General features: G+C 60.6%; 76 protein-coding genes and 1 pseudogene (1 of these 77 only partly in view). 29 read left to right on the forward strand and 48 right to left on the reverse strand.

The window, feature by feature from the left end:
• A protein-coding gene (locus PDR5_RS28625) for an acetyl-CoA carboxylase biotin carboxylase subunit (protein WP_007954255.1) crosses the window boundary here: on the reverse strand, window positions 1-198 show its start. 1,218 nt of this gene lie to the left of the window's left edge; the window shows 198 of its 1,416 coding nt (coding positions 1-198); the start codon lies at window positions 196-198; the stop codon falls past the left edge of the window.
• A gap of 190 nt (window positions 199-388) precedes the next feature.
• On the opposite strand from PDR5_RS28625, the gene PDR5_RS28630 reads away from it, so the two are divergent.
• Window positions 389-1,351, forward strand: coding sequence for a LysR family transcriptional regulator (locus tag PDR5_RS28630; RefSeq protein WP_039765068.1), 963 nt, complete (start codon window positions 389-391; stop codon window positions 1,349-1,351).
• On the opposite strand, the gene PDR5_RS29565 is transcribed toward PDR5_RS28630, so the two are convergent.
• The 3 genes from PDR5_RS29565 to PDR5_RS28645 all read right to left on the reverse strand — a co-directional run bounded on the left by PDR5_RS29565 (window position 1,293) and on the right by PDR5_RS28645 (window position 5,497).
• Window positions 1,293-1,499, reverse strand: coding sequence for a PA3496 family putative envelope integrity protein (locus tag PDR5_RS29565; protein WP_007954251.1), 207 nt, complete (start codon window positions 1,497-1,499; stop codon window positions 1,293-1,295). The genes PDR5_RS28630 and PDR5_RS29565 overlap by 59 nt on opposite strands.
• A gap of 108 nt (window positions 1,500-1,607) precedes the next feature.
• Entirely contained in the window at window positions 1,608-2,474 is an 867-nt protein-coding gene (gene hexR, locus PDR5_RS28640; RefSeq protein ID WP_007954250.1) for a transcriptional regulator HexR, read from the reverse strand.
• A gap of 149 nt (window positions 2,475-2,623) precedes the next feature.
• Window positions 2,624-5,497 (reverse strand): GGDEF domain-containing phosphodiesterase, encoded by a 2,874-nt coding sequence (locus PDR5_RS28645; protein ID WP_064600545.1) that lies wholly within the window; start codon window positions 5,495-5,497, stop codon window positions 2,624-2,626.
• Window positions 5,498-5,756: 259 nt separating this feature from the next.
• Here PDR5_RS28645 and uvrD point away from each other — a divergent pair, with 259 nt between their 5' ends.
• From uvrD to PDR5_RS28665, 4 genes are all read left to right on the forward strand, one after another.
• A complete protein-coding gene (gene uvrD, locus PDR5_RS28650; protein ID WP_007954248.1) occupies window positions 5,757-7,940 on the forward strand; it encodes a DNA helicase II in 2,184 nt (727 codons plus the stop codon).
• Window positions 7,941-7,993: 53 nt separating this feature from the next.
• Window positions 7,994-8,434 (forward strand): EamA family transporter, encoded by a 441-nt coding sequence (locus PDR5_RS28655; protein ID WP_064379739.1) that lies wholly within the window; start codon window positions 7,994-7,996, stop codon window positions 8,432-8,434.
• 175 nt (window positions 8,435-8,609) lie between these two features.
• Entirely contained in the window at window positions 8,610-9,488 is an 879-nt protein-coding gene (locus tag PDR5_RS28660) for a Tim44 domain-containing protein (protein WP_039765060.1), read from the forward strand.
• 138 nt (window positions 9,489-9,626) lie between these two features.
• Window positions 9,627-10,034 (forward strand): SMI1/KNR4 family protein, encoded by a 408-nt coding sequence (locus PDR5_RS28665; RefSeq protein WP_007954245.1) that lies wholly within the window; start codon window positions 9,627-9,629, stop codon window positions 10,032-10,034.
• Window positions 10,035-10,055: 21 nt separating this feature from the next.
• Here the strand turns inward: PDR5_RS28665 and PDR5_RS28670 are convergent, their stop codons facing one another.
• Window positions 10,056-11,819: a cation:proton antiporter gene (locus tag PDR5_RS28670; protein WP_064379734.1), complete on the reverse strand. Its 1,764-nt coding sequence runs from the start codon at window positions 11,817-11,819 to the stop codon at window positions 10,056-10,058.
• A 282-nt stretch (window positions 11,820-12,101) separates the two neighbouring features.
• Between PDR5_RS28670 and PDR5_RS28675 the strand changes: the two genes are divergently transcribed.
• Window positions 12,102-12,584: an acyl-CoA thioesterase gene (locus tag PDR5_RS28675; protein ID WP_003229693.1), complete on the forward strand. Its 483-nt coding sequence runs from the start codon at window positions 12,102-12,104 to the stop codon at window positions 12,582-12,584.
• Window positions 12,585-12,700: 116 nt separating this feature from the next.
• Here PDR5_RS28675 and pdxY read toward each other — a convergent pair whose 3' ends face one another.
• Complete coding sequence (pdxY, locus tag PDR5_RS28680) at window positions 12,701-13,573, reverse strand: pyridoxal kinase PdxY (protein WP_039765058.1); 873 nt, start codon at window positions 13,571-13,573, stop codon at window positions 12,701-12,703.
• Between the two features lie 117 nt (window positions 13,574-13,690).
• Here pdxY and PDR5_RS28685 point away from each other — a divergent pair, with 117 nt between their 5' ends.
• On the forward strand, window positions 13,691-14,104 hold the full coding sequence (locus PDR5_RS28685; protein WP_007954242.1) for a DUF3301 domain-containing protein: 414 nt from the start codon (window positions 13,691-13,693) through the stop codon (window positions 14,102-14,104).
• 1 nt (window position 14,105) lies between these two features.
• On the opposite strand, the gene PDR5_RS28690 is transcribed toward PDR5_RS28685, so the two are convergent.
• A complete protein-coding gene (locus PDR5_RS28690) occupies window positions 14,106-15,077 on the reverse strand; it encodes a CobW family GTP-binding protein (protein WP_064600987.1) in 972 nt (323 codons plus the stop codon).
• 25 nt (window positions 15,078-15,102) lie between these two features.
• On the opposite strand from PDR5_RS28690, the pseudogene PDR5_RS29570 reads away from it, so the two are divergent.
• A pseudogene (locus PDR5_RS29570) lies at window positions 15,103-15,458 on the forward strand (NADH:ubiquinone oxidoreductase).
• 4 nt (window positions 15,459-15,462) lie between these two features.
• Here PDR5_RS29570 and PDR5_RS28695 read toward each other — a convergent pair.
• Both PDR5_RS28695 and zigA read right to left on the reverse strand, forming a co-directional pair.
• Window positions 15,463-16,113: a DUF1826 domain-containing protein gene (locus PDR5_RS28695; RefSeq protein WP_064600547.1), complete on the reverse strand. Its 651-nt coding sequence runs from the start codon at window positions 16,111-16,113 to the stop codon at window positions 15,463-15,465.
• Complete coding sequence (gene zigA, locus PDR5_RS28700; RefSeq protein WP_064600549.1) at window positions 16,113-17,318, reverse strand: zinc metallochaperone GTPase ZigA; 1,206 nt, start codon at window positions 17,316-17,318, stop codon at window positions 16,113-16,115. Before zigA ends, PDR5_RS28695 begins: the two co-directional genes overlap by 1 nt.
• Before the next feature lie 223 nt (window positions 17,319-17,541).
• On the opposite strand from zigA, the gene PDR5_RS28705 reads away from it, so the two are divergent.
• The gene (locus PDR5_RS28705; RefSeq protein WP_064600551.1) at window positions 17,542-17,916 is read left to right on the forward strand and encodes a hypothetical protein; all 375 of its coding nucleotides are present in this window, start codon (window positions 17,542-17,544) and stop codon (window positions 17,914-17,916) included.
• On the opposite strand, the gene PDR5_RS28710 is transcribed toward PDR5_RS28705, so the two are convergent.
• Window positions 17,913-19,112 (reverse strand): N-acetylmuramoyl-L-alanine amidase, encoded by a 1,200-nt coding sequence (locus PDR5_RS28710; RefSeq protein WP_064600553.1) that lies wholly within the window; start codon window positions 19,110-19,112, stop codon window positions 17,913-17,915. The two genes, PDR5_RS28705 and PDR5_RS28710, sit on opposite strands and share 4 nt — an antisense overlap.
• Before the next feature lie 84 nt (window positions 19,113-19,196).
• On the opposite strand from PDR5_RS28710, the gene folE2 reads away from it, so the two are divergent.
• Genes folE2 through PDR5_RS28740 form a run of 6 tightly spaced genes read left to right on the forward strand, consistent with a single transcriptional unit; the run spans window position 19,197 to window position 24,409 of the window.
• On the forward strand, window positions 19,197-20,093 hold the full coding sequence (folE2, locus tag PDR5_RS28715; protein WP_064600558.1) for a GTP cyclohydrolase FolE2: 897 nt from the start codon (window positions 19,197-19,199) through the stop codon (window positions 20,091-20,093).
• Complete coding sequence (locus tag PDR5_RS28720) at window positions 20,090-20,758, forward strand: metal ABC transporter ATP-binding protein (RefSeq protein ID WP_064600560.1); 669 nt, start codon at window positions 20,090-20,092, stop codon at window positions 20,756-20,758. Before folE2 ends, PDR5_RS28720 begins: the two co-directional genes overlap by 4 nt.
• Window positions 20,758-21,624, forward strand: a complete 867-nt coding sequence (locus PDR5_RS28725; RefSeq protein WP_064600562.1) for a metal ABC transporter permease — start codon at window positions 20,758-20,760, stop codon at window positions 21,622-21,624. The genes PDR5_RS28720 and PDR5_RS28725 overlap by 1 nt, the downstream gene beginning before the upstream one ends.
• 11 nt (window positions 21,625-21,635) lie before the next feature.
• Complete coding sequence (locus PDR5_RS28730) at window positions 21,636-22,511, forward strand: metal ABC transporter substrate-binding protein (protein ID WP_064600564.1); 876 nt, start codon at window positions 21,636-21,638, stop codon at window positions 22,509-22,511.
• Window positions 22,508-23,068: a gamma carbonic anhydrase family protein gene (locus tag PDR5_RS28735; protein ID WP_064600566.1), complete on the forward strand. Its 561-nt coding sequence runs from the start codon at window positions 22,508-22,510 to the stop codon at window positions 23,066-23,068. The genes PDR5_RS28730 and PDR5_RS28735 overlap by 4 nt, the downstream gene beginning before the upstream one ends.
• Window positions 23,069-23,071: 3 nt before the next feature.
• Window positions 23,072-24,409, forward strand: coding sequence for a dihydroorotase (locus tag PDR5_RS28740; protein WP_064600568.1), 1,338 nt, complete (start codon window positions 23,072-23,074; stop codon window positions 24,407-24,409).
• A 38-nt stretch (window positions 24,410-24,447) separates the two neighbouring features.
• Here the strand turns inward: PDR5_RS28740 and PDR5_RS28745 are convergent, their stop codons facing one another.
• The gene (locus tag PDR5_RS28745) at window positions 24,448-24,966 is read right to left on the reverse strand and encodes a DUF3617 domain-containing protein (protein WP_039765036.1); all 519 of its coding nucleotides are present in this window, start codon (window positions 24,964-24,966) and stop codon (window positions 24,448-24,450) included.
• A gap of 146 nt (window positions 24,967-25,112) precedes the next feature.
• Here PDR5_RS28745 and cls point away from each other — a divergent pair, with 146 nt between their 5' ends.
• Window positions 25,113-26,552 carry a cardiolipin synthase gene (gene cls, locus PDR5_RS28750; RefSeq protein ID WP_064600570.1) on the forward strand — a complete coding sequence of 480 codons (1,440 nt, stop codon included), beginning with the start codon at window positions 25,113-25,115 and terminating at the stop codon, window positions 26,550-26,552.
• 2 nt (window positions 26,553-26,554) lie between these two features.
• On the opposite strand, the gene cfaB is transcribed toward cls, so the two are convergent.
• From cfaB to hflK (PDR5_RS28775), 5 genes are all read right to left on the reverse strand, one after another.
• Window positions 26,555-27,742 carry a C17 cyclopropane fatty acid synthase CfaB gene (gene cfaB / locus PDR5_RS28755; RefSeq protein WP_064600572.1) on the reverse strand — a complete coding sequence of 396 codons (1,188 nt, stop codon included), beginning with the start codon at window positions 27,740-27,742 and terminating at the stop codon, window positions 26,555-26,557.
• A 177-nt stretch (window positions 27,743-27,919) separates the two neighbouring features.
• Entirely contained in the window at window positions 27,920-29,827 is a 1,908-nt protein-coding gene (locus PDR5_RS28760; protein ID WP_064600574.1) for a heavy metal translocating P-type ATPase, read from the reverse strand.
• Complete coding sequence (gene hflK / locus PDR5_RS28765; RefSeq protein ID WP_064600576.1) at window positions 29,824-30,882, reverse strand: protease modulator HflK; 1,059 nt, start codon at window positions 30,880-30,882, stop codon at window positions 29,824-29,826. Before hflK (PDR5_RS28765) ends, PDR5_RS28760 begins: the two co-directional genes overlap by 4 nt.
• On the reverse strand, window positions 30,879-31,925 hold the full coding sequence (gene hflC / locus PDR5_RS28770) for a protease modulator HflC (protein WP_064600581.1): 1,047 nt from the start codon (window positions 31,923-31,925) through the stop codon (window positions 30,879-30,881). The genes hflK (PDR5_RS28765) and hflC overlap by 4 nt, the downstream gene beginning before the upstream one ends.
• Window positions 31,922-33,868 carry a protease modulator HflK gene (hflK, locus tag PDR5_RS28775; RefSeq protein ID WP_064600583.1) on the reverse strand — a complete coding sequence of 649 codons (1,947 nt, stop codon included), beginning with the start codon at window positions 33,866-33,868 and terminating at the stop codon, window positions 31,922-31,924. Before hflK (PDR5_RS28775) ends, hflC begins: the two co-directional genes overlap by 4 nt.
• 210 nt (window positions 33,869-34,078) lie before the next feature.
• Between hflK (PDR5_RS28775) and lpdA the strand changes: the two genes are divergently transcribed.
• The gene (gene lpdA, locus PDR5_RS28780) at window positions 34,079-35,479 is read left to right on the forward strand and encodes a dihydrolipoyl dehydrogenase (RefSeq protein ID WP_064600586.1); all 1,401 of its coding nucleotides are present in this window, start codon (window positions 34,079-34,081) and stop codon (window positions 35,477-35,479) included.
• Between the two features lie 37 nt (window positions 35,480-35,516).
• Here lpdA and PDR5_RS28785 read toward each other — a convergent pair whose 3' ends face one another.
• Window positions 35,517-35,990, reverse strand: a complete 474-nt coding sequence (locus tag PDR5_RS28785; RefSeq protein ID WP_007954205.1) for an Lrp/AsnC family transcriptional regulator — start codon at window positions 35,988-35,990, stop codon at window positions 35,517-35,519.
• A 144-nt stretch (window positions 35,991-36,134) separates the two neighbouring features.
• Between PDR5_RS28785 and PDR5_RS28790 the strand changes: the two genes are divergently transcribed.
• Window positions 36,135-36,764: a LysE family translocator gene (locus tag PDR5_RS28790; RefSeq protein ID WP_064600588.1), complete on the forward strand. Its 630-nt coding sequence runs from the start codon at window positions 36,135-36,137 to the stop codon at window positions 36,762-36,764.
• On the opposite strand, the gene PDR5_RS28795 is transcribed toward PDR5_RS28790, so the two are convergent.
• Genes PDR5_RS28795 through PDR5_RS28825 form a run of 7 tightly spaced genes read right to left on the reverse strand, consistent with a single transcriptional unit; the run spans window position 36,761 to window position 45,817 of the window.
• A complete protein-coding gene (locus tag PDR5_RS28795; protein ID WP_064600590.1) occupies window positions 36,761-38,899 on the reverse strand; it encodes a hypothetical protein in 2,139 nt (712 codons plus the stop codon). The two genes, PDR5_RS28790 and PDR5_RS28795, sit on opposite strands and share 4 nt — an antisense overlap.
• Complete coding sequence (locus PDR5_RS28800; protein WP_064600592.1) at window positions 38,886-40,079, reverse strand: DUF3142 domain-containing protein; 1,194 nt, start codon at window positions 40,077-40,079, stop codon at window positions 38,886-38,888. The genes PDR5_RS28795 and PDR5_RS28800 overlap by 14 nt, the downstream gene beginning before the upstream one ends.
• Before the next feature lie 48 nt (window positions 40,080-40,127).
• Window positions 40,128-40,946: a class I SAM-dependent methyltransferase gene (locus tag PDR5_RS28805; RefSeq protein ID WP_064600594.1), complete on the reverse strand. Its 819-nt coding sequence runs from the start codon at window positions 40,944-40,946 to the stop codon at window positions 40,128-40,130.
• A complete protein-coding gene (locus tag PDR5_RS28810) occupies window positions 40,940-42,094 on the reverse strand; it encodes an acyltransferase family protein (RefSeq protein WP_064600596.1) in 1,155 nt (384 codons plus the stop codon). Before PDR5_RS28810 ends, PDR5_RS28805 begins: the two co-directional genes overlap by 7 nt.
• Window positions 42,091-42,975 carry a class I SAM-dependent methyltransferase gene (locus PDR5_RS28815; protein WP_064600598.1) on the reverse strand — a complete coding sequence of 295 codons (885 nt, stop codon included), beginning with the start codon at window positions 42,973-42,975 and terminating at the stop codon, window positions 42,091-42,093. The genes PDR5_RS28810 and PDR5_RS28815 overlap by 4 nt, the downstream gene beginning before the upstream one ends.
• Window positions 42,972-44,276 (reverse strand): glycosyltransferase, encoded by a 1,305-nt coding sequence (locus tag PDR5_RS28820; protein ID WP_064600600.1) that lies wholly within the window; start codon window positions 44,274-44,276, stop codon window positions 42,972-42,974. Before PDR5_RS28820 ends, PDR5_RS28815 begins: the two co-directional genes overlap by 4 nt.
• Window positions 44,270-45,817, reverse strand: a complete 1,548-nt coding sequence (locus PDR5_RS28825; protein ID WP_237233768.1) for a glycosyltransferase — start codon at window positions 45,815-45,817, stop codon at window positions 44,270-44,272. The genes PDR5_RS28820 and PDR5_RS28825 overlap by 7 nt, the downstream gene beginning before the upstream one ends.
• 426 nt (window positions 45,818-46,243) lie before the next feature.
• On the opposite strand from PDR5_RS28825, the gene PDR5_RS28830 reads away from it, so the two are divergent.
• From PDR5_RS28830 to PDR5_RS28865, 8 genes are read left to right on the forward strand one after another with little or no spacing between them, the layout of a single operon-like run.
• On the forward strand, window positions 46,244-47,158 hold the full coding sequence (locus PDR5_RS28830) for a GDP-mannose 4,6-dehydratase (RefSeq protein ID WP_064600604.1): 915 nt from the start codon (window positions 46,244-46,246) through the stop codon (window positions 47,156-47,158).
• Window positions 47,155-48,126 (forward strand): GDP-mannose 4,6-dehydratase, encoded by a 972-nt coding sequence (gene gmd, locus PDR5_RS28835; protein WP_064600606.1) that lies wholly within the window; start codon window positions 47,155-47,157, stop codon window positions 48,124-48,126. The genes PDR5_RS28830 and gmd overlap by 4 nt, the downstream gene beginning before the upstream one ends.
• 3 nt (window positions 48,127-48,129) lie before the next feature.
• Window positions 48,130-49,572, forward strand: a complete 1,443-nt coding sequence (locus tag PDR5_RS28840) for a mannose-1-phosphate guanylyltransferase/mannose-6-phosphate isomerase (protein ID WP_064600608.1) — start codon at window positions 48,130-48,132, stop codon at window positions 49,570-49,572.
• Window positions 49,573-50,370 carry an ABC transporter permease gene (locus PDR5_RS28845; protein WP_064600610.1) on the forward strand — a complete coding sequence of 266 codons (798 nt, stop codon included), beginning with the start codon at window positions 49,573-49,575 and terminating at the stop codon, window positions 50,368-50,370. It begins immediately after the preceding gene.
• Entirely contained in the window at window positions 50,370-51,620 is a 1,251-nt protein-coding gene (locus PDR5_RS28850) for an ABC transporter ATP-binding protein (RefSeq protein ID WP_064600612.1), read from the forward strand. Before PDR5_RS28845 ends, PDR5_RS28850 begins: the two co-directional genes overlap by 1 nt.
• Window positions 51,617-52,984, forward strand: a complete 1,368-nt coding sequence (locus PDR5_RS28855; protein WP_064600614.1) for a glycosyltransferase family 4 protein — start codon at window positions 51,617-51,619, stop codon at window positions 52,982-52,984. The genes PDR5_RS28850 and PDR5_RS28855 overlap by 4 nt, the downstream gene beginning before the upstream one ends.
• Window positions 52,968-54,098 carry a glycosyltransferase family 4 protein gene (locus PDR5_RS28860; RefSeq protein ID WP_064600989.1) on the forward strand — a complete coding sequence of 377 codons (1,131 nt, stop codon included), beginning with the start codon at window positions 52,968-52,970 and terminating at the stop codon, window positions 54,096-54,098. The genes PDR5_RS28855 and PDR5_RS28860 overlap by 17 nt, the downstream gene beginning before the upstream one ends.
• The gene (locus tag PDR5_RS28865) at window positions 54,099-55,229 is read left to right on the forward strand and encodes a glycosyltransferase family 4 protein (protein WP_064600616.1); all 1,131 of its coding nucleotides are present in this window, start codon (window positions 54,099-54,101) and stop codon (window positions 55,227-55,229) included.
• Between the two features lie 4 nt (window positions 55,230-55,233).
• On the opposite strand, the gene PDR5_RS28870 is transcribed toward PDR5_RS28865, so the two are convergent.
• The 19 genes from PDR5_RS28870 to mnmG all read right to left on the reverse strand — a co-directional run bounded on the left by PDR5_RS28870 (window position 55,234) and on the right by mnmG (window position 74,763).
• Window positions 55,234-57,264 (reverse strand): 2Fe-2S iron-sulfur cluster-binding protein, encoded by a 2,031-nt coding sequence (locus tag PDR5_RS28870; RefSeq protein WP_064600618.1) that lies wholly within the window; start codon window positions 57,262-57,264, stop codon window positions 55,234-55,236.
• A 38-nt stretch (window positions 57,265-57,302) separates the two neighbouring features.
• Window positions 57,303-57,929, reverse strand: a complete 627-nt coding sequence (locus PDR5_RS28875; protein ID WP_064600620.1) for a glutathione S-transferase family protein — start codon at window positions 57,927-57,929, stop codon at window positions 57,303-57,305.
• A 104-nt stretch (window positions 57,930-58,033) separates the two neighbouring features.
• Entirely contained in the window at window positions 58,034-58,960 is a 927-nt protein-coding gene (locus PDR5_RS28880; protein ID WP_064600622.1) for a LysR family transcriptional regulator, read from the reverse strand.
• Window positions 58,961-59,034: 74 nt separating this feature from the next.
• On the reverse strand, window positions 59,035-60,867 hold the full coding sequence (gene glmS / locus PDR5_RS28885; protein ID WP_064600624.1) for a glutamine--fructose-6-phosphate transaminase (isomerizing): 1,833 nt from the start codon (window positions 60,865-60,867) through the stop codon (window positions 59,035-59,037).
• A 2-nt stretch (window positions 60,868-60,869) separates the two neighbouring features.
• A complete protein-coding gene (locus PDR5_RS28890) occupies window positions 60,870-61,646 on the reverse strand; it encodes a DeoR/GlpR family DNA-binding transcription regulator (RefSeq protein WP_064600626.1) in 777 nt (258 codons plus the stop codon).
• Between the two features lie 130 nt (window positions 61,647-61,776).
• Entirely contained in the window at window positions 61,777-63,144 is a 1,368-nt protein-coding gene (gene glmU, locus PDR5_RS28895) for a bifunctional UDP-N-acetylglucosamine diphosphorylase/glucosamine-1-phosphate N-acetyltransferase GlmU (protein ID WP_064600628.1), read from the reverse strand.
• Between the two features lie 118 nt (window positions 63,145-63,262).
• Complete coding sequence (locus PDR5_RS28900; RefSeq protein ID WP_007954164.1) at window positions 63,263-63,688, reverse strand: F0F1 ATP synthase subunit epsilon; 426 nt, start codon at window positions 63,686-63,688, stop codon at window positions 63,263-63,265.
• 45 nt (window positions 63,689-63,733) lie between these two features.
• Window positions 63,734-65,110 carry a F0F1 ATP synthase subunit beta gene (gene atpD, locus PDR5_RS28905; protein WP_007954162.1) on the reverse strand — a complete coding sequence of 459 codons (1,377 nt, stop codon included), beginning with the start codon at window positions 65,108-65,110 and terminating at the stop codon, window positions 63,734-63,736.
• Window positions 65,111-65,137: 27 nt separating this feature from the next.
• Complete coding sequence (gene atpG, locus PDR5_RS28910; protein ID WP_007954161.1) at window positions 65,138-65,998, reverse strand: F0F1 ATP synthase subunit gamma; 861 nt, start codon at window positions 65,996-65,998, stop codon at window positions 65,138-65,140.
• Window positions 65,999-66,048: 50 nt separating this feature from the next.
• Entirely contained in the window at window positions 66,049-67,593 is a 1,545-nt protein-coding gene (gene atpA / locus PDR5_RS28915; protein ID WP_041073579.1) for a F0F1 ATP synthase subunit alpha, read from the reverse strand.
• Between the two features lie 21 nt (window positions 67,594-67,614).
• The gene (locus PDR5_RS28920) at window positions 67,615-68,151 is read right to left on the reverse strand and encodes a F0F1 ATP synthase subunit delta (RefSeq protein WP_011336717.1); all 537 of its coding nucleotides are present in this window, start codon (window positions 68,149-68,151) and stop codon (window positions 67,615-67,617) included.
• 12 nt (window positions 68,152-68,163) lie between these two features.
• Window positions 68,164-68,634, reverse strand: a complete 471-nt coding sequence (locus PDR5_RS28925; RefSeq protein ID WP_007954149.1) for a F0F1 ATP synthase subunit B — start codon at window positions 68,632-68,634, stop codon at window positions 68,164-68,166.
• Between the two features lie 57 nt (window positions 68,635-68,691).
• Window positions 68,692-68,949 carry a F0F1 ATP synthase subunit C gene (gene atpE, locus PDR5_RS28930; RefSeq protein ID WP_003097235.1) on the reverse strand — a complete coding sequence of 86 codons (258 nt, stop codon included), beginning with the start codon at window positions 68,947-68,949 and terminating at the stop codon, window positions 68,692-68,694.
• 134 nt (window positions 68,950-69,083) lie between these two features.
• Window positions 69,084-69,953 carry a F0F1 ATP synthase subunit A gene (gene atpB, locus PDR5_RS28935; RefSeq protein WP_039764981.1) on the reverse strand — a complete coding sequence of 290 codons (870 nt, stop codon included), beginning with the start codon at window positions 69,951-69,953 and terminating at the stop codon, window positions 69,084-69,086.
• 16 nt (window positions 69,954-69,969) lie between these two features.
• Window positions 69,970-70,377 (reverse strand): F0F1 ATP synthase subunit I, encoded by a 408-nt coding sequence (locus tag PDR5_RS28940; protein WP_003229783.1) that lies wholly within the window; start codon window positions 70,375-70,377, stop codon window positions 69,970-69,972.
• 148 nt (window positions 70,378-70,525) lie between these two features.
• Complete coding sequence (locus tag PDR5_RS28945; RefSeq protein WP_064600630.1) at window positions 70,526-71,398, reverse strand: ParB/RepB/Spo0J family partition protein; 873 nt, start codon at window positions 71,396-71,398, stop codon at window positions 70,526-70,528.
• A gap of 9 nt (window positions 71,399-71,407) precedes the next feature.
• Complete coding sequence (locus PDR5_RS28950; RefSeq protein ID WP_039764974.1) at window positions 71,408-72,205, reverse strand: ParA family protein; 798 nt, start codon at window positions 72,203-72,205, stop codon at window positions 71,408-71,410.
• Window positions 72,206-72,223: 18 nt separating this feature from the next.
• Entirely contained in the window at window positions 72,224-72,868 is a 645-nt protein-coding gene (rsmG, locus tag PDR5_RS28955) for a 16S rRNA (guanine(527)-N(7))-methyltransferase RsmG (protein ID WP_007911906.1), read from the reverse strand.
• Window positions 72,865-74,763 (reverse strand): tRNA uridine-5-carboxymethylaminomethyl(34) synthesis enzyme MnmG, encoded by a 1,899-nt coding sequence (mnmG, locus tag PDR5_RS28960; protein WP_064600632.1) that lies wholly within the window; start codon window positions 74,761-74,763, stop codon window positions 72,865-72,867. The genes rsmG and mnmG overlap by 4 nt, the downstream gene beginning before the upstream one ends.
• A 571-nt stretch (window positions 74,764-75,334) precedes the next feature.
• Here mnmG and PDR5_RS28970 point away from each other — a divergent pair.
• The 3 genes from PDR5_RS28970 (at window position 75,335) to PDR5_RS28980 (ending at window position 79,344) form a co-directional block, all read left to right on the forward strand.
• Window positions 75,335-75,841 (forward strand): sigma-70 family RNA polymerase sigma factor, encoded by a 507-nt coding sequence (locus tag PDR5_RS28970; RefSeq protein ID WP_064600636.1) that lies wholly within the window; start codon window positions 75,335-75,337, stop codon window positions 75,839-75,841.
• A complete protein-coding gene (locus PDR5_RS28975) occupies window positions 75,841-76,788 on the forward strand; it encodes a FecR domain-containing protein (RefSeq protein ID WP_064600638.1) in 948 nt (315 codons plus the stop codon). The genes PDR5_RS28970 and PDR5_RS28975 overlap by 1 nt, the downstream gene beginning before the upstream one ends.
• A 120-nt stretch (window positions 76,789-76,908) precedes the next feature.
• Complete coding sequence (locus PDR5_RS28980; protein WP_064600640.1) at window positions 76,909-79,344, forward strand: TonB-dependent siderophore receptor; 2,436 nt, start codon at window positions 76,909-76,911, stop codon at window positions 79,342-79,344.
• Between the two features lie 43 nt (window positions 79,345-79,387).
• Here the strand turns inward: PDR5_RS28980 and mnmE are convergent, their stop codons facing one another.
• The 5 genes from mnmE to rpmH form a co-directional block, all read right to left on the reverse strand.
• A complete protein-coding gene (mnmE, locus tag PDR5_RS28985; RefSeq protein WP_064600643.1) occupies window positions 79,388-80,758 on the reverse strand; it encodes a tRNA uridine-5-carboxymethylaminomethyl(34) synthesis GTPase MnmE in 1,371 nt (456 codons plus the stop codon).
• Between the two features lie 81 nt (window positions 80,759-80,839).
• Window positions 80,840-82,522, reverse strand: a complete 1,683-nt coding sequence (gene yidC, locus PDR5_RS28990) for a membrane protein insertase YidC (RefSeq protein ID WP_064600645.1) — start codon at window positions 82,520-82,522, stop codon at window positions 80,840-80,842.
• A gap of 2 nt (window positions 82,523-82,524) precedes the next feature.
• The gene (gene yidD / locus PDR5_RS29575; RefSeq protein ID WP_010465488.1) at window positions 82,525-82,770 is read right to left on the reverse strand and encodes a membrane protein insertion efficiency factor YidD; all 246 of its coding nucleotides are present in this window, start codon (window positions 82,768-82,770) and stop codon (window positions 82,525-82,527) included.
• Window positions 82,763-83,164, reverse strand: coding sequence for a ribonuclease P protein component (rnpA, locus tag PDR5_RS29580; protein WP_011336726.1), 402 nt, complete (start codon window positions 83,162-83,164; stop codon window positions 82,763-82,765). Before rnpA ends, yidD begins: the two co-directional genes overlap by 8 nt.
• Before the next feature lie 16 nt (window positions 83,165-83,180).
• Entirely contained in the window at window positions 83,181-83,315 is a 135-nt protein-coding gene (gene rpmH / locus PDR5_RS29585; protein WP_003213577.1) for a 50S ribosomal protein L34, read from the reverse strand.
• Window positions 83,316-83,498: the final 183 nt, after the last annotated feature.

Raw genomic sequence — 83,498 nt, forward strand, 5'->3', positions numbered from 1 at the left:
CACCAGCTTGCGCGGGTTCAGGTAACCGGCCAGCGGCTCGGCACCAATGCTGTGGGCCTCGTCCGCACGCTTCACATGCAAGGCATGCCGGTCGGCGTCGGAATAGATCGCGACCGAACGGATGCCCATCTCGGCGCAGGCACGCACGATTCGTACGGCAATCTCACCACGGTTGGCGATCAGGATCTTTGTTATCACTTGGAGGTTCCCTTGAGCCGGTGGCACCACGACCTGCTAGACCCAGGTCGGCACGTGACCAAATGTTTCAATCTGGTCTCGGCCCCACACTAGCGCTGACAAGGGATTAACAAAAATGAATAAAAATTGGGTCAGGCATAAGTAAAGACTTATAGTCATCGCATCAGCCAATGGCCAGAGTCGTTAGAAAATGCGTAAGTCCCTGATGCGTATGACATTGCGTCAATTGCAGATCTTCAACGAAGTGTGTGATTTACGTTCCTACAGCCGAGCGGCCGAGGAAATGTCGCTCACGCAACCGGCCGTAAGCCTACAGATTCGTCAGCTCGAAGAGCTGATCGGCCAGCCATTATTCGATTACGTCGGCAAAAAACTCTACATGACCGAGGCCGCCGAAGCACTGCAGCGCGCCAGCCGGGACATCTTCGGCCGCCTGGAAAACCTCGACATGCAGCTGTCGGACATGCAGGGTTCGCTGCAGGGCCAGTTGAAACTGGCGGTGGAATCCAGCGCCAAATACTTCGTGCCGCACCTGTTCGCGGCGTTCAAGCGCCAGCATCCGGAAGTGAACCTGCAACTGACGGTGGTCAACCGTGGCCAGGTGATTCGTCGACTCTCCGACAACCGCGACGATCTGGTGATCATGTCGATGGTGCCGCAGGACATGGGCCTGGAATTCCTGCCGTTCCTCAACAACCCGATCGTTGCCGTGGCGCGTCCCGATCATCCGCTGGCGCACATGGGCCCGCTGCGCTTGCAGGACCTCGAGCCATACACCCTGCTGATCCGCGAACCGGGTTCGGGTACGCGGCTGGCCTGCGAGGAGTATTTCAAGGAGAAGCGCGTGCACTTCACCCAGACCCAGGAAGTGGCGTCGGCCGAGGCCCAGCGTGAATGCGTGGTGGCGGGTCTGGGCCTGGCGCTGTTGACGCGCCACGCCCTGAACCTGGAGCTGGCGACCGGCGGCCTGGTGGAGCTGCCGGTCGAAGAGTTGCCGCTGTTTCGCAGCTGGTGCCTGGTGCAAGCCAAAGCCAAACGGCTGTCACCGGTGGCGCACGCCTTCCTGGCGTTTATCCGCAGCGAACGGGTGCAGATCAGCGCGCTGGTTGAGCGCTTCGACGGGAAGCTGCCGGCGCTGCCTGCCAGTGATTGATGTCCTCGGGAAAATCGCCGATTTCGGCCTGAAGCTGGCGGAGTTCGAAGCGATCTTCGATAGCGCGGCGAAATTCCATGCGGCGCTGGTCTTCCTGCTGACGACGGGTTTTCGCGGCGCTGTTGCGTTCTTCGTAAGGCTGAGCCATTTCGAGTCTCCCAAGGCGATTACGGGAGTTTCACGATAGGCCCGGGGGATGACGGTTTGGCTTCGTCGGGGTTACAGGCAGATGAATATTGCCTGCACCCCACAACAATCAGTCATCCAGCGCTTTCACCGATTTTGGCGACAGCCGCAAGCTGCGCAGACTGCGCTTGACGCTCTTGAGGTGGTTGACCAGGCTCGGCCCGCGCGCCATCGCCACCCCCATCGCCAGCACGTCGATCACCACCAAGTGAGCGATACGCGAAGTCAGCGGCGTGTAGATTTCTGTGTCTTCGTGAACGTCGATCGCCAGGTTGACGGTCGACAACTCGGCCAGCGGTGTCTGGCTCGGGCACAAGGTAATGAGCGACGCACCGCTCTCGCGAACGAGGTTGGCGGTGATCAGCAAATCTTTGGAACGACCGGACTGGGAAATGCAGATCGCCACGTCGGTCGGCTTCAGCGTTACCGCCGACATCGCCTGCATGTGCGGGTCGGAATACGCCGCTGCCGTCAGCAGCAGACGGAAGAACTTGTGCTGCGCATCCGCCGCCACCGCACCCGACGCACCAAAACCATAGAATTCGACGCGCTGGGCCTGGGACATCAGCGTCACCGCCCGTTGCAGCTCAAGAGGATCGAGCTTCTCGCGAACCTCCATCAGCGTGTGCAACGTGGTGTCGAAGATTTTCAGGCTGTAGTCGGCGACGGAATCGTCTTCATGGATCGCGAACTGACCAAAACTGGCGCCGGCCGCGAGACTTTGCGCGAGCTTGAGTTTCAGATCCTGGAAACCGGAGCAACCAATGGCACGGCAGAAGCGCACGATGGTCGGCTCGCTGATGCCGACGCTGTGGGCCAGGTCGGCCATGGAACTGTGCATCACTGCCGCAGGGTCAAGCAGCACGTGGTCGGCGACCTTGAGCTCCGACTTGCGTAACAGGTGACGTGACTGGGCGATGTGTTGCAGCAGATTCAAGGGGCTGGACTCTTGTTATGGAAAGATGTGCTTTGGCCAGATGCCAGGGATGTAGCAAGCTTGTAGTTATACTACATGAATCGGCTTTTTGCCTGCTCAATGCGTAACCGGATCCCCCCGGATCAGGCGACATGCGCTGCATGTAGCCCTTACAGCGGTTTTTCCTGTTCACGCAACAACGCGGCAAGGCCGACCGCCTCCACCGGACGGCTGATCAGATAGCCCTGCACCTCGTCGCAACCTTCAGCCTTCAGAAACGCCAGCTGCTCGGATCGCTCGACTCCTTCGGCGACAACTTTCAGTGACAACCCGTGAGCCATCGCAATGATCGCCCGGGTGATCGCCGCGTCTTCGCTGCCCTCGCCCAACCCGCGAATAAAGGCCTGATCGATCTTCACGTAATCCACCGGAATCCGCTTCAGATAGCTCAGCGATGAATAGCCGGTGCCAAAATCGTCGATGGCCAGTTTCACCCCCAGATCCCGCAACTGCTGGAACGTGGCGATGATGTGTTCGACGCTGTCGAGCAGCTGGCTTTCGGTCAGTTCCAGTTCGAGGTAGTGCGGCGCCAGGCCGGTTTCCTCCAGCACCTGGCGCACCAGACTGACCAGTTTTCCCTGGCGCAGTTGATGAACCGACAGGTTCACCGAAACCCGGATCGGCGCCAGCCCCTGACGCTGCCATTCACACGCCTGCCAGCAGGCCTGACGCAGGACGAATTCGCCGATCGGGCCGATCAGCCCCGTCTCCTCCGCCAGACCGATGAAGTCCCCCGGCGGCACCCGCCCCATGGTCGGATGATCCCAGCGCACCAGCGCTTCCGCCGCGTTGAGACGGCCGGTCCCCAGGCACAGCTTCGGTTGATAGAAGACCTTGAGCTGCTTTTCCTCGATGGCTTTGCGCAGCTGGTTTTCCAGTTGCAGGCGCTCCAGCGTGCTGGCCTGCAGACTATCGGTGTAGAACTGGAAGTTGTTGCCGCCCAGGTGCTTGGCATGTTGCATGGCCATGTTCGACTGGCTGACCAGCGCGGAAATCTCCCGGGCGTTGTCCGGCAGCATGCTGATGCCCATCGAGGCGCTGACTACCAGCTCATGCCCTTCCACGGTCAACGGCAGGCGCAGCTTGCTCGACAGTCGCGTGGCGACCCGCGCCAGGCTCGACAGGTTGCCGTAGGCGTCGAACAGTACCGCGAACTCATCGCCGGACAGCCGGGCGATGGTGTCGGCTTCCGGAAGAGCATTGACCAGACGCCGGGACATCTTTTGCAGCAACTGGTCGGCAATCTCGTGGCCAAGGCTGTCGTTGAGCAGCTTGAAGCGATCCAGATTGATGTGCAGCAACGCCAGACTCCGACGCCCGCCCTGCCGCACGCGCTGATGGGCTTCGTGCAGGCGTTCGCGGAACAGCGAGCGATTGGCCAGGCCAGTGAGTTCATCGTAGTGGGTCAGGTAGCGCATGCGCTCTTCGGATTCGCGGCGCGCCGACAGATCGGCGAAGAAGCCGACGATATGACTGACATTTCCCCGACTGTCGCGCACGGCATTCAATTGCAGCCACTGCGGATACAGCTCGCCGTTCTTGCGGGTTTCCACCAGTTCGCCCTGCCAGCTGCCGTGCTGCTCCAGCGCGTGGCGGATCGCGACGTAGTGTCGGCGGGCATCGCGACTGCACGGCAGTTCCACGACGTTGCGTCCGAGCATGTCGTCGATGTCATATCCGGTGACCCGGCTGAAAGCCTGATTGATGGCGATCAGCGAGTAATTCGGGTCGAGGATCACGATGCCTTCGCTGGCGGCCTCGAACACCGTCGCCGCCAGTTGTTGCTGGGCTTCCAGGCTTTTGCTGACGCTGATGTCGCGGCGGGTGCCGACCATGCGGATGACCCGCCCGTTCTCGTCGCGCTCTACCGCACGGCCTCGGTCTTCGATCCAGACCCAGTGGCCGTCGCCATGGCGCACGCGGTACTCGATCTGATAATCCTCGGTGCGCCCCTTCAAGTGCTCGATCAGCGCGCGCTTGAGCGGCGGCACATCTTCCGGGTGCAGCCTTGGCCGCAGATGCCTGAGCAGCCCGGTGACGTATTGCGGGTCAAGGCCGAACAGTTCCTGAATCTGTGTGTGGTGAACCTCGTCGGTCTGCAGGTTCCAGTCCCACAGCCCCAGCTCACTGGCCTTCAACGCCAGGGCCAGGCGCGCCTCGCTTTTGCTCAGCGCCTGGTTGGCGACGTCCAGCTCTCGGCTGCGCTGGGCGACCCGATCCTCCAGCTCGACCTGCGCCTCGCGCAGCTTGCCCTCGGCGCAACGCCGCTGCTCGATTTCCTTCGCCAGCTCCTGATTGAGCTGTTCGCTGCGGGTTTGCGTTTGTTGCAGGTGCTCGATCAGGTGCTGGTTCTGGAAGCGACGCAGCAAACCGCGATCGATCAACCGGTTGACCTGCCACGCCACCACGCTCAGCGAGCCGAGCAGAATCAGCCCGAGCCAGCCCCAGCCGCGCGCGAGTTCGTCACCGCCCCAGAACAGGTAGCCGATGGCCGGCAGCAGGCACGGCAAGGTAAAGGAAAGGAAGGCCGGAATACTCACGGCGTAAGCCACGCTGGCCGACAGGGTCGCGGCGCCGATCAGGCCGAACACCCAGGCCTGCTGCATGAAGTTGTCGGCCGGGACCAGCGCGATGCCGGCGCCGGCCAGGGTCAGGCCGGTCATGGTCGAGCCGAGCAGAAACATGCGCCCCCAGATCGGCTGGGCCTGGCGATCGGGAATCGCCGAGTCGAACGCGGCGACCTGAATCACCCGCAACGCCACCAGCGACAACAGCCACACCAGCCAGACGCTGACCACGAAGTAACGCTGCGGGCTCCAGAGCAGAGCGGCGCAGACCAGACCGTTGATCAACATGAACAGGGTGGGCAACAGCGAACCCTGATAAAGAAGGCGCGTGCGCTCGACCGCCATCTGGGTGGCGTAAAGCTTGCGGATCACCCGAGGCTCCACGGAGGGGCCCGACAGGTCGAAGCTGAGGGTCATAGGCAACGTTCTTGTTCTTATAAGTGTGAGCATGCGCCCGGAAACGTGGACGGAGCATACACAAGCCGAACCACTTGCCAAACTGCCCCAGATCATAATTTCACCGAAACTTTTCCACCGCCCAGCCCCCACCAAAGCCCTGAGCTCAGGCGGGCCAACGCCTGTAGCCGGTGACCGACCGGTCGTCATCGGCAGCACTTTCATCGGCTAATGCAAAGCTCGGTTTGCCCGGGCCTGCGGCGCACCCTAGAATGCCCCGATGCGCGATGATCTCTCCCTTCTGCTGAACTCCCTCAACGATGCCCAACGCCAGGCCGTAGCGGCTCCCGTTGGTCGTCAATTGGTCCTGGCCGGTGCCGGCTCCGGCAAAACCCGAGTGCTGGTGCACCGTATCGCCTGGTTGATCCAGGTCGAGAACGCCTCGCCCCACTCGATTCTGTCGGTGACCTTCACCAACAAGGCCGCTGCCGAGATGCGTCACCGCATCGAGCAATTGCTGGGCATCAATCCGGCCGGCATGTGGGTCGGCACCTTCCACGGCCTGGCGCACCGCCTGCTGCGGGCGCACTGGCAGGAAGCCGGGTTGAGCCAGACCTTCCAGATTCTCGACAGCGACGACCAGCAACGGCTGGTCAAGCGGGTGATCCGCGAGCTGGGGCTGGACGAGCAACGCTGGCCGGCCCGTCAGGCCCAATGGTTCATCAACGGGCAGAAAGACGAAGGTCTGCGTCCGCAACACATTCAAGCCAGCGGCGATCTGTTCCTGGCCACCATGCGCGGCATTTATGAAGCCTACGAGGCGGCATGCCAGCGGGCCGGCGTCATCGATTTCTCCGAACTGCTGCTGCGCGCCCTCGACCTGTGGCGCGACCACCCGGGCCTGCTGGCGCACTACCAGAAGCGTTTCCGACACATTCTGGTGGACGAATTCCAGGACACCAACGCCGTGCAGTACGCCTGGTTGCGTCTGCTGGGCAAGGGCGGCGACAGCCTGATGGTGGTCGGCGACGACGATCAGTCGATCTACGGCTGGCGCGGCGCGAAAATCGAGAACATCCACCAGTACTCTTCCGACTTCCCGGATTCGGTGACCATCCGTCTGGAGCAGAACTACCGCTCCACGGCCGGCATCCTGAAAGCCGCCAACGCCCTGATCGCCAACAACACCGGGCGTCTGGGCAAAGAGCTGTGGACCGATGGTGGCGACGGCGAAGCGATCAACCTCTACGCCGCGTTCAACGAACACGATGAAGCGCGCTATGTTGTCGAAACCATCGAAAGCGCGCTGAAAACCGGCCTGGCTCGCAGCGATATCGCGATTCTCTACCGCTCCAACGCCCAATCGCGCGTTCTTGAAGAAGCCTTGCTGCGTGAACGCATTCCGTACCGCATCTACGGCGGCCAGCGCTTCTTCGAGCGGGCGGAGATCAAGAACGCCATGGCTTACCTGCGCTTGCTGGAAGGTCGCGGCAACGATGCAGCGCTGGAACGGGTGATCAACGTCCCGGCGCGTGGTATCGGCGAAAAAACCGTCGAAGCGATCCGCGACCATGCACGCCACAGCGATGTGTCGATGTGGGAAGCCATGCGCCAGCTGGTGGCCAATAAAGGTCTGACCGGTCGCGCCGCCGGTGCACTCGGTGCGTTTATCGAGCTGATCGAGAACCTCGCCGCCAAGTGCGCCGAGATGCCGTTGCACCTGATGACCCAGACCGTCATCGAGCAATCCGGACTGATCGCCTACCACGAAGCGGAAAAAGGCGAGAAAGGCCAGGCCCGGGTAGAAAACCTTGAGGAACTGGTCAGCGCCGCGCGCAACTTCGAGAACACCGAAGAAGACGAAGAGCTGACGCCACTGGCAGCGTTCCTCGGCCACGCTTCGCTGGAGGCCGGCGACACTCAGGCCGACGAGCACGAAGACAGCATTCAGTTGATGACCCTGCACAGCGCCAAGGGCCTGGAATTCCCTTACGTGTTCCTGGTGGGCATGGAAGAAGGCCTGTTCCCGCACAAGATGAGCCTGGAAGAGCCTGGACGCCTTGAGGAAGAACGGCGTCTGGCCTATGTCGGCATTACCCGGGCGATGCAGAACCTGGTCATGACCTATGCTGAAACCCGGCGCTTGTACGGCAGCGAAACCTACAACAAGGTGTCGCGTTTCGTACGGGAAGTACCGAAAGGCCTGATTCAGGAAGTACGCCTGTCCAACAGCGTCAGCCGACCGTTCGGCGGCAACCAGTCGATGGGCGGCAGCAACCTGTTCAGCGGCAGCGAAATTCCGGAAACCGGCCTGAGCCTTGGCCAGGCTGTCCGTCACTCGATCTTCGGCGACGGTGTGATCCTCAACTTCGAAGGCGCTGGCGCCCAGGCCCGGGTGCAGGTGAACTTCGCCGAAGGCAGCAAGTGGCTGATGCTCGGGTACGCGAAGCTGGAAGCCATATAAGTCAACGTTCGTTCCCGCGCCCGGCGCGGGAACGAACACTGGAGGCAACATCCATGGGCTCGGGCTTCTTTTCCTCCTGGACGTTCTGGGCCCTGCTCTCGGCTACTTTCGCCGCGCTGACGGCCATCTTCGCCAAGATCGGCATCGAAAACGTCAACTCCGACTTCGCCACCCTCCTGCGCACAATCGTCGTATTGGTCAGTCTGGCCTTGATTTTGTACGCCACGGGCCAATATCAGTCCTTGGGATCGATCTCCGCCAAGAGCTACCTGTTCCTGTTGTTGTCGGGCCTAGGTACCGGCGCTTCATGGTTGTGCTACTTCCGGGCGTTGAAAGTCGGCCCGGCATCGCTGGTCGCCCCGGTGGACAAGCTCAGCGTGGTCTTCGTGGCGGTGCTCGGGGTGATCCTGCTGGGCGAGAAACTCGACCTGCGCCAGTGGGGCGGCATCGGCCTGATCACCGCCGGTGTGGTGATGCTGGCCTTGCGGCGCTGATCCATTTCCTGCTGAACCTATCTCCTTTTCCTACAGACAAAAGTACATGGCCTTATTGCCCCGACCGAGCTGAACGTAACCTGTCAGGCAAAAGCCCGAAACACTCTCTCGCTAGCCAGTAACACTTCAGCTGTGCAACATGGCGCGCGTGTCTCCACAAACGGGAATTCCCTTTATGAAACGTTTTCTTAGCATCGCCATGGCGTTGTGCATCGGCCTGACGATGAGCCTCGACGCCAACGCCAAGCGCTTTGGTGGTGGCAAAAGCGCCGGCGCTGCGCCGACGCACCAGACCAGCCAGATGGCTCCTTCTTCCCCAGGCATGGGCGGCGCTGCGGCGACCGCTGGTGCTGCCGGTGCCGCGGGCGCTGCGGCCAAGGCCGGCGGCGCTTCGAAATGGCTCGGCCCTCTGGCCGGCATCGCGGCCGGTGGCCTGCTCGCTTCCATGTTCATGGGCGGCGGCTTCGAAGGCATGCAGTTCTTCGACATCCTGATCATGGCCGTGATCGCGTTCGTGATCTTCCGCTTTATCGCCGCCCGTCGCCGCAAGCAGCAGGAGCAGTTCGCTCCGGCCGGCGCGCCGATGCAGCGTGAAGTGTTCGAACAGAAACCAGCTGCGATGGGTTCGATCTTCGGTGGTTCGGCCGCGCCTGCTGCCGCCCGTCCGGTGATCAACGCACCGGCCTGGTTCAACGAACAGCGCTTCCTTGAAGCCGCCCGCAGCCACTTCCAGGCGCTGCAGCAGCACTGGGACGCCAACGAAATGGACAAGATCGCCGAGTTCGTGACTCCGCAAATGTTCGAGTTCCTCAAGCGCGAGCGCGCGGAACTGGGCGATGCCTTCCAGTCCACCTTCATCGACAACCTTCAGGTACAACTGGATGGCGTGGATGACCGTGCGGACAAGACCATCGCCACCCTGACCTTCAACGGCGTGTCGAAGACCTCGCGTTTCGACCAGCAGGGCGAAGTGTTCAGCGAAAGCTGGAACATGGAACGTCCACAGGGCGACAACCAGCCTTGGCTGGTCGCCGGTATCCGCCAGAACGGCTGATCACCTCCGACGTTTTACGCGCAGTAATGAAAACCCCGGCCTCGGCCGGGGTTTTCTATTTCGCGGTTGCATCTATAGCGAGCTACTGTATAAACCGCCCCATATAAACCGCGCCATTCAAGCAAGAGGATCCCGGACGTGGAAGAAATCATCGAACAACTGCGCGAAGCCAACGAACCCGTACCGGTTCCTTTGGAATTGCCTGACGAAGACCAGTTGGTGGAAATCGAAGAAGAACTCTTCATCAACATCCCGTTCGTCTTCAAAGAGTTTCTGCTGACCGTCAGCGACGTGGTTTACGGCAGCCTGGAGCCGGTGACCGTCACCGACCCGCAATCCCACACCTACCTGCCGGACGTCGCCGCCAACGCCTGGGATGCCGGCGTGCCGCGCGACCTGATCCCGATCTGCCAGGACGGTGACGACTACTACTGCGTCGAAGAAGACGGCACCGTGGTGCTGTGGTCGGGCGAAGAAGAACTGATCACCGAAGAGTCCTGGGAATCAGTCTGGCACTGGGCGCGGGACGTCTGGCTGGAAAGCTGAAACGCCCCGCACCATGGGTGGTCAGTGCCCCGACGGCTCCTTGTGGTTGTCGAGGGTTTCCAGCAAGGCCACCTGCATCCGCGTGTGCACCCGGATGAACCAGCGCCAGAGCAGCGCCGCCACGGCGGCAGCGACCACGGCGATCAGCACCAGCAACTTGTTGGTCGGCAAGATACTGGCCGACAAGGCTGCCAGCAGCAGGAAAATCACCAGCAGCGAGATGATCGGGATCACTTCGGCGATCACCCGGCGCACTCGCTGCGTGTGACGCCCGGCCATTTCCGGCTTCACGCCCATCTCCGCCAGCAGCATCGACAGCGCCTTGAGCTTGCGATAGGCCGCGATCAGGAACGGCAGCGACACCAGCAACGCCCCGCCCCAGATCAACGCTTTCTGCCAGCTAGGATCACTGATCCAGTCCTGCATCCAGATCGAGAGGCGCCCGGCAAAGAAAGCCCCGGCAAAGAAGATCGCGATCACCAACGCCAGATTGACCCCGACCTGCAGCAGGATTCGCCGGATCATCGAGGCCAGCATCGCGCCCTCACCTTGCGGCTGAATGCTGCGTAGCCACTCGCCGTACATCCCGAACACTCGACCGAGGCGTTGCGGCATGGCGGCGGACAGCTTGATCGACAGCGGATCGGCAGCCCGAATCAGGTACGGCGTCAGCAACGTGGTAATCACCGAAACCGCCACGGCCACCGGATAGAGAAAGTTGCTGGTGACCTGCAGGGTCATCCCCAGCGCCGCGATGATGAAGGAGAATTCGCCAATCTGCGAAAGCCCCATCCCGACCCGCAGTGAGGTTCGCCCGTCATTGCCGGCGATAAACGCACCGAGCCCGCACGACAGCATCTTGCCCAGCACCACGGCGACCGTGATCACCGCGATCGGCCACGCATACTGCAGCAGGATCATCGGGTCGAGCATCAGGCCGATAGCGACGAAGAAGATTGCGCTGAAGAGGTCGCGAACCGGCTCGATCAGGCGCTCGATTTTCAGCAGTTGCCGCGACTCGGCCATGATCGCGCCGATCAGGAACGCCCCCAGCACCATGCTGTACTCAAGCTTGACCACCAACAGGCAGAAACCGAAACACAGGCCCAGCACCGTAATCAGCAGCATCTCGTTGCTTTCGAATTTGGCGACGTAAGCCAATAGACGCGGCACCAGCAGGATGCCGACCACCAGGGCGACAATCATGAACAGCGAGAGCTTGCCGACCGTGGAAAACACTTCGCCGGAACTCACCGTGCCGCTGACGGCGATGCTCGACAACAAGGCGATGATGCCAATGCCGAGAATGTCCTCGACGATCAGCACACCGAAGATTAGCTGCGCGAAGCGCTCGTTTTTCATCTTCAGGTCGTTGAGCGCCTTGACGATGATGGTGGTCGAGGAAATCGCCAGGATCGCGCCGAGGAACAGCGAATCCATGGTGTTCCAGTCGAACCAGCGGCCGATTTCGTAACCGATCCAGATCATCAGGACAATCTCGAGGAATGCCGCGATGAATGCCGTGGCACCGACCTTGAACAGCTTGCGCAGGCTGAACTCCAGGCCCAGGCAGAACATCAGGAAAATCACCCCCAGCTCGGCGAGGGTCTTGATGGTTTCTTCGTCGTGGATCAGGCCGAACGGCGGTGTATGCGGGCCGATGATGAAACCGGCGACGATGTAGCCGAGCACTACCGGCTGCTTGAAGCGATGGAACAGCACGGTCACCACACCTGCGACCAACATGATCACCGCCAGATCCTGAATAAAGCTGATGGCATGCATGGTGTGGGCTCCTTGAATGACGAGGCTCACGCAGGCATCGGAAATGTCTGGGTGAGCTGAGTAAAAATCCGCTTTGGGTGTAGGAATCGCCCTTGGGGAGGGGCTTTTGCAGGGTAACACCGCGACTTCCGGCTGAAAGGCGGTGCAATATATGGAAACAGATCGATTCGGGCGTGACGGCGGCCAGTTGCCTGGCGTCCCGATAACGGTGCTTTTGAAAAGCGACCAGGCACCCGCAGAGGTGTTTCTTCCAGCAACCCTGCCTTGACCCGTGAGAACGTTATGGAACCCGGAAACGCCCAGCTGTCGATGACGGTACTGATGACCCCCGACATGGCCAACTTCTCTGGCAATGTCCACGGCGGCACCCTGCTCAAATACCTCGACGAAGTGGCCTACGCCTGCGCCAGCCGTTATGCCGGCCGCTACGTGGTGACCCTGTCGGTGGATCAGGTGATTTTCCGCGAGCCGATCCATGTAGGCGAACTGGTGACCTTCCTGGCGTCGGTGAACTACACCGGCAACACCTCGATGGAAGTCGGCATCAAAGTGGTGACCGAGAACATCCGCGAGCGCTCGGTGCGCCACACCAACAGCTGCTTCTTCACCATGGTCGCGGTGGACGATCAGCGCAAACCCGCCGCCGTACCGCCGCTGCAACCGCAGAACAGCGAAGACAAGCGCCGCTACATGCAGGCGCAGCAGCGCCGGCAGATCCGTCAGGAGCTGGAAAAGCGCTATCAGGAAATCAAGGGCGACGCCTGATCAACCCTTCGATCTACGGCGCTCTGTAGATAGCTTTCGCGAGCAAGCCCGCTCCCACATTCGGAATGCGTTCCCCCTGTGGGAGCGGGCTTGCTCGCGAATGGGACGACGCGGTCTTACAGGCTGATCGGCGTGGCCTCGAATTTCACCCGCGGATGCGCAATCCGGTCCTGCGCCCGCACAAGTTGCAGCTCGTAACTGGCGCAGGCCTGGGTTTCCAGGAGCACTTCATGAACCGCTGCTGCGGTGAATTCAAAAGCCGCCACCAGGCTGTCACCGAGCAGCACTCTCGCCAGGAACAGACCGGACGTCAGATCGCCCACCCCCACCGGCTGACGCGGAAACGCCAGCAGCGGACGCCGCAGATGCCAGCTGCCCTCGGCCGTCACCAGCAACATTTCAAAGCCATCCGCCGGTTTGCCCGGATAATCCAGATGCTTGACCAGCACCGCTTTCGGCCCACGCGCCAGAAGCGCCCGCGCCATCGCCAGGCAATCGAACAGCGACTGCGGCTTGCGCCCGGAGAAGCTGTCCAGCTCCAACTGGTTCGGGCACATGAAATCCGCAACGGCAGCGGCCTCCTCCAGCAGGAAGTCACTGACTTCAGCAGGAACGCTGCAGCCCTTTTCCGGATGCCCCATCACCGGGTCGCACAGATAAAGGGCTTTCGGGTTGGCCGCCTTGATCCGCTCGATACCACTGAGAATCGCCCGCCCCTGCGCCGCACTGCCGAGATAACCTGACAGCACCGCATCACAATTGCCCAGCTCACCGATAGCGGCGATGCCTTCGACCAGTTCGGGGATCCGGTGCGGCGCCAGCACTTCGCCGGCCCACTGGCCGTACTGCGTGTGGTTGGAGAACTGCACCGTATTGAGCGGCCAGACATTCACCCCGACCCGCTGCATCGGAAAAACCGCAGCGCTGTTGCCGGCGTGGCCGAACACCACATGGGACTGGATGGCGAGCAGATGAGGCGTACGTTTCATTCGGGTTTTTCCGTAAAACGATTGAAATTCAAGCCGCGCAGTATGCGACGAAACGCAGCCTGTACGACAGACCGGCGACGCAGTTAAGCTGACGCCATCATTTGGAGTTTCGTGTTGATGCTCACCCTGGAAAACATTTTCGTGCTGATGCTGTTCGCCGTCGCCGGTGCGTGGCTCTGGCACAACCACGGCTTGCGCGAGCGGGCGCTGGAGCGGGTTAAACAGCATTGCGTGAATGTCGGCGTCGAGCTGCTCGACGGTAACGTGGCGCTGAAGAAGATCGGCCTGATCAAGGACGCCAGCGGTCGGCGACGTCTGGCCCGGGTCTACAATTTCGAATTTACCGTGACCGGCGAAACCCGACATAACGGCACGATCACCCAGTTCGGTGCGCACAGCGCGCAGATTGAACTGGCGCCCTACCCGGCACCGTTCGATGACACACCACCCGTGGTGGAGGTGACAAAACCGCGTGGTGAAGTGATCGAGCTGAGCCAGTGGCGTCAGGAGCACACCAAGTGGAAGCCTTGAATCAGCTCGCCTGAAGCCGACACCGGGCCAGCCCGGCCTGTAATTCACCGACCGCTTGCGGCTCGTCGAAAATCAGCTCGATCCGGGAATCCGTGCGCCATTCACTGGGCAGCCAGCTGAGCTCGGCATTGTCCAGCGCATTGGCTGACTGCCAGCCGACCGGGCTGTGAATCACCAGTTTGGCCCGGCGCCAGTTCAGGCTTTTCAGCCATTGGGTTATCCCCGACACATCGAACACCTGGCTCGGATGCCAGCGCCAACCGATGCTCCAGCCACCCTCCTGCGCCTGACTCAGGCAGATCGGCAACGCCGGATCGCTCCAGATGGCCGGGATTTGTGCCAGCCCCTGAGGCACGACCAACTTATCAACACCTGCCTGCGCCTGTACGGCCAGCCCCGGCAGCTCGCTGAGCGACAACATCGCCTGTTGCGTCCAGATCAGTCTGACAGGCGGCAACTGTCGGGTGATTCGCTTACGCGTGGGCTCGTCGAGGTTTTCTGCCTTGTTCAATAGCAGCAGACCCGCACTGGACAAAGTTTCCTGCTGCGCGTCCGGCAGCGGTTTGCCCGCGGCAAGGGCCTGGGCGTCCAGCACCAGCAAGCAAGGTTGTACGGCGAGTACGCCTTGCCACGGCGCCTCGTTCAGCTGCTTCAGCAACTGCGCCGGATGCCCGAGCCCCGAGGGCTCGATGAACAAGCGATCCGGCCGTGCCTTGCGCAACAATCGCCCCAGACCGATCTGGAACGGCGCACCGTTCACACAACACAAACAGCCCCCGGCCACTTCGCCCAGTGCGATACCATCGGCGTCGCGGGTCAGCAGCGCCGCGTCGAGCCCGATCTGGCCGAACTCGTTGATCAGCACCGCCCAGCGCTCGCCCGCCGGTCGCTGGGCCATGAGCTGGCGGATCAGGCTGGTCTTGCCCGCACCCAAGGGGCCGGCGATGACGTGAGTGGGAATGTTCTGCAACATGTTCAAGGTTTTCTGGAGGTCGAAGATGCGGTGGATGGGATGGTCGTTGCTGCTGACGCTGGTGTCGAGCGAGGCTTTGGCACAGGCCTGCGTGGTGCACAGCCAGGCGGAGCGGCTCGACGTGAAAGTCTGCCAGCAGAACCGCAACATCCCGGAAAAACTGTTCAACGACGGCTTCTGCCAGCCGACCCTGGCCGGGCAAAAAGTCGAGGTTCAATACGTCGACCAGTGCCCCGCTGGCGCGTTCGGCGTGTGCAGCAACGCGCAAGTCGCCAATATGCCTTATCGCCAGAATATCCACTATTACGGCATAGCCACCGATGCGGCGTATTTGCAGCCCTATTGCGAGGGCCAGAGCCGGGGAAGTGGCTCAAGCCCTGAGGCGCTATCCGAGCCAGTCGAGGGTCAGCATCAGTCGCCGCTCTCCCGGCGTCGGTTGTGGCGAGCGATGGATCAGGCCGAAACCTTCGTTGCCGTGCCATTTTTCGCCCTTGAGCAATGCCACTTCGCCCCGATTCAATTGCTGAATCCGTGACGTCTCCTGGGGCTCGGCTTGCGGTTGTCCCAGTTGCCGACGGTCCATCTGCCCTTCCCTTAACCATTCACTGCCGACACCGGCGTACGTGGTGATCAACCGCACCGGCACATGATCGACGTGAAAACGCGGACACATGGCCTTGTCCAATACCCGCAGGCGCAAGCCGATTCGCCGCGCGCCCAGCAGGCAGGCGAAGGCGCTGACCAACCATTTCAGATCGGTGATAAACCCTTCGTAGCCCTCCAGGTCGCGAAAACCGCCGGCCAGTCCCGTGAGATCCGGTTCTGCGTCTTCGTCCGGCAATTCCAGGCACAGTGCCTCGGCGTAGGGTTCGTTCAGAGACAACAACAAGTCCGCAAACTCGGCAATGTGCAGCGGAAGCTGGCGTTGCCAGACCGCGAGGTTGGTCTCATCGTCAAGAATGTCCGCCAGCGCCTGCGGGGTCTGGCCGAACGATTGATGACGTGTACTGCTTGGCAGCGGTTTCAGGGCGAGCATCAGGCCACCTCTTCGTGCCAGGAGCCAAACGGATCGCGCAGTTGTAGCCAGCCTTGAGTACCGAGCGCCATTTCATCATCGGTCAGCAGGCAATCATCCAGTTCCGACGACAGCTGTGCGAAATCGATGTTCTGCCCGATAAACACCAGCTCCTGACGACAATCGCCTACGCTGGCGATCCAGTTTTCCATGATCGCGGCGGTACTTTCCTGATCCTGCGGCCACTGTTCTTTTGGCACGAAGCGCCACCAGCGCCCGGCGAAACCATGGCGCATCAGCCCTCCTGCCTGGGACCAGCTACCGGCGTCGGTGGGTTTGCTGGCCAGCCAGAAGAAGCCTTTGGAGCGCAGCAGTTTGCCGTTAACCCAAGGACGATCAATGAAGTCGAAGAAGCGCTGCGGATGAAAGGGCCGACGCGCCCGATAGGCCGTGGATGCGATGCCGTACTCCTCGGTTTCTGGCACATGTTCGCCACGCAATTCCTGCAACCAGCCCGGGGCCTGGGCGGCTTTTTCGAAGTCGAAACGACCGGTATTGAGAATTTTCTCCAGCGGTACCTCACCCATGACCATCGGAATGATCTCGGCCTGAGTGTTGAGGCGTCTGAGAATGGCCATCAGCTCTTCCCGCTCGCGACTGCTGATCAGGTCGATCTTGCTGATCAGCAGGACGTCGGCGAATTCGATCTGTTCGATCAACAGGTCGGTGATCGAGCGCTCATCTTCTTCACCGAGGAATTCGCCACGGGAGGCGAGATTTTCGGCGGCCTGGTAGTTCGGCAGGAAGTTCATGCCGTCGACTACAGTGACCATGGTGTCGAGGCGTGCGATGTCGGCGAGGCTTTGCCCCTGCTCATCACGGAAGGTGAATGTCTCGGCCACGGGTAACGGCTCGGAGATTCCGGTGGACTCGATCAGCAAATAGTCGAAGCGGCCTTCGCGGGCCAACTGACTGACCTCTTCCAGAAGGTCTTCACGTAACGTACAGCAGATACAGCCATTGCTCATTTCGACGAGCTTCTCTTCAGCACGGTTCAGGCTGACATCACGCTGGACTTCGCTGCCATCGATGTTGATCTCGCTCATATCGTTGACGATAACGGCGACGCGCAAATCATCTCTGTTACGTAGTACGTAATTCAAAAGTGTACTTTTTCCGGCGCCGAGAAAGCCGGACAAAACGGTCACGGGAAGTCGGGAAGACATTGGATAAACCTCATCAGACGGTCGCTAAACAGCGCTGGAGGCTTTCGGGGCGAGCGTTCTTGGGCTTCGATGGGGTCACCAAGGAAACGGACGCTTGAAATTGAAGCCACGGAAAGCCTTGTCCGATTAATGTTATAGTATAACAACAAAATCAATCCACTCTCTTCTTGCCCAAAGTGACAAAGGGCCGGAAGCTGTAATCAGGTCGTCGCCGAGTTACGTCATGAAAACCGCGTTGAAATACTCGTTTATCTGGCTGGCATTGCTGACGCTGAATGCCGAAGCACAAGTGCCGGGGCTCGCCAATTGCACGCGCAGCGCAAACCTTTTGGCGTGCATCGATGGCAACGGCAACGCCTACAGCGTCAACACCGTCGGCAGCACGATTTACCTGCGCGGATTTGAAAAAGCGGGAAACCGCTACTGGGCACAAACCAACAGCCGCTACGGGCAACTGACGTTCTTCACCGGCATCGCTTCCGATGGGGAAGCCTGGGTTGGCTACAACCGGCGCGTGGGCTGGACGACAATCAATCGGTTCTCCAGCTCCGGCGGCAGCAGCGCAAAGTTCACCTGCAGCCGGATCACCGGCTGTTAAACCCGCGATCCTTTCTGCTCTTGCTGCCAGGCCATGTAGCTGTCGACAGGTGGATTCTTCTGGAAATAGCGCTGCAAGCCCTCAAACAAACCGTCTGCTACGGCCTGCTGGTGACGCGCGGTCACCAGACGCTGACTGTCCCGCGCGTTAGAAATGAACCCGGTTTCCACCAGGATTGACGGCACATCCGGCGATTTCAGAACGGCAAATCCAGCCTGTTCCACGCGCTTTTGGTGCAGCGTAGTGATGCCAGCCAGACTGCCCAGCACTGTGCTTCCGAGTTGCAGACTGGCAGCGATGGTTGCGTTCATCGACATGTCGAGGATCACGCCAGCGAGCATCGGATCCTTGTCCTTGAGATTGAGCAGGCTGGTGGCGCCAAGCAGATCCACACCGTTCTCACGCTGCGCCATGAACCGCGCTGTAGCAGAAGTTGCACCTCCTTCGGATAGGCAATACACCGACGCGCCAGAGGCGGTCAGACGCGGCGCAGCATCGGCGTGCACCGAGATGAACATGTCGGCTTTGTGCTGACGCGCGATCTCCACACGCTTGCGTAACGGGACGAAGAAATCGTCGTTGCGAACCAGCTTCACATCAAAGCCTTTCTCTCGCTTAAGCCGACGTGCAAGCAATTGCGCGATGGACAGCACCACATCCTTTTCGCGCTCGCCTTTGGCGCCAATGGCACCCGGGTCTTTTCCGCCGTGCCCTGGGTCGACCACCACCATGATGTCGCGCTTGGGGTGAGATTTTTCCTGGGGTGTTTCACGTGGAACGCTTGCCGGGAGCCCTGCTGAAGCAGTCATCAAGTCCAAAACCAAGCGATGTCCTTGCCCATCCTGAGGCGCCAGCAAGAATGAATTGAGCTGAACCGGACTGCTTAAATCCAGCACGATCCGGGTGTTCCCTTGGCCAAAATGGCCGGAGCGAATCGAATGAATAGGGGTGCCGGATAAGGCCAACTGGCTGAAATCTCCATTCAGGCTGGCACCGCTCAAATCGATGATCAACCGCTCCGGCGCACTCAAGGTGAATGTCTTGTAGCTCACGGGACCACTCAGATCGAATACCAGCCGAAGCTTGTCATCCGAACGCCAAAGCCGCGCATTGCGTATCTGCGTAGCGGAAACCGGAAAAGGCAAAACAAAGGCCGCGCTGGCCAGCATCAGGTTGAGCAAGTGGCGTCTGTGCATATGAAAGCCTGTTCATGAAAAAGGCATCGTGGTTTGAATTGTTATAATGTAACATCAAATTCAATCACCATGATGGAACTGCTCATGAACGCGCTGACTTTGCCGGATGTCGCGGCTCAAGCCGCCCGCCAGGCCCTGCCTCTCGAATGGGTGGGGATGTGCGGCATCGCATTACCTGTGTTTATCGAAGGCCAACGCTTGGCTGCCAAAGCGGATGCAGGCGTCAGTCTTGATGATGGAGACGCACGAGGCATTCACATGTCGCGGCTCTATCTGGGGCTGGAAGCGCTGGAGCAGGAGAACCTTTCTCCCGCGCTTCTGCGAAAAGTTCTGCAGCGTTTTCTCGACAGCCACGAAGATCTTTCCGAAGCCGCCTATCTCAATATCCACACAGATTTATTGCTGAGAAGGTCGGCATTGGTCAGTCCTTTGGCAGGATGGAAAACCTACCCCGTCACTGTTTCAGCCCACCTGAAAAGCAAAATGTTCCACGTGGAACTGAAAATGGAGGTGGCTTACTCGTCGACTTGCCCGTGTTCTGCAGCATTGGCGAGGCAACTGATCCAGCAACAATTCATCGACGACTTTGCCAACAAACCGCTGCAGCACGCCGACGTATTGGCGTGGTTGGGTTCGACTCAAGGCATCGTGGCCACACCTCACAGCCAACGCAGTACCGCCCAGTTGCATCTGCATCTGGACGAATTCGTCGACGAACTACCGCTGACGTCCATCATCAACGACGCCGAAGCAGCCCTCGGCACCGCCGTGCAAACCGCTGTGAAACGCGCCGACGAACAGGCCTTCGCCCTCGCCAACGGCCAGAACCTGATGTTCTGCGAAGACGCTGCTCGACGCCTGAATCTGGCCCTGCGTCGTTCACCTGGTATCAGCGAGTTTCACGTCCGAGTCATCCACGCCGAAAGCCTTCATGCCCACGATGCGGTCGCCGAAAGTCACTGGCGCCGGGAGCAGCCATGATTCGTTGCCAGAACCTGAGCTGGGGAACACCCGGCCAACCGCTCACTGCGCCTCTGAACCTTCGGCTGGAAAGCGGCAGTCTGACGGCAATCATCGGCGTCAACGGCAGCGGCAAAAGCAGCCTGCTCAAAGTCATCGCCGGATTACAGCGACCGCTGGCCGGCAAAGTCGAACTGGGTGTTCCACGCCAAAGCGGTTTGTCCTTCCTGCCTCAACAACAGCATCTGGATCGACAGTTCCCGATCAGTCTTCAAGAGTTGGTGGCCGCCGGTTTCTGGGGGCGACGACTGTCATCGCAACTCAGGGCCCAGCGTCTCGAATCCGCACTGGAAGACTGGCATCTGAGCGGTCTGGAGCATCGTCCTCTGATGGCTCTCTCCGGCGGAGAACTGCAACGCGCCCTGCTGGCCCGATTGAGTCTGGTCGACACTCCGTTGCTGCTGCTCGACGAACCCCATGCCGCGCTCGACGAACTGGGGCAGAAACTGTTGTGGCAACACCTGCACGCCTGGCATGAGCAGGGACGAACCCTGGTCGTGGTTTGCCATGACCTTGCCGCCGTGCGCCAACACATTCCACAGACCTTGCTGATCAAACAGAGCGGCTGCGCATTTGGCAGCAGCACCGACCTCATTCAGCAAACGCCTCACACGCAGGTGGCCTGATGCTCACGCTGAGCCATTTATGGCAACCGTTCCACGAGTTCGTCTTCATGCGCCGGGCCCTGCTCGGCGGTCTGGTCCTGGCGTGCAGCACGGCGCCACTGGGCGTGTTTCTGATCCTGCGCCGGATGAGCCTGATTGGCGACGCCGTTGCCCACGGCATCCTCCCTGGCGCCGCGTTGGGGTTCTGGTTCGCCGGGCTGAGTCTGCCGGCGCTGACCCTCGGCGGACTCGGTGCCGGCCTGAGCATGGCTGGACTCGCTGCGTGGATCACCCGCCGCACCGGCCTGCGCGAAGACGCCAGCCTCGCGGCCATCTATCCCATCTCGCTGGCCAGCGGCGTGCTGATTCTCGGCATCGCTGGCAAGCGACTCGATTTGCTGCACCTGCTGTTCGGCTCCGCTTTGGCGGTCGATGGGCCGACCCTCAACGGCATGCTGTGGGTGTCGGCACTCAGCCTGATGGCCATCGCGCTGATCTACAAACCCTTGCTGCTCGACACCCTCGATCCGTTTTTCCTGCGCACGGTCAGCCGACTCGGCCCCGTCGCCCATGGCGTGTTCCTGACGCTGGTGGTGCTCAATCTGGTGATCGGTTTCCAGGCGATCGGCGCCTTGATGGTAGTCGGCCTGATGATGCTGCCCGCCGCCGCGTCACGCTTCTGGAGCCGACGCCTGCCGGTCCTGATTGCCATCGCCGCGCTCATCGGTTGCGCATCGGTATGGCTCGGTCTGTTGCTGTCGTTCTACTACTCGCTGCCCAGCGGCCCGGCCATCGTGCTGGTCGCCGGTGGCGGTTACCTGTTGTCCGTGGTGTTCGGACCGGTGCACGGTCTGTTGCGCCGCCCGCCTTTGCTCACATCCCAATGAGGTGTTTCCCGATGCGCGCTCTACTCGTGCTGTTCAGCCTGATGCTGTCGATGTCGTTATCGGCGGCGGAAAAACTGCCGGTGGTCACCAGTTTCAGCATCCTTGCCGACATGGTGCATCAGGTCGGCGGCGAGCATATCCAGATCACCAACATGGTCGGCCCTGACGCCGATGCCCACACTTACGAACCCACTCCGGATAACGCCAAGGCCCTGCTCAAGGCGAAACTGATCGTCAAGAACGGGCTGGGCTTCGAGCCGTGGCTGGATCGGCTGGTCGCCAGCACCGACACCAGAGCTCCGGTAATCAGCGCCAGTCGTGGCGTGATTCCGCGCTCGCTGGATGAGGACGGCGAAACCGTTCCCGACCCTCACGCCTGGCACAACCTGGCGAACGCCGAGCTGTACGTCGCCAACATCACCAAGGCGCTGATCGCTGCTGACCCGACAAACAAAGCCGACTACGAGCGCAACAGCCAGGCCTACCTGAAACAGATCTACGCCCTCCTCGCCCAGGCGAAAACCAAGCTCGGTTCATTGCCGCCGGGTAACCGCAAGATCGTCACCAGCCACGATGCCTTCGGTTATCTCGGTCAGGCCTACGGCATCGACTTCATGGCGCCACAAGGTCTGTCCACCGAACGCGAACCCTCCGCCGCCGAAGTCGCCGCGCTGATCACCCAGATTCGCCAGGCCAAGGTCAAAGCGGTGTTCATGGAAAACATCAAGGACGCACGCCTGCTCAAACAGATCGCCGACGAAAGCGGCGCACACATCGGCGGCACGCTGTACTCCGACGCCCTCGCCACCAGCGGACCGGCCAGCACCTTCACCGGGCTGTTCGAATACAACCTCAACACTCTTTACCAAGCCCTGAGCCAACCATGATCCGTAAAAATCCTTCCGGTGATTTGCCGCAGATTGCCGAGTCTGCCTACGTCGATAAAACCGCGATCATCTGCGGCAAAGTCGTCATTGGTGAAAACGTGTTCGTCGGCCCATACGCGGTGATCCGCGCTGATGAAGTGGATGCCACGGGCGAGATGGAACCGATCACCATCGGCGCCAATTCGAACATCCAGGACGGCGTGGTGATCCACTCCAAATCCGGCGCGGCGGTGACCATCGGCGAATTCAGCTCCATCGCCCACCGCTCGATCGTGCACGGTCCATGCACGGTCGGAGACCGGGTGTTCATCGGCTTCAACAGCGTGCTGTTCAACTGCGTCGTGGGCAACGGTTGCGTGGTGCGGCACAACTCGGTGGTCGACGGCCGGGATCTGCCGGACGCGTTCTACGTGCCCTCCACCACCCGCATCGGCACGGGCACCGACCTCTCGCAATTCCCGCCGGTGAGCGTCAGCGCTTCGGAATTTTCCGAAGACGTGGCGCGCACCAACGTCGACCTGGTGCGCGGCTACAAAGCCCTGCAGAACGAGTTCTGAATCATGAGCAGTGTGTTGATTCGCAATGCGCGGCTGGTGAACGAGGGGCGTGAGTTCGACGCCGATCTGTTGGTCAGCCACGGGCGCATCGTCAAGATCGCCAGCAGCATTGAAGGGGAAAACGCGACCCGGGAAATCGACGCCAACGGTCAATGGCTGCTGCCGGGAATGATTGACGACCAGGTGCATTTCCGTGAGCCGGGTGCGCCGGCCAAGGGCAGCATCCACACCGAATCCCGTGCGGCGGTGGCCGGCGGCATCACCAGTTTCATGGACATGCCCAACACTCACCCTGCCACTCTGACTCTCGAAGCGCTGGCCGACAAAAAGCGCCGGGCGGCAATCAACTCGGTGGCCAATTACGGTTTTCACTTTGGTGTCAGTCAGGACAATCTGGACACGGTCGCGGCGCTGAATCCGAGCGAAGTGGCGGGGGTCAAAGTGTTCATGGGCGCGTCCACCGGCAACATGCTGGTGGACGACCCGCACACCCTCGAGCGCCTGTTCGCTGAAGTGCCGACGATTCTGCTGGCCCACTGCGAACACACCCCGAGCATCGAGGCGAATGCCGCGAACCTGCGCGAACGCTTCGGCAACCAACTGCCGCCCGATGCCCACGCGCAGATCCGCAATGCCGACAGCTGCTTTCGTTCATCGTCTCTGGCGGTGGATCTGGCCAAACGTCATGGCACTCGCCTGCACGTCCTGCACCTGACAACGGCCCGCGAGCTGGCGTTGTTCGAAGACAAACCGCTGTCGCAAAAACGCGTCACCGCCGAAGTCTGCCTGCATCACTTGCTGTTCGATGACCGTGACTATCCGAACCTTGGCAACCTGATCAAATGCAATCCAGCGATCAAATCCCAAGCCGATCGTGATGCCTTGCGTCAGGCACTGCTGAGCAATCGACTGGACGTGATCGGCAGCGATCACGCACCGCACACCTGGGCGGAAAAGCAGCAAGCGTATGAACAGGCACCGTCCGGGCTGCCACTGGTGCAACACGCGCTGCCGGCGCTTCTGGAACTGGTGGCGGATGGCGTATTGCCGATCACCACGCTGGTGGCGAAGACCAGTCACCGGGTGGCGGATCTGTTTGCCATTCCGGATCGCGGTTATTTACGTGAAGGGTATTGGGCGGATCTGGTGTTGGTGCAACCGGAGCCCGGGGGTGTCGCGGTGTCCCGCCAACCGGTTCTGTCGCAATGTGGCTGGACGCCGTTCGCTCAGCGCAGCTTTCGGCATCGGGTCAGCACGACGATGGTGTCGGGGCAGATCGCGTGGCATGACCATCGGATCCATGACAACTGTCAGGGATTGCCGCTGCGGTTCATGCGCTGAAAAAAAACCGCCTCCACTCGATGTGGAGGCGGTTTGATTTACGCTCTCGGTTTGACGGTACCGCAATCCTGCCCCAGCCAGACCGCCCGGGTTTCCAGACTGCCCTTCTGGTTGATCCCGATAGCGTTGAAAGTGCCGTTGGCGACGGTGGTGAACTCACGATCACTGAGGAACGTCGCGACGCCGGTGCCCTGGGCTTTCGGGCAACTGAAGCGGAATTTCCACTGGTTGCCGACGCGCTCGGTGATCTGCTGTTTGCAACCCGACTGCGGATCCGCCAGCGGGATATCGTTGGTTGCTACCTGCTGTGGCGTCAGGCAGGCGCGGATACCCTTGCCACCGATGTTGATCCCCTGCTTCTCCAGTTGCGCCCGCTGCTGCGGGGTGATCTGGCCCTGAATCTGGCCGAGGATCGATTGCACATCCATCACCTGATCATCGACCTTCACATTGCTCGACGTCATTTCCCACAACCCCGGCTGCAGCATTTGCGCCTGAGCAACCACCGGCAAGGCCAAACCCAGGCCCAGCGCCAAACCCAGCAGACGAACGTTCATTGAAAAACTCCTGATCAGTAGTGGCCGTTAGACGCCGGCCGCCTGTTTCGGTTCATGGCGGGCGCTGGCGTCTTGAAAACAAATAGCGACAATCGCCATGGAACATGGTCTGTTAAGCATTGAATCTTCAGGAGCAAGGTTGCCCCATGGATTATTTCGGACCGCACATTTTCGGTTACCTGATCGCCCTGATACACACCCTCGGCTCGATCGCCGCGATCCATGCCGTGTTGACCGTCCGCACCGCCCAAGGCTCGATCGCCTGGGCGCTGTCGCTGATCTTCATTCCCTACCTCACCCTCATTCCTTATCTGGTGTTCGGCCGCAGCACCTTCGATGGCTACATCAAGGCCCGCCGTCAGGCCAACGAACAAATGCGCCTGGCGATTTCCGAGCTCAACTGGCGGCCCTGGGTGGAAGAAGCCCTGACCGCCCGCGCCTCGAATGCTTACGACTCGTTGCGCGCAATGCCGAAGCTGGGGCGCATGCCATGCCTGGCCAACAATGAAGTGCGATTGCTGATCAATGGCGCGCAGACCTTCGAGGCGATTTTCCACGCAATCGACCAAGCGCGGAAAGCCGTATTGATCCAGTTTTTCATCATTCACGACGATCGCCTCGGCCAGCGTTTGCGTGACCTGTTGCTGAAGAAAGCCGCCGAAGGCGTGGTGATTCATTTGCTCTACGACCGCATCGGCAGCCACGCCCTGCCCCACAGCTACGTGCAGGCGCTGCGCGATGGCGGCGTCGAGGTCAAGGCGTTCGCCACCCGCAGCGGCTGGCTCAATCGTTTCCAGGTGAATTTCCGCAACCACCGCAAGATCGTGGTGGTCGACGGGCTGATCGGTTTTGTCGGCGGCCACAACGTCGGCGACGAATACATGGGTGAAAAACCACCGCTGGCACCGTGGCGCGACACTCACGTCCAGGTGCGCGGCCCGGTGGTGGCGTGCATGCAGGAGTCTTTTGCCGAAGACTGGTTCTGGGCCGCGCGGTCATTGCCGCCGCTGATCCTGCCGGACGCTTACCCGGATGAAGGCGTGCTTTGCCAATTGCTCGCCAGCGGCCCGGCGGACGCCTACGAAACCTGCTCGCTGTTCTTCGTCGAAGCCATCCACGCCGCCGCCGAGCGCGTGTGGATCACCAGCCCCTACTTCATTCCCGACGAAGCCGTATTCGCAGCATTGCGCCTCGCCGTATTGCGCGGGGTCGACGTGCGCCTGTTGCTGCCTTCGCGCCCCGACCATCGCATCGTCTACGCCGCCTCCAGCCTGTATGCGTTCGAAGCGGTTCGCGCCGGCGTGCGGGTATTCCGCTACGAACCGGGGTTCCTGCATCAGAAAGTGGTGTTGATCGACAGCGAGATCAGCGCCATCGGCAGCGCCAACCTGGACAACCGCTCGTTCCGGCTGAATTTCGAGGTGATGCTGCTGACCGTCGACAGCGAATTCGCCGCCAGCGTGGAACAGATGCTCAACGATGACTTCGCCCAGGCCTACGAAGTCGCCAAAGAAGAAAGCCGGGAGATCCACCGCCTGCAACAGGTCGGTATGCGGATCGCCCGGCTGATTTCACCGATCCTCTAGGTTCAAGGGTGGTAGATGTCGTCCCTCGTCCACGGCAGTTCATGGCTGCCGTCGGCATGGGCCTTCACGGCGAGGATCTGGTGCAGGTTGATCCAGCCGCGAGCGAATGCATAAGCGCAGCCTGCCAGGTACAGACGCCAGATACGTAGCGCCTGGTCCGGCACCAGTTTCGCGGCGGCTTCAAGGTTGTCCTCCAGCCGTTCGCTCCAGTGGTCCAGGGTGCGCGCGTAGTGCAGGCGCAGACTCTCGACATCGACGATCTCCAGACCCGCTTCGCTGATCTCGGCCGAGATCATCGCCAGGTGCGGCAGCTCGCCGTTGGGGAACACATATTTCTCGATGAAATCCCCGGCGCCGCGCCCCACAGGGCGGCCATCGGTGTGCTTGGCGGTGATGCCGTGGTTCATCACCAGACCGCCCTCTTTCACCGCGCCGAACAGGGTTTTGCAGTATTCGGCGAGGTTGGCGTGGCCGACGTGCTCGAACATGCCGACGCTGACCACTTTGTCGAAGCGCCCATCCTGGGGCAGATCGCGGTAGTCAAGCAGTTGCAGTTCGATCTGGTCTTCAAGACCTTCAGCTTTGACCCGCTCACGGGCCAGCGCCAGTTGCTCTTTGCTCAGGGTGATACCGAAGACCTTGGCGCCGAACTCTCGGGCGGCATAACGCGCCAGTCCGCCCCAACCGCAACCGACGTCCAACAGATAGTCGCCGGGCTGCAGGCGCAGCTTGCGGCACAGGTGCCGGAACTTGGCTTGCTGGGCTTGCTCCAGGGATTCGCTGCCGGTTTCGAAATACGCGCAGGAATACGCCATGTCGCTGTCCAGCCACAGCTGGTAGAACGCGTTAGACAGGTCGTAGTGATAGGAAATGGCTTTGGCGTCGGTTTCCTTGTCATGCACGGTGCGCACCGGCTGACTGTCTTCGTCCTCGTCGAGCAGCGCCGTGCTCAACTCATCGCACACCCGGATGACCTCGCTGATCGAGCCCTCCAGTTCGAGTTTGCCCTCGACGAACGCCGCCCCCAGCGCGTCGAGACTTGGATGGGTCAACTGGGACACCATCAACGGGTCCTTGACCACGATGGTGACACTGGGCGCCGGGCCCAGATTGAATTCATGGCCGTCCCAGAGTCGCAGGCGTAGCGGAAGCTGCAGATTCTGTAAGGCCGGTGGAAGTTGCGCGAGCATGGAATATCCCCCTGGTTTCAGACGTCTGATCTGAGGGTAGACCATCCTTGAAAATTAGCAGGCTATCGATTTGATAGTCGCTGACTATCAGCCACAGAGGCTGCCACCGCGCTGTCATCCCTGGTTCAGTGCGCCTTCTCAAATGACTGCGAGACCGGCGCACAGTTCGAAAATTGATCAGTCCGGCGCTTTCAGCTTCAGCAGTGGCTCCTGAAATCGCAGCAGGCGTCCGGCGTTGCCCAGCACCAACAGCGTGCTCAGGTTGTGCAGCAACGCGGCGATCATCGCCCCCGCCGCACCGAGCCAGCCGAAGGCGGCGAAAACCACGATGGCTAGCGTCCAGCCCAGGCCGATGATCACGTTCACCTGTAAGGTCCGTCGGCACTGGCGGCTCAGGCGCACACAGGTGCCGAGCCGACGCAGGTCGCTGCCGATCAGCACGATATCGGCGGATGCCAGCGCAATATCCGCGCCGCCCGCGCCCATCGCCACACCCACGACACCCGCCTTCAGCGCCAACGAATCGTTGATCCCGTCGCCGACCACCATCGGCCGGAAGCCGTTGTCGATTTCCTTGAGCACTCGATTGAGTTTGTCTTCGGGCAACGCCTGGGCTTCGACTTCGTGCAGGCCGACATCCTTGGCCAGTGTCTGCGCGACGCTTTGCCGGTCGCCGGTCAACAGCAGTTGCCGCCCCAGCCCGAGGTCACGCAGTTCACTCAGCGCAAATCGTGCTTCCGGTTTGACCGTGTCGGCCAACAACAGCCAGGCAAGGAATTCTCCGTTCAATGCCAACCCGGCAATCGGGCCATCGTGGTCGGGGATGGCGGTGGTCGGGATGCCCAACTGCGCAAACAGCTCCGGACGCCCGAGTGCGGCCTCGCCTTGCGCGGTTTTGGCCACTACGCCCAGCCCCTGCCGCTCATGAATATCGGTCAGCACCAGCGCCTCTTCTGCGCTGACCAGTCCGGCCAGCGCGCGGCTGACCGGATGGCTGCTAGCCGCACCCAGGCTTGCAGCCAGCGCCATCACCGACCCGTGATCTGCTCGCGGGCTGTTGATCGACTGCAAGCGCAGCGTGCCGTACGTCAGGGTGCCGGTCTTGTCGACCACCAGCGAAGTGAGATCGGCCAGCTCCTCAAGGAACGCCGAACTGCGGATCAGAATCCCGTGCCGCGCCGCCACCGCCACCCCGGCAATCGCCGTGGCCGGCGCCGACAACACCAGCGCGCATGGGCATGCCGCCACCAGCACCGCGAGCATCGCCTGCGCATCGTTGGTGATAAACCAGGTCACCGCCGCGAGCAGCAACACCAGCACCATGTAGCTGCCGGCATAACGTTCGAGCAACCGGGTGATCGGTGGCTTGGAGCGTTCGGCGTTCTGCATCAGCGCGATGACCTTGCCGAGGGTGGATTCATCCCCGGTACGGGTCACTTCGATTCGCAGCAGCCCGTCGAGGTTGATCGCGCCGCCGAATACCGCCATGCCGGCACCCGCTTCCACCGGCACCGACTCACCGGTGATCGACGCTGTGTCGAGGCTGGCCTGGCCGGACAAAACCCGACCGTCCGCCGGCACTCGATCCCCGGCGCGCACTTCGACTTTGTCGCCGGCCTTGAGCGTGCCGTTGTCGACTTCGATGATCGAGCCGTCCGCCTGCACCTTGCGCGCGTGGCTGCGGGTCAATTGGCCGAGGGCATGAATCGCTTCCTGGGAACCGATCACACTGCGTTCTTCCAGCACGTGGCCGAAGATCATGATGATCGGCAACAGCGCCGCCGTGAGCAGATCGCCCGTGGCCCAGGCCCCGATCATCGCCAGGGCGATCAACTGGTCGGTGATGCCGTGCAGGCTCGGATAACGCAGGCTGAACCAGGCCGAACGCATTACCGGCACCGCGACTAACAAAGAAGCAAATCCGAGCAGCAACTGACTGACGCCCGTCTGTTCCGGCATCAACCAGCGCCAGATCAGCCCCAGACCGAGCAAGCCGAGGGCGAGCATCGCCAAGGTCAACTGGCGCGCGGCGCGGCGTTGTTCGGCCGAGGACAACAGGCTCGGTGCGGTGGTGGTGGCAGTCATTTACTGGCTCCCTGAATGATCAGGCGTGAATCGTCTTTCGGATCGACCGTGGTGACCGAACCGGCCTGACCGAGAATCTTCGGCATCCGCTCGCGGTACAGACGCAAGAGCATTTGCGGGTCCGTGCCCTGCTGTTGCGCCTTGGCCAGGCTCAATACCGTCGCCGTGTCGGCGGAGGCTTTGGCCAGGCGCTCACCGGCCTGGGCGTGGGCGACTTGCAGCGTGCGGTCGGCTTGCTCGTTGGCGGACTGGGTGAGTTTCTCGGCTTCGGTGCGGGCATTGGCGACCGCTTTGTCGGCTTGCTGGCTGGCGGTGAGGACCGCGTTAAACGCGCTCACTGCCGGCTCCGGCAGGCTCGATTGCACATCGACCCGCGCCACTTCGATGCCGATGCCCTGACCGCTCGCCTTCAACTCGGCGAGACGTCGGTTGATGCCTTGCACCAGATCACCGCGCAACCGTTCGCGACGTTCGGCCGCCTGATTGTCAGCGCCGATCAACTCCGGCCGCGCCACCAGAATCGTGTCCAAGTCCCGCGCGGCCGTCAGCGCCACCGCGCTGCGCGTCACCAATCGATCCAGCGCCGGTAGCACATGTTCGCCCTGCAGTACGAAGTCATAGGGATCCGTGACCTTGTAGAACACCCGCACATCCAGCTGCACCACACCCGCATCACCGGTGAGCAGATAACCGGAACCGGCCAGCGCATCACTCAGCGGCGTGGCGAAGGTTGCCACGCGATCCGCCTGCAGGGCCTGATCGCTGCGCAGCAAGTTTTCCACTCTGCGCTCGATCACCCGATCCGCCGCCGGCAACAAAACCACCTGTTCAAACGGCTGCGGCCAGGCCAATAACAACCCGGCATTCTGAATGCGATCCAGCGCTCCGAAATGCAAAACCACCGCGCGATTTTGCGGATCAATCTGCCGGACATTGGAAAATGCCCAAGCCAATGCCGCGAGCACGGTTACCGCATACAGAGCGAAAAACGCCAGACGTCCCGCTTGAATCCACGGACTGTTCAGCGAATGTGTTCCACGTGGAACTTCATTCATGGCTGCGATCCGCTTTTGTTGTCGAGATTCGGCGGACCGTCGACCAACACCCGGAACGGCGCGGCGTCGGTGCGCAGGATCAGTTTGGTATCTGGCGAAACGATGGTGCCAAGGGTGTCCAGCGAGCGCAGCAAGTTGTACAGCTGCGGTGAGCCGGCGTAAGCGCGCCCATAAATCTGCGCCGCTTCTACCCGCGATTGGGCTTCGATATCGGCAGCTTTCACCGTGGCATCGGCTTGCACGATTCGCGCATCGCGTTCGGCGGCGGAGCGAATTTGCGCTGCCTCTCGCTTGCCGATGGCCGTGCGCTCGGTGGCGATGGTTTCACGCTCGGCACGCATCCGGTCAACCGTTGCAGTGAGGGTCACCGATGGCAATGTCAGCCGTTCGATACCCACCTGCACCACCCGCACGCCGTAAGTGGCGAGCAGCTGCTGATCGATTTGCTGGCGCAGCTGCGCTTCAAAATCGGCGATGCGTACCTGGCTGGCATCGGTATTCACCAGATTGGCCAGATCGAAACTGCTGGCCGTGGTTTCCAGTGCCGAGCCGACAAACGTGCGAATCTGCCGCGCCGCTTCGTCCGGCTGGTTCTGCACAGCGCGCATGAAACGCTGCACGTTGTCGGGATCGCCCTGCACCTGCCAAGCCACGTACGCCTGAACGATGATGCGCAAACCGTCGCGGGTGCCGACATCCTGCAAGCCGCTGGAGGTCGTGCGCAAACGCAGATCCACCGGAATCGCCGCTTCGAACGGTGCCGGCCAGCGCCAACTCAGCCCCGGTTCCAGTAGCACGCGGGACGGATTGCCGAAACGGGTGATGACCGTGGCTTCACCGGAACGCACTTGCACCAGACTCGCCGCCGCGATGGCGAACGCCACCAGCAACGCTGCACAGCCCATGCGTTTCCACGGAAAAGGCCCCGCCTCTTCCGGCGCACCGTGGTGATGGTGATGATGCCCGTGATGGTGATGACCGCCGCCATGAGCATGATCGTGGCCGCTGTGGTCATGGTGATCGTGAGTGTGCGACTGGCTCAATGGGTGGCTCCTGGCTGAGCGGTGGTGCGCGCCGGATCTGCCGGCAGCGTGAACGTACGCAGGTCGATGGTCGGTGCGTTACTGCTGCCGCCCAGGCGATGGTCGAGTACCAACAGTTTGGCTTTGCTCAAACCCTGGCTGAGTTGGCTGAGGTATTGCTCCAGCACGAAGGCTTGGCCGGCGCTGGCGTAGGCTTTTTGTTCGGCGCTGAATTTCAGATCCGCCGCCCGGGCGGTGGCATTGATTTCATGGGCGTTGGCACTGGCCTGATCCCGAGCGAGGCTGGCCTGCAACTGCGCCTGGTTACTCGCTTCGGCAGCGGCACCGCGCTCGCGGGAGATCAACGCCTGAGCGCCGATCTGCGCCGCTTGCACGCTGTGATAGGCATTGGCCGCCCCGGCGGGCGGGTGTATCGCTTCGACCACCGTGGCGAGAATTTCCACGCCGCTGTCGAGTTTCTGCAGATCGCTTTGCACGGCACGGCCGATTTCTTCGGCGAGCCCGATCCTGTCCTCACCAAGCAATCCGTCGAGGGTACGCGAGGCAAAGTCATGCACCAGAATCCGGCTGGCGGTGCTGCGGATCAGCGTCGGCACATCGGCGCTGTTGTAGGTGGCGGCCAGTGCGGCTTGATCGCTCAGGCCGATGCGATAGACGAAGCGCACGTCCATGTTGACGATCTGAAAGCTCTGCTGATCGCCACGGCTGCTGGCGATCACCTGTGACTTGTCATTGACGTGGCTGGCATCCCACAAACGGTTGGCGGTGAGTGGCGCCGGGCCTTCTGCCGGGTCCAACTGCACGGGCGCCGGGTTCTCGCCGACGCTGGTCGCCAATTCATGGACCACGCCGTTTTCAACATTCAGTACACGCCCCAAGGGCCAGGGCAAACCCGCATGCAGCCCCGGCCCGAACACCTGCACCGGTTTGCCGAAACGCTCGTAAATCCCACGGCTTTGCATCGGAATTTCGTGAAGGCCGGTGAGCAACCAGCCTACCGCTGCCACCAGTACCAACACCGGCAAGAACGCGCGGCGCATGTAACTGAAGGCCCAGATCTGGCGCAGATCGATGCCGAAGCGGTTGTGCAATTCATGCTGCAATGCGAGCAACGGTTGTGGCGGCCAACGCAGCAGATCAGCGACAAAACTGCGGGCCAGCAGCACCGGTTCGAGTTGTTCGCGGCGCGGGCTGAACAGCGACAGCAGCGCACGCAACAGCAACTCTAGGGCAACCAGCCCCGGCAAAATGCCGATCAATACCGCCAGACGCACAGGCCAGATTGCACTGTCACTGGCGAACAACAGGCACAACGCGCCCAGCACCAGACTGATGATTGCCACGCGTGTCAGTTGCGCCAGCGCTCCGGCCTCGGGCCATTGCGCCGGGTTTTCCTGCGCCAGTTGCCGCTCCAGTACCAGCAGACCGAACGCCAAAAGCAACGCGATGGCCGCACCGACCGTGGCGGACAACCCCACACCCGCCGCAGGCAGCGTCAGATTCCACGTCTGCTCGAGGCTCAGCAGCACCAGCAACGACCACCCGCCGAGCCACAACGTGGACGCGCCGATCTGCCCGAGCAGATGCAGACTGCGCTGGCTCATCCGATCCAGCAGCCGCTCGTACCAGCCGTCCGGCGCAGGTTCTTCAGCAACCGTCACCGGCACCACGGGATTGATCACCCGCGCCCGCCATTGCGTCACCCACCACGCCGATTGCAGCCCCGCCACCAGCACCAGCAGCGCCGCGCTTTGATTGACCAGCAGCGCGGGCCACAGCGATTGCGGCGCAAACAGCCCGACAAAAAATGCCAGCACCCACCCTGCCCCGGCCAACGCGCCCAGACCGATCGCCAGGCGACGCAAGCGCCGGCCCTGCGTCGCCGCTTGCTGAAAGCGCGGCAACCCGGTCACCGGCGTGCCTTCATCCAGATCGACTTGCATATCCCCCCAAACTCTTTGGCTCACTGCACATATCGTTACGATATAACGAAAGTCGTGAAATATTTGTACTCATTTGCATCATTCAAAGATGGGCAACCTGTCGCTTGCCTGAAGCCTTGACCGAAATGTCTGGAAACGCACATATTACGTTCGTAATTTTTAGCACGAACTACTTTTACCGATCCGCATCCTTCAGCCAGGAGTAAGAGCATGAGCAACTATGACGTGGTGATTCTGGGCGGTGGTCCCGGCGGTTATAACGCAGCGATCCGCGCCGGCCAGCTGGGCCTCAAGGCCGCGTGCGTCGAGGGTCGCGCCACGTTGGGTGGCACCTGCCTGAACGTCGGCTGCATGCCGTCCAAGGCGCTTTTGCATGCGTCCGAGCTGTACGAAGCGGCGCTGGGAACGGAGTTCGCCAACCTCGGTATCGAGGTCAAACCCACGCTCAACCTTGCGCAAATGATGAAACAGAAAGACGAAAGCGTGAGCGGCCTGACCAAAGGCATCGAATTCCTGTTTCGCAAGAACAAGGTCGACTGGATCAAGGGCTGGGGCCATATCGACGGCCCCGGAAAAGTCAGCGTGACCGGCGATCAGGGCAGCCGGATCGAGCTGACGGCCAAGGACATCGTCATCGCCACCGGCTCCGAGCCCACTCCCCTGCCCGGCGTGGAGATCGACAACAAGCGCATCCTCGACTCCACCGGCGCGCTGTCCTTGAGCGAAGTGCCCAAGCATCTGGTGGTAATCGGTGCGGGCGTGATCGGCCTCGAACTCGGCTCGGTCTGGCGCCGGCTTGGCGCGCAGGTGACGGTGGTGGAATACCTCGACCGCATCTGCCCCGGTGTCGACGGCGAAGCCGGCAAGACCCTGCAACGCTCGCTGAGCAAACAAGGCATCAGCTTCAAGCTGAGCTCGAAAGTGACCAGCGCCACCTCCTCGGCCACTGGCGTACAGCTCAGCGTCGAACCCGCCGCTGGCGGCAGCGCGGAAATCCTCGAGGCCGATTACGTGCTGGTGGCCATTGGTCGTCGCCCGTACACCCAGGGCCTGGGCCTGGAAAACGTCGGCCTGAGCACCGACAAACGCGGCATGCTCGCCAACAAACAGCATCGCACCGAAGCGCCCGGTGTGTGGGTGATCGGTGACGTGACCTCGGGGCCGATGCTCGCGCACAAGGCTGAAGACGAAGCCATGGCCTGCATCGAGCAGATCGTCGGCAAGGCCGGTGAGGTCAATTACGAGCTGATTCCAAACGTGATCTACACCCGGCCGGAGCTGGCCAGCGTCGGCAAGACCGAAGAGCAGTTGAAGGCCGAAGGCCGGGCGTACAAGGTCGGCAAATTCCCGTTCACCGCCAACAGCCGGGCGAAGATCAATCACGAGACCGAAGGCTTTGCCAAAGTCATCGCCGATGAACGCACGGACGAAGTCCTCGGCGTGCACCTGGTCGGCCCGAGCGTCAGCGAAATGATCGGCGAGTTCTGCGTGGCCATGGAATTCAGCGCCTCGGCCGAAGACATCGCGCTGACCTGTCACCCGCATCCAACCCGCTCCGAAGCGTTGCGTCAGGCGGCAATGAATGTCGAAGGGATGGCGACGCAGATGTAAGCACTGTGCGAATACTTCCCGCGCAATGCGGGAAGTATCAGGACGGCAGATGCCCCAGCGGCAATGCGCCGGGCGTTTTCACCGTGTGGATCGCAAAATTGCTGCGGATATCGCTCACCCCCGGCAGCTTCAACAGGCAACCGGTGAGAAAGCGGTCGTAGGCGCGCAGATCCGGCACCACCACTTGCAGCAGAAAGTCCGATTCCCCGGACACCAGAAACGCTGAAATCACCTCCGGCAATGCGGTCACCGCCCGGTGGAATGCCTCGGCCTGTTCGTCGTTGTGGCGCTCGACCTTGACCCCGACAAACACCGTCAGCCCCAACCCCACTTCATCACGGTCCAGATTGGCCTGATATCCGCGAATCACCCCGGCCTCTTCGAGCATCCGCACCCGGCGCAGGCACGGCGATGCCGACAGGCCGATTTCGTCGGCCAGTTGTACGTTGCTCAGGCGTCCGTCCCGTTGCAGTGCGGCAAGAATCTTGCGGTCGAAGGCATCCAGTTTCATGGTTGGCAGATCCTGATGGTTTTCGCGGTGAAAGAGCGCAGATTATGCCAATTCAAACGCCTTTATAAGCTGACTACGCAACCACCTGCCCTGCCCTTCGGCCCTAGACTGAGGCGACCGAATCGACAACGAAAGGGGTGCAACATGGCGAGTCTCTGGCTGTTTTTCCTGGCGCTGGCAGTGGTCTTTCTGTTGCCCGGCCCGGACATGATCCTGCTGTTGCAGACCGGTGCCCGTCAGGGACGCGGCGCAGCGCTGGCCACGGCGGTTGGTCTGGCCATCGCCCGAGGCTGTCATGTAGCGCTCGCGGCGCTGGGGCTGGCGGCGCTGTTCAAGGCGGCACCGTGGACGTTCGATGCTGTGCGGATCGCCGGGGCGGCGTATTTGCTGTGGATCGGCATTCAATGCCTGCGCACCACGCTGTTGCCGGATCTGGACGCCGGCACCGTGACGGACAGTCATGCGCAGTGGTATGCAGCCATCCGCCGCGGCCTGCTGACCAACCTGCTCAACCCGAAAGCGTTACTGTTCTGCTCGGTGCTGCTGCCGCAATTCATCGTCGCGAATGGCGCACCGGTGCTGACCCAGTTCGCCGTGCTCGGTGCGATGCTGGTGGGCACAGGTCTGCTGTTCGACAGCGCCTACGCCCTGACCGGCGCCGCGCTGGGCCGCTGGCTGAAACACAGCCCGACGGCCCAGCGAGTGCAACAGTGGCTGTTCGGCAGCCTGTTGATCGGCTTTGCCGTGCGCCTGACGTTCGTCCAGCAGGCTTAGGCTTTGCGGGCCTTGCGCTGGCGGCGGGTGATCAGCAGCAACGCCACAGCGCTGAAGGCCACGATCGCTCCGATCTGCACCGGCCACTTGTACGGCCGCAGTGTCGAACGCACCGAATCGGTCACCTGAGTGACGTAGCGCTTGTCAGCGTTTTCAAAATCCGGATAAGGGCATTGATGGCCGAAATCCACGGCCCACGGGACGTACGGCCCTTCATCGACATAGCGTTTGTACAACGCACTCTGCTCTTCCAGGCTGCTGTTCCAGCCCGCCGCCGAGCACAACACAGCGGCGAACGCCTGGCTGGTGTGCGGCAGATTGTCTGCCGCACGGCTGGCCAGCGCCGTGGCGACAAAACGATAGTGATAACGCTCATCCGGCTGCGCTTCACTGGCCTTCTGACGTCGCACTTCGGCCTCGCTGACCAGCGGCCCGACTTTCAGCTCGGTGTTTTCCAGGCTGTAGTTGCCGCCGAAGGTCGCGTAATCCGGGGCCATTTCGTAGCCCAGGATGTCCATGCCCCACTCACGGGCTGTCCACGCAGCATTGAACAGTGCGCTGGCACGTTTGGTCGGCCACCACGCTGAGTCGGCCTTCAGGCGTTGCTCGCCATAGAGCCGGGCCTTGTTCTGCAAATCGGCATTGTCGAAATAACCGACCGCTTCTTCGTAGTGCCCCTCACGCAACAACCGCCGCCCCAGCAGATTGCGCAGGCTGGCGGCCACCGGCAGCGGCACGTAATTGTCGCGATCCTGCTGGCTCAGCGCGGGCGGTGCCGGCACGTTGGTATCGACATAGTTTTTCAGCTCCTCGACCGTCAGCACTCGCTCAGCCACGGTCGCAGCGTCGAACCAGTAAAGGTGCTGGCTGCGATACAACTGGTCGAAGGCCTGCAGGTACTCGCCACGTTGCAGCGCAAGGATCGCGCTCTCGCCCTCGACCCGGCATTTGGGCTGCACGGTTTCGAGATTCCAGTCGGCGGTACGCCGCTCGCCCCAGGACTCCTCCTGCGGGAACGCTTGCGCAGCTTTCGCATAGGCCGCAGCCGCCGCGTTCCTGTCGCCATCGCGCACCGCCAGTTTTGCCCGCAGCCACCACGCCAGACCGCTGTCGCCAGCGTGTTCGAGGAATGCCTTGGCGCTGGCGTAATCGCCCTGTTGATAATTCATCGCCGCCAGACGATCAGCATTATCGAGGCTGCCGCGGGTGCTTGCTTGCAGCGCTTTGACCAGTTTCTTCTCGTTCGGTGGCTCATCGCCGAACGACCAGCCGATCCGGCTGATCAGCGAGGCGGTCACCAGTTGCTGCACCGCTTCGCGGCGCAGCAATTTCGCCAGCCGATCTTCGGGCTCCTCGGCCAGTTCGTTCATCAACTGCTTCAGCGAGGTGTAACCGACGTTCGAGCCGTGCAGGTTTTGCGCGGCATAGAGCTTGATGGCGTTGTTCCAGTCACCCGCCATGCGCAACGCCCGCGCCTCTTCGCCAAGGCTGGCCACGCCCAGTTCCAGCGGATCGCTGAAGCCGTCGATGCTCAGTTGCCGCGTCTGGCGGAACGCGTCGATAGCGTTTTCCCAGGCTTCAAGCGCATCGCCCGCTTCGCTGCTCATGGCAAAGTACGCCCGGCCCAGAGAATAGGCAGCCCAGGTGCTGCGTAACGCCCGCTGATCGGCCGGCAGCGCCAGCAACTGGCGGAAATACTCGACCGCCAGTTGATGGTCACCGGCGCCGAACGCCACCGCGCCCGCCACATACAGACGCAGTTCCGCCGGCAGGCTCGCACCCTGCACGTCGACCTGACGCGCATCGGTCAGGCTGCGCAGGTGTTTGACCAGCGCTTGCTGTTCAGGGGTCAGGCCGATCTGCTCGGCCTTGTCGCGCACCTCGGCGGGTTCTGGCGCCTCGGCGTAGATGTCATCCGGATTGTGGGTGGCGGCGGTGACGTTCTTCAGCCCGGCGATGGTTTTGCCGAGGCGACTGATCTCGAACCTGAAGTTGCCCTCCGGCATTTGCGCCAGCGATTGCCCGCGATCGTCGAGCAGGCGCATCGCGAAGTCCGGGCCACAGGCCAGCGCCGAGCCCAGCGGCAGGCTGAGGCTCAGGCAAAGCAGATGGCGGGGCCAGTTACGGGTCAACATGCGAACCTCCTTGATCAATATTTGCGCAACGTGCCCAACCGATCGCACGCTGCCCGCCTGCCGGCAATCGGCCGTCGCGCAGGCGGGTGAAGGTAAGCAGATCCGCCGTCTGTTGCAACGCATAACCGGCGAGCGCGTCAGCCCCTTCGCAGCCCCGGGCCTGGATGGTGATGCGGGCGGGCCAGGCGCTGTCGAGGTTACCGACGTTACGCAGGGCAATGTCTTGCAGGCCATTCTGTTCGGTAAACACCACGCCGAGCTGGCTGCTCAACGCATCGCCTCGGGCGACCGCACGCAGCGTGCTCAGGCTCCAGGCCCTGCGGTCGTTGGCCAATGGCAGCCGAAACCAGATCAGACCGGCCAGATGCGCCGGGCGATCCTCGCGTAACTCATTTGCCAGCCGGCCCAGTTGTTGTGGATCGGCAAGCAATTCGCGGCGCTGGCCACCCCGTTCGAGCGGTACTTCGCTTTCCACCACCGGAGCGCCATCGACATCCGCCAACAGCGCTACACCATAGGCCGGCAGCGCCAGATAAAACGGTTTGTCGGTCACTCGCCCCCAGGCCTTGGCCCAGCGCTGCGCCTGTTCGGAGTCGAACAGACCGCGACGCGGATCGCTGACGGCATGCACCTGCAACACACTGCTGTCGACGGTCGCCAGCAACGCCGGCAATTGCGGACTGTCGAGCCAGGCAGGTAACGCAGTGATGCTCAGGGGCAGATTGGCCGGCAATGCCGTACGCAAGTGAGCAAGGAATCCGATGTAAGCAGGCAGGCGGGCATTGCCGGCGTCATGGTCGATCTCGATCCCGGCCAGGGTAAGTCCCTGACCTTGCCAGTCAGCGAGCACTTGGAGGATCTGCGCCGTGACCGCTTGCGGGTCGAGCGCCTTGAGCTGGCCGTCGAGGCGAATCACCGCGATCAACGGCCGGGCATCGCGTCTCAGCAACGCAGAATCGACGCGTGCCCGACTCCATCCGGCATTCGGGAACGCCTGCAACGCCAAGACCCGCAACGTCGAAAAGTCGTTGCGACTGTCATTCAGGGCAAGCTCATGGGCCGGCGTCCATTGCCGTTGCCAGACGTAAAGTTGCTGATCGAGTGGCACTGCGTCCTGTCGCTCACAAGCACACAGCAACAACACAGCCACCAGGGCGGACCACCCGATGATAAAACGCATACCTTGCAGATCCCTGAGACATCAGGCTGCAAGGTTACACAAAAGCGTTCAGGGCTTGCGGGCAATGATGACCTGACTTTTCGCCACCACCGCATCCAGCGCCTGCTTGATCTGCGCGCCGCGTGGCGAGTCGAGCACCGCTTGCCAGGTCTCGGCCCAATGGTTGAGCAGCGGATGATCCGGGTTGCTGAACTCGACCTTCGCTTCCCAGAACAGCATCATCCACATCGACCAGTAAAAGCCGTACTGGCTATGGCTGATGATCTCGAGTCCCGCCTCGCTGACCATCGCCTTGAACTGCTCTTCGCTGATGATGCGAATGTGGTTGGGCTTCTGGAAATACTCCGGCGCGGCGATGTCTTTTTGCAGGTCTTCGGAGCTGGGGTGCGGCACGCTCAGCAAATACAGCGCGCCCGACTGACCGACGCGCACCAGTTCGGCAAGGAACTGCGCCGGGTCGTCGACGTGCTCGATGACTTCAGTGGACACCACGCGAGTGGCCGTTCCATCGGCGATCGGCAGCGGATTGCAGTCGGTCACATGGCATTCGACGCCACGCGCCGGCGTATCGCTCAGGCGCTGGCGAGTCGCTTCGACCTTGGCGCCGTCGATGTCGGCAATGATGATCTTCGCCCCGCGCATGCCGCAGAAATGCACGTTGCCACCGTCGCCACAGCCAACGTCCAGCAGGGTGTCGTCGGCGGTCACCGGGAAACCCTTGAACAGCTCACCGGTTTGCTGGTTGAACCAGCCGCTGAGCATCGCGTCGTGCAGGCCGAGCATGTAAGGGTCGACCTTGTCGGCGACCGGTGCGACAGCTTGTGCGGGGGCCGGAGCCGCCGTGAGTTTCTTCAGAAGGCTCAGCATGAGGTGGCTCCAGGGGACGAGACGACGGTTCGCGAAGTGGCGAGGCGTTTCACCAGCGTGGCGCCTCGATTGCGCATGGGCATTTCGATCAAGCGGTAATTGAGTTCGCTGAGCAGCACGATCAGGCCACCGGCAATCAGCAGTGTCAGGATCGGATGTCCCGCCGGGCTCGGTAGGCCGGCGCCCTGCAAACGAAAGATCAGTTCTCGCTCCAGTTGATAGGCCGGGATGTGAATCAGATAAATGCCGTAGGAGCGGCTGCCGATCCAGGCCATCAGTCGTTGCAGCCTGCCGGCCGGCAGCAGGTAATCGCGGTCGTACGAAGCAATCCACACCAGCACGGCGCTGAGCACGGCGATCGACCCGATGCGGTAACCGGCGAAGGTGAAACGGTCGGTGGCCATGAAGCTCAGCAGCGCTCCGAGGCCGATCAGCGCGAACACTCCGGCCCATGGCCGCCGCAGGAATACCGGCTCCCAACGGCGATAACCCGGCTGCACGCTCCACATGGCCAACAGCACACCCAGCGCCAGCGCATCGGTACGAATCACCATCAACAGCGGCGTGCGCACCGTGAACAATTGCACCGCCACCAGCGCCAGCAATGCCCACACCAGATACTTGCGGCACAGCATGATCACAAGCGGGAACAACAGGTAGAACTGCTCCTCCAGCGCCAGGCTCCAGTAGACGAAACTGCTGCCGTATTCGTAATGAAAGAACGCATCGGCAAAGCGGAAGTTGGCGTACTGCAGTACCCCGGCCAACGTGGCCTGGACGTTGGCGGACCACGTCCCGAACGCGCCTGATCGATTCAGAAACACGCACGCCAGCAGCATCAACGCCAGCCACAGCCAGGCCGAGGGCAACAGACGAAACGCCCGACGCAGCCAGAAATTGCGCGTCTGCTCCCAGTATTCCTGGCGATTGCTGCAACCGCGCAGCGCCGGGATCAGGCTGCGGGCAATGACAAACCCCGAGATCGCAAAAAACAGGTCAACGCCCCACCATGGCTGCGCCCAGGTATGGATCCTTTCAAGCAGCGGCACCGGGTCGGTGAACAGGCTGCCCTGCAAGTGATGAAACAGCACGCCGAGTACCGCGACAGCGCGCAGCACTTCAATGTCCATGATCCGCTTGCCGCTCATGACACAGTTCCTGCATCGAGCGGTTTGCGGGCGATGATCACCTGACTCTTGGGCATGAACCGGTCGAGCATCTGCTTGATCGCCAATCCATCGGGCTGCGCCAGCAAGTCCTGCCAGGTTCTGGCCCAACTCTCCATCAACGGTGGATACGGCGCCTGGATCCGGTCGCGCACGGCACCGCCCAGGTCACGTCCTGCAGCCCGTTCGCTGGCCCAGAAAAAGATCATGCCCATGACCCAGAAAAATCCCGTGGCCTGACGATGCTCAATCACCAGACCGGCATCCTCAACCAATGCCGCGAAGCGCTCCGGGGTGAAGATCTGCACATGATTGGGTGACTGGTAATAACCCGCCGGGGCAATGCCCTGCTGCAAATGCTCGCCCACCGGCGCCGGCACACTGAGCAGGTACAGCGCACCGGGACGGCCCATGCGTACCAGCTCGGCCATGAACGGCTCGGGATGATCGATGTGTTCCAGCACTTCCATGCACACGACCTTGCTCGCACAGCCGTCGCTCAGCGGCAATGGCAGGCTGTTGCTGACCAGACCGAGACTGGCCTTGCGGCTCTGCGCTTCGACTTGTCGGGCGAGGTCGCGCACCTTGTCGTGCTCGCTGTCGGTGAAGATCACCGAGGCGCCCTGGCGCACGGCGAACAATGTTGCCACGCCCTCGCCACACCCCACGTCGAGCAGGGTGTCGTCCGCGTCAATGACAAATCCCTTGAGCAACTCACCACTGTCGCCGTGAAACCAGCCGTCGAGCATGGCGTCATGCAGACCCACCTCCCTGGGCGACACGCCCGCGGCAACCGGTTCAGGCACGGATACCGGCGCCGGGTGCGCAACCGGACGCAAACGCTTCAGCAATGCGCGGATCATGTGCCCGCGGCTTCCGTTGCAGCGGCACCAAGGTGCTCGTGTACCTGAGCGAGAAAATCACGCAACCGCTGCTCGGCCACCGCCTGACTGCAGAACGCCTGCAGGCTGGCAACGGCCTGCGCCGACATCTGCGCATAGCGCCCGGGATCGTTCTTCGCCACCTCATAGCTGTCGCGATAGGCCACACAGACCGACGCCCAGTTGGTCATGTAGCGCAACGTGCGGAACGCCTTGCGCGGATCGTGAGGCCAGGCGGTGAGTTCATCGGTGGACTCGACCAGGAACGCGTTGTCGGTGCTCAGATAATCGATCATCGCCGTGGTCCGCGGCGCCACGGCCGGCTTGCCGCAGGACATGAATTCCATCAGCGGCAGGCACTGGCCCTCGCCGTAGGAAGTGTTCACCACGTAACGGGTGGCCTGCACGAGACGCTCGTAGTCGGCATCCGCGAGGTAGCCATAAATCAGCACGATGCGGCAGCGGTAGGACTGGTTTTTGTACAGGTGATGAAGAATGTCGCCGAGCGCTTCTTCGGCATCGTGGTGCGTGAGCTTGAGCACCAGCGTCGCGTCTTCGACCTCGCGAAACGTCACGCAGAATGCGCTGAGCATGTCTTCCCAGTTCTTGCGTCCGTCACCGGGATTGAACACCGATGTGTAGACGACACCGTCCAGCAGCAGCTCCTGCTCGCGCGCCGGCGCCTGGAAATCGATGCCCTTGCCACGGCGCAGGTGTTTCGGGCCGAACGCGTCGAGATCGAGCTGACGACTGTCGGCGACCAGCCCTTTGATCGTCAGGCGCACCGGCCCTGTCGAGGGCTGCCCCTGAAGCTGCGAGCCCCGGGCTGCAAAGCGATCCCACACCGGCGCGGGCACCGCGACAATCGGGTAATCGGCGCCCATGGCCTCGCGCACCGCGTTGACCGTGTAGGTGGAATGGGTGATCGCCGCGCCGCAGGCCCGGAGCACCGTGCGCCAGTCATTGCGCGGCTCGTTGTCGAAGGGTTCGTTGGGGATGGTGCTGAATTCCCAGGCGAACACCGGCAGCGTCGGACACGCCAGGTGGATCGGCGTGCGGTGCGGCGGCGAGAACGAGAGGAACACGCACGGCTCGCCACGGGCCAGGCATTCCAGATACAGCGCATCGACTTCGCGCGCCGGGTCGACGACCTCCAACACACGACCAAGGCGTTCGAGCACCGGCCGGTATTCCTTGAGCACGAAGTAATAGCTGTACTCCGAACGCCCCAGGTTCTGCGCGATGGTGTGCTGGTTGGTTTCCGAGTGAATGATGATCAGCATGAGGCGTTGTCCGTCACGGGGGCGGCATCGGCAGCCAGCGGCACGACGCCGAAAAAATCCGCCATGCGCCGCTGCACCGGGGCGAACGCGCAGTAGTCGTGCATGCGTTCGACAGCGGCGGCAGACATGCGCGCGTAATCCTGCGGCTGCGCCTTGGCCATCCGGTAGCTGTTCTCATAGGCGCTTTTGAGCGAAGCCCAGTCCGGCCGATAGCGCAGGGTGCGGTAGATGATGCGGGTGTCCTGGGGCCAGATCGTCAGCTCTTCGCTGGACTGCACGACGAAGGCCACGGTGTCGTCGATGTAGTCTTCCATGGCCGTGTGATCCGGGGCGATCACCGGTTTGCCGCTGGACATGAACTCCATCAACGGCAGGCACAGGCCTTCGCAGCGTGAAGCGTTGACGTAAAAACTGGCCGCCTGGTAGAGCCGCGCGTATTGCGCGTCGTCCAGATAACCGTGCATTACCAGCACCCGGCAGGCGAACGGTGTCAGTTGTGCGAGCAGGGTCATCAGTTCGCTGTAGTAGGACGCCAGATCGTTCTGCGTGATCTTCAGCACAAGTGTCGCGTCAGGCGTTTCGCGAAAGGCCCAGCAGAAGGCGGTAACCAGATGATGCCAGTTCTTGCGGCCGTCCCTGGGGTTGAACACCGTCACGTAGATCACGCCTTCCACCGTGGTCTCGACCACCGAGGACGTGTCCGGCAGATCCAGCGGCGGTGGCTTGGCCACGGCCACCGCATGCGGAGCGGCAATGGCCGGCAGGCGTTTCTCGAGCCAGGCGTGTGTGCGATCCGACAGCAGATCCTGCACACCTTCCCAGTACCAGTGATGCAGGAACTTCACCCGTTCTTCACCCGCCCCCAGCCTCCACAGACGCAGATAATGGCGGGCAATGACCAGGCGGCGTTTGAACGTCAGCGGTGGCGGGCGTAGCGCCTCGATTTCAGCCAGTTGTTCGGCGGTCAGCGGCTTGGGCAACAGATCGTCGGCAGATAACGCCAGCGTGCGACTGTCGAAAATGCAGCCCTTGATGGCCAGGGTCGCGCCGGGATTGATCGGCGCACTGACATGCTGCTCACGAATGGCGGCGAAGTTTTCCCACAAGGGCGTCGGCAGCACGAGTACCGGAAAGTCCTCGCCCATGGCGCGGCGAATCGCGCGGGCGGTGTGGCTCGACAGCGTGATGACCCGTCCCTGTCGGGCGAGCATCTGCGTCCAGTCGTGGCGCGGATCATCGTCCCATGACTCATCGGGGATCGAGTCGAACTCCCATGCGATCACGCAGATCGTCGGGCATTCAAGATCGGTCGGGGTATTTTGTGGCGGCGTGAAGGACAGGAAAACGCTGCTTTCACCGGCGGCGAGCAGTTGTCGGTAGAGTGGATCAACCTCGGCGCTGGTGGACACCACATGCACTCGCCCCAGGCTTTCCAGCACCGGGCGATAGGCCTTGAGCACAAAGTAGTAGCTGTATTCGGGACGCCCAAGACTCTGGCTGATGGAGCGGTCGTTGACGTCCGAGTAGAGAATGAAATTCATGGCATCCCACGGTGCAACCGCCATCCCGGCAGCTTCACGCTATGACGGCCGAGCGTCGGATCGAACCGGCATCAGCGCGGTTCGTCCTGCATCATCGGGCACGTCTCTGTTCTTGTTTTAATGGTCGGTTTTACCCTGTCGCACGATCCTTGCGAGCAGCCGCCGGGGATCGCGACGAGAGGCATTCTAAACACATCCGCCGCGCATTCGGGAACCGCCCGGCGAGAAAAAACCGACTACTCTGACGAGAACTGACCGGTCACGATTTGCCCTGTTGAAATTGCTGCGCAATTGGCACAGATTGGCAGCCAAACAACTACAACAATGACTTCACCTGCCGTTCTGCCCGGTTTTTTCAGGGGTCTGACAGACATTCCCTTAAAGCCTGTGGGAAGAGGTGAAAGTTAAAGACCAAGGGGTCGCTGTTTGAAAAAAAGTCTGTTCATCACGGGCCTCAGTGGGTTCGTAGGACAACACATCCAGTCACGTCTGCAAGGGGAAGACGCGTCGTGGCAACTGCTGCCTGCCGCCTCTGCCTATGACCTGACAAAACCGGACAGCCTCATCGACCTGTGGCCGCAACTGCCCGATGCGGTCATTCATCTGGCCGGCCAGACCTTTGTCCCTGAAGCGTTCCGCGATCCGGCACGTACCTTCGACATCAACCTGCTCGGCACCCTGAACCTGTTGCAGGCCCTCAAGGCCCGCGGCTTCAAGGGCACGTTCCTGTATGTCAGCTCGGGCGATGTCTACGGCCAGGTCGAAGAACCCGCGCTGCCGATCACCGAACAACAACCACCCTGCCCGCGCAATCCTTATGCGGTCAGCAAGCTGTCGGCCGAATTCCTCAGCCTGCAATGGGGCCTCAGCGAAGGCTGGCCGGTGCTGGTGGCGCGCCCGTTCAACCACATCGGCACCGGGCAGAAAGAAAGCTTCGTCATCGCCAGCGCCGCGCGGCAGATCAACCGCATCAAGCAGGGGCTGCAAGCGCCGCAACTGGAAGTCGGCGATATCGATGTCACCCGCGATTTCCTCGACGTCGGCGACGTGGTCTCGGCCTATTTTGCGCTGCTGGAAAAAGGCACGCCGGGACAGGTCTACAACATTTGCTCAGGTCATGAGCAAAGCATCCGCAGCCTCATCGAACAGATGGGCGACCTGGCCCAGGTCAAGCTGCAACTGGTTCAGGATCCGGCACGCATGCGCCGCGCGGATCAGCGTCGCGTCTGCGGCAGCCACCAACGGCTGGCCCGGACCACAGGATGGACGCCGCAAATCACTACACAACAATCCCTGCGGGCGATCCTGTCCGACTGGGAGAAGCGAGTACAACAAGAATGACAAAAAGTGCATTGATCACCGGGATCACCGGCCAGGACGGCGCGTATCTGGCCAAGCTGCTGCTCGACAAGGGTTACAAGGTTCACGGCCTTGTCGCACGGCGCAGCAGCGATTCACGCTGGCGCCTGCGGGAGATGGGCGTCGAAGCGGACATCGTCTACCTGGATGGCGACATGGCCGATGCCTGCTCGGTGCAGCGCGCGGTGATCAAGTCGGCGCCGGACGAGGTGTATAACCTGGCAGCCCAGAGCTTCGTCGCGGCCTCCTGGGACCAACCGGTGACGACCGGCATCGTCGATGGCCTGGGCGTGACCCACCTGCTCGAAGCGATCCGGCAGTTCAGCCCGCACACGCGTTTCTATCAGGCGTCCACCAGCGAAATGTTCGGTCTGATCCAGGCCGAGCAACAGGACGAGAACACCCCGTTCTACCCACGCAGCCCTTACGGCGTGGCCAAACTCTATGGCCACTGGATCACCGTCAACTACCGCGAAAGCTTCAACCTGCACGCCAGCAGCGGCATCCTGTTCAACCATGAATCGCCCCTGCGCGGCATCGAGTTCGTGACCCGCAAGGTCACCGCCGCCGCCGCCCGGATCAAACAGGGCAAACAGCAGGAGCTGGCCCTGGGCAACATCGACGCCAAGCGCGACTGGGGCTTTGCCGGTGATTACGTCGAGGCCATGTGGCTTATGCTGCAACAGGACAAGCCCGACGATTTCGTGGTCGCCACCGGCGTCACCACCACCGTGCGCGAGATGTGCCGCATCGCCTTCGATCACGTCGGCCTGAACTACCGGGATTACGTGAAGATCGACCCGGCGTTTTTCCGCCCGGCGGAAGTCGAAGTGCTGCTCGGCAACCCGGCCAAGGCCCAGCGCGTGCTCGGCTGGAAACCCAGGACCGACCTCGACACCCTGATTCGCATGATGATGGATGCGGACATGAAGCGCGTCGCCAAGGAGTAGGCCATGCTGATCCCCGTGATTCTGTCCGGCGGTGCCGGCACCCGTTTGTGGCCGGTGTCCCGCGAGGGTCATCCGAAGCCGTTCATGACCCTGCCCGACGGCCAGTCGCTGCTGGGCAAGACCTACCGGCGCGCCGCCGCGCTGCTGGACGGTTGGGGCGACATTGTCACGGTGACCAACCGCGAGTACTACTTCCAGAGCAAGGATCACTATCAGGCCGCGCGCCTGTCCCGGCATCGCGGACACTTCCTGCTCGAGCCCACCGGACGCAACACCGCACCGGCCATCGCGGCGGCGGCCCTTTCGCTGCAAGCGCTGCACGGTGATGCCGCGATCATGGTGGTGATGCCCGCCGACCATTTGATCGTCAATGAAGAGGCGCTCAAAAGCGCGGTCGAGCACGCGGTCAATCTGGCGAAGGACGGTTATCTGGTGACCTTTGGCGTGGTGCCGACCGCCCCGGAAACCGGCTTCGGTTACATCGAGACCGGCGCACCGCTCAACGACCGGGGCGCGGCCAAGGTGCAGCGTTTCGTGGAAAAACCCGACCTGCAGACCGCCACCCATTATCTGGAGAGCGGCAACTTCCTGTGGAATTCGGGAATGTTCTGTTTCTCCACCGCAACGGTGATCGCCGAGCTGGCGCTGCACGCCCCCGAGCTGCTGGAACAGGCCCGCGCCTGCATGGCCGCCAGCGAACCGGTGGAAACCGCCGGTTGCCTGCAACAGGAATTGTCCGCGCAGCTGTTCGCCGAAATCATCGACATTTCCATCGACTACGCACTGATGGAGCGCTCGGAAAAGGTTGTGGTGGTGCCGGCGGGTTTCGACTGGAGCGACATTGGGTCCTGGGGTGCAGTGGCCGCGCTGGTGCCGGCCGACGCTGATAACAACCGTGCGAGCGGCGAGGCGATCTTCATCGACAGCCGCAACAACTTCGTTCAAAGCGATGGCCGGCTGGTGGCCGCCGTCGGTGTGGAAGACCTGATCGTCATCGACACCGCCGACGCCGTGCTGGTAGCCCATGCCGACCGTGCGCAGGATGTACGGCGGGTGGCCAAGCAGCTCAAGGACAAATCCCACGAAGCCTATCGCCTGCACCGCACGGTCAGCCGTCCGTGGGGCACCTACACGGTGCTCGAGGAAGGCCCGCGCTTCAAGATCAAACGCATCGTGGTCAAACCCGGCGGCAAGCTGTCGCTGCAGATGCACCATCACCGCAATGAACACTGGGTGGTGGTCGAAGGCATGGCCAAGGTCACCAACAATGGCAGCGGCACGACGCTGGTGGCGAAGAACGAATCGACGTTCATTGCCGCCGGTCACAAGCACCGTCTGGAAAACCCCGGCGTGATCGACCTGGTGATCATCGAAGTGCAAAGCGGCGAATACCTGGGAGAGGACGACATCGTCCGCTTCGAAGACCAATACGGCAGGACGGTGTGAATGCTGCTTTCCCTGTACCGCTCGCTGCACGACTATCGAGGTTTCATCCTCGGTAGCGTCAAGCGGGAGTTTCAAGCGCGGTATCGCAATTCGCTGTTCGGCGCGCTGTGGACGGTACTCAACCCGCTGTCGATGATCGTTGTGTACACGGTGATCTTTTCCCACATCATGCGCGCCCGCCTGCCCGGCGTGGACGACGGCATGGCCTACAGCGTCTACCTGTGCGCCGGGCTGCTGACTTGGGGCCTGTTCTCGGAAATCACCCTGCGCAGCCAGAACATGTTTCTGGAAAACGCCAACCTGCTGAAAAAAATCAGCTTCCCGCGCCTGTGCCTGCCGGTGATCGTGCTGCTCAATGCCGGAATCAACTTCGCGATCATCATCGGCCTGTTCCTCGGGTTTCTGTTGATCAGCGGGCGCTGGCCGGGCATGGCCCTGCTGGCACTGGTGCCGCTGCTGGCGCTGCAAGTGCTGTTCTGCGCCGGACTGGGGATGATCCTCGGCGTGCTCAACGTGTTCTTTCGCGATGTCGGGCAATTGTTCGCCATCTGCCTGCAATTCTGGTTCTGGCTGACGCCGATCGTGTATCCGCTGAGCATCCTGCCCGAGTGGGTGCAGCGCCTGTTGCAGCTCAATCCGCTGACCAACCTGATCGGCAGTTACCAGAACCTGTTTCTCTACGGTCAGTGGCCGGTGTGGAGTTCGCTGCTGCCGATCTTCGTGATCGGCCTGCTGTTGTGCGCGTTCGGCCTGCGCCTGTTTCGTCGGCGGGTCGGCGAAATGGTGGATGAACTCTGATGGGGCACATACGCGTCACAGGCCTGGGCAAGGCCTACAAGCAGTACCCCACCCGCTGGAGTCGCCTGGCCGAATGGCTGATTCCTTTTTCGCCGATGCGCCATCGCCAGCACTGGGTGCTGCAGGACGTGAATTTCGAGATCGCCCCCGGTGAAGCGGTGGGCATCGTCGGGGTCAACGGCGCCGGAAAAAGCACCTTGCTCAAGATGATCACCGGCACCACCCAACCGACCTGCGGCCAGATTCAGCTCGAGGGCCGGGTCGCGGCGCTGCTGGAACTGGGCATGGGTTTTCATCCGGACTTCACCGGTCGGCAGAATGCAGTGATGGCCGGGCAACTGCTGGGCATGCAGGTCGAAGACATCGAAGCACTGATGCCGGACATCGAACGCTTTGCGGAAATCGGCGAGGCCATCGATCACCCGGTGCGCACCTACTCCAGTGGCATGCAGATGCGCCTGGCCTTCAGCGTCGCCACCGCGCGCCGCCCGGACATTCTGATCGTCGACGAAGCGCTGTCGGTGGGCGACGCCTACTTCCAGCACAAGAGCTTCGACCGCATCCGCAGCTTCCGCAAGGCCGGCACCACGCTGTTGATCGTGTCCCACGACCGCTCGGCGATCCAGTCGATCTGCGACTCGGCGATCCTGCTCGAAGGCGGCCTCATGGTGATGCACGACAAGCCCGAAGCGGTCATGGATTACTACAACGCCCTGCTCGCCGAACGCGAAGGCCAGACCGTGCGCCAGGAACTGCTCGACGGCGGCCAGGTACGCACTGTGTCCGGCACCGGCGAGGCCAGGATCCTCAGCGTGCGCCTGCTCGATGAACGCGGACGCTCCATCGACGCCGCCGAAGTCGGTCAGCCGGTGACACTGGAAGTCGAGGTGGAGATTCGCCAGGACATCGAACGGCTGGTGCTCGGCTTCATGATCAAGGATCGCCTGGGCCAAGCCATGTACGGGATCAACACCCACCGTCAGAACCAGGCGCTGGAAGACCTGCGTGCGGGTGAACGCATCACCTATCGCTTCGCCTTCGTCATGGGCCTGGGCAAGGGCAATTACTCCGTGGCCCTGAGCCTGTCGCGACTGGACTCGCACCTGGACCGCAACTTCGAATGGCGTGACTACGGCCTGGTGTTCCACGTGATCAACAACCGTCAGGAAGATTTCGTCGGCTGTTCCTGGCTGGGCGCCAGCACCTCGATCACCCGCCACGCGCACAGCCTCGCGGAGCGCGCGCCATGACCCGCCTGCTGCTTGAATGCACCCACGTGTTCAAACACCCGAAGGTCAATTCGGGGATTCAGCGGGTGGTGCGCAACGTCATCAAACAACTGCCGCCGAGCGCCGAAGGCGTCGAATGCGTGCCGGTGGTTCTGCTCAAGGGCCAGTTGTACCGAGTGAAGCGTCTGGCGCCGCTGGATTCGCCGCTGTTCAATGCCATCGTCACGTTTGGCGAACGCCTGGAGCGGCTGGCCCATCGTTTCTGGCAACTGCATCAGCGGCTGGATACCGGTTGCCGCACAAAACTGGTACGACGCCTGTTGTACGTCGGCTATCGCCTGACCTCGTTCGGTGCATTCGGAATACCGCTGCGGCTGGTCGAGCAGGTCAATCGCTATCAATTGCCTCAACGCTGCGAACCACTGCAACACCAGACTGGCGATCATCTGGTGCTGCTGGATTCGTCCTGGCATTCGGACTTTTTCCTGCATGCCGAGCGCCTCAAACAGGAAGGCTTGGGCATCGTTGCGGTGATCTACGATCTGATTCCCCTGTCCCACCCGCAGTTCTACGACACGCGGCTGGTCGAGGTGTACAGAGAGTGGTTCGACTGGATCGCCCGTAATGCCGACGGTTTCATGGCCATCTCCGCCACTGTGCGCGATCAGCTGCGTGCAGAACTGCAACGTCGCCTTGGTTCGGCACAAGTCGGCAAACGTTGGTTCGACTACTTTCACCTCGGTTCGGAGCTGGATCTGCAGAGCGTCGAAGCCGCCGTCGAACCGCGTCTGCAAAAGCTGTTCGCAATAAAGGAGCCAGTGTTCCTGATGGTCAGCACCATCGAACCGCGCAAGAACCACGACTATCTGCTGGATGCCTTCGACCATGCCTGGGCGAACGGCTCGAACGCCCGGTTGTGCATCGCCGGGCGCATCGGCTGGAAGTGCGACGCGCTGCTGGCCCGGATTCGCCATCATCCGGAGCTGAACCGGCGCCTGTTCATGTTCAACGACTTGAGCGACACCAGCCTCGAACACGCCTACGCCCATGCCAGTGCGCTGGTGTTTCCGTCGTTCGTCGAAGGCTTTGGTCTGCCGCTGGTGGAAGCCATGCAACGCGGGCTGCCGGCGATGGGCAGCGATATCCCGGTGTTTCGCGAGATCGGCGGTGAGTTCATGGCGTATTTCGACCTGCAGTCGCCGCAAAGCCTTGCCGATCTGGTGCTGAGCATTGAGCGCAGCGGTCGATTCCCCGCCGCCCGCGATGTCAGCGACTGGCATTGGATCGGCTGGCGGGAAGCCAGCGCGCAACTGGCCGAGCGTACCGCGCGCCATGTGCTGGAGGCACCTCAGGTGTCAGCGAGGCAACATGCGCATAGCCCTTAACACCCGCATTCTCCAGGCACCGCGCACCGGCATCGGCCATTACGTGGCCGAACTGGTGAATGCCTTGCACGCTGAAACCGATATCGAGCTGGCGCTGTTCCACGGCTGGGGCTGGAGTGCGCAACTGCCGGAAGCGGCGATGCCCGGTTATTCGCGCCTGACGCCGCTGCTACGGCAGATCCCCGGGGCCTATCAGGCGCGCCGCTGGCTTGAACAGAAACGCTTCGATCAGGGCCCGGCGCAACCGGTCGATCTGTACCACGAACCGAGTCTGTGGCCGCTGGCCTTCGATGGCCCGACCGTGATTACCCTGCACGATCTCACGCACCTGCATTTCCCCGAGACCCAGCCACCGGCGCGGCTGCGGGAAATCGAGCGCCGGCTCGCCGAAGGCGTACGCCAGGCGCGGATCATTCTGACCGACTCGCAAGCCATCGCTGACGAGGCCCGGGAGTATTTCGGACTGCCTGCCGAGCGCTTCGTGGTCGCGCCGCTGGGTGTCGCCGAGCGTTTCCATCCGCGCGAGCCGCAGGACATCGATGCGGTGCTCAAGGCCCATGCGGTCGAGTACCGGGAGTACTTCCTCTGCGTCGGCACCCTGGAGCCGCGCAAGAACCTGAATCTGGCCCTGCGTGCCCACGCGCTGCTGCCGGATCGGGTGCGCCAGCGTTTCCCGCTGTTGATCGTCGGCATGGCCGGCTGGCAGCGCGACCAGTTCAGTGATGAATTGAATCAGGCGCTGGCTTGCGGGCACGTGTGCCTGCTCGGCTACCTGCCCGATGAGCAAGTCGCGCAATTGCTGGCCGGCGCCCGGGCGCTGATTTTTCCGTCGCTGTATGAAGGTTTCGGCCTGCCGGTGCTGGAAGCGATGGCCAGCGGCACGCCAGTGGTAATCACCCGCTCTTCGGCCATGCCGGAAGTGGCGGGCGACGCCGGCAACTATATTGAAGCTGACGATGCAGACGGCTTGCGTGATGCGATGAGCCGACTGATCGATGATCAAGCGCACTGGCAGGCATGCCGGGAAGCCGGATTGCAGCGGGCACGGCTTTTTTCCTGGAAGCGTTGCGCGCAGGCCACGGCCGGCGCCTACCACCAGGCCATGGGAGGTTGAATGCGAGTTCTTCATTTCTTCAAGACGTACCTGCCGGACTCGGTCGGCGGTATCGAGCAAGTGATCTTTCAACTCTGCGAAAGTGGCGCCCAACACGGCATCGAAGGCCAGGTGCTGACCCTCAGCGCCAATCCAGAACCTGCGGTGGTGCGTCTCGGCCAGCATGAAGTGCATCGGGCCAAACTGGATATCCAGTTCGCCTCCACGGGTTTTTCCTGGAGCGTGTTCAAGCAGTTTCGCGAACTGGCCGCCGAAGCCGACGTGATCAACTACCACTTCCCGTGGCCGTTCATGGATCTCGTGCATTTTGCCAGCGGCGTGAACAAACCGACGGTGGTGACCTATCACTCGGACATCATTCGCCAGAAGCACCTGCTCAAACTCTATCGCCCGCTGATGAACCGCTTTCTCGCCAGCGCCGACCGGATTGTCGCGGCTTCGCCAAACTATCTGCACACCAGTGATGTGTTGCAGCAATTCCAGGACAAGACTCGCGTCATCCCCTATGGCTTGAACAAGGCCGGTTATCCACAGCCTGACGTCGAGCGCATGAACCGCTGGCGTCAGCAGCTTGGGGACAAGTTTTTCCTGTTCGTCGGGGTGATGCGCTATTACAAAGGCCTGCACATCCTGCTCGAAGCCTTGAAAGACGTGGACTATCCGGTGGTGATCGTCGGCGCCGGCCCGCTGGAGCAGGAACTGCACGCCCAGGCCGCGGCCCTGGGTCTGCGCAACATTCATTTCCTCGGGCGGCTGAGCGATGAAGACAAGGTCGCCCTGCTGCAACTGAGCTACGCCATCGTCTTCCCATCGCACCTGCGCTCGGAAGCGTTCGGCATTTCGCTGCTCGAAGGCGCGATGTACGGCAAACCGATGATCTCCAGCGAAATCGGCACCGGCACCAGCTACATCAACATCCACAACGAAACCGGACTGGTGGTGCCACCGAGTCATCCTCCGGCATTTCGCGAAGCGATGCGCACCCTGTGGGAAAACCCGGCCCGCGCCGCCGAAATGGGCCTCAAGGCTGAAGCCCGCTATCGGCAGTTATTCACAGCCGATGAAATGGGCCGCAAGTGGACCGAGCTGTATCAGGAGCTGCTGGAGGAAAAGGCGTTGTCCTACGCCTGATCCGTTACAGATCCAGCACCAGCGGCTGGGCACTCTGCGCCGGCACCGCGCAGCAAATCAGCACCTGCCCCTCCTCCGGCACTTCTGCCGGAGGCTGTGGATAATTCACCGCGCCGCTGATCAGCCGCGTCCTGCAGGTGCCGCACGAACCCCCGCGACAACTGAATTCCGGACGCAAGCCGCGACTTTCCGCCAGCTCCAGCAAACTGCCGCCATCGGGCTGCCAGCGCGCTTCCTTGGCTGAACGTTCGAACACCACCGGCACCGACGTGGTCGCAGCCGGCGGTTGTTCCATCACGATCGCGTCCGGATCGGCCTGGCGCTTGAGGGTCGAAGGGCCGAAGGTTTCGGCATGGATCTGCCCGTCCCGCACATCCAGTTCGCGCAAGATGTCATAAATACCTTGGGTAAAACTGCCGGGACCGCAGAGCACGAAGTCGACCTGATCGAAGTCCTCGTCGGTCAGCAGATTGCGCAACAGATCGCCATCGATACGGCCACGCAGGTCGAAGTCTTTTCCTTCGACCAGATCGTCTTCCGGCTGACTTAGCACTCGCAACACTTTCACGGCATCACCGGCATCCTCCAGCAACCGATCCACCTCTGCTCGGAACGGCTGGTCGGCGAGGCTGCGGGAACTCTGAACAAACAGGGTCGGACGAATCCGCCGGGTCCGCAGGCCCTGATACACCACCTCACGCAGCATCGACAGCAGCGGCGTAATGCCGACGCCGGCCGCCAACAGCACCAGTGGACGACGCTCCAGCGCCGCGACCGTGAAATGCCCTTGAGGCAAGCGCGCCTCCAGCACATCGCCCACGCGAATCTGCTCATGCAGGTGCGTCGACACCCGGCCTTCGCGTTTCACGCTGATCCGGAAGAAATCATCCGACGGCGCGCCGGACAGGCTGTAGGTACGGATGTGCACCTCGCCATCGAGGGTGAACCGCAGCGGCAGATGCTGCCCGGCGAGAAACACCGGCAGTCCTGCGCCATCGTTCGGCTCCAGATAGATCGAGCGGATGTGACGGCTTTCCATTTCGACTTTTGCCACGCGCAATGGCCGCCAGCTGTCCCCCAATGCCTTGGCCTGCAATCGTGCATCGGCCTGGGCCCAGTTACCGGTCAGCAGGCTGGTGGGTGACATACCGTCGAAGCGCCAGCGAAGAGCCAGCGCTGCCGGACGCCGAACCAGTTTTTCCACCTCGAAAGTCCACAGCCGTTCGGCGCCCTGGAAGGCCTCGATCTGCGGCGCCTCGAGAATGATCTCGGTGCGACCGCTGAGCTGCAACACATCGCCTGTGGAAAAGTCGATGAACAGCAAGCCGGCCAAGGGATTGAGCAGCAGATTGCCCAGCGTGTTGAAGTGCAGGTTGCCGGCAAAATCAGGGATCGTCAGGCGATTACCCTCGATCCGCACAAAACCGGGCTGACCGCCGCGGTGGGAAACATCCACCGAACGCTCGCCATCAACATCGACATAACTGGCGACGAAGAAAGTATCAGCGCTTTCGATCAGCGCAATGGCGGCGTCGTCGAGGCTGTCACGATGTTCGGCTTTGCGGGTCTGCGGATCGGTCAGCGGCACCCGCTGAAACTGACGCAATTGAATGTATTGCGGGCAGTTGCCGAACGATTGATCCACCGTCAGACCGAACCCGTTCGCTTCGAGATTATCGATGTGGCCATTGAGCCGATTGCGCCGGCGGGTGTGCAGTTCGATCCCAAGCAGACCGATCGCTGCGCCAGCCTGTAACTGTGCAGGATCATCAGCAGCCGGCAGACTGGCGAACTGCAGTTGCGTCGGCTCGGGAGAGTGAGCAAAGCCCGGCTCCCCCTCCAGCACACTGGCCCAGGGGCGACCTTCGGCATCCACCGCGCCATACAGCATGAAGGGCAATTGCTCATAGAACTGACGGTGCTGATCCGGCATCCAGGTGCGAATCACCTTACGCCCGAATTCCGCCATGCGCTCAGCAACGCCGACATGGGCCTGCAACTGTTGCTCGCCAGCGTGCCACGGTGAACGTTCCATCACGGTCTCTCCCCTGCGCCATCGGCGTAGATTGAATGTCAGACGGTGGTTTGCAGGCCGGCAACGGTGCGCGGCATGCCGACAAAACCGGGCAGCGCCTCAATGCGCGAAAGCCAGGCGCGAACGTTAGCGTAGTCGTCCAGCGACACATTGCCTTCCGGTGCGTGGGCGATGTAGCTGTAGGCCGCCACGTCAGCGATGGTCGGCTCAGTACCTGCCAAATACGGGGTTTTGCCCAGTTCCAGGTCCATCACCTTGAGAAAATTATGCGCGCGGGTGATGACTTCCTCGGCGTTGAACTTCGCCCCGAACACCGTGATCAGGCGGGCGGCGGCAGGGCCGAAAGCAATCGGCCCGGCGGCTGCCGACAACCAGCGCTGCACATGCGCGGCGCCGACCGGATCGCTTGGCAGCCAGCGACCATTACCGTATTTCTGTGCCAGATAGACGAGGATCGCGTTGGAGTCGGCCAGCACCACGCCGTTGTCATCAATGGCCGGTACTTGCCCGAAGCTGTTGATCGCCAGGTAGCCGGGCTGTTTGTGCTCGCCTTTGGCCAGATCGACAAAGATCAGCTCGGTCGGCAGTTGCAACAGTGACAACATCAGTTCGACGCGATGGGCGTGGCCGGAACGCGGGAAGTTGTAGAGTTTGATCGCTTGCATGGTCGACTCCGCTGGATGATGGCGCCGTTCAGGGTGGACGGCGGCCGTGGGAGCCATATTCCCTTGATCGCGAAAGCAATAGAATCACCAGCAAACGCAAACCATTATTTCTCTGGATGAAATAACGCGGCGTTTTTCAGCGCCGGATGCTCGCGCAACGCCTGCACGATAAAGTCGACAAAGCTGCGTATCCGCGCCGGCGCCTTGCGCCCGCCCTGATACACCACATGGATCGGCAAAGCAGGCAGTTCAAACTCGGCGAGCACGATTTCCAGTTCACCGGAGGCGACCTTGCTGGCCACCTGATAAGACAGCACCCGGGTCAGACCCAGGCCCAGCGACGCCGCCGTGATCGCAGCCTGATTGGCGGTGACCACCAGACGCGGTTCCGGTTTTACGCCGATGAGTTCACCGTGTTCCATGAATGGCCAACTGCGCTGTTGACCGATGGCCGATGTCGCCACCACCGGCGCCCCGGCCAAGGCCTGTGGATGATTCGGCCGGCCATGAATCGCAAAGTACTCCGGCGAACCACAAATCACCCGCCGTACCTCACCGACCCGGATCGCATGCTGATTGCTGTCCGGCAACTCGCCGATACGCACCGCGACGTCGATGCCCTCCTCGACCATGTTCACCACCCGGTCGAGCAACAGGGCATTGATGGAAACGTCCGGGTATTGCGTCAGATAACGCGCCATCACCGGCGTGACAAACAGCTCGCCGAATAAAACAGGCGCCGTCACCGTCAACTGCCCACGCGGCTGGGTATGACTGCCGGCAGCGGAATCCTCCGCTTCCTGCACCTCCGCGAGAATTCTCCGACAGTCTTCCAGGAAACGCAGACCGGCTTCGCTCAAATGCACGTTGCGGGTAGTACGGATCAACAACTGCGTGCCGATCCGCTGCTCCAGCGCGGCCACCGCCCGGGTCACGCTCGCCGCCGACAGACCCAGACGCCGCGCAGCAGCGGAAAAGCCCTGTTCCTGGGCGACGATGGCGAATACCTGCATTTCCTGGAAGCGATCCATGGTGCCCTCGATCCGGATAAAAAAATCGCAGCCGAAGCTGCGATTTTATTGGGGGGTGATCAACTGTGGATAACTTATTCCACCGTCACCGACTTCGCCAGGTTACGCGGCTGATCCACGTCCGTGCCCTTGAGCACCGCAACGTAGTACGACAGCAGTTGCAGCGGAATGGTGTAGAGGATCGGCGACAGGATGTCGTGGATGTGCGGCATCTGCACTACGTGTGTGCCTTCGCCGTTGGTCATCCCGGCCTTTTCGTCGGCGAACACGACCAGTTCGCCACCGCGGGCGCGGACTTCCTGCAGGTTGGACTTCAGTTTCTCCAGCAGTTCGTTGTTCGGTGCGACGGTCACCACCGGCATGTCGTTATCCACAAGCGCCAGCGGGCCATGCTTCAGTTCGCCGGCCGGATAAGCTTCAGCGTGGATGTACGAGATTTCCTTGAGCTTCAAGGCCCCTTCCATCGCCACCGGGAATTGCGCGCCACGGCCCAGGAACAGGGTGTGGTTCTTCTCGGCGAACAGCTCTGCGATTTTTTCCACGGTGCTGTCCATCGCCAGGGCTTCGCCCAGACGGGTTGGCAGGCGACGCAGTTCTTCGACCAGCGTGGCTTCAACGCCTTTGCCCAAAGTACCGCGCACCTGACCCAGAGACAGGGTCAGCAGCAGCAGACCGACCAACTGCGTAGTGAAGGCCTTGGTCGAGGCCACGCCGATTTCACGACCAGCCTGGGTCAGCAGGGTCAGGTCGGACTCGCGCACCAGCGAACTGATGCCGACGTTGCAGATCGCCAGACTGGCGAGGAAGCCCAGTTCCTTGGCGTTGCGCAGGGCGGCCAGGGTGTCGGCGGTTTCGCCGGACTGGGAGATGGTGACGAACAGGGTGTCCGGCTGCACCACCACCTTGCGGTAGCGGAACTCGCTGGCGACTTCGACCTGGCACGGAATGCCAGCCAGCTCTTCGAGCCAGTAACGGGCAACCATGCCGGCGTGATAGCTGGTGCCACACGCCACGATCTGCACGTTGCGCACTTTGGCGAACAATTCAGCAGCTTGTGGACCGAAAGCCTGCACCAGCACCTGATCCGCACTCAATCGACCTTCCAGAGTGCGCTGCACCACGGACGGCTGCTCGTGGATTTCCTTGAGCATGTAGTGACGGAACTCGCCTTTGTCGGCGGCTTCGGCGCCATCGGTGTACTGGACGGTCTGGCGCTCGACGGCTTTGCCGGTCACGTCCCAGATCTGCACCTTGTCGCGCTGGATTTCGGCGATATCGCCCTCTTCCAGGTACATGAAACGGTCGGTGACCTGACGCAGGGCCAGTTGATCGGAAGCGAGGAAGTTTTCGCCCAGGCCCAGACCGATCACCAGCGGGCTGCCGCTGCGAGCAGCAACGAGTCGATCCGGTTGCTTTGCGTGGATAACCGCCAGACCGTAAGCGCCATGCAGCTCCTTGACCGCAGCCTTCAGCGCGTCGGCGAGGTCTGGCAACGACTTGAGTTTTTCGGTCAGCAGGTGAGCGATGACTTCGGTGTCGGTGTCCGAGGTGAACACGTAGCCCAGTGCCCTCAGCTGTTCACGCAGCGCCTCATGGTTTTCGATGATGCCGTTGTGCACGACAGCGACGTCACCGGAGAAATGCGGGTGGGCATTGCGCTCGCTCGGCGCACCGTGGGTAGCCCAGCGGGTGTGGGCAATACCGAGACGGCCAACCAGCGGATGTTCGGCCAGCGCCGCGTCGAGTTCGCTGACCTTGCCCACACGACGAGTGCGTTCCAGAATGCCGTCATTGGTGTACACCGCCACACCGGCACTGTCATAGCCCCGGTATTCGAGGCGCTTGAGGCCTTCGACCAGAATGGCGGTGATGTTACGTTCAGCTACCGCGCCGACGATTCCACACATGCTTATTTCTCCTGACTGACAGTCGCGCAAATCAAGTTGATACCGCGAGCCTGAATCTGATCGCGCGCATCCAGGGACAGGCGATCATCGGTAATTAGGGTATGGACGCTGCTCCATGGCAGCTCCAGGTTGGGAATTTTGCGGCCGATCTTGTCGGCCTCGACCATCACGATCACTTCCCGCGCCACTTCCGCCATCACCCGGCTCAGGCCGAGCAATTCATTGAAGGTGGTGGTGCCACGCACCAGGTCGATGCCATCGGCACCGATAAACAATTGGTCGAAGTCGTAAGAGCGTAGTACCTGCTCGGCGACCTGGCCCTGAAAGGATTCCGAGTGCGGATCCCAGGTGCCGCCGGTCATCAGCAGCACAGGCTCGTGCTCGAGTTCACTCAGGGCGTTGGCCACGTGCAGGGAGTTGGTCATGACCACCAGGCCTGGCTGCTGGCCGAGTTCGGGAATCATCGCGGCGGTGGTGCTGCCGCTGTCGATGATGATGCGGGCGTGCTCGCGGATGCGTGTGACGGCGGCGCGGGCAATCGCCTGTTTGTATTTGGAAACGTTTTGACTGACGTCCGCCACCAGTTCCTGGGGCATGGTGATCGCGCCACCATAGCGACGCAGCAGCAAGCCATGACTTTCCAGAGCGGCGAGATCCTTGCGAATCGTAACTTCCGAAGTTTCGAAGCGCTTGGCCAGTTCATCCACACTCACCTCGCCCTGCTCATTGAGCAAAGCCAGAATGTTGTGACGGCGCTGAGGTGTGTTGCGTTTCGACATGGCTGATTAAGTTTCGATTCGAAAGATAACGGAAGCAATCAAAACCTATCAGCTGCGAATCGTCAAGCCGGCGCCCCAAAAAAAAGACCGCTGGCAGCGGTCATTTTTTAATTTGAGCATTGTGGATAACTCAGTTCTTCTTGATCTTCTCCGGCCGCTTCCAGCCATCGATGTTCTTCTGGCGTGCGCGGCCGACAGCCAATTGCGCGTTATCCACATTCTGGGTGATGGTCGAACCGGCAGCGGTGGTTGCACCGGCAGAGATATCCACAGGCGCCACCAGCGAATTGTTCGAACCGATGAACACGTCTTCACCCAACACGGTTTTCCACTTGTTGGCGCCGTCGTAGTTGCAAGTGATGGTGCCGGCGCCGATGTTGGTACGCGCACCTATCTCGGCATCGCCCAGGTAAGTCAGGTGCCCGGCCTTGGCGCCTTCGCCCATGCGCGCGTTTTTCAGTTCAACGAAGTTACCCACATGGGCGCGGGCCTCCAGCACAGTGCCCGGACGCAGGCGGGCAAACGGGCCGGCATCGCTGCCTTCGCCCAGCACCGCGCCTTCGATGTGGCTGTTGGCCTTGACCACTACGCCTTTGCGCAGGGTGCTGTCCTTGATCACGCAGTTCGGGCCGATGACCACATCGTCCTCTATGACAACCTTGCCTTCGAGAATCACGTTGATGTCGATCAGCACATCGCGACCGACGGTCACTTCGCCTCGCACATCGAAACGGGCCGGGTCGCGCAGGGTGACACCCTGAGCCATCAGGCGACGACCGGCGCGCAGCTGGTAATGACGCTCCAGCTCGGAGAGCTGTTTGCGATCATTGGCGCCCTGCACTTCCATCGGATCGTGAGGTTGTTCGGTGGCGACGGTCAGGCCATCGCTGACCGCCATCTCGATCACGTCGGTCAGGTAGTACTCGCCCTGAGCGTTGTTGTTCGACAGGCGACTCATCCAGTCCGCCAGACGATTAGCCGGCACTGCCAGGATGCCGGTGTTGCCTTCAGTGATCGCCCGTTGCGCTTCGCTGGCGTCCTTGTGTTCGACGATGGCGGCAACCTTGCCGTCGGCATCGCGCACGATGCGGCCATAACCGGTCGGATCGTCCAGCTCGACGGTGAGCAAGCCCATCTGCCCGGGTACAACGTGCTTGAGCAGACGTTGCAGGGTCTCGACTTCGATCAACGGCACATCGCCGTAGAGAATCAGTACGGTATCGGCGGTGATGAAAGGAACAGCCTGGGCCGTGGCGTGGCCGGTTCCCAGCTGCTTGTCCTGCAATACGAAATTCAGATCGTCAGCGGCCAGACGCTCGCGCACTACATCGGCGCCGTGGCCGATGACGACATGAATGCGCTGTGGATCAAGTTGACGGGCGCTGTGGATAACATGGCCAAGCATGGAATCGCCGGCAATCGGATGCAGCACTTTTGGCAGCGCGGAACGCATGCGGGTGCCTTGACCGGCCGCGAGGATAACGATTTCAAGAGACATGACTGGCTACCAATCCTGGGTGGTCAGCAACTGCGACCGGGTTTGTAGAGTTCTGAAAAGAAAAAAGGGTAGCCGAGGCTACCCTTTTTTATCAATCGCACAACAAGTGGCTGACGGATCAACCGCCAAACTTCTTGCGGATCTGCTGGACGGTGCGCAGCTGAGCTGCAGCCTCGGCCAGACGTGCGGACGCAGCTCCGTAGTCGAAATCTGCGCTCTTCTCATGCAGAGCAGCTTCGGCAGCCTTGAGAGCTGCTTGAGCCTGAGCTTCATCCAGGTCGGCGGCACGTTGCACGGTATCGGCAAGCACCTTGACCATGTTCGGCTGAACCTCGAGGAAACCACCGGAGATGTAGAACACCTCGGCTTCCCCGCCTTGCTTGATCAGGCGGATCGGACCTGGCTTCAGATTAGTGATCAGCGGCGCGTGGCCCAGAGCGATACCAAGATCACCCAGAGCACCGTGCGCAATCACCATCTCGACCAGGCCGGAAAAGATTTCTCCTTCCGCGCTGACGATGTCGCAATGGACTGTCATAGCCATCTGATTGCCTCAACCTAAATTAGCGCCCGTTGCCGGGCGCCTGGATTACAGTTTCTTGGCTTTCTCGATCGCTTCTTCGATGCCGCCGACCATGTAGAACGCTTGTTCTGGCAGGTGGTCGTAGTCACCGTTGAGGATGCCTTTGAAGCCAGCAATGGTGTCTTTCAGGGAAACGTATTTACCCGAAGCACCGGTGAAGACTTCAGCCACGAAGAACGGCTGCGACAAGAAGCGCTGGATCTTACGAGCACGGTTTACCAACTGCTTGTCGGCTTCCGACAGCTCGTCCATACCCAGGATCGCGATGATGTCCTTCAGCTCTTTGTAACGCTGCAGCACGTACTGAACACCACGAGCGGTCTCGTAGTGATCGTTGCCGATCACGTTCGGGTCCAGCTGACGCGAAGTCGAGTCCAGTGGGTCTACCGCCGGGTAGATACCCAGGGAAGCGATGTCACGGGACAGAACGACGGTGGCGTCCAGGTGAGCAAACGTGGTCGCTGGCGACGGGTCAGTCAAGTCGTCCGCTGGTACGTATACGGCCTGGATCGAAGTAATCGAACCTTGCTTGGTCGAAGTGATGCGCTCTTGCAGCACGCCCATCTCTTCAGCCAGGGTCGGCTGGTAACCTACTGCCGAAGGCATACGGCCCAGCAGTGCGGATACTTCGGTACCGGCCAGGGTGTAACGATAGATGTTGTCGACGAACAGCAGAACGTCGTTACCTTCGTCACGGAACTTCTCGGCCATGGTCAGACCGGTCAGCGCTACGCGCAGACGGTTTCCCGGTGGCTCGTTCATTTGACCGTAGACCAGGGCTACCTTGTCGAGAACGTTGGAGTCCTTCATCTCGTGGTAGAAGTCGTTACCCTCACGAGTACGCTCACCCACACCGGCGAACACGGAATAACCGCTGTGCTCGATGGCGATGTTACGGATCAGTTCCATCATGTTTACGGTCTTGCCTACACCGGCACCACCGAACAGACCGACTTTACCGCCCTTGGCGAACGGGCAAACCAGGTCGATAACCTTGATGCCTGTTTCCAGCAGCTCGTTGCCACCGGCCTGTTCAGCGAAGGAAGGAGCGGCGCGGTGGATACCCCAGCGCTCTTCTTCGCCGATCGGGCCAGCTTCGTCGATCGGGTTGCCCAGTACGTCCATGATCCGGCCCAGAGTCGCTTTACCGACCGGTACGGAGATGGCTGCGCCAGTGTTGTTGACGTCCAGACCGCGCTTCAAGCCTTCGGTGGAGCCCATCGCAATGGTACGAACCACGCCGTCGCCCAGCTGCTGCTGAACTTCCAGAGTGGTTTCGGCGCCTTGAACCTTCAAGGCGTCGTAGATGCTCGGTACGCTGTCGCGTGGGAATTCCACGTCGATAACGGCGCCGATGATTTGAACGATACGTCCGCTACTCATAGCTGGATCCTCTGAATATTTGAACCGTTAAACCGCGGCAGCGCCGCCGACGATTTCCGAGATCTCTTGGGTGATCGCAGCCTGACGCGCCTTGTTGTAGATCAGCTGCAAATCGCTGATCAAATCACCGGCGTTGTCGGTAGCGTTCTTCATCGCGATCATCCGCGCAGCCTGTTCAGCCGCGTTGTTCTCGACCACCGCCTGGTACACCTGCGACTCCACGTAACGCACCATCAAGCCGTCAAGCAGCTCTTTGGCGTCTGGTTCGTAGAGGTAGTCCCAGTGGTGCTTGAGTTCTTGATCCGGGGTCGCCACCAATGGAATCAACTGCTCCACGGTAGGCTGTTGCGTCATGGTGTTGATGAACTTGTTGGATACCACGGACAGGCGGTCAATACGGCCGTCCAGGTAGGCATCCAGCATCACCTTGACGCTGCCGATCAGATCATTGATCGACGGCTCTTCACCCAGGTGGCTGATAGCTGCAACGACGTTACCGCCGAAGTTGCGGAAAAAGGCCGCACCCTTGCTACCAACGACACACAGATCGATCTCGACGCCGTTTTCGCGGTTTACCGCCATGTCCTTGACCAGGGCCTTGAACAGGTTGGTGTTCAAGCCGCCGCACAGACCACGGTCACTGCTCACCACGACATAACCGACGCGCTTTACTTCGCGATCGATCATGAACGGGTGGCGGTATTCCGGGTTGGCGTTGGCCAGATGCCCAATTACCTGGCGGATACGCTCCGCATAAGGACGGCTAGCAGCCATGCGCATTTGTGCCTTGCGCATTTTGCTGACCGCCACTTTTTCCATGGCGCTGGTAATTTTTTGCGTGCTTTTGATGCTCGCAATCTTACTGCGAATCTCTTTTGCGCCTGCCATGTAACACCTATCAGGTTAGCAAGCGGGAGCCTTGCGGCTCCCGCTGCGGCTTACCAGGTTTGGGTGGCCTTGAACTTCTCGATACCAGCCTTCAGGCCAGCGTCGATTTCGTCATTGAAGTCACCTTTAACGTTGATCTTGGCCATCAAATCGGCGTGATCGCGGTTGAAGAAAGCGATCAGCGCTTGTTCGAAGCTGCCGATCTTGGCGATTTCAATGTCAGTCAGGAACCCACGCTCAGCGGCATACAGCGACAGCGCCATGTCAGCGATCGACATCGGTGCGTATTGCTTCTGCTTCATCAGCTCGGTAACGCGCTGACCATGCTCAAGTTGCTTACGGGTCGCTTCGTCCAGGTCAGAAGCGAACTGGGCGAATGCCGCCAGTTCACGGTACTGAGCCAGAGCGGTACGGATACCACCGGACAGCTTCTTGATGATCTTGGTCTGAGCGGCACCACCCACACGGGATACCGAAACACCGGCGTTCACTGCAGGGCGGATGCCCGAGTTGAACATGGCCGATTCCAGGAAGATCTGACCGTCGGTGATGGAAATCACGTTGGTCGGAACGAACGCGGAAACGTCGCCAGCCTGGGTTTCGATGATCGGCAGTGCGGTCAGGGAACCGGTTTTGCCGGTCACTGCGCCGTTGGTGAACTTCTCTACGTACTCTTCCGAAACGCGGGATGCACGCTCCAGCAGACGGGAGTGGAGATAGAACACGTCGCCTGGGTAAGCTTCACGGCCTGGTGGACGGCGCAGCAGCAGGGAAATCTGGCGGTAAGCCACTGCTTGCTTGGACAGATCGTCATAAACGATCAGCGCGTCTTCACCGCGGTCGCGGAAGAATTCACCCATGGTGCAACCGGAGTACGGAGCCAGGAATTGCAGTGCTGCAGATTCCGAAGCGCTCGCAGCAACGATGATGGTGTTAGCCAGTGCACCGTTTTCTTCCAGCTTGCGAACCACGTTGGCGATGGTCGATTGCTTCTGACCGATTGCCACGTAGACGCAGAAAATGCCGCTGTCTTTCTGGTTGATGATCGCGTCGATCGCCAGAGCGGTTTTACCGATCTGACGGTCACCGATGATCAGCTCACGCTGGCCACGGCCGACAGGGATCATGGCATCGACAGCCTTGTAGCCAGTCTGTACAGGCTGGTCTACCGACTTACGCCAGATCACGCCCGGAGCAACTTTCTCGACCGCGTCGGTCTCGGTGTTGCCCAGTGGACCTTTGCCGTCAACAGGGTTACCCAGTGCGTCGACAACGCGACCCAGCAGTTCCTTGCCAACCGGAACTTCGAGGATGCGGCCGGTGCACTTGGCGCTCATGCCTTCAGCCAGACTGGTGTACGCGCCCAGTACAACGGCACCTACGGAGTCTTGCTCCAGGTTGAGGGCCATACCGTAGACGCCGCCCGGAAACTCGATCATCTCGCCGTACATGACGTCGGCCAGACCGTGAATCCGCACGATACCGTCAGATACGCTGACGACAGTGCCTTCGTTACGGGCTTGGGAGGTCACATCGAGCTTTTCGATGCGGCCCTTGATAATTTCACTTATTTCGGAAGGATTGAGTTGCTGCATTGCTCTGCTGCCCCTTCAAACTCAAGATTTCAATGCTTCGGCAAGTTTCGCGATTTTGCCGCGAATCGAGCCATCGATAACCAGGTCGCCGGCGCGGATGACCACCCCCCCGATAAGGGAGCTGTCTTCCTCGACTTGCAGGCGCACTTCCCGGTTGAGTCGTGCACTGAGAACCTTGGCGAGTTTGTCTTGCTGTTCTTGGTTCAATGCAAAAGCACTGGTCACTTCAACGTCTACCGATTTCTCTTGCTCGGCCTTGTACAGGTCGAACAGAGCGGCGATCTCCGGCAGAAGCGGGAGACGGTCGTTTTCGGCAACGACATTGATGAAGTTCTGTGCCTTGGCATCAAACTTGTCGCCGCACACGTCAATGAACGTGGCGGCCTTTTCTGCGCTCGTCAGTCGCGGGGCCTTGAGCACGCGCTGCATGGTGTCGTCTTGCGACACCGCTGCTGCCAGGCCGAGCATGGCTGACCAATTGGCCAGTTGCTGGTGGGCCTGAGCGTGCTCGAAGGCCGCCTTAGCGTAAGGTCGGGCCAACGTGGTCAGTTCTGCCATGATCGCCCTCGCTTAGATTTCAGCAGCCAGTTGGTTAACCAGCTCTGCGTGCGCGTTTTGATCGATTGTGGCACCCAGGATCTTCTCGGCGCCGCCGACAGCCAGCAAGCCCACTTGGGCGCGCAGCTTGTCTTTGACACTGTTCAGTTCCTGTTCGATCTCGGCTTGAGCCTGAACCTTCACACGGTCAGCGTCGACGCGGGCCTTTTCAACGGCCTCTTCGACAATCTGGTTACCGCGTTTCTTGGCTTGCTCGATGATTTCAGCTGCCTGAGCTTTCGCTTCGCGCAGTTGCTGACCCGCTTTCTCTTGGGCCAACTCCAGGTCGCGAGCTGCACGGCTGGCAGCGTCCAGACCATCAGCGATCTTCTTTTGACGTTCGTGCAGAGCCGCGATGACCGGAGGCCATACGAACTTCATGCAGAACAGTACAAAAATCAGGAACGCAACGGACTGGCCAATCAGGGTCGCATTAATGTTCACGCCAACACCTCGCAGTTACGTTGTCCATCACACCAAATCACTCGGAGATCCGAATGATTAGCCAGCGATCTGACCAACGAACGGGTTCGCAAAGGTGAAGAACAGAGCGATACCAACACCGATCATGGTTACGGCGTCGAGCAGACCGGCAACGATGAACATTTTAACTTGCAGCATTGGAACCATTTCTGGCTGACGCGCTGCGCCTTCCAGGAACTTGCCGCCCAGCAGGCCGAAACCAATTGCGGTACCCAGTGCGCCCAGGCCGATCAACAGTGCAACAGCGATAGCGGTTAGACCAACTACAGTTTCCATCTTTCCTCCCGACTTTTACGTCGTATGGTTTAGGTTTTTTAGATTAAAGCGGTAAAACAAATCGTTTCATGGTGCCCCGTGAGGAGCCCCTTCCCGTTTGACCGGGAAGGACATCAGACTAGTCGAGACTGGTCTTAATGGTTTTCTTCGTGCGCCATCGACAGGTAGACGATGGTCAGCATCATGAAGATGAACGCCTGCAGGGTAATGATCAGGATGTGGAACACAGCCCACGCCCACTGCAGGACAACGCCCAGGCCGCTGAGCCAGAGCAGGCCGCTGCCGAACATCACAGCGATCAGGATGAACACCAGCTCGCCGGCATACATGTTGCCGAACAGACGCAGAGCCAGAGAGATCGGTTTGGCGATCAGGGTCACGAATTCCAGCAGGAAGTTCACCGGGATCAGCAGGGCCTGAACGAAGATGTTCTTGCTGCCGAACGGGTGCAGGGTCAGTTCGCCGATGAAACCGCCGATGCCCTTGACCTTGATGCTATAGAAAATGATCAGTGCGAAAACCGAGAACGCCATGCCCAGGGTCGCGTTCGGGTCGGTCGTCGACACGGCGCGGAACGGGATGTGGTGGTCGCCGGAGATCAGGATGGCCAGCTGAGGAATCCAGTCGACCGGTACCAGGTCGACGGCGTTCATCAGGAACACCCAAACGAAGATGGTCAGTGCCAGCGGTGCGATCACCGGGCTACGGCCATGGAAGCTGTCTTTCACGCTGCCATCGACGAATTCGACCAGGACTTCAACGAAGTTCTGCAGTGCACCCGGCTGACCGGAAGTCGCCTTCTTGGCCGCCATGCGGAAAAGAATGACGAAGATCAGACCCAGCGCGACCGACCAGCCGAGGGTATCGACGTGGAAAGCCCAGAAGCCCATTTCCTTGGCTTCTGCTGCGGTGTGGGCAAAGCCCCAGCCGCCGTTGGGTAGCTGACCGAAGGTCAGGTTCTGCAAGTGGTGCTGGATATAGCCCGAAGCGGTTGTTTCTGCCATGGTTGCCTCAAACGCCCTAAGGTCTCGAAAGTCTTGTTCTCATCAGCAGGGGAGCGAACCAGCTGACCGACTGAGTCAGCACGAAGGCGCCGAATACAGCGATCGGCGCCAGTGGCTTCACACCTGCAAACACCAGTGCAAACAGCACTGCCGTCAAAATCAGTTTGCCTGCCTCGCCGGCATAGAAAGACCGGACGATGGACTGGGCTGCTCGGGCGCCGGAAAACCGAAATGCCTTGTGAGCGAAATAAACATTGGGCAGCAAGGCTATCAGGCCTCCGCAAAGTCCCGAGTATCCGGCAACGACTCCGTGCCATTGCCAGAGCGCCAAAGCGGCAATGAGCAAAATGACAAATTGAGCCATTAACACCGGAAAAACCGCCAGGCGATGGAACGGCAGGCGGTTTGGCTTGCGGGTTTCCATCACTATTGCTCTCCAATGGCCGGCTGCCGAAATTCAATAACTTGGCATAATTTGTGCCGACAAAATGCGCGCAGAGTATAGGGGCGGTTCTGCCCCTATTCAACTGTCAGGTAGTGATTTCCGACTGCGCGCTACAAGAGGAATTGTTTCAGCGGATGTGTGCGAGCACACCTTGAAGCTCATCGAGGGAGTTGTAACCGATCACCAGCTGCCCCTTGCCCTTCTTCCCGTGACGGATCTGCACCGCAGAGCCCAGGCGCTCGGCCAGACGCTGTTCGAGGCGGGCGATATCCGGGTCGGGTTTGGACGGTTCGACCGGCTCCGGTTTGCCACTCAACCATTGGCGAACCAGTGCCTCAGTTTGGCGCACGGTGAGACCGCGTGCGACAACATGTCGCGCCCCTTCCACCTGCTGATTGTCCGGCAGACCAAGCAATGCACGGGCATGACCCATCTCCAGGTCGCCATGGGACAGCATGGTCTTGATGACTTCCGGCAGCGCAATCAGGCGCAACAGATTGGCCACGGTGACGCGGGACTTACCCACAGCCTCGGCAACCTGTTGCTGAGTGAGCTGGAATTCCTGCTGCAAGCGCTGCAGGGCTACCGCCTCTTCAATCGGGTTCAGGTCTTCGCGCTGGATGTTCTCGATCAGCGCAATGGCGATTGCCGTTTCATCCGGCACATCACGCACCATCGCCGGGATGGTTTCCTGCCCGGCTTGTTGACTCGCGCGCCAGCGGCGTTCGCCGGCAATGATTTCAAAGCGCCCCCCACCAATCGGGCGAACCACGATCGGCTGCATCACGCCCTGGGCCTTGATCGACTGCGCCAGCTCTTCCAGCGCCTGCGGATCCATGTCCCGGCGTGGCTGATACTTGCCGCGCTGCAGCAGGTCCAGCGGCAGGTGCTGCAACTCGCGGCTGTCAGCCTGCGCCGCTTGTTCTTCCAGCGAGCTGACAGTCGGACCGCTCAACAGCGCATCCAGTCCTCGTCCGAGACCTCGTTTCTTGACGGCCATGGGGATTCCTTAAGTTGGCTGGGCAGCGGCAGTGCGTGAATTTTTGCGCTGACGGCGAACCATCTCGCCCGCCAGGGCCAGATAGGCCAGCGCGCCACGCGATTGCTTGTCGTAGGCCAGCGCCGGCATGCCGTAGCTCGGTGCTTCGGCCAGACGAATGTTGCGCGGGATCACCGTGTCGTACAGCTGATCGCCGAAGTGTTCCTTGAGCTGGGCTGAAACGTCGTTCATCAGGCTCAGACGCGGGTCGTACATGGTCCGCAACAGGCCTTCGACTTTCAGGTTCGGGTTCAGCAGTTCAGCGATGCGCTTGATGTTATCCACAAGGTCGCTCAGACCTTCGAGCGCAAAGTACTCGCACTGCATGGGGATAATGACCCCGTCAGCGGCGACCAGCGCGTTCAGCGTGAGCATCGACAGTGAAGGCGGGCAGTCGATCAGAATGTAATCGTAGTTCTCGCGGATCGGCGCCAGCGCGCTGCGCAGACGGCTTTCCTTCATCTGCATTTCCAGCAGCACCACTTCGGCCGCCGTCAGGTCGCGGTTGGCCGGCAGCAGTTGATAGCCGCCATGTTCGGAGTAGTGCATCGCCTGGGCCAGATCGCATTCGCCGATCAGCAGGTCGTAGACCGAGTTTTCCAAGCCATGCTTATCCACACCGCTACCCATGGTGGCGTTGCCCTGTGGATCGAGATCGATCAACAGCACCCGGCGCTTGGTCGCGACCAGGGATGCTGCGAGGTTGATGCAGGTGGTGGTCTTGCCCACACCACCCTTCTGGTTCGCTATCGCGAATACCTTAGCCATTCTTGCTTGTGTTCCCAATCATGCCGTGCGGCGCAGTATCAGCAGATGGCGTTGGCCTTGGCAACCGGGTACGGCCAGGGCGTGTTCGCTATCGAGTTTGAAGTCTGCCGGCAATGCTACCAGCTCATCCGCCGGATGGACGCCCTTCATTGCCAGCCAGCGCGTATCGGCGTCGCCGAGGTGGCGAGTCCAGTTGGTGAAGTTCTCCATGCTGCTGAACGCCCGGGAAATGATCCCGTTGAACGGCTGTGCAGGCTGGAAGGCTTCGACGCGACTGTGGATAACTTGCAGGTTATCCAGTTTAAGTTCGAGTTTGACCTGGGTCAGGAAGCGGGTTTTCTTGCCGTTGCTGTCCAGACAGGTCACCTGCGAGTCCGGATACAGGATCGCCAGAGGGATCCCCGGCATTCCGCCGCCGCTGCCGACATCCAGCCAGCGCCCATTTTCGATGAACGACATCACGCTCAGGCTATCGAGCAAATGACGGGAAACCATTTCGTCCGGATCGCGAACGGCAGTCAGGTTGTAGGCCTGGTTCCATTTGATCAACAGGGCCAGATAACCCAGCAGCAGTTCGTGCTGGGTTTCAGTGAGATTGACACCGAGCTCGCGGGCTCCTGTGGATAACTCTTCGGCGTGTTGCGAAGTGACCTTAGAACTCAAGCGCTTTGCTCCAACTGACGGCCCGCGCCGCGTTTTTTCAAATGAATCATCAACAGCGAGATCGCTGCCGGGGTCACACCGGGGATCCGCGAAGCCTGGCCCAGCGTCTCGGGACGCGTGGCACCCAGCTTGCTCTGGATCTCCTTGGAGAGACCGGAAATGTTGGCGTAATCGATATCCACAGGCAGTTTCGTGTCTTCACTGGCACGCAGACGGGCGATTTCGTCCTGTTGGCGATCGATGTAACCGGCGTATTTGGTCTTGATCTCGACCTGTTCGGCGACCTGTGGATCTTCGGCGCCCTGCCCGGTCACTTCGACCAGACCAGCGTAGTCGATTTCCGGACGGCTCAAGAGATTGAGCAAGTTGTATTCGTGAGTCAGCGGCGTGCCGAATTTGTCGGCAATCGCATCGCCCTGCGGGGTGCCCGGGCGAACCCAGGTGCTTTTCAGGCGTTGCTCTTCGATTTCGATGCTTTCGCGTTTCTTGCAGAACGCTGCCCAGCGCGCGTCATCGACCAGGCCCAGTTCGCGACCTTTTTCGGTCAGACGCAGGTCGGCGTTGTCCTCACGCAGGATCAGACGGTACTCGGCACGGGAAGTGAACATGCGGTACGGCTCTTGGGTACCGAGGGTGATCAGGTCGTCGACCAATACCCCAATGTAGGCTTCGTCGCGACGCGGGCACCAGGCTTCTTTGCCTTTCGCACGCAATGCAGCGTTGGCACCGGCGAGCAAACCCTGTGCACCGGCTTCTTCGTAACCGGTGGTGCCGTTGATCTGGCCAGCGAAGAACAGACCGCCGATCACCTTGGTTTCCAGGCTGTACTTCAGGTCGCGCGGATCGAAGTAGTCGTACTCGATCGCATAACCCGGACGCACGATGTGCGCGTTTTCCATGCCGCGGATCGATTGCACGATCTGCAATTGCACGTCGAACGGCAAGCTTGTGGATATCCCGTTCGGATACAGCTCATGGGTGGTCAGGCCTTCCGGCTCGATGAACACCTGATGGCTTTCCTTGTCGGCAAATCGGTGAATCTTGTCTTCGATCGACGGGCAATAACGCGGACCAATGCCTTCGATTTCGCCTGCAGCGGAATACATCGGCGAGCGATCGAGGTTCGCGGCAATGATTTCGTGGGTGCGGGCGTTGGTGTGGGTAATCCAGCAACTGACTTGCCGTGGATGCTGTTCCTTGTTGCCCATGAACGACATCACCGGGATCGGCGTATCACCTGGCTGCTCGGTCATCACCGAGAAATCCACAGACTTGCCGTCGATACGCGGTGGCGTACCGGTTTTCAGGCGACCGACACGCAGCGGCAGTTCACGCAGACGATGCGCCAGGGCGATCGACGGTGGATCACCGGCGCGACCGCCGGAAAAATTCTGCAAGCCGATGTGGATAAGTCCGCCGAGGAACGTACCAGTGGTCAACACCACGGAATCGGCGAAGAAACGCAGACCCATTTGCGTGACAACACCGCGTACCTGTTCCTGCTCGACGATCAGGTCGTCAGCGGCTTGTTGAAATATCCACAGGTTCGGCTGGTTTTCCAGTATTTCGCGGACAGCGGCTTTGTACAAAATCCGGTCGGCTTGCGCACGGGTTGCCCGTACGGCCGGGCCTTTGCGGCTGTTCAACACGCGAAACTGGATACCGCCCAGATCGGTGGCCATGGCCATCGCGCCGCCGAGGGCGTCGATTTCCTTGACCAGATGGCTTTTGCCAATGCCGCCGATGGCCGGGTTGCAACTCATGGCACCGAGGGTTTCCACGTTGTGCGTCAGCAGAAGGGTTTTTGCACCCATGCGTGCTGAGGCCAGTGCTGCCTCGGTACCGGCATGACCGCCGCCGATGACGATCACTTCAAAACGGGAAGGGAAATCCACCACGCACCTCGTGCCTGCTTAAGTAGGTAATTCAGGAATAGTTTGAGATCAGGTTTCTGGACCTGGTCGGCAAGTATAGGGACTTCGCCCTTCCTAAAGAACCCTTTGCACAAACTTTAACCAGCTGTGGAGAACTTGCGGTTAAAAAAATAAAAAAGAGAGAAATTTATAAAACCTTTGTTTTAAAGCTTATTCTTACTGCCCATGATATCTGTGGATAGATTTCTACAGGCCTTTATTTTCAATGTGTACAGAGATTCAAAACCCTGTGGCCATGTCGCCATGAGGCCCTTGGATAACCGGTGTAAGCCTGTGGATGAATGGGGTGGTTATCCACAGAGGCAGTTATGTTCAGCTTTCAGGTCCTGTTATCAACTGCCCTCAGTGGCAGTTATTCACAGGGCTTAATCCACAGAAAATCGACGAAACGGCTTTTCCAGGGCGCCATAAAAGCGCCTGTCCGGGGGCAGGTGACGGTGGAGAAGCTGATGGAGGGAAGTGACAGGGCTATTGTGAGAGAACGTAACAGAGGCTAATAATAGCCATTATCATTAACTCACCAGTTGCTCCCATGTCCCTACCCGCCCATAACGCTGCGATCGAGCAAATCTACGAGCAACACCATTCGTGGCTATATGGTTGGCTGAAGGGAAAATTGCATGACGCCTGCGATGCGGCCGATGTCGCGCATGACACGTTTGTGCGGATCCTGGCCGCCCGCAATGCGGCTCAGATTCGCGAACCTCGGGATTATCTGGCCACCGTTGCACGCGGCCTGGTCATTGATCGGTATAGAAGACGCGCGATCGAGGCCGCGTATTTGCAGACCCTCGCCGCCAGATCTGAAGCCACGGCCATCAGCGAAGAAGACAAGGCGCTGATCATCGAAACCCTGGTTGCTGTGGATAAAGCCTTGGCCGGTCTTGGCGCACGAACCCAGCGGATCTTCATGCTTTCGCAGATCGATGGGCTGACTTATCAACAGATCGCCGTGCAGTTGAAGGTGTCGCTGACAACAGTGAAGAAGCACATGATCCGCGCTTTGACGGAATGTGCCCTGATCATGGCGCAGCGTTGATGGCCATCGCACCCAGCCGCAAGATTTTCGAAACCGCCGCCAGTTGGTACGTGCAGTTTCAAGCCGACCCGCCGACCCTCACCGAACAGAAAGCCTGGCAACTGTGGATAGATAGTGATCCAGCGCATCTGGCGGCGTGGAATCAGATGGAACAACTACAGCGTCACCTCGGCACCCTGCCGCAGGATTTGAAACGTCGTGCGCTGAATACCGGCCAGCAACGGCGCCAGGTACTGAAGTTGTTGTTGCTCGCCGCAGGAACGGGTTTCGTTGGCTGGAATGTTCAGCAGCGTACCTCCCTTGGCGATGTCTGGGCCGACTATAAAACCGGCGTCGGTCAGCGCCGCAACATTACATTGGCCGATGGCAGCCAGATTCAGCTCAATACCGGTACAGCGATTGATGTGTCTTTTGACGCAGCCCAGCGACTGATCCGTTTACGCTCTGGAGAGATCCTGATTCAAACCGGCAAGCTCGGTGATCAACGGCCTTTTTTCGTCGAAACCCGCAATGGCCGGATTCAAGCGCTGGGTACCCGATTCTCTGTACATCAGTTGTCGGTTTCTACCCGTGTGGGTGTGCTGGAAGACCGGGTCAGCGTCCAGCCCGCCGACCTGTCGACAACCGCAATCATCCTGAAGGCGGGCGAAGGCGCCGACTTCGATGGTCGGCACATCGGGTTGATTCATCCTTTCAAATCCTCGGAAGTAGCGTGGACCAACGGTCAGTTGATTGTGCTCAATGCCCGGTTGGGCGAGGTGATCGACGAGTTGGGGCGCTATCGCAGCGGTGTTTTGCATTGCGATACCCGCGCACGGGATCTTCGGGTTTCCGGCACCTTTCGTCTCGACTCCACCGACGCAGTGCTGGCCAATCTTCAGGCGTCCCTGCCGATAAAGGTCCGCTACTTCACCCGTTACTGGGTTTCGATCAGTCACGACGCTTGAGCGAAAAAATACCTGGGGAAAAATAATTGAACACAAGGGTTATCTTTTTTTGCCCTGACCCGGCCCTACAGGTAATCGCGATAAACGCGGCTCTTTGCCACTTTCAGGGCTTATCCACACATGCGTCTTCCCACGTTCCGTCAGCGTTTTTCCCACCACTGCATTGCCTACAGCTTACTGATCACCAGTGCTGCGTCCTGCCTGGTCATCACCGATGACGCCTTCGCTGCGACAGCAGCTCAGCGGTACGCCATTGCTGCGGGACCGCTCGATACCGCCCTGAGCCAGTTCGCCTCTGCCGCGAATGTGATTCTGTCGTTCTCGCCGCAACAGACCAGCCGTTTGCGCAGCGCCGGGCTGAACGGCAACTTCAGCGTGGAACAAGGGTTTGCCCAACTGCTGCAGGGGTCGGGATTGCAAGCCGTGCCACAGGCGCCGGGAAGCTACATTCTGCAGGCACTGCCAAACGGCGATTCGCTGGAGCTAGCACCGACCAATATTAATGGTCAGCTGGCCAACCCGATGAACCTGGATTACGCCGACGACGTCGGTTACAAGGCGCAGAACAGTCGGGTCGGTACGAAAACCAGTACGCCGTTGTCGCAAACACCACGTTCCGTGTCAGTCGTAACCGCCCAACGCATGAAGGATCAGAAATCTCAGACACTCACCGAAGTACTTGGCTACGTACCGGGGATCTTTGCGCCACCGTTTGCCGCCGGCGACAGTCTGGCGGGGGATCTGTTCTACATTCGCGGTTTCAACGCCACCGATTACGGCTACGGTCTGTTGCGTGATGGACTACGCGTACAGGGCAACCGGTATGACACCAGCACCGAGCCTTATGGCCTTGAGCGAGTGGAGGTTTTCCGCGGCCCTTCTTCGCTGCTTTATGGGGAAAACGCACCGGGCGGGCTGGTGAATCTGGTGAGCAAACGTCCTACCGCTGTACCCCGGGGTGAAGTGCAACTGAGCTATGGCTCGAACAATCGCCGGCAGGTCGGCGTCGATGTCGCCGGTCCGCTCAACGACAGCGGCAACATTCTCGGGCGGGTGGTGATGCTCGGACGTAAATCGGACACCCAGACCGATCATGTCCCCGATGACCGGATTTACATCGCGCCATCCCTGACCCTGAATTTTGACGACTTCAACACCCTGACCCTGCTGGCCAACTACCAGAAGGATCACACCAACATGGAACTTGGCCTGCCGGCCGCCGGGACTCTGCTGACAAACCCTAACGGCAAGTTATCCAAAGGCACCATGCTCGGTGACCCGGACTGGAACACGTTCGAAAGGGAAACGTGGAGCACTGGCTATGAATTCAGCCACTCGTTCAACGATGACTGGCAGTTCCGTCAGAACTCTCGCTACATGCAGTCGCGCATCACCCGACATGAAACCTGGCCGGGCAACCTTAACAACGCCGGGTTCGGCACGCGTCTGAACATGACCGCCTACGATCGCTTCAATAAGTCGATGGTGTACTCGCTGGATAACCAATTGGAGGGCAAATTCCAGGTCGGTGGCCTGGAGAATACGGTGCTGGTCGGCGCCAGCTATGATCGTACCTCCTTCAATCAGGACTGGAATGCAGGGCTGGTCGGGTCGATTGATGTGTATAACCCCGTCTACCTGCGCGATCCGACCACGCCGATCGCGGTGCAAAACACCTTGCTCGAACAACAGATGAAAGGTGTTTATGCACAGATCCAGAGCAAATACGACCGCTGGCTGTTCCTGCTCGGTGGTCGTCAGGACTGGGTCGACAGTGATTTCCGCGACAAGGTGGCCCGCTCCAGCGACATCAGTTCCGAGGACAAGAAGTTCACCTATCAGGGCGGAGTGATGTACCAGTTCGACAACGGTATGACGCCGTATGTCAGCTATTCCACCTCGTTCGTGCCGGTGCAACAGATCTCCAACGCCGGCGCGCCTCTCGATCCGATCACCAGCAGCCAGTACGAAGTGGGTCTCAAGTACGAACCGATCGGCTGGGACACCGCATTCACGGCGTCGGTGTATGACCTGCGCAAAAAGGACGACACCTACTTCGATGCCACGACGTCGAGTTACCGTCAGGTGGGCGAAAGCCGTTCCAAAGGTGTAGAACTTGAACTCAACAGCAATCTGACACAGAACCTGAATCTCACTGCGGCCTACACCTATACCGACGCCCGAATCACCAAAGACGCGACGACATCATTGGTCAAAGGCCACCAGATGACGGGAGTCCCGCGTAATCAGGCCTCGGTTTGGGCCAAATACCGCTTCCTTGATGGCGATCTGAAAGGATTGTACGTAGGGGGTGGTGTGCGTTACTTCGACAGTGCGTTCGCCTACACCTCGCCTTCGCTATACGGAAAGCTGGACGCCGGCGATGTGACGTTGGTGGATGCGGCGATCGGTTATCAGATCGACACGCACTGGAGCGTCGACCTGAACGCGAAGAACCTGTTCGACAAGGAATATGTGTCTGGATGCAACGATGCCGGCCGCTGCTACTGGGGCGAGGACCGCACCTTGCTCGGTACGGTTTCTTATAACTGGTAAGACAAAAAAGGGGCTGTGGATAAAATGTCCACAGCCCATTTTGTCATTTGCCGATACAGAAGCTGGAAAAGATCCTTCCCAGCAGATCATCGGAACTGAAGGCCCCGGTTATTTCACCCAGAGAATGCTGGGCCTGACGCAAATCCTCAGCGAGCAATTCGCCAGCGCCCGCCAGCGTCAGCTGGGCGCGACCGTGTTCCAACGCCGCACTGGCGTGACGCAAGGCCTCCAGATGCCGGCGCCGCGCACTGAAGCTGCTTTCCGAGGTTTGCTCGTAACCCATACAGGCCTTGAGGTGATCACGCAGCAGATCCAGCCCCTCTCCCGCAGATTTGGCGCTCAGGCTGATCGTCACGTGGCCATCGTCACTGACTTCCAGGGCAATGGCTTCGCCAGTCAGATCGGCTTTGTTCCGGATCAATGTGACCTTCGCCGGATCCGGCCGGGTTTCGAGGAATTCCGGCCACAAGGCGAACGGATCGGCGGCCTCTGGCGCAGTGGCGTCGACTACCAGCAGCACTCGGTCAGCCTCGCCAATGGCTTTCAATGCTCGTTCAACGCCGATTTTTTCCACATGGTCATCGGTATCGCGCAGACCGGCGGTGTCCACAACGTGCAGCGGCATGCCGTCAATGTGGATATGTTCGCGCAGGATATCCCGGGTGGTGCCGGCGATTTCGGTCACGATCGCGGCTTCACGACCGGCCAGAGCGTTGAGCAGGCTGGATTTGCCGGCATTCGGACGACCGGCGATCACCACGGTCATGCCGTCCCGCAGCAACGCGCCCTGCCCGGCTTCACGCAATACGGTGGATAACTCGTCGCGCACCTTGTCCAGCATGCTCAGGACATGGCCATCGGCAAGGAAGTCGATTTCTTCTTCCGGAAAGTCGATGGCCGCTTCGACATAGATCCGCAGACCGATCAGCTGTTCGGTGAGGTTATGCACACGTTGGGAAAATGCCCCCTGCAGAGAGCGCAGGGCATTGCGCGCAGCCTGTGCAGAACTGGCTTCGATCAGGTCGGCGATCGCCTCGGCCTGAGCCAGGTCGAGTTTGTCATTGAGGAATGCTCTTTCGCTGAACTCTCCAGGACGGGCCAGACGGCAGCCCAGTTCCAGGCAACGCTTGAGCAGCATGTCCAGAACGATCGGGCCGCCGTGGCCCTGCAGTTCCAGTACGTCCTCGCCGGTGAACGAGTTCGGCCCGGGGAAATACAGCGCCAGACCTTCATCCAGCACCTGTTGATCGTCAGTTAAGAACGGGCCGTAGTGGGCAAATCGTGGTTTCAGTTCACGGCCGCTGATGGCTTTGGCAGCAACGCTGGCCAGCGGCCCGGAAATTCGAACGATGCCCACACCACCACGGCCTTGGGCGGTGGCGACAGCTGCGATGGTTTCACGAGGTGCGCTCATAAACCGGTATCCAGACAAAAATGGCAGATAGCAAAACGCCCCACTAGGGGGCGTTTTGAGTGGTGTTATCCACAGAGTAAGTTACGCCTCGGCTTTTTTCGTCGCCGCTTCGATCTTACGCGTGATGTACCACTGTTGGGCAATCGACAGGCAGTTGTTCACAACCCAGTACAGCACCAGACCTGCCGGGAACCACAGGAAGAAGAAGGTGAAGATGAGCGGCATCATTTTCATCACCTTGGCCTGCATCGGATCCGGAGGTGTAGGGTTCAGACGCTGCTGGATGAACATGGTCGCGCCCATGATGATCGGCAGGATGAAGAACGGATCCTTGATCGACAGGTCGGTAATCCACAGCATGAATGGCGCCTGGCGCATTTCCACGCTTTCCAGCAGAACCCAGTACAGGGAAAGGAAAACCGGCATCTGCACCAGGATCGGCAAGCAGCCACCCAGCGGATTGATCTTCTCTTTCTTGTACAGCTCCATCATGGCTTGCGACATTTTCTGCCGGTCATCGCCATGTTGCTCTTTCAGTGCAGCCAGTTTCGGAGCCACGGCGCGCATGCGGGCCATCGACTTGTAGCTGGCGGCCGACAGAGGGAAGAAGATCCCTTTGATCAGCATGGTCAGGAAGATGATCGACCAGCCCCAGTTGCCGACGATGCTGTGGATATGTTGCAGCAGCCAGAAGATTGGCTGGGCAATGAACCACAGAATGCCGTAGTCGACAGTCAGTTCCAGACCTGGGGACAACTCTTTCAGCACCGCCTGGCTTTTCGGACCGGCGTAAAGAACAGCGCTGGTCTCGACTTTCGCACCCGGTGCAGCGGTCAACGAAGGACCGGTGTAACCGATGATGTAGTTGCCTTTGCTGTCTTTACGGGTCTGGACGATGTTGTTTTCGCCCTTCGGAGCAACCCATGCAGTCACGAAGTAGTGTTGCAGCCAGGCTACCCAGCCACCGGTGACGGTTTCCTTGAGCTGAGCTTTGTCCATGTCCTTCATGGACACTTTCTTGTACGGCTCGGAACTTGTCCACAGGGCGGCGCCCAGATAAGTCGCGGTACCGGTAGCAGTGGTCGACGAAGGATCGGCGCTGGCGTCGCGTTTCAGCTGGGCGAACATCGAACCGGACCAGGGCTGAGCGCTCTGGTTGTCGATCAGATAGGTCACGGTCACGTCATACAGGCCACGTTTCAGAGTGAAACGCTTGATGTAATTGACGCCGTCCTTGCTGAATTTCAGGTCGACGACCAGTTGGTCCTGACCGTCAGCCAGTTGATAAGTCTTCTTCTCCGAAGAGTAGATCGGGCGGCCGGCCGGGTTTGCATCCGGACCATTGGTGCCAATCAGACCGCTCTGTGCCAGATAGGTACGTTCGCCACCGTTGTCGAACATCTGGAACGGAACGTCCGGACGATCCTGACGACGTGGATACAGCGGCAAGGTCAACTGAGCAACATCACCACCTTGTGGATCGATCGACAGATCGAGCACGTCGGTTTTGATCTGGATCAGATCCTTGCTGGCGGCGACCGGCGTTTCGGCAGGTGCGCTGGTATCGCTTGCGGCGCGCGGAATATCGTCACTGGCGGCAGCGTTATTGCCAGTGGCGGTGTCCGGCAAACCGGATGTAGTCGTACTGGAAGCAACATTCTGAGTCGGCAGGGCAGCCTGGCCATAGTCCTGGTTCCATTTAAGGACCATGACATAGGACACGATTGCCAGGGCGACGATCAGGATCGTGCGTTTGATATCCATGATTACTCGGCCATCGAAGAAGAACGGGAGGTAGGGATAGGTGGAACCGGGTCATAACCACCGGGATTCCACGGATGACAGCGACCTAAACGACGAAAGGTCAGCCAGCCACCGCGCAGAAGGCCATGATTTTCGATGGCTTCATACGCGTAGCAAGAACAACTGGGGTAGAAACGACAGTGACTGGCCATCAGGGGACTAATGGCGTAGCGATAAAACTGGATCGGAACGAGTGCCAGTTTACGCATCTGGACTGTCTACCCCTACAGTTTCGGTTTTGACTGCTGGTACCGGCTTGTTGCGTGCCAGACGTTTCCATAGTTTGCCGAAATGCTGAATCAATTCGGGGTTTTCTACGTCACCCAAACCTTTGCGCGCGACGATAACGATGTCCCAGCCGACCAGTGAATCCTGGTGCAGGCGAAACGATTCGCGCATAAGACGTTTGAGGCGATTGCGCTCGACGGAGAGCTTGACGCTCTTTTTCCCGATAACCAGCCCGAGACGGGGGTGATCGAGATCGTTGTTGCGCGCAAGGAGCAGGAGATTTTTCCCCGGAACCTTGCCGGTAGGGGAGTCAAAGACTGCCTTGAAATGCCGGGGTGTAAGCAGACGCTTTTCCCGACTGAAGTCCTGACTCACCTCCAGTGCCGGATTATCAAACTGCCAGACGTGCGCGGCCTTTGGCGCGACGACGCGACAGTACGGCACGACCGTTCTTGGTAGCCATGCGAGCACGGAAACCGTGGGTACGAGCGCGTTTGATAGTGCTTGGTTGGAAAGTACGTTTCATGTCGTGTTACCTGGTTCGTCCACAACGGGCCGGAATGGCCCCCGTTTTAAGAGACCGGGGATTCTAGAGAAAGCAAGCCAATAGGTCAATTTCCAACCAACGTTTACTTATAAATAGATCTTCAGAGCGTCCAGGACCTGATTACCCGTTTGCCAGAAATAAAAATAAAGAAGGGAATTATTT

The sequence above is a fragment of the Pseudomonas sp. DR 5-09 genome (assembly GCF_001655595.1).
Classification (GTDB): Bacteria; Pseudomonadota; Gammaproteobacteria; order Pseudomonadales; family Pseudomonadaceae; genus Aquipseudomonas; species Aquipseudomonas pharyngis.

Excerpts from the sequence above, each read along its gene's own strand:
- PDR5_RS28630 (WP_039765068.1), top strand. The coding sequence starts at position 389 with ATGCGTAAGTCCCTGATGCGTATGACATTGCGTCAATTGCAGATCTTC.
- PDR5_RS29565 (WP_007954251.1), bottom strand. The coding sequence starts at position 1,499 with ATGGCTCAGCCTTACGAAGAACGCAACAGCGCCGCGAAAACCCGTCGT.
- PDR5_RS28645 (WP_064600545.1), bottom strand. The coding sequence starts at position 5,497 with ATGACCCTCAGCTTCGACCTGTCGGGCCCCTCCGTGGAGCCTCGGGTG.
- uvrD (WP_007954248.1), top strand. The coding sequence starts at position 5,757 with ATGCGCGATGATCTCTCCCTTCTGCTGAACTCCCTCAACGATGCCCAA.
- PDR5_RS28655 (WP_064379739.1), top strand. The coding sequence starts at position 7,994 with ATGGGCTCGGGCTTCTTTTCCTCCTGGACGTTCTGGGCCCTGCTCTCG.
- PDR5_RS28660 (WP_039765060.1), top strand. The coding sequence starts at position 8,610 with ATGAAACGTTTTCTTAGCATCGCCATGGCGTTGTGCATCGGCCTGACG.
- PDR5_RS28670 (WP_064379734.1), bottom strand. The coding sequence starts at position 11,819 with ATGCATGCCATCAGCTTTATTCAGGATCTGGCGGTGATCATGTTGGTC.
- PDR5_RS28675 (WP_003229693.1), top strand. The coding sequence starts at position 12,102 with ATGGAACCCGGAAACGCCCAGCTGTCGATGACGGTACTGATGACCCCC.
- pdxY (WP_039765058.1), bottom strand. The coding sequence starts at position 13,573 with ATGAAACGTACGCCTCATCTGCTCGCCATCCAGTCCCATGTGGTGTTC.
- PDR5_RS28685 (WP_007954242.1), top strand. The coding sequence starts at position 13,691 with ATGCTCACCCTGGAAAACATTTTCGTGCTGATGCTGTTCGCCGTCGCC.
- PDR5_RS28690 (WP_064600987.1), bottom strand. The coding sequence starts at position 15,077 with ATGTTGCAGAACATTCCCACTCACGTCATCGCCGGCCCCTTGGGTGCG.
- PDR5_RS28695 (WP_064600547.1), bottom strand. The coding sequence starts at position 16,113 with ATGCTCGCCCTGAAACCGCTGCCAAGCAGTACACGTCATCAATCGTTC.
- zigA (WP_064600549.1), bottom strand. The coding sequence starts at position 17,318 with ATGTCTTCCCGACTTCCCGTGACCGTTTTGTCCGGCTTTCTCGGCGCC.
- PDR5_RS28705 (WP_064600551.1), top strand. The coding sequence starts at position 17,542 with ATGAAAACCGCGTTGAAATACTCGTTTATCTGGCTGGCATTGCTGACG.
- PDR5_RS28710 (WP_064600553.1), bottom strand. The coding sequence starts at position 19,112 with ATGCACAGACGCCACTTGCTCAACCTGATGCTGGCCAGCGCGGCCTTT.
- folE2 (WP_064600558.1), top strand. The coding sequence starts at position 19,197 with ATGAACGCGCTGACTTTGCCGGATGTCGCGGCTCAAGCCGCCCGCCAG.
- PDR5_RS28720 (WP_064600560.1), top strand. The coding sequence starts at position 20,090 with ATGATTCGTTGCCAGAACCTGAGCTGGGGAACACCCGGCCAACCGCTC.
- PDR5_RS28725 (WP_064600562.1), top strand. The coding sequence starts at position 20,758 with ATGCTCACGCTGAGCCATTTATGGCAACCGTTCCACGAGTTCGTCTTC.
- PDR5_RS28730 (WP_064600564.1), top strand. The coding sequence starts at position 21,636 with ATGCGCGCTCTACTCGTGCTGTTCAGCCTGATGCTGTCGATGTCGTTA.
- PDR5_RS28735 (WP_064600566.1), top strand. The coding sequence starts at position 22,508 with ATGATCCGTAAAAATCCTTCCGGTGATTTGCCGCAGATTGCCGAGTCT.
- PDR5_RS28740 (WP_064600568.1), top strand. The coding sequence starts at position 23,072 with ATGAGCAGTGTGTTGATTCGCAATGCGCGGCTGGTGAACGAGGGGCGT.
- PDR5_RS28745 (WP_039765036.1), bottom strand. The coding sequence starts at position 24,966 with ATGAACGTTCGTCTGCTGGGTTTGGCGCTGGGCCTGGGTTTGGCCTTG.
- cls (WP_064600570.1), top strand. The coding sequence starts at position 25,113 with ATGGATTATTTCGGACCGCACATTTTCGGTTACCTGATCGCCCTGATA.
- cfaB (WP_064600572.1), bottom strand. The coding sequence starts at position 27,742 with ATGCTCGCGCAACTTCCACCGGCCTTACAGAATCTGCAGCTTCCGCTA.
- PDR5_RS28760 (WP_064600574.1), bottom strand. The coding sequence starts at position 29,827 with ATGACTGCCACCACCACCGCACCGAGCCTGTTGTCCTCGGCCGAACAA.
- hflK (WP_064600576.1), bottom strand. The coding sequence starts at position 30,882 with ATGAATGAAGTTCCACGTGGAACACATTCGCTGAACAGTCCGTGGATT.
- hflK (WP_064600583.1), bottom strand. The coding sequence starts at position 33,868 with ATGCAAGTCGATCTGGATGAAGGCACGCCGGTGACCGGGTTGCCGCGC.
- lpdA (WP_064600586.1), top strand. The coding sequence starts at position 34,079 with ATGAGCAACTATGACGTGGTGATTCTGGGCGGTGGTCCCGGCGGTTAT.
- PDR5_RS28785 (WP_007954205.1), bottom strand. The coding sequence starts at position 35,990 with ATGAAACTGGATGCCTTCGACCGCAAGATTCTTGCCGCACTGCAACGG.
- PDR5_RS28790 (WP_064600588.1), top strand. The coding sequence starts at position 36,135 with ATGGCGAGTCTCTGGCTGTTTTTCCTGGCGCTGGCAGTGGTCTTTCTG.
- PDR5_RS28795 (WP_064600590.1), bottom strand. The coding sequence starts at position 38,899 with ATGTTGACCCGTAACTGGCCCCGCCATCTGCTTTGCCTGAGCCTCAGC.
- PDR5_RS28800 (WP_064600592.1), bottom strand. The coding sequence starts at position 40,079 with ATGCGTTTTATCATCGGGTGGTCCGCCCTGGTGGCTGTGTTGTTGCTG.
- PDR5_RS28805 (WP_064600594.1), bottom strand. The coding sequence starts at position 40,946 with ATGCTGAGCCTTCTGAAGAAACTCACGGCGGCTCCGGCCCCCGCACAA.
- PDR5_RS28810 (WP_064600596.1), bottom strand. The coding sequence starts at position 42,094 with ATGAGCGGCAAGCGGATCATGGACATTGAAGTGCTGCGCGCTGTCGCG.
- PDR5_RS28815 (WP_064600598.1), bottom strand. The coding sequence starts at position 42,975 with ATGATCCGCGCATTGCTGAAGCGTTTGCGTCCGGTTGCGCACCCGGCG.
- PDR5_RS28820 (WP_064600600.1), bottom strand. The coding sequence starts at position 44,276 with ATGCTGATCATCATTCACTCGGAAACCAACCAGCACACCATCGCGCAG.
- PDR5_RS28825 (WP_237233768.1), bottom strand. The coding sequence starts at position 45,817 with ATGAATTTCATTCTCTACTCGGACGTCAACGACCGCTCCATCAGCCAG.
- gmd (WP_064600606.1), top strand. The coding sequence starts at position 47,155 with ATGACAAAAAGTGCATTGATCACCGGGATCACCGGCCAGGACGGCGCG.
- PDR5_RS28840 (WP_064600608.1), top strand. The coding sequence starts at position 48,130 with ATGCTGATCCCCGTGATTCTGTCCGGCGGTGCCGGCACCCGTTTGTGG.
- PDR5_RS28845 (WP_064600610.1), top strand. The coding sequence starts at position 49,573 with ATGCTGCTTTCCCTGTACCGCTCGCTGCACGACTATCGAGGTTTCATC.
- PDR5_RS28850 (WP_064600612.1), top strand. The coding sequence starts at position 50,370 with ATGGGGCACATACGCGTCACAGGCCTGGGCAAGGCCTACAAGCAGTAC.
- PDR5_RS28855 (WP_064600614.1), top strand. The coding sequence starts at position 51,617 with ATGACCCGCCTGCTGCTTGAATGCACCCACGTGTTCAAACACCCGAAG.
- PDR5_RS28860 (WP_064600989.1), top strand. The coding sequence starts at position 52,968 with ATGCGCATAGCCCTTAACACCCGCATTCTCCAGGCACCGCGCACCGGC.
- PDR5_RS28865 (WP_064600616.1), top strand. The coding sequence starts at position 54,099 with ATGCGAGTTCTTCATTTCTTCAAGACGTACCTGCCGGACTCGGTCGGC.
- PDR5_RS28870 (WP_064600618.1), bottom strand. The coding sequence starts at position 57,264 with ATGGAACGTTCACCGTGGCACGCTGGCGAGCAACAGTTGCAGGCCCAT.
- PDR5_RS28875 (WP_064600620.1), bottom strand. The coding sequence starts at position 57,929 with ATGCAAGCGATCAAACTCTACAACTTCCCGCGTTCCGGCCACGCCCAT.
- PDR5_RS28880 (WP_064600622.1), bottom strand. The coding sequence starts at position 58,960 with ATGGATCGCTTCCAGGAAATGCAGGTATTCGCCATCGTCGCCCAGGAA.
- glmS (WP_064600624.1), bottom strand. The coding sequence starts at position 60,867 with ATGTGTGGAATCGTCGGCGCGGTAGCTGAACGTAACATCACCGCCATT.
- PDR5_RS28890 (WP_064600626.1), bottom strand. The coding sequence starts at position 61,646 with ATGTCGAAACGCAACACACCTCAGCGCCGTCACAACATTCTGGCTTTG.
- glmU (WP_064600628.1), bottom strand. The coding sequence starts at position 63,144 with ATGTCTCTTGAAATCGTTATCCTCGCGGCCGGTCAAGGCACCCGCATG.
- PDR5_RS28900 (WP_007954164.1), bottom strand. The coding sequence starts at position 63,688 with ATGGCTATGACAGTCCATTGCGACATCGTCAGCGCGGAAGGAGAAATC.
- atpD (WP_007954162.1), bottom strand. The coding sequence starts at position 65,110 with ATGAGTAGCGGACGTATCGTTCAAATCATCGGCGCCGTTATCGACGTG.
- atpG (WP_007954161.1), bottom strand. The coding sequence starts at position 65,998 with ATGGCAGGCGCAAAAGAGATTCGCAGTAAGATTGCGAGCATCAAAAGC.
- atpA (WP_041073579.1), bottom strand. The coding sequence starts at position 67,593 with ATGCAGCAACTCAATCCTTCCGAAATAAGTGAAATTATCAAGGGCCGC.
- PDR5_RS28920 (WP_011336717.1), bottom strand. The coding sequence starts at position 68,151 with ATGGCAGAACTGACCACGTTGGCCCGACCTTACGCTAAGGCGGCCTTC.
- atpE (WP_003097235.1), bottom strand. The coding sequence starts at position 68,949 with ATGGAAACTGTAGTTGGTCTAACCGCTATCGCTGTTGCACTGTTGATC.
- atpB (WP_039764981.1), bottom strand. The coding sequence starts at position 69,953 with ATGGCAGAAACAACCGCTTCGGGCTATATCCAGCACCACTTGCAGAAC.
- PDR5_RS28940 (WP_003229783.1), bottom strand. The coding sequence starts at position 70,377 with ATGGAAACCCGCAAGCCAAACCGCCTGCCGTTCCATCGCCTGGCGGTT.
- PDR5_RS28945 (WP_064600630.1), bottom strand. The coding sequence starts at position 71,398 with ATGGCCGTCAAGAAACGAGGTCTCGGACGAGGACTGGATGCGCTGTTG.
- PDR5_RS28950 (WP_039764974.1), bottom strand. The coding sequence starts at position 72,205 with ATGGCTAAGGTATTCGCGATAGCGAACCAGAAGGGTGGTGTGGGCAAG.
- PDR5_RS28970 (WP_064600636.1), top strand. The coding sequence starts at position 75,335 with ATGTCCCTACCCGCCCATAACGCTGCGATCGAGCAAATCTACGAGCAA.
- PDR5_RS28975 (WP_064600638.1), top strand. The coding sequence starts at position 75,841 with ATGGCCATCGCACCCAGCCGCAAGATTTTCGAAACCGCCGCCAGTTGG.
- PDR5_RS28980 (WP_064600640.1), top strand. The coding sequence starts at position 76,909 with ATGCGTCTTCCCACGTTCCGTCAGCGTTTTTCCCACCACTGCATTGCC.
- mnmE (WP_064600643.1), bottom strand. The coding sequence starts at position 80,758 with ATGAGCGCACCTCGTGAAACCATCGCAGCTGTCGCCACCGCCCAAGGC.
- yidC (WP_064600645.1), bottom strand. The coding sequence starts at position 82,522 with ATGGATATCAAACGCACGATCCTGATCGTCGCCCTGGCAATCGTGTCC.
- yidD (WP_010465488.1), bottom strand. The coding sequence starts at position 82,770 with ATGCGTAAACTGGCACTCGTTCCGATCCAGTTTTATCGCTACGCCATT.
- rpmH (WP_003213577.1), bottom strand. The coding sequence starts at position 83,315 with ATGAAACGTACTTTCCAACCAAGCACTATCAAACGCGCTCGTACCCAC.